Genomic DNA, 115,343 nt, shown 5'->3' with positions numbered 1-115,343 from the left:
TCTGATTAACGCGTGGTGAATCTCTAACGCTTCCTCAAATGGATAAGGTCTGACATCATCTTGGACATAGATAGAAGCCTCAGGGCGACAGAATAAGACTTGGGAGTGATAGCCCTTGCTTGCTTCTCGGTAGATCGCATCTATCGTTAGATTCGCCTGAGTTAGGTAACCACAGATATCTGGGATAGCGCGATCAAGAAACGCAACTTGTGGCTGGTTAGCTTGTTCTTTTTGCTCGATCATGACGGTTAAACACAAATGAGCAAAGCCCGGTAGGTCTGACCAAGGTAAGATACCGTTCTCAAGTTGGCTCTGCTGTTCTATTAACTGGCGAGAGGACTCAGCGAAGGTTGGGTAACCCGCGTTACCCAAGGCATTGATCAGTTTTGTCTTTCCGGCTCCGGGGCCGCCAGTAATAATGATTGGCTTCATCGTGTCCTGTCTCTGTAGCGCTACTTCTGGTTCAGTTGATCTAGGAACTTATCCGATTCTGCTATCGCGGCATTCATCTGTTCTATTGCGTAGGCGATGTCTTTTTCTAAGCTCATGAATTCGCCCTGCAACGAACCGACAGCGCTCGCATTGAGGTTGTGTTTCAGATAAAGCGTGTTGTCGCGAAGGGTGTTGAGTACCGGGTCCATTTTCTTCTCAGCGCGTTTCATTGCTGAAAGCATGGTCTTGTAAGATGATTGGGTTTCTCGCAGTTTTTGTTCACTCGAACGGCGCAGTGAATCACTGGTGTAGAGGTCTAACTCGCTCTGCCACTCTGCAAACAGCGCATCCGACACATCTTCAATTGCAGCAATACGATCACTGACATTTTGCGCGGCTTTCTCGCTGTCTTGGTATTTATCGTTGATCTGGTTGTACATGTCTTCAAGGTCGCCACCACTGAAGTTAGTCAGGCTACTCAAGGCTTCAAGTGCGCTAGTAAACTCTTCCTGAGCATCCTGCTGTGATTCTTTCGCGTCTTCTACTCTGTCGACCATAATGTCACGTTTGTGGTAACCCACTTGCTCCATTGCGGTGTAATAAGCTGACTGGCATCCAGTAAGAGTAAAAATAGAGAGGACTATAACTATTAAATAAGGCATCCTAGTTTCCTATAGTTAAATAATATCAATCGTAGTAAATAACTGCTCAATCTAGCTTGTTAAAATCCTCGATAACGGCGTTAGAATTTTTGATTGTAGAATAACTACTTATCGAAAAACTCTACCTTGTTCTCAAGCCTTTTTCCTACGCTATTTTTGAACATTGACTTACTGTGATTAATATAACGGAATAATAATTAGGACTATGAACGAGTTACCAGGGAGTTACAAGTTGAAGATAAAAAAGGCAGCCACAGGAAGCATCCAGTTTTCCCGCTATCTTTTGGCGAGGATGACGCACGATAGAGTCAACGTGAACGCGGGCTATTTAGCGTACATTACTCTGCTCTCCATTGTGCCGATGCTGACGGTCCTGCTATCAATTTTATCGTCATTCTCAATCTTTGCTGATGTCGGTCTCGTGATTCAAAACTTTGTCATTACCAACTTTGTTCCTGCGTCAGGGGATGCAGTGCACGGTGCTTTGCTTGAGTTTGTCGCCAATACCGGAAAAATGACCGCCGTCGGTAGTGTGTTTTTATTCGTGGCAGCATTGATGCTGATCTCCAATATTGATAAGAACCTGAACTACATCTGGCGTGTAACGGAAAAGCGACGTGCGGTGCTGTCTTTCTCCATGTATTGGATGGTGTTAACGCTTGGACCTATTTTAGTGGGCGCCAGTATTGCGGCGACCTCCTATGTGACTTCATTGAATTTACTACAGAATGAAGTCGTATCGAGCGCCTTTAATACCGTGATTCGCAAACTTCCTTTGATTCTCTCTTTCTTTGCGTTCTTCGGTTTATATCTTCTCGTTCCAAACAAAAAGATACACTTTTCTCATGCAGCAGCAGGCTCTTTGGTTGCGGCAATTCTGTTTGAATTAAGTAAGAAAGGTTTTGCGGCTTATATTACTCAATTTCCTTCTTACCAATTGATTTACGGTGCCTTAGCGGCGATTCCGATTCTTTTTGTTTGGGTTTATTTGTGCTGGTTAATCGTGTTAGTGGGTGCTGAAGTGACCGCTGCGCTTGGCGAGCACGAACAGTGGAGTGACACGCAAGAAATGGTACACTCGTCGGATAAAGACAAAATCACAGAGCAAGGAAACAACAGTGATAGCACTGATCCAGAGAGTAAGTGAAGCTGCCGTCCGTGTTGATGGCGAAGTAGTGGGTGAGATAGAACAAGGCTTATTAGTTCTATTAGGCGTCGAAAAAGGTGATGACGAATCCAAAGCTAAACGTTTGATGGAACGAGTGACCACTTATCGTGTCTTTGGAGATGAAGACGATAAAATGAATCTCAATGTGAAGCAGGTGGAAGGCAAGGTGCTTGTGGTTTCTCAATTCACTCTGCCAGCCGATACCAAGAAAGGCACACGAGCAGGATTTTCTCGTGGCGCTCCCCCAGAAGATGCCGAGCGTCTTTACAACTATTTCTCTGACCAGTGTGAATCAGTGTTGCCAACGGAACGTGGCCGATTCGCAGCCGACATGAAAGTGTCTTTGGTTAATGATGGCCCAGTAACATTCTGGCTGCAGGTTTAGGCTTAAAGGAATAAGCATGTTTAAACTCATAACACCGACCACCGAAAATCAACTGAACAAGTATTACCATTTTCGTTGGCAAATGCTCCGTGAACCTTGGCGAATGCCGGTAGGATCTGAGCGCGATGAATATGACCCAATGAGCCACCATCGCATGATTGTCGATGGTCGAGGTCGTCCAATGGCGATTGGTCGTCTCTATATCACACCAGATCTAGAGGGGCAGATTCGCTATATGGCGGTGAAGAACTCTCGCCAAAGTAAGGGCATGGGCTCACTTATCTTGGTTGCGCTTGAGTCACTAGCGCGTCAAGAAGGGGCGAAGCGTTTGGTGTGTAATGCACGTGAAGATGCGATCTCATTCTATGAGAAGAATGAGTTTGAACGCCGTGGCGAAATCAACGACCAGCGTGGCCCTGTGCGTCACCAACAGATGGTGAAACCTCTTGACCCTATGGCTGATGTACTCCGCAAACCAGAGTGGTGTAATGAACTTCAGCAGCGTTGGGAAAATCAAATCCCGATCAGTGACAAGATGGGCATCAAGATTAATCAATACACAGGCTATCAGTTTGAGTGTAGTGCTCAGTTGAATCCAAACCTTAACCCTCATAACACCATGTTTGCTGGCTCCGCCTTTACCTTGGCGACTCTAACGGGTTGGGGAATGACTTGGTTACTTATGAAAGAGCGTGGGCTGACCGGTGATATCGTACTGGCAGACAGCAATATTCGTTATCGTCACCCCGTCGAGCAAAACCCAGTCGCTTCTACCTCATTGGATGGTATCAGTGGCGATTTGGATCGCCTCGCATCAGGCAGAAAGGCTCGTATCATCATTCACGTGACCATTAATAGTGGCGATGTGGAAGCGGTAGAGTTTACGGGAACCTATATGCTGATCCCTGACTACAAAAAGAGGTTATCAACAGACACCAATGTAAGCGTATAGCGGACACTCGTAACGCTGTTGATTAAGTAAGATATTGATTGAAGGCGCTACTCCTGTGGAGTGGCGCTTTTTTGTTGGCAGTCGTTAATCTCGGAATACTCAGCTTGGGTGAGCTTTCCTGATATTTGGTGGCATTGGTCCGATAACGAAATGGATAGCGTGTGTTGCTCGATTTTAAGCAAGTCGAGCTCTCCAGAGACCTCACCGTTGAGCGTTTGAACTCTTTGTGTACCTTGCTCTGCTGCGGATGCACCAATAATGTGCATTGGTTCGAGCGTGAAGCGACCACGGTCAAAATTCGCATTAAGCTCTGGGATTTCAAACACGTTATCAGTCGATGTTTCAGAAAGTTTATCGTTAAAGGTCATCACACCTTGGCGAACACTGCCAGTGAGTTGCCCTGTGGTTGAATAGCCGAACATCAACGAATCGCCATACAAGCCTGCGGCTTGAAGTTCAAACTCACCATAGCCGGTTGCATCGAGCGGTAATTCGAGTTGCTGCAGCATGGGTGCTATGGGTAACCCATCGGCAGAGATATCTAAGCTCCATGGCTTACTGATTTGGTTGAAGTCGAGTGTTGCGTTGGCTTCAATATAGCCGTGCTTTAGTGGCATAAACAGGCGTGTCAGCGTCCATTTTCCTTGTTCGCTATTCATTTCAACCACGGGCTGAACACTAACAATATTTTGATAGCTGGCATCGTTGGCGCTAACCATCAACTTGCCTTGCCACAGTCCTAACTTTCTCTGTTGCAGCAGTTGAATCTGATGTCCTTCGACATGCAGCCCTGAGACCTGCCAGTAAGGTTTGTTTGCGAGTTGGATAAGTTGGCTACGTTCTATATTAAGTCGGCCAATAGAGGCTTGCTGAAGCTGTGTCAGCCAAGGTAATAGGCGAGCGGATGGTAGAACTTTATCTTGGCTTTCCGTAATCCACTTTATGCCTTGTAGGTCGAGCTGCGCTAATTGGATGCTGCTAGGGGTGACTTCGCCATTAAGTTGAATACTGCCTTGTAGGAATTGAGTATAGAAGTCTTCAATCAAAATTTGGTTTGGGCCTAAATTGAGCTTGATACTTGGTTCTATGAACATGTCATCGTCAATGGTGACTCCCTCTGCTTGCAGAGAGAAAATAGCTTTCTGTTGCTTCCACAGCTCAAAGGGCAGTTGAATATTCTCTAGTGATGCATCAAAGGCTGCGAGGTGGCCATCGTTCCATTCCACATCGCTACGCAGAATATCTAAGCTATTGATGTGATTGATCTGAATACCTGCTACATCCCATTCTTTGCTTCGTAGGCTTTGGGTCTGTTTCTGATTGAGCCGTAAGCCATCGACGGTCACATTCACCAGCGACCAATCTTGCTGATACTGCTCTGCTTGTCCGGAAATCTTGGCGCCGCGCCAGTCAAAGGAAGCGCCATAAAGCGTGCTGTCGCTGGATTTTAGGTCTAGGTCAATCAACAGATTATCGAAGGCTTCTCCCTGCCAATAGAGCTGCGTGACTGAGAGTTGGATTTTGCCATAGGGCAGCAATGCGTTGTTGTTTCTGCTGCTGTTGCTATTGCTGTTGTCCCGCGTTGGATCGGAGATCTGGAGGTCGATGCCTCGCGCATTAAAGTCTGGGGTCGAAAAGTCGAGATTATTGATGGCTAGCTGATGGAGCCTGATGTTTGGTTGGATGAATAACGGCGTGAATGTCTCTAGATCGCTTATTTCCAACTGTAGGCCACTGATCAAGACGGAGTCCAAGACCAGCTTAGCTTCTGTAATCGAGCTGGGACTGAACCAAAGATCGATTTTGTCGATATATAGAGGCTTTTGTTTTTCTGGTTGGCTTTGGGTAATGCCCATCAAGGTGATGTGATAAGGCGCCTGATACTCGACATCTTCAATGAGCACCGGTTGTTCAATCGTATGCTTGATAAAAAAGTTAGCAACATCAGCTCGGTATTGAGTCTGTAGGCTTAATAACAACGCTGCGATAGTCGCAACGATGATGGCCACTACAATGCCGATCACCATGAATACCTTTTTCATTCCCTGAAAGCCTTAAATTTCAATAGTCTCAAAACAGAGTGGAACAAAAAGGGGCAAGCAGCAACAAAAAAGCCCCTCAAAAGAGGGGCTTGCTACAAAAAAATCACTTTAAATTGGGCGTTCGCTTTTGGCTAAGCCCGAGCAGATGGTGGACTAGTCTAGTTGCGGGCCTGCAGCAACCAGTGACTTACCTTCAGCGTTGTCTGTGTACTTATCAAAGTTGTTGATGAAGCGCTCTGCTAGATCTTTCGCTTTGCTTTCCCACTGTAGTGGGTCAGTGTAAGTATCACGTGGGTCAAGAATCGCTGGGTCAACATCGTGCAACGCTAGCGGTACTTCTAGGTTAAACATAGGGATAACCTTAGTCTCAGCTTGGTCGATTGAGCCATCTAGGATAGCGTCGATGATGCCACGAGTATCTTGGATAGAGATACGTTTTCCTGTGCCATTCCAACCTGTGTTCACTAGGTAAGCTTCAGCGCCAGCCGCTTCCATACGCTTCACAAGCACTTCAGCGTACTGAGTTGGGTGAAGAGTTAGGAATGCCGCACCAAATGCTGCAGAGAACGTTGGTGTTGGTTCAGTAATACCGCGCTCTGTGCCCGCTAGTTTCGCAGTGAAGCCGGATAGGAAGTGGTACTTAGTTTGCTCTGGAGTCAGCTTCGATACTGGTGGTAGTACACCAAACGCATCCGCTGTTAAGAAGATAACTTTTTGAGCGTGACCTGCTTTTGATACTGGCTTAACAATGTTGTCGATGTGGTGAATCGGGTAAGAAACACGAGTGTTCTCTGTTTTTGAACCGTCATCAAAATCGATAGAACCATCGCCACGAACCGTTACGTTTTCTAGTAGCGCATCGCGACGGATTGCGTTGTAGATTTCAGGTTCAGCTTCTTTAGATAGACGAATTGTCTTCGCGTAACAACCACCTTCAAAGTTGAAGATACCATCGTCGTCCCAACCGTGTTCATCATCACCGATTAGCTCACGTTTAGGATCCGTTGATAGGGTCGTTTTACCTGTACCTGACAGACCGAAGAATACGGCTACGTCGCCTTTCTCGCCTACGTTGGCACTACAGTGCATTGAAGCAATGCCTTGCAGAGGAAGTAGGTAGTTCATCATTGCGAACATGCCTTTCTTCATTTCACCGCCGTACCAAGTACCACCGATGATTTGAACGCGCTCTGTTAGGTTGAAAGCAACGAAGTTCTCAGAGTTTAGACCCTGTTTTTCCCAGTTAGGGTTGGTTGTTTTAGCACCGTTCATTACCACGAAATCAGGTTCGAACGTTGCGAGTTCTTCGTCAGTTGGACGAATGAACATGTTCTTAACGAAGTGCGCTTGCCACGCTACTTCAGTGATAATACGCACACTTAAACGTGTATCTGGGTTAGCACCACAATAACCGTCGATGACAAACAGGCGCTTGCCAGATAGCTGAGTCGTCACAAGCTCTTTCAGCTCACTCCAAACTTCAGTTGTAATCGGTTTGTTGTCATTTTTGCCTTGATCTGACCACCACATGGTATCGCGCGTAGTGTCATCTTTTACAATGTACTTATCTTTTGGTGAGCGTCCAGTAAAGATACCAGTGTCAACTGCAACAGAGCCTAGTTCCGTTACTACGCCTTTTTCGTAGCCTTCCAAACCTGGCAGTGTTTCTTCAACGAATAACTGCTCGTAGCTAGGATTACGAAGAACTTCAGTAACGCCAGTCAGTCCGTGCTTAGTTAGATCAATTTGTGCAGCCTTAGTATGTTCCATAACGGTCATAGGTGCTCCTTGTAGGATATTTTGTAGGGATTTTGTATAAATTTTTATTGTTATCTGCTCACCATGCTAACAACGAGGCTCGGGGGAAACAGGGATATAGCTCAAAAAATACCCATATTAACCGTGAGGTTTTAAGCGCCTCGTCACATATTGGCCCGACTAGTCTATCCTGTACGCAAACCTTTGCGCTAGGGGCGAGAACATTATTAATCGATTAAAATTAAGCGGTGATTTTATTACGAGATGTTACGGGCTTTGCGCTATTTTGATCACAAAAAAGGCCAGCTGAGTGCTGACCTTTTTGGGGTAAATTACGTGTTTTTGGTGCGCTGTAAATTAATGAACCGTATTGTCGCCTTTATCTGCTGCTTCTGCGTACAGTGCGTCAACGTCGTTCTTGTCGAACGAGTAGTTTGTGCCACAGTAATCACAATGAAGACCAACACTACCTTCTGTACTCAGGATGTCGTAGATCTCCTCTTGAGCAACAGTAATGATAGCGGCGCCACTGCGTTGACGAGAACAACCACAGAAGAACTCGACAGGTTGAGGGGTAAACACCTGAACCTTCTCTTGGTTGTATAGGCGGTACAACAAATCATTTGCTTCTAGAGAGAATAGCTCTTCGTTTTTAACGGTGTCAGTTAACTGCTCTAGGTGTTCGAAGTCATCTGGTGTGCCCGTGCCGTCTGGCATAACCTGCAACAACATACCCGCAGCGTGTGCTTTACCTTCGTGCTCGCCCGTGCGTAACCATAGACGAGTCTTTAGCTGCTCAGAGTTTGCGAAGTAACCTTCAAGGACTTCAGATAGAGTGTCACCTTCAAGACCAACGATACCTTGGTAACGCTCACCTTTCTTAGGATCGATAGTGATCACTAGGTGGCCTTTACCCATAAGGTCGTGTAAGCCAGCGTCATCGGCAATGTCACCGTCAAAGCGAGCAACACCACGAATCTTCTGATCGTTATCGCCATTAATAACAGCTAGAGATACTGGGCCATCACCTTGCAGTTGCATCGTGATAGAGCCTTCAAACTTTAGAGTCGCAGTTAGTAGCGTCGTTGAAACCAGTAGCTCACCCAACAGCTTTTGTACTGGCGCTGGGTATTCCTTGCTAGAAATAATCTGTTGGTACGCTTCGTCCATTTGTACCAATTCACCACGTACTGATAGGTCTTCAAATAGGTAGCGATTTAAAACATTACTTGTAGACATTGGGTCTGCCATTTGGCTATTCCTTCTAGCTTATTGAGTCTTGAACTTGATGATGTCACGACGTTGCTTTTTATCTGGGCGACGTTCTGGTGCTGGGCTATGAGCATTTAGCTTGCGTTGTTGTGCAAACTCCTCTCTTTTTGCCAAGCTTTCGGTGGTTTCTTCATAGAGGGTTTGAGCGACTGGCGCCCCGCCACGGTGTGCGGATATCTTCTCTATGGTGACCGTCTTTTCTTCATTCCCTTGGCGCAGGGTAATCACTGCCCCAAGTTCTACGATTTTGCTGGGTTTGCTGCGCTGACCATTATAGTGGACTTTGCCACCATCGACCATGTTGCGAGCAATTGAACGAGTCTTATAAAAGCGTGCTGCCCACAACCATTTATCGAGTCTGACAGCTTCATTAGTCGTTTTCATATAGGACAGTGCCTTTTCAGTTAGAAATGAATGTGGTTTAACTGTTAATCACAGTATGCAACTTATTTTATTTGATGACGCTTATCACATTTAGTAGAAGCTTATGTGGAGGCGATTGGCTTTTTTTTCAAGGAAGATTACAAAATAGCTCAGGTAATGCCGATTTATAGATTTGCTATGATATAGTTCAGGATCTTATGCTTTTAATAAGCAGGAACAGAATTTATGAACAAAAAAGCTGATAGTTTAATAGGTTACAGCTTTCTTCGTTATAGAAAGGGTTAGGGAACGTGAACTTTTTAGAGCTCAAACTTCGCATGGATAACTCTCCGGTGCTGAGCCGATTTTTAGAGAATGGATTTTTACTCCAGCAGAAACTGAGCCTTGTTCTTTGTTGTGTGTTGATCGCAGCGTCCGCATGGATTTTAGGACAGCTTGCATGGTTTATTGAACCTGCTGAGCAAACCGTCGTGCCATGGGTTGCAGCGGCTTCATCGTCTTCAACGCCTCAATCGACTCTTGATATCTCTTCTTTACAGCAGAGCAATATGTTTGGTGCTTATAACCCAACCACGGCTCCTGTTGTTGAACAGCAAGTTATCCAAGATGCACCTAAGACGCGATTGAATTTGGTTTTGGTGGGCGCGGTAGCGAGCTCTAATCCAAAGCTGAGCTTGGCTGTGATTGCTAATCGCGGCACGCAAGCAACCTACGGAATTAACGAAGAGATAGAAGGTACCAGAGCTAAGCTCAAAGCTGTATTAGTCGATCGTGTGATCATTGATAACTCTGGGCGAGACGAAACCCTGATGCTTGAAGGTATTGAGTACAAGCGTTTGTCTGTATCAGCGCCCGCGCCACCTCGTACCTCTTCTTCTGTTCGTGGCAATAACCCAGCTTCTGCAGAACAGAAGCTAGATGAAATTAAAGCGAAGATAATGAAAGATCCACAACAAATCTTCCAATATGTTCGACTGTCTCAGGTGAAGCGCGACGATAAAGTGATCGGTTATCGTGTGAGCCCGGGCAAAGATTCAGAACTTTTTAACTCGGTAGGGCTCCAAAACGGAGATATTGCGACTCAGTTAAATGGACAAGACCTGACAGACCCAGCCGCTATGGGCAACATATTCCGTTCTATCTCAGAGCTGACAGAGCTAAACCTCGTCGTCGAGAGAGATGGTCAACAACATGAAGTGTTTATTGAATTTTAAAACTTTGCGTCTAACGAAGGACGAAAGTGTAGGAGAAGTACGTGAAGCATTGGTTTAAGAAAAGTGCATGGTTATTGGCAGGAAGCTTAATCTGCACACCCGCAGCCATCGCTAGTGATTTTAGTGCCAGTTTTAAAGGCACTGATATTCAAGAGTTTATTAATATTGTTGGTCGTAACCTAGAGAAGACGATCATCGTTGACCCTTCGGTGCGCGGAAAAATCGATGTACGCAGCTACGACGTACTCAATGAAGAGCAATATTACAGCTTCTTCCTAAACGTATTGGAAGTGTATGGCTACGCGGTCGTTGAAATGGACTCGGGTGTTCTTAAGATCATCAAAGCCAAAGATTCTAAAACGTCGGCAATTCCAGTCGTTGGAGACAGTGACACGATCAAAGGCGACAATGTGGTGACACGTGTTGTGACGGTTCGTAATGTTTCAGTACGTGAACTTTCTCCTCTGCTTCGTCAACTGAACGACAATGCAGGTGCGGGTAACGTTGTGCACTACGACCCAGCCAACATCATCCTTATTACAGGCCGAGCGGCGGTAGTAAACCGTTTAGCTGAAATCATCAAGCGTGTTGACCAAGCGGGTGATAAAGAGATTGAAGTCGTTGAACTAAAGAATGCTTCTGCGGCAGAAATGGTACGTATCGTTGATGCTCTGAGTAAAACCACGGATGCTAAAAACACACCTGCCTTCCTACAACCTAAATTAGTTGCTGATGAGCGTACTAATGCGATTCTTATCTCAGGCGACCCTAAGGTACGCAGCCGATTAAGAAGGCTGATTGAACAGCTTGATGTTGAAATGGCAACCAAGGGCAACAACCAAGTTATTTATCTTAAGTATGCAAAAGCAGAAGATTTAGTTGATGTGCTGAAAGGCGTGTCGGACAACCTGCAATCAGAAAAGCAATCTTCAACCAAAGGCAGTTCATCGCAACGCAACCAAGTGATGATCTCAGCTCACAGTGACACCAACTCGTTGGTCATTACCGCACAACCAGACATCATGAACGCGCTACAAGAGGTGATCGCACAGCTGGATATTCGTCGTGCTCAAGTATTGATTGAAGCCCTAATTGTCGAGATGGCAGAGGGTGACGGCATCAACCTTGGTGTGCAATGGGGTTCTCTAGAGCATGGTGGTGCGATTCAATTTTCTAATAGTGGGCCCAAAATTGGTGAGGTAATGGTTGGTTTAGAAGAAGCAAAAGATCAAACAAGTACAGAATACTACACCGATAACAATGGCAATAGAGTTCCATATGATGTTACAGAACCTGGTGATTACTCGACCTTAGCTTCTGCTTTAGGTGGCCTAAATGGTGCTGCATTACCTCTTGTTATGGGTGACTGGACGGCATTGATTAGCGCCGTTTCGACAGACTCAAACTCAAATATTCTTTCTTCTCCAAGTATTACTGTAATGGACAATGGAGAAGCTTCATTCATAGTGGGTGAAGAAGTTCCGGTTCTGACTGGATCTACCGCAGGTTCAAGTAACGATAACCCATTCCAGACCGTTGAGCGCAAAGAGGTGGGTATCAAGCTGAAAGTGATACCACAAATTAATGAAGGTAACTCAGTACAACTAAATATTGAGCAAGAAGTGTCAAATGTATTAGGTGCAAATGGTGCGGTTGATGTTCGCTTTGCTAAGCGTCAACTGAACACGTCAGTAATCATTGAAGATGGTCAGATGTTGGTCTTGGGTGGTTTGATTGATGAGCGTGCTCTGGAAAGTGAAGCTAAGGTACCATTCTTGGGTGATATTCCATTTCTTGGACATTTGTTCAAATCAACCAGCACTCAGGTTGAGAAAAAGAACTTAATGGTCTTCATCAAACCAACCATTATTCGTGATGGTATGACAGCCGATGGTATCACACAGCGCAAATACAACTTCATCCGTGCTGAGCAGTTATACAAGGCAGAGCAGGGTTTGAAACTACTGGATGATGATAACATCCCGGTATTGCCTAAATTTGGCGCTGATATGAATCATCCGGCTGAAATTCAAGCCTTCATCGATCAAATGGAACAAGAATAATGGCTGAATTGGTAGGGGCGGCAAGTACTTATCAGCGCTTGCCGTTTAGCTTTGCGAATCGCTATAAGATGGTGTTGGAGTATCAACATCCAGAGCGCGCACCGATACTTTATTATGTTGAGCCACTGAAATCGGCGGCGATCATTGAAGTGAGTCGTGTGGTGAAAAATGGTTTCACGCCACAAGCGATTACTCTAGATGAGTTTGATAAAAAACTGACCGATGCTTATCAGCGCGACTCGTCAGAAGCTCGTCAACTCATGGAAGACATTGGTGCTGATAGTGATGATTTCTTCTCACTAGCGGAAGAACTACCCCAAGATGAGGATCTGCTTGAGTCAGAAGACGACGCGCCAATCATCAAGTTAATCAATGCGATGCTGGGTGAGGCGATCAAAGAGGGTGCTTCGGATATACACATCGAAACCTTTGAGAAGTCGTTGTCGATCCGTTTCCGTGTTGATGGTGTGCTGCGTGATGTTTTAGCGCCAAGCCGTAAACTGGCTCCGTTATTGGTTTCGCGTGTCAAGGTTATGGCTAAACTGGACATTGCTGAAAAACGCGTGCCACAAGATGGTCGTATTTCTCTGCGTATTGGTGGACGAGCAGTTGATGTTCGTGTTTCAACCATGCCTTCTTCGCACGGTGAGCGTGTGGTAATGCGTCTGTTGGATAAAAACGCCACTCGCTTAGATTTGCACAGTTTAGGTATGACAGCAGAGAACCACGAAAACTTCCGTAAGCTGATTCAGCGCCCACACGGCATTATTTTGGTGACCGGCCCGACAGGTTCAGGTAAATCGACGACCTTGTACGCTGGTCTGCAAGAACTCAACAGTAATGAACGAAACATTTTAACCGTTGAAGACCCAATCGAATTCGATATCGATGGCATTGGTCAAACACAAGTGAACCCTAAGGTTGATATGACCTTTGCGCGAGGCTTACGTGCCATTCTTCGTCAAGATCCTGATGTGGTTATGATTGGTGAGATACGTGATTTGGAGACCGCTGAGATCGCTGTTCAAGCTTCTTTAACGGGTCACTTAGTTATGTCGACCCTTCACACCAATACAGCAATCGGTGCGATCACGCGTCTGCGTGATATGGGCATTGAACCTTTCTTAATCTCTTCTTCGCTGCTGGGTGTTTTGGCTCAGCGCTTGGTTCGTACTTTATGTAACGAATGTAAAGAACCTTATGAAGCCGATAAAGAGCAGAAGAAACTGTTTGGGTTGAAGAAGAAAGAAAGCCTGACGCTTTACCATGCCAAAGGTTGTGAAGAGTGTGGCCATAAGGGATACAGAGGCCGTACCGGTATTCATGAGCTGCTGATGATTGATGACTCAGTACAAGAGTTGATTCACAGTGAAGCGGGTGAACAGGCGATTGAAAAAGCAATTCGTGGCACAACACCAAGTATTCGAGATGATGGCTTGAGCAAAGTTCTGAAAGGGGTAACTTCCCTAGAAGAAGTGATGCGTGTGACCAAGGAAGTCTAGTATGGCGGCATTTGAATACAAAGCACTGGATGCCAAAGGCAAAAGTAAAAAAGGCTCAATTGAAGCAGATAATGCTCGTCAGGCTCGCCAAAGAATCAAAGAACTTGGCTTGATGCCGGTTGAGATGACCGAGGCTAAGGCAAAGATAGCAAAAGGTGCTCAGCCATCGACCAGCTTTAAACGCGGCATCAGCACGCCTGATCTTGCGCTTATTACTCGTCAAATATCCACGCTCGTTCAATCTGGTATGCCGTTGGAAGAGTGCTTGAAAGCCGTTGCCGAACAGTCTGAGAAACCTCGTATTCGCACCATGCTACTCGCGGTGAGATCTAAGGTGACTGAAGGTTATTCGTTAGCAGATAGCTTGTCTGATTATCCCCATATCTTCGATGAGCTATTCAGAGCCATGGTTGCTGCTGGTGAGAAATCTGGCCACTTAGATGCGGTATTGGAACGACTGGCTGACTACGCTGAGAATCGTCAGAAAATGCGCTCTAAGCTGCTGCAAGCGATGATCTACCCAATCGTGCTGGTGGTGTTTGCGGTGACGATTGTTTCGTTCCTACTGGCCACCGTAGTGCCTAAGATCGTTGAGCCGATTATCCAGATGGGCCAAGAACTTCCTCAATCGACACAATTTTTATTAGCATCGAGTGAATTTATTCAGAATTGGGGTATCCAATTACTGTTGCTGACCCTTGGTGTGATTGTTCTTGTGAAGACCGCGCTGAAAAAGCCGGGCGTTCGTATGAGTTGGGATCGCAATCTATTGAGTATCCCGCTGATCGGCAAGATAGCGAAAGGGATCAATACCTCTCGTTTTGCACGAACACTCTCTATCTGTACATCGAGTGCGATTCCAATCCTTGAAGGTATGAAGGTTGCGGTTGATGTTATGTCGAATCACCATGTGAAACAGCAAGTATTACAGGCATCAGACAGCGTTCGAGAAGGTGCGAGCCTGCGTAAAGCGTTGGATCAAACCAAACTTTTTCCACCGATGATGCTGCATATGATCGCCAGTGGTGAGCAGAGTGGTCAGTTGGAACAGATGCTGACAAGAGCGGCAGACAACCAAGACCAAAGCTTTGAGTCGACGGTTAATATCGCCCTAGGTATCTTTACCCCAGCCCTTATCGCGTTGATGGCAGGCTTAGTGCTGTTTATCGTGATGGCGACGCTGATGCCAATGCTTGAAATGAACAATTTAATGAGTGGTTAACGTACTGCTCATCAGACGTTAGTTTTTGGATTATCGAGAAGAAGGACATCATTTCCCTTAACTCGCTATCTGCAATTTGGAGAAAATAATGAAAAATAAAATGAAAAAACAGTCAGGCTTTACCCTATTAGAAGTCATGGTTGTTGTTGTTATCCTTGGTGTTTTAGCAAGCTTTGTTGTTCCTAACCTTTTAGGTAACAAAGAGAAAGCTGACCAACAGAAAGCCATCACTGATATCGTGGCGCTAGAGAACGCGCTCGACATGTACAAATTGGATAACAGCGTTTACCCAACGACGGATCAAGGTCTTGATGGATTGGTAACAAAGCCAAGCAGCCCCGAACCTCGTAACTACCGTGACGGTGGTTACATCAAGCGTCTACCTAACGACCCATGGGGTAATGAGTACCAATACCTAAGCCCTGGCGATAACGGCACAATTGATATCTTCACTCTCGGCGCAGATGGCCAAGAAGGCGGTGAAGGTATTGCTGCGGATATTGGCAACTGGAACATGCAAGACTTTCAATAAGCTTCGGCTTGTTGTCGCTTGATACGTTCTTGTTGTTTGATAAGTTATTGGGTTTGATGCCGATATTGATGGTAGAACGTAAGCAGATGGAGTCTACAAGGTGAAAACTAAGCAAACACAGCCAGGTTTCACCTTGATTGAGATTCTTTTGGTGTTGGTATTACTGTCAGTAACGGCGGTCGCGGTGATCGCGACCATCCCTACCAATAGTAAAGATGTCGCTAAAAAATACGCTCAAAGTTTTTATCAACGAATTCAGCTACTCAATGAAGAAGCTATTTTGAGTGGATTGGATTTTGGTGTTCGCATTGATGAAAAGAAATCGACCTATGTGCTTATGGCGCTTAAGTCTGATGGTTGGCAAGAAACTGATTTCGAAAAGATCCCCTCTTCAACTGAATTACCGGAAGAACTCGCGTTGTCACTGACTTTAGGTGGTGACGCATGGGAAGACGATGATCGTTTGTTCAATCCCGGAAGCTTATTTGATGAAGATATGTTTGCCGATCTGGAAGAGGAAAAGAAGCCAAAGCCACCCCAGATCTACATCTTGTCGAGTGCTGAAACGACACCGTTTACGCTTTCTTTCTACCCAAATACCGGTGATACCGTGCAAGATGGCTGGCGTATTCGAGTGTTAGATAATGGTGTGATTCGACTACTAGAGCCGGGAGAAGAAGATGAAGAGGAGTAACCGTTCTCGTTCTCGTGGTATGCCTCTTGGTTCTCGAGGAATGACTCTGCTTGAAGTATTAGTTGCGCTTGCTATCTTCGCTACGGCGGCGATCAGTGTGATTCGTGCCGTCACCCAGCACATTAATACACTCAGCTATCTAGAAGAAAAAACCTTCGCAGCAATGGTCGTTGATAATCAAATGGCTTTAGTGATGCTGCATCCTGAGAAGCTTAAAAAAGCGCAGGGTACGCAAGAGTTAGCGGGAAGAGAGTGGTTCTGGAAAGTGACTCCCATCGATACCAGCGATAATTTATTAAAGGCGTTTGATGTGAGTGCGGCAACTAGCAAGAAAGCGTCTCCAGTCGTTACGGTGCGCAGTTATGTGGTTAACTAAGAGCATGTGGTCAACTAAGACCATGTCGCTAAATAAAAGCATGTCAGCAGGTAAGCGTACGCCGCGTAAGCAAGGTCTATCTTCAAAAAGTAAAGGCTTTACCCTAATTGAAGTCTTGGTCTCGATTGCTATCTTTGCCACGCTAAGTATGGCGGCTTATCAGGTGGTTAATCAGGTGCAGAGAAGCAACGAGCTCTCAATTGAGCGCAGCGCCCGTTTGAATCAACTGCAACGTAGTTTGGTTATTTTAGATAATGATTTTCGCCAGATGGCGGTGCGAAAATTTCGTACCAATGGTGAAGAAGCATCATCTAAGCTGATCTTAATGAAAGAGTATTTACTGGACTCCGACAGTGTTGGCATCATGTTTACTCGCCTAGGTTGGCACAACCCGCAGCAGCAGTTTCCTCGCGGAGAAGTCACGAAAGTTGGCTACCGCATCAAAGAAGAGACACTTGAGCGTGTATGGTGGCGTTATCCCGATACGCCTGCAGGCCAAGAAGGTGTGATTACTCCTCTGCTTGATGATGTCGAAAGCTTTGAAATCGAGTTTTATGACGGGAGTCGCTGGGGTAAAGAGTGGCAAACCGATAAGTCCCTGCCGAAAGCGGTGAGGCTCAAGCTGACACTGAAAGACTATGGTGAGATAGAACGTGTTTATCTCACTCCAGGTGGCACCCTAGATCAGGCTGATGGTTCTTCAAGTAATGACTCTTCAGGCAGTAATGAGGGGAATAATGACTCATCGAACTAACAAGCGTATAAGGACAAGGTCAGCCTTGGGACGCAAACAACGTGGTGTCGCGCTGATCATTATTTTGATGCTATTGGCGATCATGGCAACCATTGCTGGCAGCATGTCCGAGCGTTTGTTTACGCAATTCAAGCGTGTTGGTAACCAACTGAATTACCAACAGGCCTACTGGTATAGCATTGGCGTGGAAGCGCTTGTGCAAGACGGCATTAGGCAAAGCTACAAAGACAGTGATACCGTAAACTTAAGCCAGCCGTGGGCGTTAGAAGAGCAAGTGTACCCACTCGATTATGGCCAAGTTAAGGGTCGAATCGTTGACGCTCAGGCGTGTTTTAATCTTAATGCCTTGGCTGGGGTTACGACCGCTTCAAGTAACCAGACACCTTATTTAATCACGGTTTGGCAAACCTTATTGGAAAACCAAGACGTTGAGCCTTATCAGGCTGAGGTTATCGCAAATTCAACGTGGGAATTTGTTGATGCGGATACACGAGCCACCTCTTCGTCTGGTGTAGAAGACAGCACCTATGAAGCGATGAAGCCCTCTTATTTGGCGGCGAATGGCTTAATGGCCGATGAATCGGAGCTACGAGCGGTTTATCAGGTTACTGGTGAGGTGATGAATAAGGTTCGGCCATTTGTGTGCGCTCTGCCAACCGATGATTTCCGCTTGAACGTGAATACTCTCACGGAAAAGCAGGCGCCTTTATTGGAAGCGATGTTTGCCCCCGGTTTAAGTGAGTCGGATGCCAAACAGCTGATAGACAAACGCCCGTTTGATGGTTGGGATACGGTTGATGCATTTATGGCTGAGTCTGCCATTGTTGGTGTGAGTGCCGAAGTCAGCAAGAAAGCGAAAGCATATTTAACTGTAGATAGCGCCTATTTTGAGCTAGATGCAGAGGTATTAGTTGAGCAGTCTCGTGTACGTATACGGACGCTTTTCTATAGTAGTAATCGAGAAACAGTGACGGTAGTACGCCGTCGTTTTGGAGGAATCAGTGAGCGAGTTTCTGACCGTTCGACTGAGTAGCGAACCACAAAGCCCAGTGCAGTGGTTAGTTTGGTCGACAAGCCAACAAGAAGTGATAGCAAGTGGTGAACTGTCTGGCTGGGAACAGCTTGACGAGTTAACGCCTTACGCTGAAAAACGCAGCTGTATCGCTTTATTGCCGGGAAATGAATGCTTAATTAAGCGTGTTGAGATCCCGAAAGGTGCTGCTCGCCAGTTCGATTCTATGTTGCCGTTTTTGTTAGAAGACGAAGTGGCACAAGATATCGAAGACTTACACCTGACCATTTTAGATAAAGACGTGAATCACGCTACCGTGTGTGGTGTGGATCGTGAATGGTTAAAACAAGCCTTAGACCTGTTTCGCGAAGCCAATATTATCTTCCGTAAGGTGCTGCCAGATACACTAGCCGTACCTTTTGAAGAACAAGGCATCAGTGCATTGCAGATCGACCAACATTGGTTATTACGCCAAGGTAACTCTCAACGTCAAGGTAAATATCAAGCCGTATCGATCAGCGAAGCTTGGTTACCGATGTTTTTGCAAAGTGATTGGGTTGTCGCTGACGACGAAGATCAAGCGGCGACAATTTTCAGCTACACCGCGATGCCGAGCGACGACGTTCAACAGCAAAGTGGCGTGGAGTGGCAAGCTAAGCCTGCTGAATTAGTGATGTCTTTATTGAGTCAGCAGGCGATCACAAGCAGCGTGAATTTACTGACTGGCACCTTTAAAACCAAATCTTCATTCAGTAAATATTGGCGTGTTTGGCAGAAAGTGGCGATTGCTGCTTGTTTGCTGGTGGCCGTGATTGTGACTCAACAAGTGTTGAAGGTTCAGCAGTATGAAGCGCAAGCCGAAGCTTACAGAGCCGAGAGTGAACGTATTTTTAGAGCTGTGCTGCCAGGTAAACAACGAATTCCGACAATAAGCTACCTTAAGCGTCAGATGAACGACGAAGCTAAGAAATACGGTGGCTCCGGCGAGGATGATTCCTTACTCGGTTGGTTAGCTCTGCTGCCTGAAACCTTAGGGCAAGTGAAGACGATCGAAGTTGAAAGCATTCGCTACGATGGCAACCGTTCTGAGGTTCGACTGCAGGCTAAAAGTTCTGACTTCCAACACTTTGAGACCGCAAGGGTGAAACTCGAAGAGAAGTTTGTCGTTGAGCAAGGGCCATTGAACCGTAATGGCGATGCCGTATTTGGCAGTTTTACTCTTAAACCCCATCAATAACCTGCGTAAGGAGATCAGTGATGAGAAATATGATTGAACCACTCCAAGCGTGGTGGACTTCAATAAGTCAAAGAGAGCAGCGATTAGTTGTTGGTTGCTCAGTTTTATTGGTATTGGGTGTCGTTTATTGGGGGTTATTACAGCCACTCAGTCAGCGAGCTGAACTTGCACAAAGCCGCATTCAAAGTGAGAAGCAGCTTCTTGCTTGGGTAACCGACAAAGCCAATCAAGTGGTTGAACTACGAGGCAGCGGTGGCATCAGTGCCAGTCAGCCTTTAAACCAATCTGTGCCTGCTTCTATGCGCCGTTTTAATATCGAGCTGATACGCGTGCAACCACGTGGTGAGATGCTGCAAGTATGGATTAAGCCTGTGCCCTTTAATAAGTTTGTTGACTGGCTGACATACTTGAAAGAAAAGCAGGGTGTTGAGGTTGAGTTTATGGATATTGATCGCTCTGATAGCCCTGGGGTTATCGAGATCAACCGACTACAGTTTAAACGAGGTTAATGTGAAACGCGGTTTATCTTTCAAATATGGCCTGTTATTCAGCATCATTTTTATCGTTTTTTTCTCGGTAAGCTTGTTGCTGCATTTGCCTGCCGCTTTTGTTCTCAAGCATGCTCCCGTTGTGCGTGGTTTAAGCATTGAAGGCGTAGAGGGCACAGTTTGGCAAGGTCGAGCTAACAATATCGCGTGGCAGCGTGTCAATTACGGCTCAGTGCAGTGGGACTTCCAGTTCTCGAAACTATTCCAAGCCAAAGCAGAACTCGCGGTTCGCTTTGGCCGTAACAGTGACATGAACTTATCCGGTAAAGGTCGTGTCGGGTATAGCATGAGTGGTGCTTACGCGGAAAACTTAGTGGCATCAATGCCAGCTAGCAACGTGATGAAGTATGCGCCTGCTATCCCAGTGCCTGCCTCCATTGCAGGACAAGTTGAACTAACGATTAAGCATGCGGTTCACGCTCAGCCTTGGTGTCAATTAGGCGAAGGTACGCTTGCTTGGTCTGGTGCGGCGATCGACTCTCCGGTTGGTTCGTTAGATCTTGGTCCTGTGATTGCGGATATTACCTGTGAAGACAACACCATTGCAGCCAAAGGTACTCAGAAGAGCGAGCAGGTGGACAGTGAGTTCTCAGCGAGCGTAACACCTAACCAACGCTACACGTCGGCGGCATGGTTTAAACCGGGTGCAGAATTCCCACCGGCGATGCAGAGTCAGCTTAAGTGGTTGGGTAATCCTGATAGCCAAGGTAAATACCAATTTACTTATCAAGGCCGCTTTTAGCCCAGTATCTACTTCTGAGCTAGTCTTTGTAGGTCAGTAAATTTGGCGATCAAATCGCGAACTATAAAAAACGGGCACCTCTCAGTGAGGTGCCCGTTTTGTTTGAATGCTTAACTGCTTAACCACGATCAAAGCTGTCGAGTTTAGTCTTTACCTTGTAAGATTTCTGCCCAAGGTAAGTCTGCATCGCCAAGCACAATGAAGTTTGGATTCTCGAGAGTATCTCTTTCATTGTAAGAGAGTGGCTCTAATTGAGTGCTCAGGATTCGACCGCCGGCTTCTTCAACAATGCACTGGGTTGCCGCTGTATCCCATTCTCCGGTTGGTCCAATACGTAGATAACAATCCACAGCACCTTCTGCGACTAAACATGCCTTAAGCGCTGCTGAGCCAAGAGGAACCAAGTCGTAGTTCCAAGCAGAGCTCATACGACTAGTAATGCGGTTGATGTCTTGACGGCGACTGATCGCCATTGCGATCGATTGGTTTAGCAGCTCGTGGCGATGCGTTTTGATTTTCACGCTGTCGTTGAGGTCAGGAATCTTCCACGCCCCTTTGCCACTGTAAGCATAATAGCTCACACCTGAAACAGGCGCGTACACGACGCCCATTACTGGCTTGTTGTGCTCAATTAAGGCGATAATTGTCGCGAAATCACCACTTCTTGCGATGAACTCTTGCGTGCCATCGAGTGGGTCAACCAACCAGTAACGATCCCATTGAGAGCGTTGCTCCAGGCTGATGTCGGCGTCTTCTTCGGATAATACGGGAATATCAGGCGTCAATTCACTGAGTTTTTTTAATATCAGCTTATGTGCTGCAAGGTCGGCACTGGTTACCGGAGTGTCATCACTCTTGATGAACTCTTCGTAATCCTTTTTCTCGTAAATCTCTAAGATGAGTTGGCCTGCAGAGCGAGCAATCTCAATGATAGAGGGTAGGAGGTGAGACAAATCTTTTGTTATTGGCATAAATATTCTCTTACTCTTCGAGCGGAGCCTGAATGTTCTAATTATTGTTTAATACACGAAGGGCTAATAGTAGGGCTGTAATACTGCGAGCCTCACAGAAGTCGAGATGCGTTAATAGTTCTTCGGCTTGAGCAAGTGGCCAGCGCACAATGTCTAGTGACTCTGGTTCGTCACCTTCTAGTTTCTCTGGGTAGAGTTCTTCTGCGATAAACAGCGTCATTTTGCTAGAGAAATAAGAGGGAGCAAGGATCACTTCTTTTAGAGGAGTAAGCTTGTTGGCACCAAAGCCAATCTCTTCTTTTAGTTCACGAACGGCGGCTTGATTGGGCTGCTCACCTGGATCAATGAGCCCTTTGGGGAAGCCGAGCTCATAGCGCTCTGTGCCTGCTGCGTATTCACGCACTAACAGAATGTCGCCTTGTTCAGTAATTGGAACCATCATTACTGCGTTGCGGCCGCTGGGCTTCATACGTTCGTAAGTGCGCTCTTCACCGTTTGAAAAGCGTAGATCGAGAGACTCGATAGAGAATAGTTTTGATTGAGCGACAGTTTGTTGAGCCAAAATTTCTGGCTTGGTCCTTTTTGTCATTGCGCTCGCTCCTTAGCTCATTGGAATTCTTTCTTATAAAGTCATTCTAATATAGGGGAAATAGAGTTGAGTTCCTAGATCCGAGTTTTCATATCCTGGAATTATTGGATCAGGAACCGATTGCGATCACTTGAATACCTTACTGCAAATGGTAACGCGCCCGTCATTATTGGCATTGAACGAGAAATAGACGGTTCGGAAGTGCTTCTCTGTTTTAAACATAAAAAAAGGTTGATGCTTGCGCATCAACCTTTTGATTGAATCTTTAACTTTCTACTGGCTAAGACTGCATGAGTGCTTAGTCGTAAAGTGATTAGTAGTAAGAGTGCTCACCGCGATCGTGCTCAGTTGCATCACGAACGGCCGTCAATTCACCTTCGAATTGTTGAAGAAGTTCTTTCTCGATGCCTTCTTTAAGCGTTACGTCAACCATAGAACAACCGTTACAACCGCCGCCGAATGCAACGATAGCTGCGCCTTCTTCAGTGATCTCTACTAGGCTAACGTGACCGCCGTGGCCAGCAAGTTGTGGGTTCACTTGTGTTTGGATTGCATACTCAACACGCTCTATCAGAGTTGCGTCATCAGATACTTTACGCATCTTAGCGTTTGGCGCTTTAAGCGTGAGTTGAGAGCCCATTTTGTCAGTTACGAAGTCAATTTCAGCTTCGTCTAGGAATGGTAGGCTTAGCTCATCTACGTAAGCAGAGAAAGCGTCGAAAGAAAGCTTAGTGTCAGACGCTTCGATAGCATCTGTTGGGCAGTAAGAAACACCACACTCAGCGTTTTGTGTGCCTGGGTTTACCACGAACACACGAATGTTTGTACCTTCAGGCTGCTGTGACAGCAGATTGGCAAAGTGAGTTTGAGCTGTTTCTGTAATAGTAATATTTGACACGACGAATACCTGAGTAGATTTGTAGGTTATTAGCGCCATTCTACTCCTGTCAGATTTGTAATTCAGCCCTTTTTTGTTGGATTGCTGTACAAGTAGCGATTGACAGCTTTTATCCAGAGGGCTCAGGAGTGCGGCAGATGCAGTAAATATCAATCCTTTTCACGCCTACTTCAAGTAGTAATTGGCATAATTGATACACAGTACTGCCGGTGGTTACAACATCATCAATTATCGCGACGTGATAAGGGACAGTTCCTTGAAAGTCTTGTTTTCGAAGCGTAAAAGCGCTCTTTAGATTATGTAAGCGTGCGGATTTAGTCAGCCCTTGCTGAGAAGCGGTTGAGCGAATTCGACGGAAAAGCTCCTCATCTTTAACGCCAAGTTCTTGAGCTGTGTAATTAGCAAGCAGCTGACTTTGATTAAAGCCACGATGAATATATCGACGCCAATGCAGAGGTACGCTGGTGATCAGCGGAGCAGGGTGCTCGATACGTGAAGCCAATAACTTTGATAGATCGCGTGCAAACCAAAACTTATCGGCGTACTTCATTTGTTGAATGTAACGTGCTGTTGGAAAGGTGTAGTCTCCAACACAATAGAGACGATGCCAAGGTGGAGGCTGTGATAAACATTGCCCGCACTGATCTACTGTGATCAGTGTTTTTAAACCACACCGTTGGCAGCGCGGCACTGGCTCAAAGAGTTTGAGACAAGAATTGCACCATCGAGGGTGTGCGTCGTCGGGAAGCTTATCTAGCTTGCACAGGTGGCATTGAGGTGTGACCAGACGTGGTGTGTGTTTTTGTAGCCAATCAGATAACATAGCTCAAGATGCTTTTGGGTTATGGTGTTCCTTTTACTCACCATACTGAAAAGTACAGGTAATCGCCGATGAAAAAAGTAGGGAATATTGAAAATGAGTGACGCGTTGTATTGGCATGTTTCTGGGCAAGGGCCTGATTTAGTTCTGGTTCACGGCTGGGGTATGAATGGTGCCGTATGGCAGCAAACGGTTACTGCTTTAGAAGCTGACTTCCGAGTGCATGTTGTCGATCTTCCAGGGTATGGACACAGCGCGCATTGCCACGCTCAAGATCTGGAAGAGATTGCTCAGCAACTATTGGTCGACGCGCCCAAGCAAGCGATTTGGGTGGGTTGGTCACTCGGTGGTTTGGTCGCGACGCACATGGCTCTCCATCACTCAGATTACGTAAGCAAATTGGTGACTGTCGCCAGTTCTCCTAAATTCGCCGCCGCAAAAGAACCAGTGTTATGGCGTGGCATTCAGCCAAACGTATTAAGCGCCTTCACCGAGCAGCTAGTTGAAGATTTCCAAACCACCATCGAACGTTTTATGGCACTGCAAGCCATGGGTAGCCCCTCTGCAAGGCAAGATGTAAAACAGCTCAAGCAAGCGGTGCTGTCTCGACCGTTGCCGAATCCAGATTCCTTATTGGCGGGACTAAAGATGTTGTCTGATGTCGACCTCCGTGAACAACTGCCGCAGATCTCTGTGCCTATGCTGCGTTTATACGGTCGACTGGATGGATTGGTGCCAATCAAGGTAGCAAAAGATCTGGGTAGAGCGCTGCCTCATACCGAGCAATATATATTCACGCAGTCTTCACATGCGCCGTTTATGACAGAAGCCGATGCCTTTTGCAGTGAACTAGTTAGCTTCGCGCAAAAATAATCACTAAATTTATTGCCGGATTGGTCGATATATAACCTAACCAAGGCGTTGCATGATGCTCAGACCTCACTCTCTCCAGAGTTGATTGCGGTAAGTTTTGGGCTATACCTGTTGTGTAACTCAGTACAGCAGTGTTATGGCAATAACGATGGGCGATTCTTGAGGAGAGTTCGCGATGATTGTGTCACCTGCAACTGCAGTAAGTGTGCCACTGATCGCTCCATCCGTTAATGTGCAAACAGAGCAAGTTGCGCGTGATAATAGAGTCCGAGAACCAGTTGCTCCCGCAGTAGCATTGGCGAGAACCAATGCAGAGCGTAAGGTTAAATCAGACGATAAACGAAGGCAGCAGTCGGCTTGGGATCCTTCAGACCATCCTGGTTATGAAATGGAGAACGAGTCAGAGGCCAATTCGGTTAGCCAAGAAGAGCCACAAGATCCTTTTGATAGGCTGTTCAGCTTGTTGGCACTGAAAACATACAGTGCTGACCAAGGTAAAGGCTATACCATGCGTTTCCGCCTGCCAAAGCATGTTTTAGATGCGGCGATTCAGGAGGGACAGATGGAGAAACGACGTAAGGTCATAAAATATCATTATGGTCATGCTGTTGCGCCTCATGCTCCATCAGGAATGCTGGTCGTGTTATAAATCGAAAATTTATGACCCAACCAAACTTTGATGTCTTTTTTGAACACATAATAAAAACCTGCATACCCTAAGGGATGCAGGTTTTTTGTTTTAGGCGAATCAGTTTATCAGATGCGCTAACGGATTATTTTTTCGCTTTAGCAAAAGCAGCGGCAAAAGCACCACCCATCGCCGCGTTTTGTTGCGGTTCCTCACGGCGGCGTTGTCCACCTTGTGAGTTTTGATTCGGGCGGTTTTGTGTGCGAGGTGCACTTGAACGTTGTGCACGGTTGTCTTGGCCGGGTTCATCTTTCATACGCATGCTCAGTGCAATGCGTTTACGTTGAACATCCACTTCCATCACCTTCACTTTGACGATTTCCCCTGTCTTTACGACTTCATGAGGATCCGATACAAAACGATCGGTTAGCGCTGAAATATGCACTAAGCCGTCTTGGTGAACTCCAATATCAACGAACGCACCAAAGTTAGCTACGTTCGACACTACGCCTTCTAGGATCATGCCAGGTTCTAAGTCAGACATGCTATTTACGCCATCGGCGAAGGTTGCCGTCTTGAACTCAGGGCGAGGATCTCGACCCGGTTTATCCAGCTCTTTGATTATGTCGGTTACTGTCGGTACACCAAAATTTTCGTTGGTGTAGTCAATCGCATGTAAACCACGTAGGAAATCCGTATTGCCCACCAGAGATTTGATGTCTTTTTGGTTTTTCTCGGCGATGGTTTTCACCAATGGGTAAGCTTCTGGATGAACCGATGAAGCATCCAGAGGATTCTTACCATCCATAATACGTAGGAAGCCAGCACACTGTTCAAAAGCTTTTGGTCCTAAACGAGCGACCTTCTTCAATGTAGTACGTGCTTCAAAGCGACCATTTTCATCACGGAAATCCACGATGTTCTGAGCGATGGTATTAGAAAGACCGGCTACACGAGTTAAAAGTGCAGCAGAGGCGGTATTCACATCAACACCAACCGCGTTTACACAGTCTTCGACAATCGCATCTAGGCGCTTAGCGAGCATAGTTTGGCTTACGTCGTGTTGGTATTGGCCCACACCGATCGATTTAGGGTCAATCTTCACTAGCTCTGCCAATGGATCTTGCAAACGACGCGCAATAGACACCGCACCACGAATCGATACATCCATGTTCGGGAATTCTTTCGCTGCTAACTCTGAAGCAGAATAAACCGATGCGCCCGCTTCGCTAACAATAATCTTTTGTGCTGTTAGGTTGCCGCGTTTAATCACATCAGCAACAAAGCTGTCTGTTTCGCGTGAAGCCGTACCGTTACCAATCGCAATCAAATCAACATTATATTGGCGAACCATCTGCTCAACCACGTGTGCAGATTTGTCGTATTGCTTCTGTGGTGGGTGAGGGTAAATGGTTTCTGTTGCTAGAACCTTACCCGTTGAATCTACAACGGCGATTTTTGAACCGGTACGTAAACCCGGATCCAAGCCTAAGGTTGCACGAGGGCCAGCAGGCGCCGCCATCAACAAGTCTTTAAGATTGGTTGCGAACACTTCAATCGCTTCGATTTCACCGCGTTCTTTCATCGCGCCCATCAACTCGGTTTCCATGTGCATAGAAACCTTGATGCGCCATGCCCAGCTAATCACTTGCTTACGCCATGCATCCGCAGGAGCGCTGCTTAGGGTAATACCGTAGTGATCAGAGATGATGTTCTCGCAGTAAGAACCACGTACACCTTCTTCCTGCTCAGGGTCTGCATTCATTGCCAGTGTTAGGAAGCCCTCATTACGGCCTCGCAACATCGCAAGCGCACGGTGTGAAGGTACTTTGTTGAGTGTTTCGTTGTGTTCGAAGTAATCTTTGAATTTCTCGCCTGCTTGTTCTTTGCCTGTCACGACACGTGAAACGAGTTCTGAGTTGCGCGTGAGGTGTTGGCGAATCTTTTCAAGTAGGTTTGCGTCTTCTGCAATACGCTCCATCACGATTGCACGTGCACCATCTAGCGCGGCTTTGGTATCAGCAATGCCTTTATCGCTGCTGATGAAGTTAGCAGCTTCGGTTTCAGGATCGTGCTGTGGTTCATTCCAAAGTGTATCGGCAAGTGGTTCTAAGCCAGCTTCGATTGCGATTTGACCTTTGGTACGACGCTTTGGTTTGTATGGCAGGTATAAATCTTCTAGGCGAGTCTTGCTGTCGGCTTGAGTGATATCACGCTCCAGTTCTGGCGTGAGTTTGCCTTGGTCTTGAATCGACTTAAGAATCGTTTGGCGGCGATCGTCAAGTTCGCGAAGGTATGAAAGGCGACTATCAAGGTTACGTAGTTGGGTATCGTCTAAGCCTCCCGTGACTTCTTTACGGTAGCGGGCAATAAAGGGAACGGTGTTTCCGTCGTCAATTAGGTTGACTGCGGCGGTGACTTGCTCTGAACGAACATTCAGTTCTTCAGCAATCAGTCGACAGATAGCTTGGCTCATCCGATGAATCTCTTATTTAATATCATGATAAATACATGGGGGTGAGCGTACGCTTTTTCTAGCTTTGGCTATGTAATTATCGTGTCAGAAGTCGAATTTCCGTTTGTGATATCCGCTTTGTGCGAGATCTCTCACACGTGATGTAAGCCTAAGTCGCCTTAAACCTATCAATATGTCTTAATTTCATTTTAAGTTATTGATTTTTAATGGCTTGATGTTTTTGGGTGTATTTCTCACTCGAAATGTTTTTTGAGACTGTCTAGGAAACTTGCCCAAATACCGTAATATTTAACTTGTCGACAGGGAGTTGGCAGGAACAGGAAAAAGCCTAATGGACTAGGTATCTTCAGGATGAAGATTTGATTACTTAGGATGAGTGGTCAGCAAGGAAGTGATAATCTCTGGATGAGATTCGCCAGTCAGGATGACAGGCTAGAATGGACACCGCTAGGATGGCGATGAACAAAAAGGAAATTGGTTAAAGGATTTAGCCACTATCAAGGACAGATGCAGGGAGCACCTTATCTCGAAGAGATAAACAGTAGCCGGATTGCTGCGATAGAGACTTAACCCCGCCAGGCGCAAGCCTAGCGGGGTTTTCTTTTATCTGGAATTTGGGTTTTGTATAAACACTTGGCTTGTCGCTCAATGTTTATTCGGTCTGGTTATGCGTTATCTGCGTAGCTAATCGAGTTAATGAACCACTCTTTATCGCCTTCCGGTGTGGTTACCGTAAAATCATCATCCACTTCTTTCTTCAGTAGAGCTCTAGCCATTGGTGAGTCGATAGAGATATAGCCTTTGGCATCGCCGTAGATCTCTTCTGGGCCGACAATACGAAACTTCTTAATTTCTCCATCATCATTCTCAATTTCCACCCAAGCACCGAAAAAGACCTTACCTTCTTGTTGCGGAGAGTAATCAACGATCGTGACATCAGGTAGGAACTTACGTAAGAAACGTACTCGGCGATCTATTTGACGCAGTAAACGCTTGTTGAAGGTGTAATCTGCGTTCTCCGAGCGATCTCCAAGGCTTGCTGCCCAAGTGACTATCTTAGTGATTTCTGGACGCTTCTCGTGCCATAAGTGGTCATGTTCCGCTTTGAGCTTGTTATAACCTTCTCGGGTGATAAGTTTGGTTTTCATAAATCTGACTTAATGAAATGATGATCTAAGATAGAATATATATAAAGGCAACATACGTTAACAATTATTTAGGCGACTTTTTCCCCAATAATGTTACATTTTTAATGTCTTATACTAGGGCGTGTTGATCTTTCGAGCTGATTTTTGCAGCGAGTTGCAGGGTATTTATACAAGGCAGAGGCTTTGATGTGTAGCTAGCCTACATGAGAAGCCGATAACGCAGTAGAAATGACCAGCAAACGCTGCCCGAAGGGTTCGGCTAAAAGCGTTTTACTCTTTGTTGAGGGAGATTTGCTTAGAATGACTAGGCGACTTCCCCCTCGCCGCGATTAAAACGCTTTTATCTCGAACAAAATTTAACCACGAAAGGTCAACACGCCCTAATACAATTTACCAAGAATGCTTAACCTCAGGTTCAAGCTTTAATAGGTGGAACCATTACATGCAAGAAAACTACAAAATTTTAGTGGTCGATGACGATGCTCGTTTACGTGCATTGCTAGAACGCTATCTGTCAGAGCAAGGCTTTCAAGTGCGTAGCGTGGCAAACAGTGAGCAGATGGACCGCCTGTTAACCCGTGAAAACTTTCACTTGATGGTATTGGATTTAATGTTGCCGGGCGAAGATGGTCTATCGATCTGTCGTCGTCTAAGAAACGCAAACAACTCGCTACCTATCCTTATGCTGACGGCAAAGGGTGATGAAGTCGATCGTATTGTGGGCTTGGAAGTGGGTGCTGATGATTACCTGCCAAAACCGTTTAACCCGCGCGAACTGCTTGCCCGCATCAAAGCGGTAATGCGTCGCCAAGTGATTGAAGCGCCGGGCGCACCAAGCACAGAAGAATCTGTGGTTGAGTTTGGTGAATTCCGCTTGAACCTAGGTACGCGTGAAATGTTCCGTGGTGAAGACCCGATGCCTCTGACTTCGGGTGAATTTGCGGTGCTTAAGTCACTAGTGACGAATGCTCGTGAGCCAATGTCTCGCGATAAGCTGATGAACATGGCGCGTGGCCGTGAATATTCAGCGATGGAACGTTCTATCGATGTTCAGATTTCACGCCTGCGTCGCCTAGTGGAAGAAGATCCAAGTAAACCTCGCTACATCCAAACGGTGTGGGGCTTGGGTTATGTCTTCGTTCCAGATGGCAAAGCTGTGTAACCTAGCTTTGCTCGTTCTGTGATTATGAATTCTTTATTTACGGGTCATCTCATTAATTTGCGATGGCCCGTTTTGTATTCAGCACAAGGGTTTACAGCTATAGTTCCCACTATATCCCTTTGTCATCCCTCACTTTAGGTCTTCTATGCGCATACGTAGCTCCTTTACTCAGTCGATAGTGCTCTTTTTAACCCTGTTGGTTGCTAGCCAAATCTTTTCTTATTACGCGGTGTTTAACTATGCATTGATGCCGAGTTTGCAGCAGTTTAATAAGATTCTGGCTCACGAGCTAAACCTCGTCTTGGATCAAGGCAGTGATATCGAGATTGATGCGCCACTGCGTCAGCGTGTACTTGAGCAACTCGGAGTGACGGTTCACGCAAAGGACAGTGAAGCGTCGGGTGAGTATTACCATGCGGTCGCGATAGATCTGATGAGTGAGGAGATGACCAAAGAGCTCGGATCTGAAACGGAAGTTCGTCTTATCTTAGGTAAAGAGAGTTATGTGCTGTGGATGGACATTGCGCAGTTACCTAATTCATTGATTCGTATTCCTCTATCAGAGCTGCAAGAAGAGGACTTCGCACCTCTGTTCCGCAATAGCTTGATCATGGCGTTGCTGATTGTAGTGGGGGGATGGTTGTTTATTCGATTGCAAAACCGCCCATTGATTGCGCTAGAAAAAGCAGCGCAAGGGGTGGGACGTGGCGATATTCCCCCGCCACTGCCGGTTCAAGGTGCACAAGAAATTCGTTCGGTAACTCGAGCCTTTAATCAGATGTCGAAAGGCATTCAAGAGCTAGAAGAAGACCGTGCCTTGTTGATGGCAGGTATTAGCCACGACTTACGTACGCCGCTAACGCGTATTCGCTTAGCGACCGAGATGATGTCGCCAGAAGACAGTTATTTAGCGGAAGGCATAATCAGTGATACCGAAGAGTGTAACGAGATCATCAGTCAGTTTATGGACTACCTAAAGCCAGTTGATCGAGAGTCATTCCAAGCGGTATTTGTCGATGATATTGCGCGCGAGGTATCGAGCTCTGAGGGTGGATACGAGGTTCAGATTGAAACCGATATTCCTGAATCGATGAAGCCCGCATTAGGTAACCCGATAGCGATGAAACGTGCGGTGAGTAACTTGGTGGTGAATGCGCTGCGCTATGGCAATGGTTGGGTCAAGGTATCGACTGGAATGACGGCAGATAACAAACTGGCTTGGGTAACGGTAGAAGATAACGGTCCGGGTATTCCACAAGACCAGATCGGGAAGCTGTTTGAACCGTTTACTCGTGGTGACACGGCTCGTGGTAGTGAAGGGACAGGTTTAGGTTTGGCGATCGTGAAACGTATTGTCAGCCAACACCAAGGTGCGGTGGTGGTGAATAACCGCAGTGAGGGTGGCTTGAAGGCGCAGATCAGTTTCCCTGTGAAACCTTAAATATCATCGGTCTGTATTATGGCGACGGGTTCGGTTCGGAAAGCGATTAAGAGATCCTCAACTCGGTCATTCTTCCCTCTAAGGGATGACGAATTGCTAACCATGGACTTTGATGGTGAAAGTTTACTTTGATCGTCATTCTCTATCGTGAGGAACGAGCGAATAGGGAATCTCGCTTTTGTTTGATGAAAGTGACGAGTACTAAAAAGGCTTCCTTGAGGAAGCCTTTTTACGTTTGAATTCAGTCCCAGTTGTTAACTAAGCCTTAGAGTAAACATCGCGTTCACCCAACCAGCGGTTGATGATCGCCTTGGCGTTGTCTGGATAGCTGTCGTGGATATGACGTGCGATACGCTGAACTTCAGGGATTAAACGTTGGTCACGAATTAGATCGGCGATCTTGAAGTCAGCCAAGCCAGTTTGTTTAGTACCGAGCAGTTCACCGGGGCCACGGATTTCTAAATCACGCTGAGCAATCACAAAGCCATCGTTACTTTCACGAAGTACCCCTAAGCGTTTCTGAGCGGTTTTAGACAGTGGAGAGTGATACAACAGTACACAATGGCTCGCGACTGAACCACGGCCAACACGGCCACGCAGTTGGTGCAGTTGCGCTAGGCCAAGACGTTCTGGGTTCTCGATGATCATTAAGCTTGAATTCGGTACATCCACACCGACTTCAATGACGGTTGTCGCAACCAATAGATGAAGCTTGTTCTCTTTGAATTCTCGCATCACAGCTTGTTTCTCGGCGGGTTTCATTCGCCCATGAACCAAGCCGATCTTTACGTCAGGCAGTATGCGTTGCAGTTCTTCTGCGGTGTCGGCTGCGGCTTGAGCTTCTAATACTTCTGATTCATCAATCAGCGTACAAACCCAATAGGCTTGTTTACCTTCATTGAGGCACGCATTACGCACGCGTTCGACAATGTCGTCTCGTTTAGTATCAGGAATTGCGACAGTCTGGATCGGCGTTCGCCCCGGAGGTAGTTCATCAATAATCGAGGTTTCGAGATCGGCATAGGCTGTCATCGCGAGTGTTCGTGGAATCGGCGTAGCAGTCATCACCAGTTGATGAGGGTAATAACCTTGCTTGGCACCTTTCTCTCGTAACTCTAATCGCTGGTGGACACCAAATCGGTGTTGCTCATCGATGATCACTAAGCCAAGGTTTTTAAACTCTACGTGCTCTTGGAACAAAGCGTGTGTGCCGACGATCATTTGGGCTTCACCATTGGCAATGCGCACCAATTCAGTTTCTCGAGCTTTACCTTTGAGCTTACCTGCTAGCCACCCCACTTGAATGCCCATCGCCTCAAACCAGTTAGCAAAGTTGATCGCGTGTTGTTCTGCTAATAATTCGGTTGGTGCCATTAAGGCGACTTGCTGGCCATGCTCGAGTGCGCGAACTGCCGCCAGTGCAGCAACCAAGGTTTTACCTGAGCCCACATCTCCTTGCACTAAACGCATCATAGGGTGTGGCTTTTCAAGGTCAGCTTCGATCTCTTTGGTCACCCGTGCTTGAGCATTGGTTGGAGAAAATGGCAGCTGAGCCAATAGCTTGTCTTTGAGGGTGTTTACCGGAGGAAAAGGCATTGCCTTGTCTTGCTGCCCTTTACTACGGACTGACAACATCGATAAGTTTTGAGCCAGTAGCTCTTCCATAATCAGGCGCAGTTGAGCAGGGTGTTTTCCTTCATCAAACAGCTCTAGATCAATGCCCGGAGGCGGCCTATGAATGGTATGTAAAGCTTGTGCGAGTGTAATTTGGTGGTCGTATAAACCTGATGGAAGCAACTCATTAACGGCCGCTTTATCTATCAGCTCTAATGCTTGTTCGGTGAGGTTACGCAGCGTGACTTGTCTTAGCCCTTCGGTGGTTGGGTATACCGGAGTCAGGTTAGCTTCAACATCTGGCTGCTGCCTAGGAGCAAAGAATTTGTAGTCAGGGTGGACGATCTCCAGCCCCATATTGCCGCGCTTGATCTCACCGTAAGCGTGTACTTGTTTGCCTTCAGCAAAGTTATTCTTCATGCCTGCAGTGAAATTGAAAAAACGCAGGGTAATGGTGCCGTTACCATCACTGATCTTTACCGCGAGCATCTTACGTTTACCGAAAATAGTATCGACGTGCATCACCTTGCCTTGCACCGCCGCCCAAAGGCCAGCGTGCAGTTTTACGATAGGGTAGATGCGTGTTCGATCTTCATAGCGTAAAGGGAGATGAAACAGCAGGTCTTGTACATTGTTAAGCCCAACCTTTTCCAGTTTCTCTGCGACTTTTGCGCCGACTCCAGATAAAGAGTTGAGAGGGATAGCAGATAAAAGCTGTGACATAACAAGGCTCATAAACGTAAGAGATATAATCTATTCAAGCATTTTACTGGATTTTTGTACAGGATAAAGCGAAAGAGCGGATAAGAGATTAAGAGTAGATACGAGGTGCGGGTAAACGGGGTACGAAAGGGGGATATAGAAAACAGGACAAGGGTAAATACAAAAAATTAAAGCAGACTCGAAATATGAATAATTGAGTGGTGAAAAGCTTTTGCTCTTCAAATCTCAAGACTCGTATCTCTCCTCTGCTTTTTAATTTGTTTCTCGATCAGTTTTTGCGACGTTTTACTTTGAGCGCGTGTGGCATCACACGGAGCTTTTTCATAATACTTGCAAGATGAACACGATCTTTGGTGGTCAGCAAGATAGTCACTGTGTACAGGCGTCCATCACGTTCTTCCGTTGAAATACCGTGAATGTTTGAGCCCGTTTTCGAGATAACGTTCGTTAACTCTGCTAGTGCACCTTGGTGGTTCTGGATATCTATCTGAAGTTCAGCTGTGAACTCTTGATCGTAATCGTCAGACCATTCCACCGCCATGTATCTGTCTGGTTCTTTTTGGTAACCACGTACGTTTGGACACGTTTCGCGGTGAACCACAAGGCCACGACCTGGAGATACATGAGCAATGATGTGATCGCCTGGAATCGGGTGACAACAGTTAGCGAACGTAAGTAGCAGGCCTTCAGCACCACGGATCGGCAATTTCTTCCTAGGCGTATCGCTGTTGTTTGCCACTTCAGTTAGTTCGTCAGCATCACCGAGTAGACGACGAGCAATGACGATACTCATCAGCTCACCAAGACCAATCGATGCTAGCAAATCTTCCATGCTTTCTAAGCGCAAGTCAGACAATACATGTTCGATATTCTCTTGGCCGATATCGGCAATAGAGTGTTCACCAAGTGCATGGTTCAGTAGACGACGACCAAGGGTAACCGACTCTTCACGACGCATCGTTTTCAGAACCTGACGGATCTTAGTACGTGCACGTGAGGTCACTACGTAGTTGAGCCATGCGGCGTTTGGACGTGCGCCCGGAGCACTGATGATCTCAATGGTTTGGCCATTCTTCAGCGATTTGCTGAGTGGGTAAGGGTTCATGTCTACACGAGCCCCTACACACATGTTGCCAACGTCGGTATGCACCGCGTAAGCAAAATCAACCGCTGTTGCACCTGCAGGAAGTTCGACAATGCGACCCTTCGGCGTGAACACAAAGATCTCATCTGGGAACAGATCAGATTTAACGTTTTCAATGAATTCGAATGAGTTACCTGCGCTTTGTTGCAGCTCAAGTAAGCTCTGCATCCAACGTTGTGCTTTAACTTGTGCAGTTGTCCCGTTACTACTGCGCGAGCCACTGCCTTTGTAAGACCAGTGCGCCGCGACACCTTTATCTGCCATTTGCTCCATATCTTCAGTACGGATCTGGACCTCAACTGGTACCCCGTGAGGGCCGATCATTGACGTATGCAGAGATTGGTAGCCATTGGCTTTTGGTACCGCAATGTAGTCTTTCATGCGGCCAGGGCGAGGCTTGTACAGGCTGTGAGCCTGACCAAGTACGCGATAACAAGTATCTGGGGTATCAACTACGACGCGGAAAGCGTAGATGTCCATAATGGTGTGGAAACGCTGCTCTTTGGTTTTCATCTTGTTATAGATGGAGAACAGGTTCTTTTCACGACCAAGTACACGAGCAGGCAAACCGACTTCTTCAAGGCGGCCTTCGATTTCGCTATGGATACGTTGGATCATTTCCTTACGGTTACCACGAGCAGCTTTCACTACATTTTTAAGTACGCGATAACGGTTAGGATAAAGGGCTTCGAAGCCCAACTCTTCTAGTTCAGTCTTGATGTTATGAATACCAAGGCGGTGAGCTAGCGGAGAATAGATCTCTAAAGTTTCACGAGCAATACGACGCTTTTTGTCAGGACGAAGAGCCCCAAGCGTACGCATGTTGTGAGTACGGTCAGCTAATTTGATCAAGATAACGCGGATGTCTTGCACCATGGCGAGAACCATCTTACGGAAGTTCTCTGCTTGCGCTTCTTTGCGATCACGAAATTTAAGCTTATCCAGCTTAGATACACCATCTACCAGTTCAGCAACGGTATTGCCGAATTGAGCTTCTAGCTCCTCTTTTGTAACTTCAGTATCTTCAATTACATCATGGAGTAGGGCGGCTTGCAGGGTTTCGATATCCAGACGCATTTCTGCCAGGATTCTTGAAACAGCAACAGGATGGATTATGTATGGTTCACCCGTTGAACGGGTTTGCCCTTCATGGGCATTTCTCGCTACCACATAAGATTGACGCAGAGCCTCAATTTGAGGCTCTGTTAGGTATTCTTGGGCAACGTCTTTGAGGCTATCGAATAGATACAAATTAAAGGCCCGGAAGGTTAATTAGTTCGAATGACGTTGATTCTATCAGCGAATATGAGCTATCGAGTGTGAGCGATGCTGCTTACTGCTGCAAGTTCAGCCGCTTCTTGCTCTTGTTGCTCTTGACGCTCACGAGCATCTAGTACGTCTTTAGTGATAAGACCTTCTTCGATTTCGCGAAGAGCGATAACCGTTGGCTTATCGTTTTCTTCAGGCACTAGTGAATCTTTGCCGCCAGTTTGCATTTGACGTGCGCGGCGAGCCGCAATAAGAACTAGGTCGAAACGGTTGCCAACTTTTTCAACAGCGTCTTGAACAGTTACGCGTGCCATGAGGACTCCAAATAGTAATTAACTAATAAATTTTAGATGACGAGAAAGTATACAAGTTTAACTAGAGACTTTCTAGTTCACCGTATACTTATCTCAGTGGAAAATCTAGTTATAGATCATTCCGCCAGTAGTGCTGTAAGCATGCCGCTGTATTTAGTTGCTTGCTTATCTTCTTTTAAGCGCTCCGCACGAATGATAGCTCTGAAGTCCATTAAGGCTGCATCAAAGTCGTCATTCACGATCACATAATCATATTCTGCATAGTGAGAAATCTCTGATTTTGCTTCGCTCATGCGTTTCGCAATAACTTCGTCGCTATCTTGGCCGCGAACATTCAAACGACGCTCCAGCTCACCATTTGATGGTGGAAGAATAAAGACACTCTTCGCTTGAGGCATTTGCTCACGGATCTGACGAGCACCTTGCCAGTCGATATCTAGGAATACATCGATACCGCGGTTTAGGTTTTCTTCAATCCAAACGCGTGAAGTACCGTAGTAGTTGCCGAACACTTCAGCGTACTCTAGGAACTCACCTTTCTTAATCAGGTCTTCGAAGTGATGTTTTTCTACGAAGTGGTAGTGAACACCATTCTCTTCACCAGGGCGCATACCGCGAGTGGTGTGTGAAACAGATACCTTCATTGCGTAGGTTGGATTGGTTTCCAGCATTGCTGAGATCAAGCTCGATTTACCTGCGCCACTAGGTGCAGATACGATGTAAAGAGTACCTATGCCCATCTGTATATTTCCACTGTTGGTTGGATTGAGTGAAGGTGATAAACCGACACTATAAAAGATAGCACTGACCCTAATTTTGTTCCGGTGGTTGCATCTACTCATTGTTCCGATGGTTACATCTATATAGAGATAACAAGTGAAACTAATAGAGACAACTGGTGAAAATTAGGTCAGAAAAATGGAGGCGAAGAGTAGCATATTTAGATGATTGAGAACAACTGGCTTGATCGTTATTTATTCTCAAATGATCCTTTGTCTGATCTTCATATAAATGTAATGGTCTACCATGTTCAGTTTTTTATGTGATCTGAACAAAATTTGTTGAAGTTTTAATCTCAATCCTTACAATCCGCGCAAACGATTAAATGCTGTATATATCTAGTGATATGGACTAGATGTTTCTACTACCGAGCCTACCTTGGTGACTACAGTTTTTAGTGTAGAGACTCCTCTATTCTCACAGCATTTGAATCTCAAATTTCTTAATTTATTACATAGGTTTTGTTGTGAATATCGACTCCACCCTGAAAGCCCAGAAGTCTTCTGGCTCGCTTGACTCCTTGTTTAAAATCACCGAAAGAAAGACCACGATCAGCACTGAGCTATACGCAGGGTTTATTACCTTCCTAGCGATGAGTTATATCTTGGCAGTTAACCCAGCAATTTTGGGTGGCATTCCGGGGATGGATAAAGGGGCAGTATTTACGGCAACCGCTTTGTCTGCGGCTATCGCAACGCTTATCATGGGCATTTGGGGCAACTACCCAGTGATGCTGGCGCCAGGTATGAGCATGAATGGCTTCTTCAAAGGCCTACTGTTAAGTGGTTCAGTCGCAGTACTTTGGAATGAAGCGCTATTTGGCATCTTCCTATCGGGTATTCTTTATCTTGCTTTCTCATTGACCAATATTCGTAAGTCGATGATTGAATCGATTCCTGAAGATTTGAAGTTGGCGATTACTGTGTCTCTCGGCTTATTCATTGCTTTCTTAGGACTTAAGAATGCAGGCATCATCGTGTCTAACCCGTTTGTACTGGTTGGCTTAGGTGACATCTCAGATCCGAAAGTGCTCATCGCTTACGTGAGCATCTTTATCGCATTGGGCTGTATGGTTCGTGACATTAAGCTGGCAACGTTTATCTCGTTTGTTTCGGCGATTGCATTGACGATTCTGGCTGATGTGTTCTTAGGTACATCAAACGCACCAATCCCAGACCAATTCATTTCTATGCCACCAAGCATGGCGGGCAGCTTCGGCGCGATCTTTGATTTCTCAGCTTTCACCCCTGAGAAAATGTTCGACCTATTGTTCATCGTCCTCATTTTCCTGATTGTCGATTTCTTCGATGGCTTAAGCACGATTGTTGGTGTTGGTCGTGATGCGGGTATCATCGACAAAGATGGCAAGGTACCAAACGCAAAATCAGCTTTGGTTGCTGATGCTGGAGGTACGGTAATTGGTTCGATTTTAGGTACTACATCGATTACCGCTTTCTCTGAATCGGGTATTGCTTCTTCTCAAGGTGCGAAAACAGGTTTGGCGGCAGTTATGGTGGCGGGCTTATTCCTAGTGTCTCTATTCCTATACCCAATATTCTCTATCTTCTCAGCGGCAATGGTCGCGCCTGCTATGGTTGTGGTAGGCATCTACATGGTGGGTCGTCTTGGTCAGATTAACTGGGAAAAGAAAGAGTCACGCATTGCAGCTTTCTTCACCATCATGTTCACAGTGCTAAGCTTCTCACCAGCAAACGGCATGGCGATGGGCTTCATCAGTTACGCATTCACTATGGTTGTGGCAGGTAAGCGCAAAGAAGTACACCCGCTTATCTACGGCCTGTGTGTGGTGTTCTTAACTTACCTAATACTGCTATAAGCCTAATGGCGAAATAACGTTTGTTAAGTAGCAGTCGTTAAGTAAAAGATAAATAGATGGCTCTGCAGTGAATGTGGGGCCATTTTTGTATCTGTTGTTTCTTACCTTTGCTTCTTCCTGGTGGTTACCGATGAATTGATAGCGTTATCCCCAAGTCGATGCTTTGACAGTACGCGACTTATATTGATGCATGCTATTGTAGAGACTGGATTAATTATTTTTTGAAGAGTGACTATGCCTTCTAACTTGCCTAAATCTTTTAGTAAGCCGTTTTTAAAAGTATTCCATATTATGGAAGCGGTATTGCTGGTGGCGATCACACTGGCGACCTTGTTTGCGATGGTCGAAGAGTTCATGCATGTCTTCGCTGAACGCCGAGTGCAATTGACCGACATTCTGCTGATGTTTATCTATTTAGAAGTGTTGGCGATGGTTCAGCAGTTTGTGATGAACGGTAAGATCCCAGTGCGATACCCCATTTACATTGCGATGATGGCAATTGCTCGTTACATCACCTTAGGTATGAAAGAGTTAGATGCAGTACTTATCGTTTGGTTGTCGGTCGCTGCCTTTATCTTAGCCGCAGCCACACTGTTAATTCGAGTAGGGCATCATTACTGGCCATATGTCGATCTAAGAACCAAGCAGCCGGATGAGTAAATTTTTTGAGATCAAAGTCTTACAAATGAAGCCTTGTGACCTCGCTGGGCTTTAATTAAAGCCAACCGAACAAAAAAACATCAATTATTTTCAAATAAAGCTTTACAACCTGGCCCAGATCACCAAGAATGGCGTCGCTCTGTTTTCAGAGTTATTAAATGAAACATCAGTTGTAAAGTAAAACCCTTAGTATTGCTTCATTGTTATTCTCAGTGTTTCCCTTGGCTTCATAGATACATTAAATAATTCAAGCTTTCAGCGCATCGCACTTTTGGCGATTAATTTTTTATTTTTATATAAGGGACACATCATGTCTAACAAAACAAACGGCGTAGTAAAATGGTTTAACGAAGAGAAAGGTTTCGGTTTCCTAACTCAAGACAACGGCGGCGCTGACGTATTCGTACACTTCCGTGCAATCGCTTCTGAAGGTTTCAAGACTCTTAAAGAAGGCCAACAAGTGTCTTTCGAAGTAGAGCAAGGCCAAAAAGGTCTTCAAGCTGCAAACGTTGTAGCTCTATAAGATTTTAAGTCGACGCAGGTTGCATTAGCAACTTGCGTCACTTTCCCGCTTAAATCTTTCCCCTCTAGTTTCACCTGTAATATCCCCCTCAAAATATTCTAAAATCCTTTGTTACATCCTCTTTTCTGTTCTATCTATAGCTGTATCTATCTCTTGCTCCAAACAAATCTCCTGCATAACAACTTGCTCACTTACTCATCCTGATTGGCATTATTGTATCCATAAAAAAAGCCCCTAAAACTAGGAGCTTATCTTGATCTACTCAACACTGTCAGTTAATCAACACTGATTCAGCTAATGGCTATTCAGCGTGTTACTGACAAACTGTTATTCAATGTTCTGGATCTGAATGTCGATTGAGATATTAAAGTAATTTAAAAACAGAGACTTGTGGTTTTAATTAGCTCTTAATCTTATTGATGACCACCAATTTAACCACCAGCGGTTCACTTCCTAGATACGAGCCTATTAGGCTATGAATTACCTTACCTCAACCCCTTGCTTGACGCAAAGTATCAGCTTTGAGTATCTCTTCTACAGTTACGTGATAGTTATTCATATCTTTATGGATGCTATAGTATCCATAAATCACAAAATAACACTATAATAGACATTATTGTATCCATAAAGGCTGTGTATGAACTTTTCACTTTTAGATGATACCGATGTAAGCCAAGCTTTTGCTACTCATATGAGAGGCTTACGCAAACAAGCGAAGCTATCGCGAGAGGCACTAGCCCAGCGCAGTTGCGTACCTGCTTCAACCATAAAAAAGTTTGAACTCACCGGACAAATATCATTTCGTCAGCTGCTGCTTTTGTGGCAGTCGTTGGATTCACTAGACCGACTTTATCAACTGACACAAACAACGGCTGACCGCAGTGCTTTACCGACCAGTATAGAAGAGGTGCTTAAAGATGAGCTTTAAATCCATTCAAAAGTTGAATGTGGAGCGCACTCTCACAACAGGCGAAACGGTATCTGTGGGTATATTAGCGCAAAACCGTCAAGGTGTTTTCTTTCAGTACGATGAAGGTTATCTAAGCACGTTTGGCAATTTATCCCCTTTTACGCTTCAAGGAGATGTGCGATTACAGCAAGCACCGAAAGGACCACACCAAGGCATTCACGGTGTTTTTGGTGATAGTCTTCCCGATGGTTGGGGTTTGTTATTGCAAGATCGTGTATTCCGCCAACAAGGTATTTTGCCAGCACAAGTAACAGCAATGGACAGGCTGGCTTTTGTTGGCCAGCAAGGAATGGGGGCATTGTCTTTTACCCCTGTATCAGAGCTCTCATTAGAAAATCGTTCAGATATTGATTTGGAAACACTTGGGCTTGAAGCCCAAACCTTGTTTGACCAGGCTCTATCTGACGATTTAGATGGTAGCACTCAGCAAGTGTTAGCAACCTTGGTGGCCGTCGGCAGCTCCGGCGGTGCTCGCCCTAAAGCGCAAATTTATATGCCTGCTGGAGATGCGACGCAATGCCGTACTTATGCACAACCTGGCGATGAAGCATGGTTAGTTAAGTTTACTTCGAAGAACTTGGCACTGGGCCATGAAGAAGGTTTGTGTGAAGCCGTTTATTTGCAAATGGCTGAGCAGGCAAAATGTCAGCCGCCGATGTGGCAGTTAATTGAAGCACCTACAAGTAGCGGTGCTAAAGCATGGCTTGCGTTAAAGCGTTTTGACTATTTACCCGCGCAGGAGAAGGCTGGGCGTTTACATATGCACAGTGCTTGCGGCTTATTGGATGCTGATTTTCGAAGCCCGAGCTTAGACTACAGCGACCTGATTAAGGCCAGTCGTCAACTGTGTAAATCACCCGCTGCCGGGCAACTTCAGTTTCGCCGCGCAATGTTTAACTTGTTTGCTGCTAACCAAGACGATCACAGTAAAAACTGGGGCTTTTTACAAGCCGATGATGGCAGTTGGCAACTCGCACCATTTTACGATGTAACGTTTAGCCCTCACCCTTTTAACGAGCATGCGACTGCTTTTGCCGGGTACGGAAAAACGCCACCACTCAAAGTGATGCAAAAGCTAGCGGCTAGTGCAGGCTTTGCTAATTGGAAGGAAGCACAGCAATGCATTCAAGAGGTCGTTGATGCCATTAGTCAGTTTAGGCAGCTTGCTGAGCAACACGGTGTGAGTAAGACTACTGTGTTAGCCATAGAAAAAACACTCGCAGAGCGTAAGCAAGAAAATGCGGCACTTATAGCTTGAGATGGTGTTGGTTTGAGGTGACGTAGCATTAAGAAAAATAAGACGAGTAGATAAAACATGAAACCAGGTCGAAATGAACCTTGCCCTTGTGGCAGTGGTAAAAAGTACAAACGTTGCTGCATGAACACTATTTTTAAGCAACATGCACCTAAGCAACATGCATTAATGTTGGATGATATTGAGCAAGTTGCTTCAATGAACCCTAATTTGTCTTTAGAAGAACTTAATATCGTTGCAGAGCAAAAAATGAAGGCGGCTAATGATCGGCCACATCTTGATTTTTGTGGCCTTTCGCCAACACAAATGAGCAATTGGTTATATGCGCCTTTCAGTGAGTTGAAAGGGGTACTAATACACACGCCAGGTAACCTAATAACCAGTCCAGTGATGCGTTATTTAGCATTGATATTAGAGGAAGGCATGCAAGGCGACGGCTCGTTTAAAGCCACCAGTAAAGGTAACTTGCCGACAAAAATTGTTAAGCAGGCTAGTGAGTTATTGCCAGAGTTTGCAGTATCTCAATTTGAACGACATATCAGCATCAGTGAATATGCAGGCAGTAACGAAGATAAGTTTAATGCCCTACATTACAGCCGAGTGCTGGCAGAGATCGCAGGTATCATCTATCGCAGAAGTGGCCATTATCATGTTAAAAAAACAGCTCAAAAGCAGTACCTAACGCACGGTATTCAAGCGTTCTTTATCCCTATGCTCGAAGCTGCAACCTCTCAGTACAATTGGGGTTACCTAGATGGATGGGAGCACGATATTGATCTAAGAACCTTCTGGCTATTTATGCTGTGGCGCTTGCAAAGTCATGGTGATACAAAGCAGTTGATTGAAGAGGTAATGACCGCATTCCCAGACTTACTGCTGAAATGCCCTGAAGATGAGTACTCGTCCCCAAGTCAGCTACTAGGCACAATGATTGAATCGCGCTTTATTAAACGCTTTCTGGAGTTTTGGGGCTTTGTGACGGTTGCGCCAATGAGGCATGTTAATGAGCTTAGAGCGTCGGATAAAGTAGAAGTGCAGCCATTGATGAAGCAAGTTTTCCAATTCGATGTTTAGCGTGAATTAGAAGCTCAGGGTTAGGCCTTTCAGCTTGAGAGTTTGCCAGGTTGTTTCGAGAATGAGAGTAATCGTACATAGGTTTATTTGTTTGATGACTGCTTCATAACATCAATGAATCAAGTTGTTTTAGTCTAGTTTTAGCTTTCAAGCTTATGATAAGTATAAATTTAAATTTGCTTGATCGTTGCTTGATAGCTTTCTTAGACTTGGCTTTGTATATAGCTTGCGCGAACCTATAAGTAAAACCAATACAGATATATTTCATCTTCCTGGATAAACCGACAACCAGGAGAATATGATGGAAATTATTCAAAGCCGCAGTGACCGCTTTCTTCGACTAAACGATGTGATGGAAACAACGACACTCTGCCGTAGCAGTATTTACAACCTGATTAAAGCTGGCGATTTCCCTAGTAACTACACCATTATGGGCAAGCGAAAAGCCTGGCTAGAAAGTGAAGTGCAAGCATGGTTGCTAGCGAGAGTCAGTGCTTCTTGTTTGAGGTAGTAGCTAGATAAGAACCATCGCTAATCTATAGTTGTTTAGCGATGGTTTTCCATGACTCATATGGTGCATTTATGGGAGCTATTTAATGTCGTGATTCTAAAGTTTAGCTATAAGAAATCACCTCAATTTTTCATATCTGTCATCAATGAGCTTCTTGATCACATCGCTAATATTCGAATCATCCTGCTCCACCAGCCATGTCAGCCGAGTTTTAGTACGGTCTGTCATAGAAACACTGTAAGGGCGTTTGCCTTTTGTTTTTTCTCGAAACTTCTTCTGATTCCAAGAGGCTTTCATTTTCCTGATGGTTAGTTCTGTTTCCAATGGATACATCAATAGGTGATAGTCAAAATATGCGACTAGTGCATGATAGCTTTCACTTTCTGATATGGGGTCCCAAGGTAAAGAAAATCTGATTGTGTTCTTAGACAGATAGTCAATGCATGACTCAATCTGGTTAGGGTTCTTCTGGTCAAACCATTTGACTAACTTACGATGATGCTGTGAGGAGTAGCACATTTGCCAAAGATCATTAACTAAGTTAATCAAGTATTCTTGGCTCTCTAGATTGATGTTACTTCTTAGAAATATATCTCTTATCAATTGGTATCTTGATTTAAATTCTGTAAGGGATCTCAAGCTGTCACGTGGGATATTTAACTTCAATGGAATAGGGTTTCTCTGATAATCTCGAGCTCTTGGCAAACGTCGCATATTTCTATTGTGGAAGGGGGAAAAATTATACTTATCTTCGTCTGATTTTTCTCTACGTGAGTTTTGTAGTAAAAAAGTCAGAACAAACCCGCACATTCTATAGCTTGTCTTTAGATGTGAAAAATCGTCATCATGTAACCGTTCAGCGTGAAAGAAATTATTCTCAATTTCTTTCAATGGTACTTCCGCATGAATTTGCTTTTCTATCTTTTCAACAGATTCATTTAGGACTTTGTTAGCTCTCTTTAGCGTTTTACAGTCATCAATTAAGTTTTTTATTCCTCCTTCACTTTCGTACCTGCTATCTAGTTCTAATGCATAGAACATAGCTTCTATCCACGAGTTAACATGTAACAACTCTTCTGTATCCACTTAGTAAACCCTTAAAATTACATATGTTTTTATAATGTTTTTATTGTGATTTAATGTCAAATAACATTTAATTTAATATTGATTACACAGTAATTTTTTAGTGTTTTGTTGTTGTTTATTTTTTTGATGAGATATTGAGCTATCAAGGGTTAAAGCGATTTTTTCCCTTGGAAGGGAATAACTTGAGAGTGAATTTCATACTTTGTGCGACAGATGGGGTGTTGTCAGAACTGGTTTGTGACCTAGTAACAAGCCAATTTTAAGTGACGGTATGGTTAGTATATGTAGGTAAAGGAACCACCTCGGAGGGCTATACCTACCTTAAGTAGGTTAGGTCATAAGGTAAAAAAATATGTGAGAAGAGAATCCTGTAGATGAACAACACAGGAATCAATCTCATGAAGAAATCTACCTACCAAGGACTACCAACATTAGGCTCATCCTATGAGCTTAATAACGATTACCTAGAAGTTATCCGTGTACCAATGGATAATGCTATGGATGAATACCCGAGGGTTTTTGCTATTAGGTTTGACCTTCGTCAACCCAAAGGTGATTTGATTGACTGTCTTAGCCGTGATGAAATCTTGGGTAATGATGCTTTAGGCATTCAACGTACAGATTTAGCTACTCGATTTGTTCAGTCGTTCAAGGCCAAAATTAAGGCGCATGAACGAAGGTGTCACCGAAAAGGGGTAAGAGTGTATCCTTGTACCGTTAGGTTCGTGTGGGTTAGAGAGCGTGATAAATCGGAACATGACCACTATCACTTTGTCTTATTCCTGAATGAAGATCGTTTTGGGAGGCTGGGCAATACTACAAGAGCAGGCTCTCTAGCATGGACTATCACTAGTGCTTGGGCCAGTGCATTGAATTGTGATGTTGGCACTATCCGCCGTCTTGTACACTTCCCTGACAATGCTTGTTATCTCCTAGATCGAAAGAGCAATGATATTATTCAAGAATTTAAAGACTTATTTCATAGGCTTAGCTATTTTGCCAAGTATGCCACGAAGCATTATGATGAAGGTCATCGCTGTATAGGCCGAAGTAACCGTTAGATGTAACTAGGGTATTTAGAATGCAAAAAAATAAAGGGGAGTGAATCCCCTTAACCTTTGTGACGATGTTGTAAGTCCCATACACGCCACTGACTGGCTTGAATGTGCGCACAAGCGTCACGTTTAAGCTGAATCAATGTGAAGGTGCTTGAGAACATGTCACCGTCTAGACAGTAGCTACAGAACTGATGGCAGTTTTCATTTAGCAGGGAATAGTCTGTTTGTACACCTAGCATGGCTTCTGCCATTTGAGCACAAGACTCACTCCCAACGGCACTGCCTTGTGCATTGCAACTGATATAAATGGAAATGGCTGTGGTGTCTGCTAGAAACTGACGAATCGATACGGCTTCGATAAGACCTTCCCTATTGCGATGGATGATATGTCCATCTCCCACGTAGACACCTGAATGTTCAGCAGAGCCAAATGCGAGATCGCAATACACAATGCTGCCTCTTTCTGGAGCCTGAGTCGTATGAAAGAGATTGTCGGCAAGACTTCTCCCTAATTGAGTTAGCCCTAGGGCTCCTAGTACTTTTAGTGGATTCATTATGAGCCTGTAATAAAAAAGCCCTGAGTTCTGATCTCAGGGCTTATGGTATGAACGTGAAACTTTTATTGGATTTGGCATTTCAGATCGTTGAGGTAGATAAGATCATCACTGCCAAAGTTAAGCCGCTGGCTCCAGTGTTTCAGTGTTTGTTTTAATAGATAGTACGTTTCAGCTTGCTGGTCTTTGTATAGAAGGTTTAAAGACTTAAATAGGTCAAACTCGCAGCTTAATGTTTTATCATCAGAAAATTGAGCAGAGAAGCCATTGTATAGAAAGTGACTTTGCTCATTATCATCAACACTCCATTGGTAAATCTCATCGACGCTTACAGGGGTGATAAATTGAGAGCGGCGATCTTTTAGCTGAGCGAGAGATCCATCAATTCCGCCTGGATACTTTTCTTGTAACTCTTGCTGAGCTCGCTTGCTTCTTTCTAAAAGGTTTTCGAAGCGTTTCTTATCAAAGTATCCCGTTGCTTCATCATATTGCTCTTGATAGCTAGCTTGGTTATCAGCTAGCTTTTTGATTTTCTTGTATTCACTTGAATTTCTCTGAGCGAGTTTGTCTGCACTCTTGTTCAGTTCAGCCGATAATAGGTTGGAGAACTTCTGTGAAGGTATATCCATATTACAACGGTATTCAATCACTGTTCTGTCACGATTATCTTCAAATGTTTGCCATTCGACCTCATTACAAACCCTACGATGATTGAAAGCTTGGTTGATAGTCAGTGACGGCTCATATTGAGTCAGTTGATTTTCTCCGTTTATATGGCTGAAAGGCTGTTGCTGTAGAGAGTCGGCTCCATTGTCACCGCAGCCGAAGAGTAAAAGTGTAGTGGTAAGAGCGCTGATTGAAGTAACGGTACGAGTTGGTACTGACATTGTTTTATCCTTAAATGAAGGAGTGGTTGATTCCCCCTAATAGCTGACTATCGTTTTAGTTGTCTTTATCCCATAGTCAGTAGCAGGTGATTTATTACCCGGTTAATTTACAAGGAGGGGGGAAGTTGCGGTGATGGTGTTTGATGCTTCTTTTAATCAGCAACGACTTTATAAAGAATCCAGGCCAAAATAGGGTCAATTGCCAGTCCGAGTAAAAGCCACCAACCAAAGCTGCGACCATTACTCTTCGCGTACAGCGCCAGTATAAAAGCGAAAAAGACCCATAAAAGCACTAATATCATAATTTATTCTCCTGTTTGAATTGCTTGCACCGATACGGGTGCCATTTAAATAGTACATTAAACATAATCTATCTGCACCCATAATGGTGCAGGTGTATTTGTGAACAAGATTGAGAAAAACATTACTGGAAATCAAATCCGCAATATCAGATTGTCTCAGCAGCTCTCTCAGCAAGATGTTGAACGAATGTGTAGTCTCAAAGGGTTTGATATGACAAGAAGCAAATTAGCGAAGGTTGAGTCTGGCATGGTCCGTGTGACGGATGAGATGCTAAAGAATCTTGCGGACATACTGAATGTTGGTGTCGAAGAGTTCTTCTATTAATCTCTGGTCTCAATGTTTATAAGGGATCGTCGCTCCCGCCCCCTCACGAAATGTTCATTCTTAAAGTTCAAGAGAAACAAAATCTTGATCGACTTCATCTTGAGTGATGCCGATATAGCGAAGCGTGACGCCCTCAGATGTGTGACGAAGCATTTTCATGACACGGCCTATATCCTTTGTGGATTGGTAAAGAAAGTAGCCTCGCGTCTTTCTCATCGAGTGAGTACCTAAAGCGATATTCAGCTCTTGGCCTACTTGCTGAAATGCCATTGACACAGCGCGTCGCGAGATTGGCTGGGGTGGTTTGTTTTTCAGCTGTTGGCATCGGTGGGATTGAAACAAGTAAACGTGGTCGGGATGTTGCTCTCTCAATCTAGCAATGTACTGCTGCGCTTTGGTATTGAGTTGAATGTTGGCCAGCTTGCCCGTTTTACTTTCACGAATAATGAGTCGGTCCTGATGAATGTCTTCAAATCGAATCGACAACAAATCAGAAATCCGCAGTGCTAAGTTTAATCCGATATGCCACACATCGGCCATTTGTGGATGACAACGAATACTCAATAGATGACCAACCATACGTATCGTATCATCGTCTTTGATTGCTTGGACCTCAGCCATAGTCTGCTTCCTTTTTTGTCTGTAGTCAGGTGTTTTGGGAAGCACAGAGCCGATGATATTAAAGAACCCTTACTGTATAAGGGATGGAAGCTTCCCGTTTTAACAATATGGGAAGCAGGCTCGTTTTGGCTCTGTGCTAGTGCTAGTGGTTGTGTAGTGTTTGTGACGTGAAAGGTAACGGGATGATGTGTCTAACTACACTCGACTTGGATTTGGTCGTAGGCGTCCATCGACATGTAGCTAAGAAAGTTTCCTTCCCATAGCTCGTAGAGTTCCGTCATTGTTGGTAAGCGAATGCTTTGCCATCCCGCATAACGCGAAAAGACCACTGAGTTTCCGATATCAAAATCAATATCTCTATCTAGCTCTGGGTAAGCACCACCGCAATAACTGAAGTCGGTGATGTAAAGGATGGTGTAGTGATTCTCTGAAACCTGGCTTAAAGCAATTTCAACAGGATGATAACCACCATTTTCAGCGCTGTAGATTTTATCTCTAAAGTTCACAATGATGCTCTGCTTACCTCGACTGTCGGAGTGTTGGCTAAGTACATGGTTTAAGCAGCTATGAAGCTTTTGGGAAATAGGTAAACATGAAGGGCTGAAAGTAACGGTTGATGAATGAGAGTTTGACATAGTCGGTCCTTGTTTTTAAATATGAGATTACTTGATGGTCGTTGCAGCGAAGTAATCAAAGCTTTGCTGGTGGAAGGTGTTGGTTAACGCATGTTGCCAAGAATGAAAGAGTTCGATGACTTGTGGCTGATTGAGGTCGCATCGCTCGATATCTGGTTGATAGAACCATTGATGGCTGAAGTTGAAATAAAGCTCTACTTCCAACTGCTCATCCTCATCGGAAGGAAAAGAGAAACTGGTCATCGTCGCAATTTTCCAAGCTTCTTCTGGAGACTCTCTGAACAAGTGCACTTCCAATGGATGTGGACCTGATCTATGCGTTAGGTAGGATGAGTGTCTAAAGTTAAGGGCAATACGTTCAGTAGTCTCAGGAATAGTGCACAAACTAATAGACGCTTCTAGATAGCGTAGAAGCAGTTGTGATAATGATGCGTAGCGACAAGGCAATAAGACGGTCTTCATACCCACCCCTTTTCTGCAAATGACACACAATTCTCACCCACAACGATGTGGTCCAATACTCGGATATCCACCAGCGTTAGTGTATCCACTAGCCTCCGCGTAATGCGTCTATCAGCCTGAGAGGGCTCGGCAATGCCTGAAGGATGGTTGTGAGCAAAAACCACCGCAGCAGCATTGTGGTTTAGTGCAGCCTTGAGTACTTCACGTGGATAGACTGAGGCCGCATCAATGGTGCCAAAGAACAGTTCTTCAAAACTGATCAACTGATGTTGGTTATCAAGAAACATCACAGCAAATACTTCTCGGTCGTGAGCCCCTAACTTGATCTTTAAGTACTCTTTAACATTGGTGGGGTTAGTGAAGGTGCCTTCTCGTTTGTATTTTGCAGCCAGTGCTTCGGCTGCACGTTCTAGCAGTTCATTCAACTCTGAGGTTTTAAATGGGTAGTCGTGTTGGTTGTTAGAGTTACGCATAAGAGCTCCTTGGATCATCTGTTTGGTTATGCGTACTGATGAAATATATCTGAGAGCGTTTTGAATCGGGGCGTGAAGAGGGGGAATTTCCAGAGACAGGTAAAAAATAACTCTCTTGCCGTTGTTATGTAGCAATCGCAATAAAGCGACGAATGAATAATCAACACAATCAGCTGGTGCAAAGGATGTATCGGCTTTTTAGTCTCTGGAGAGTATAAAAATGAAAAAAGAAATTTATGTAGAAGCAGCCACCGCTGAGAAGCGAAGAGGACGATTCTCTGCTGGGGTAGGGCTGGTTGTATTCGATGACTATGAAAGAATAGCGGGTGAAGACTGGTTGTTCCTTGATAGCATCATAGACCGTAATTACGCAGACTTATCAGCACTTGCTTTTGGGCTGGAGCGTGCTTGTGATGGCGATATTATTTATTCAAGCAGTGACTATTGCGTTGATGGTTTTAATGACTGGCTTGATGGTTGGAAACGTCGAAATTGGCGTAAAGCAAATAAAAAGCCGATAGCTCATCAAGACCTTTGGGAGCTAGTGGATAAACGAAGTGTAAACAAGCAAGTTGAGGTGAGAAAAGTCGCTGCTTGCTCCGCAGGAAAAGATGCCGCTTATAGATACGCTCTTGCAGCGGTGAATCGTCAATTGTAATAAGAATGAATCACTTGTTGGCACAGCCAGCAAGTGATTCTTGTTTGTGTGCTGTCCTAATATGTCTGTTTGGCCATTTCCTCATAGTAGGTTAGCTAGGTAAAAGTAAAAAATAACGCAGAGGCCTTTGTTATGAATTGAACTACATAACAAGGTTTCAAAATGAAATTTCTTAAATTACAACAAGTCATGGATAAAACAACACTCTGTCGAAGCAGCATCTACAACTTGATTAAGGCTGGTGAATTTCCTAAAAATGTAACCGTGATGGGCAAGCGTAAAGCTTGGTTGGAAAGTGAGGTAGAAGATTGGATGATGGAGAAGGTCGAGTCCGAGCAGCATCGACCATTGAATTTAGTATGAGGTGAGACTTTAGTTATTAACTTATATCTTAGTTATTCAGAATTGTGGATAAACATTGACCTAATCGTAATCCTAGTAATGGTGGCACAGCATTACCCACCTGAGTATATTGTGGTACCTCAAATTTACGCATCTGCCCTCCTGTAGTTGCTTTTGATCGAAATACAAAATTATCAGGGAAAGACTGAATTCTAGCCATTTCTCGGACAGTTAATACTCTGAGTTCATGTTCGTCATAATGACAAGCATCATCAGGGATAGACAAGGTGGCTGGTGCTGGTGCATTTGCTATTAAAGCTTTTTGTGTTTGTTTCTTTGTAGGGTGTGCTTGAAGGTATTCAATAAACTTCTGTTTAGAATGAAATAGAGATAGTTTACCGTCAGCAATAAGATATTCGTGCTTGCGACAGGCATCCCAAGCCGAATCTGACAAATCTGATTTAATACCTTTTAAAACAGAAAATACAGCTTTAGTGACCGTACGTTCATCAATCGTTTGAAGTATTTGATATAGCCTAAAGCGACGCTTAACTATCTCTCCATTTTTACGAAAGTCATGATTTGATAAAGACTCTCTTTCAGGTAGAATTTTGAATGTTGAATTTAAATTCTTTATATACTCCGAAGCTTCTGATGAGCTGCCTTGCTTTAAATCATCTATTGCATCTTTAACGGTAGCGCTTTCCCCATTGACTAAGTTAGACAAAAATGATTTTTCAAATAGCTCGCGATGGGCAGGTTTAGTTGCGTCAAAGTAGTCAAGAAGGCCAAATGGTAATGAATCACCTGACTTTTGCACCAACTTATAGAACTGAAGTGAAGGTGCAAATAGCTGCCTATTAGTACTTTCAGCATCAAATCGTCGAGCTATTTCCTCATAGTGTGAAAGCCGAACAGCAATCATAATAAATCGAGGGCGGTTTTGTGCAATTCCAGTTAAACGAGCGTTAACATGTAAGCAAAGGGGGACATAGCCAATAGAGGCAAATGCTTTTGCAACTTCATACCATGCATGAAAGCTGTTGCCATGCTCGTCATGAAAAGGGCGTAAAATGCCTGTTACATTCTCAAGCATAGCTATTTTAGGTTGAGTATGTTGCACAAACTTTGCAAACTCCCAAGGTAAGATATTTTTATCACAATCACGCTGGCGTAGCCCTGCCATACTAAAACTTTGACACGGTGGACCTCCAGAAACTAAATCAAGACCTCCAGATGAGCCAAAGGCCGTACTTAATTTTGTAACTAGATCGTTGTTAGAGTCCAAAAGGTTGTTTAATTCAACAATACTTCCTACTACTAACTTACCTTGTAGATCTTTAGAACTCTTGGGTAGGTCAGTGTAGCCAGGTGAGCCATAAGCCGGGAATGTGAATGGGTTTTCACGTAAACGAGGTTTTAATGCTGGGAAGTTACTGTTTAACCAAAGTGTGTTTTTTGCCTTTAGTTTTTTGTTTGCAAGCTCTTCTAAGTTTTCATCAAAGAAGTTGTATGCAAAGGACTCTGCTGCCATTGGTGAAAGCTCATTAGCCAAGATCAACTTAAAGCCACTTTGTTCTAAGCCTAGAGAAAGACCTCCACAACCAGAAAATAACTCAATATGGTTCACATACAACTCCAAAACTATAATACCCAAAGAATTCTAGTGAAAGATAGGGGGAAAGTCCAGGTTTGATTTACGCACTTAAGTATTGCTGAGTGTTACTATTGTTGTAACACATTGTTATTTAGTTGCTTTAACGCTCATAACCTTCTTATATTTGTTGAGATTGGGTATGGTTTGAGAGACTATTTTATAGTTACTAATTAAAAAGTTTGAAGCTGGGCTCCATAAAGTGAGGTGTTTGTTAGTGATTTCGAACGCCGAGTTATCGGATCCCTCAAGGCGGTGTCAAATTATGCTACGAAAGACCCAACCAACTATTACTTAGACGGCACCCAAAAATCATTGTGGTGATATAGCATCATTTAATAATTGTTCTACCAATGGACCTTATAGTTATGAATACAAGAACCCTTACTCAAAATGAATCTGATAAAAAGAAAATACTTGAGGACTCTAGTGTTACTCATGAGTTACTTTTTTTGACAAGTACAGGTTTAAGTAAAAGCATTTTGGATGCTACAGCTCCGATAGTAAAGCTATTGAAAGATAACCAAGTTCATGACTTCGATTCACAGGAACAGGGTACTAACCATAAAGTAATGCTTCCATGCATAATTTTGAGCAACGGTCTTCGTGAGGAAACGAAAATCTCCTTATATTGCGCAAGCGCTAGAGGTGACAAAAGGTTTTGGCCTGGGAGGTTTCGTGACTTTGCAGAGGCAGAGCAAGTTTTTGCCCTGTTTGTTGAAAACAACAATGTTGTGCTTTTAAACTTATCTGATGATCTGCCACTTAATGCTTCTGATGATTCTTACTTATCAGAAATATTAGACCGTATTAAATACGTTCCGAGTGAATTCATTGGAACAGAAGGCGCGTCAGAGGAAACGGAAGTTGAAGATACAGATAGTAGTGAAATAGATGAACCGTCACGATTTGAAGTTTCAAGTTATGGTTGGGATAGCGATGTCGAAGGACTTGTTAAGCGGATGAATCGAGGCGATATTAAGCTGCCAGGATTCCAGCGTGGCTTCGTATGGAGCCTCACTGAACAGTCTCGATTTATTGAGTCATTGATCATTGGATTACCAGTACCAAATATTTTCCTTGCTAAAGATAATGATTCAAAAACTTTGAATATCATAGATGGACAGCAACGCTTAAAAACTCTTCAACGATATTTAGCTGGAGAGTTTCCGCTTTCCAATAGTAAAAAAATTCATGAGGATCTTCGTGGGTGCTATTTTAACCGTGATGTTGCTAAAAGTACTAAATCTAAAGTACTGGATGATACGGATGAGCGCACTCTAAGTGATTCTATTTTACACAGTATAGTAATACGACCAGACCCATCTTCAGATAGTGATGAGTATGGCTATGAATATAATGATGCAGTGATACAAATATTCAGAAGGTTGAACACCAGTGGTAAAGCGTTGCAACCACAGGAAGTTAGATCTTGTATTTTCTACGGTCGATTTGATGAGCTACTTCATGATCTAAATAGAAATCAATCATGGCGTAGTTTATTTGGTGTTGAACATAGTCGATATAAAGATGTTGAAGTTATACTTAGATTTTTTGCTTTGTATAAGAATATCGAACTTTATAAAGCACCAATGCCAAGCTTCCTTGATAAGTTCATGGAACAACATCGGAATATTGAAAGTTCATCTCTGGCAGAAATGCGTAGTCAATTTGAAACGGTTATGGACCTTCTATTTCGGGCTGGTGGAGAATCGCTATTTAAAGCTGGCGGCACTTTTCTCATATCAAAATTTGACGCAATAGCAGTAGGTCTAGCAAGTGCTATTGAGTCTGGCGTATGCTTTGAAGAACAAGACATAAGAACAAAGATAGAACTATTACTTGCTGACAGTGACTATAAGGATTCTACAGCTGAGTTTATTAATGACACAGGGAATGTAACTAAACGGGTTGACGCTGCGGTTAGAATTTTTAAAGGGTAAAATTATGGCTCGTAGTTCTCGCCACAATGGCCATGATAGATATAAATCAAGAATTACTAACTTGTTTCAATCCTATGGAGCAGACAGTAACCCTGAATCGCAGGCACATAATGCAAAATACCTTGCAGTTCTCGTTTCTGGATATTTAGAACAAGCCGTTAAAGAACTGCTACTTCAGTATGCATCTCAAGGGACTCGTTCTCAGATAACTAGGTATATAGAAGAAACTTGGCCTATATCTAGAAATATGAATGTTGAAAATATTAAAACTATTTTGAATCAATTTAATACTGGCTGGAGCCAAGAGTTTTCAATTTGGCTTGAAGAAGAAGGTAAAAATCGGAAAAATGATATAAATTCTATAGTTCGTTGGCGCAATAGCATTGCTCACGGGCAAGAGTCGAACACAACTGGTGTTACTCTTGTTTCTGTTCGCAATGCCTTCTGCACTATCAAAGAGTTAGTTTCATTTATCGACGAAATGGTGAATCGAGAGGGATAAATTCAGGGTGATAGTTTGTATTCAATCATTTCCAGATATTTTTGATATATTGAGTAAGTATATGGCTGGTGGTTAGAGGTGAACATAGGAATGCTCTCGATATACTTGGGGTGTGTAAACTATGTCTCTACTTCAAGAAGAAGCCCTTGGGTGGTGATTTTTAATTAAAAAAAAACAGTTGGTTGGGGTTGAAATGGCTAATAGTGATACTGAATTAGAAGTAGCGCTAATTCAAAAAATAAAAAATGGCAGTCGTGAAACAACTAAGCTTGAAACTGATGATAAAGTTTTGGCCAGAGTAACGGATGGTATCTATCGACTACCTGGATCTGCGATTCGAGAACTTATTTCGAATGCTTATGATGCTGATGCAGAAAATGTGTATGTAAGTACTGATGTCCCTCGCTTCAACTCTATGACAGTTAGAGATGATGGTAATGGAATGTCAATTGACACATTGGTAAATATGATTCGCCATATTGGTGGTAGTGCAAAAAGGACAGTTAAAGGTCAAGATTTAAAAGTAACTAATGGTAATGATTCATCGTTAAGTTTAAATAAAAAAAGAAAGCTAATTGGTAAAATTGGTATTGGCCTTTTTAGTGTGGCTCAGTTGACCCGGGATTTTGAGATTATCACTAAGCAAAAAGGTGACAACTTCTATTCGAGAGCAAAGGTTTCATTATTTAATTACTCCGAAGAAAATATCGAGAAGCAATCTCGCGATGAACGCGGTAAAAGTTTTCAGACCGGTAATGTTGATATTTGGAAAGAGGAAACTGAGAACCTTAGTGCTCATGGTACTGACATTATATTAAACAATATAAAAATAAGTGCAAAAGACCAATTGCGTAGTGTTGATATCTGGGGGCAAACCGAAAACGAAACAGAGAAAGATGAGGAATCGGATGATATTCTAGACTCCTCAAAAGCTATCCTTCCTGATTTTCATGTTGGATATCTAGAGAAAGACTCTGAAGGTACCGATGTTTATCAACAAGAAATGGCTAGAGCTCCAGAGCTGCCTTGGACAGATGATACTTTACCTGAAGAAAGGTTTAAAAAACTTTATGAAGGTATTTTGGATAGAACTAAGAATGCCGTGAGTCCTAAATTGAATTTAGTCTTAGATAACTATCTCAATATGCTTTGGACTCTTGGTCTTTCTATACCTCTTCCTTATATAGAAAAACACCCATTTAATCTGACTAAGAAAGATATACCTGATATATATGTGATTAATAATAAGAAGAAAGGGCAGGTAACTGATACTTCAGAATTACTATTTGAAGATGATAGCTTAGGAGATAAATTTAAGTTTTGTTCTCAAAAAACAAAATCTGACTTTAATGTTGTAGTCGATGGCGTGAAATTATTTAGACCACTTAAGTTCACAAATTTACCAGAGTCAAAAGCTATGGTAAAGAAGCCAATATTGTTTGTTGGGAAGTATCAAACTAATTTATCTAGTAGGGCTCTAGAAGATTCAGCTGGAGATTTAGAGTTTGAGGCATATATTTTATGGACACCTAAGGTGAGCCCAAGAGACCATAATGGTTCATTGATTAGAATCAACGATGCGTCAGGAATAATGTTTGATGAAACATTTATGAAGCATCAAGTGGCAGAGCATACCATAAAAAGTCAGCTTACTATTGAAATTTTCATAAATAAAGGCTTGGACTCGGCTTTAAATATTGACCGAGAGTCTTTTAATATTGCACATCCTCATTATCAAATAGTTATGAGGTGGCTACATAGTGCCTTGAGGCAAGTAGTCAATAAATATAAACTAATAAAGAAAGAGAAAAAGAAAGAAATAGAAGACAGTTATAAAGATGATTTCTCTAAGGCCCTAGATGATATAGTTTCAAAAAGTTATATTTCTAATAAAAAAGATCCATATGAAAGATCTAACCTACTTATTTCAAGTGAAGATGAAGAAGAAGTATTAAGTAATGATAAAATTTTTGTAACTGATAGTTTTATTGTTTCATCGGATAGGATTGATAAAGTTTTCGAGCCGATAAAAAGAAATAAAAACAAGCAAACCCAAATAATGAATAAATCAGAAGCAATCCTTCAGATCTTAGATTCATATGGGCTGTTGGAAAGCATGACAGTGGAAAGGCAAGAGAGTCTAGTTGTTGATTTAATTGAAGTTATTAAGCTGGAGGGTTAATGTATGAACTTGTTTGATTCTGATGACTCTCTGATTGATGATGAAGTTTTTGGTTCTGTATCGCAAAGTTTATCACAAGACTTTAAACCTTGGCATAAGCCGAGAAAGCAGTTTATTAGGGATAAGCAATGGCTAGAGCAATTTAAACGTCTACTTGGTAATCGTAAATATCGAGATGTTGAATCTGTTAATTACTTTGGGTTGCCTGGTGGAGATCTACTTGATATAAATTATTTGTATGAAGGAATGGTCAATAGCAGTAGAAGTGGTAGTAAGCGATTAGGGTTTCATGGATTTATTAATAGTACTTCTGATTTTAATAAAGCTCAGGGTGAGTTATCTAAGATTTTAGATAAAGGTAGAATTGAAGGTCGGTCAGTCGTTGAGAGATTCCGCTTTGAAGACTTGCAGAAGCCTAACTCTGATGCTTGGGTAAGAGTAAAGAACTTTGGTGATTATCACTTCATCAATTTAGATTTTTGTAATAATGTGATGTCCCATGAAACACTAATATCTATCTATAATTTACTACAGCATCAAATGAAAAAGGTTATTGGTATCCCATGGTTATTCTGCTTGACTACTAGGTTGAATAGAGACAGTACAACAGAAGTGATTGTTAGTAGATTTAGAAATATCATAACTGAATCATTAGGGACTCAACAGTTAAATGCTAAAATAGAAGAGTGCTTTTCTGAAGTTCATAACTACTTTTCAGATAGACAAACTGAAGGTGATATAGTAGGTGTCGAAGACGACATTCTAATGAATCAGATTCTACAAGTATGTTTGGTTCTTTGGGTATTGAAAGAAGCTACGGAAAGAAATTTCAAGGTTACTTTAAAAAGTAGCATGAAGTATTCCGTTGATTTGTTTGCTCGAGAAGCTGATATGCATTCTTTTGTTTTTCATTTTGAAAAAGAGGAAGAGTTTACTTCGGACTTACTGGGATTGAGTGAAGGCAATGAAAATACTGTTAATGAAATTGATTTTGATACAATAGCTACTCCGGCATTAGATAAGCTATCAAATAGTGCCGACGTAGATAATATTCTGGATGAGGATAAAGACTCTCTTAATTCATATGCTGATGATATGATTAATTGGTTGGGTCGATGTGGATATGATACTTCCAATTACAGAGAGTTTATGTCCAATAATTATGGCTACAACTTTGACTAGAGTTGCGTTATTTTTAGATATCCAATTACTATGATTGGGTGTCTAAATTTACTGAATTAAGCGACATTTTTTGTTCTGAGTTAAAAGGGCCTAAGTATCAAAAGCAGTGACTTTTGTTTGTGTTTAACAATTCACAATGTCAGATATTTGTATTGCTAGTTTCGCTAATGCCTCTCTCCGCTCTTCCAAATAGTCATATTGATCATAAATACCTTCAACACCTTTTAATTTGTGATTCAAGCATCTCTCGGCCACATGGCCGGGAGTGCCTTGTTTTGCCAGTAGCGTACGGCAAGTTCGGCGCAAGTCATGCACTGTAAAGTGCGGCATGTCACCCATCAAATTAGGTGGTTGCTTTTTCTTGCCTGCCTCATGTCCAAACAGTTTGGTTATCGCCCTGTTAAGCGTATCAGGGCCCATGTGAGGGCGCTTGCTGGCTCTTCTGCTGGGTAACACGTATTCAGAGCCAAAACCTCTTACCTTCAATTCCTCAAGCCATTTCAATACTTTTGGTGCCAATGGAATGGTAAAGCCAACATTGGTTTTACTGCGTTCCTTTGGTAAATGCCACAAGCCTTTCTCTAGCTCAAATTCTTCCCATTTAGCTTCACAAAGTTCAGATTTACGCACACCTAAACAAACCAATAACGCACAGGCTAGGTAGTTGTCACGACTAAAGCTGGTGCTGTTTTCTCTCGCAATGCGGAAGAACTGCTTTAATTCATCTTCGTTCAAGAAGCGATCTTTACTTTGTTCTATGCCGCCAGCATCCCTCACAGTAAATGCAGAGGCCGGATTACCTTGAAGAAGGTCTAGCTTCATCCCGTGATTAAATAACTGTTTACAGTGACCTAGAGCATCATTGGCTATAGTCGGGCGACCAGAGTCATTAATCGCAGTGATTGTTGTGCGAATATCACGTGCGGTAATCTTATCTAGAGGGATGTCACCGATGTGTGGTGCTATATCTTTAGTGTAAACACGTTTGGGGATATTAGGGTGTTTAAGGCGCTTAACTAAGGTGGGGTACCAATCTTCGAATAAGTCATTAACGGTTTTAATGCTTTCCTGTTCGGCACGTTTGCGTTGTATGAGGGGATCAAAGCCTTCTCTCACTTGTTTCATTTTAGTGGCGGCTTCGAGGCGAGCGTTAGATAAGGAAAGGTCATTGACCTTACCAAGCGTCATTTCACGGCGCTTTTTATTAGAGGTAAAGCGTAGCATCCAGCTTGCAGTACCTGACGCTGGAACCACTAGGTATAAGCCTTCACCATCAGCATGGCGTTGTGTTCTCTCGCCACCAGCCTTAATGAGCGCTTCTACTTTCTTTACGGACAACTTAGCCATAACTCACCTCTAATCGTACCTGATCTTGGTGAATACTTTCTTACCCACCACTCATCTTGAGACTGAGTCTATCACACCCACCATATTAACCACCAGTTGGTGGTGGTTAATGGTGTATTAAATAATACAGTGGTGGAAAGTGGTTTTATTTAAGTTGTTGTATTTTAATGATGTAAATGCAGTTAAATACAAGTATAACTGTTATTCAATATTCTGGATCTGCTCACGCATCTGTTCGATAAGAACCTTAAGCTCTACGCCTGATGCTGTGATGTCTGTGCTGATAGACTTAGACGCTAGCGTGTTTGACTCACGGTTGAACTCTTGCATCATGAAGTCAAGCTTACGACCACAAGCGCCACCTTTCTTCAATACTACGTTCGCTTCTTTCACGTGAGAGTCTAGACGGTCTAGTTCTTCTGCCACGTCTGATTTCTGAGCCAGTAGAATAAGCTCTTGCTCAACGCGAGAACCTTCAAGTTCAATTTTCGCATCTTCAAATTTGGTAAGAAGACGCTCACGTTGCCACTCTAGGATCTCAGGCATGCGTGCACGAACTTTAACTACTTCTTCAGTGATTGCATCTAAACGCTGAACGATGAGCGCCTTCATGTTCTCGCCTTCACGAGCACGAGCGTCAATGAACTCTGCGATTGCATCGTTGAATGCTTCAAGTAAATCTTTGTTGATGGCATCCATATCTTGCTCTGGAGTTTCCATCACGCCAGGCCAGTTCATAACTTGGAATGGGTTCAGACGGCTGTCTTCACCTGTCATGGTCATTACTTGGTTAGCTGCATTGATTACTTGCTGAGCCAAACCTTCGTTAATGCTTAGCTCGCCTTTCGCAGCTGGGTTTGCTTCAAAACGTAGGTTACATTCAACCTTACCGCGAGCTAGACGCTTACGGAAACGCTCACGTAGGATTGGCTCTAAACCACGGAACTGTTCAGGCATACGGAAGTAAGTTTCTAGGTAGCGTTGGTTTACACTACGGATTTCCCATACTGCTGTGCCCCAATCGCCTTTTACTTCTTTGCGCGCGTACGCGGTCATACTATAAATCATCGAATTTTCCTGTCTTTTATCATTCTGAAAATAACGCGCACGCATAGTATCACGATATGGTGTGCTCCCGAAGCTTGTGGCTTTTTGTGATGAATAGCCTTTCACGATAAATGTCTTTGAGTCGCAAGTCGTTTTGAATGGTAAATCGCTTTTAACGATCAAGAGATTTGAACGTCAAATAGATTTGAAAGATAAACTGCTATATAATCTTGCCCCAATCAAAACTGTCTCACCCCTTTCTTAGGTGATGCACTCTTTCGATAGTAAATCACTTCAGACTGTTAATAAGGTAGATACCAATGCGTCCAAATGACCGCGCTGTAGATCAAATTCGTCCAATTAAAATTACTCGTAACTACACAGCTTATGCTGAAGGTTCTGTATTAGTTGAGTTCGGCAACACTAAAGTTCTATGTAATGCGACGGTAGAAGAAAACGTACCGCGTTGGTTAAAAGGCCAAGGAAAGGGTTGGGTAACGGCTGAATACGGTATGCTTCCACGTGCAACGCACACTCGTAACCGTCGTGAAGCGGCGAGTGGCAAGCAAGGTGGTCGTACGATGGAAATCCAACGTCTGATCGCGCGCAGCCTACGTGCTGTTGTTGACCTGAAAGTAATGGGTGAAATCATGATCACTGTCGATTGTGATGTTATCCAAGCAGACGGCGGTACTCGTACTGCTTCTATCTCAGGTGCAAGCGTTGCAATGGCGGATGCTATCAACAGCCTACTAGCAAGCGGTAAACTGAAAAAGAACCCGATGAAAGGCCATGTAGCGGCAGTTTCAGTGGGCATCGTTGGGGCACAAGCACTGTGTGACCTTGAGTACGTTGAAGACTCAGCAGCAGATACCGATATGAACGTTGTAATGACGGAAGACGGTAAGATGATTGAGATTCAAGGCACCGCAGAAGGCGAACCGTTCAGCCACGAAGAGCTGATGCAGCTTTTAGCCCTGGCGAATAAGGGCATTACCGATATCGTCGAAGCGCAGAAAGCTGCGTTGGCCGACTAATCATTTTTAATAGCTCCTTTTAAAGGGGCTATTTTTTTGTCTGTAAAACTCGAAAGGGTAGTGCAGAGCGTAAGTTAAGTTTTATTGGATAAACGTAGAGGAAAAACATGAAAGCATATCAACGTGAATTTATTGAATTTGCACTAGAGAAAGAAGTACTTAAGTTTGGTGAGTTTACTTTAAAGTCTGGCCGTAAGAGCCCTTACTTCTTCAATGCTGGATTGTTTAATACAGGTCGTGACCTAGCGCGTTTAGGTCGCTTCTACGCAGCAGCATTGGCAGATTCAGGTATTGAGTTCGATGTACTATTTGGCCCTGCGTACAAGGGTATCCCAATCGCGACAACAACAGCGGTTGCATTAGCGGATCACCATGATGTGGACACGCCTTACTGTTTCAACCGTAAAGAAGCGAAAAACCACGGTGAAGGTGGCAACCTAGTGGGTAGCGAACTTGAAGGTCGCATCATGTTAGTTGATGACGTGATCACTGCTGGTACAGCGATCCGTGAATCGATGGAAATCATCCAAGCAAACGGCGCTGACTTAGCGGGTGTTCTTGTAGCGATTGACCGCCAAGAGAAGGGCAAAGGCGAGTTGTCTGCGATTCAAGAAGTAGAGCGTGACTTCGGTTGTGCGATTATTTCAATCGTTAGCCTGACTGACTTGGTGACTTTCCTTGAAGAGAAAGGTACAGACGCAGCACACCTAGAATCTGTAAAAGCGTACCGCGCTCAATATGGTATCTAATGCCTGAAGTTCTTAACCTAATGGTTTAGATCCCTAGGTTTAGAATTTCAAAAAAAGAAAGGCCCGAAAGATGAAAATCTTTCGGGCCTTTTTTACTTTTCTATTGAAGTGAGCTGTTTTCTTATCTGAAGATAGGCGCTCTATTTGTAACGGCTACTCTATTTATAACGAATGCCGCGTTCAACTTCTGGATCTTCCATAGTCTTGAAGCGTTTGTGCAGCCACATCCATTGCTCTGGCGCTCGTAAGATAATCTTCTCTAGGTAGCTGTTCATGTAAGCCGCCGCCGCTTTCTCATCCTTTTGCGGATAGTTATCTTCGATCGACTCGTCAGCCATGATTTCATACTTGCCATCGGCATCTCTAAAACCTGAACCCGGAACGAGTGCACATCGGCTGGTGTACGCCAGAATGCTGGTGCCTGTGGTAGTACATGCATCTTCTACTGCGAAGAAAGGCACAAACACAGACTTGTTACGACCGTAATCATGATCCGGCAGGTAAAAAAGGATCTCACCCTGACGCAGGATTCGAATCATACGCTTCACGTCTTTACGGTGGATTAGACGGTTGCCGTTTTGAGTACGACCGCGATATTGAATGAATTCGTAAGCTGGATTGTTGTGCGGGCGATAAACACCTAAACCTGAAATACCAAGTACCGCCATTGCTCGTGCGGTGATCTCTAGGTTCAAGGCATGCACACAACATAGAAGAACGCCTTTACCGTTGGCTTTGTGTGTACGTAGCGTTTGGGTATCTTTATCCACTAGGATTCTTTTGAAGCGCCACGTTGGCCAAAACCAGGTAATACCGGTTTCGATCAGTGCCATGCCGGTATTTTTAAAGTTTTCACTGACCATAGCCGCGACTTCGTCTGCAGGCTTATCTGGGAAGGCAAGTTCCAAGTTACGTGTTGCCACAGCGACCCGCTTTTTGCCATAACGAGCGCCAAGAGAGCCTAATGAACGGCCTAACAGCAGTAATACACGGTAAGGTAGAACGTTAACGAGAAACGCCAGTAACCCAAAACCGAACCAAACTCCCCAATGTTTAGGGTGGAGCAAAGCCAAGGTAAAAGGTGGCTTAGTAAGAACGTGTTGTGCGGTGCTGTTTTCCGGAGAAGTTTTCGTCGTCATAACCATCACTTAAGGTTGGGTTTACTTAATTTGAGCGCTCAGCAGTGCCCAGTAAGCATCAAAATTTTCGGTTGGTTGATATTTGAAATCAGAGCGAACAAATCGATTCAGACTGCCTTCAACCTGACCGAGCAGTTGAGCTGCTAAGATTTTCTCGTCAACCGGGAACGATTTCCCTTCACGAAGTTTTCTTTCACGCAGGATTTGGCGAAGCTGAGTTTCAATACGCTCAAAAAGCTGATTGATTCGTTCACGCAGGCGCTCATTTTCAAACATTAGAGCATGGCCCGATAAAATACGAGTCAATCCAGGGTTACGCTCAGAAAAGACCAAGATAAGCTGCATGACTAAGCGGATACGCTCAAGTGTGTCTTTCTCTTCATCTAGAATGCGGTTGATTCGAGACATCAACGCTTCTTCAATGAACTCGATTAGGCCTTCAAACATGCGAGCTTTACTTGGGAAGTGGCGGTAGAGCGCAGCTTCAGATACGCCGACTTGTTTGGCCAACTTTACCGTTGTGATACGAGAAGCACCTTCGGTCGATTCCAACATTTGTGCCAGCGCTTGCAGGATTTCTTCACGACGGTTTGATTTTCGAGTACCAGCCATCTATTTACTTCCTTTCCTAAAGATGAGGATTGAGTGAAGAAGGATTATAAACACCATTCAATTCTGTTCCTAGTTTTGTAAGACCTAGGTCAACAGAATCGAGAGGTGTCAGCACATTGTCAGAGCGAAATCGTGTATTTATTCGACAATAAGTTGTTGGATCTGATCGAGGATCTGGAAACCAAGGGTATCTTTGCTATCAAGTGGCAAAGATTTATCACCGTCTTTCCAATAAAGGTGCAATTCATTGCTACTGCTATTGAAGCCTTGGCCTTCGACAGAAACGTCATTGGCGCAAATCATGTCGAGGTTCTTTCTTTCCAGTTTGCCACGAGCATATTTCTCAACATCTTGAGTTTCTGCAGCGAAGCCTACGGTAAATGGACGGCCTTCCGTCATTGAGGCAACAGAAGCGACAATGTCTGGGTTCTTAACCATTTGAATGGTCATGTCGTCTTTACCATCGACCTTTTTAAGCTTTTGGTCTGCAATGGTCTCAGGGCGGTAATCGGCAACCGCAGCGCAGCTGATGAAAATATCGTGCTGAGCGGCGTTAGCGCTAACGGCATCAAACATCTGTTGTGCGCTGTCGACATCAATACGATTAACCTTGTTTGGCGTTGCTAGTGATACAGGGCCGCTGATTAGAGTCACTGTTGCACCTTGTTTAGCGGCCGCTTCAGCCAGTGCATAGCCCATCTTGCCTGAGCTATGGTTGGTAATGTAACGGACAGGGTCGATGGCTTCACGAGTTGGACCTGCAGTAATTAAAACAGAATGGCCAGTAAGCGGTTTAGGTTGAAAGAAGTCTTCACAATGATGTACGAGCTGCATTGGCTCTAGCATGCGACCCATGCCGACATCACCACACGCTTGTTCACCAGCCGCAGGGCCCCAGATTTCACAGCCACGACGTTTTAGTGTGGCGATGTTCTCTTGAGTCGCCGGGTGGCTGTACATCTGTTGGTTCATTGCCGGAGATACCGCAACTGGCGCATCGGTTGCTAAAAGCAGCGTGGTCAGTAGGTCGTTGCCCATACCCGCCGTCATGCGAGCAATAAGATCTGCGGTTGCGGGTGCTAATAACACGAGGTCAGCCCATTTTGCGAGTTCGATGTGCCCCATGGAAGCCTCAGCAGCAGGATCAAGCAAACTATCAGATACTGGCCTTCCAGAGACGGCTTGCATGGTGAGAGGAGTGATGAACTCCTTGGCTGCATTCGTCATCACGACTTGTACTTGCGCCCCACGCTCAATTAAGCGTCGAGTCAGTTCGGCACATTTATACGCAGCGATACCACCACTAATGCCAAGTAGGATTTTTTTCCCAGCTAGGCCTTGTAGGTCAGCGTTATCCAGTTGATTAACCAATGTTTGCATGATTCTGTTCCTTAATTTCTCTGGGACTTACGATATCAGAACAAAGGATTAGTGCCTAGAAGCAGAATTCGAACAGACTTGATGCTCATCAAATTGATGTTATCAAACTTATCAGTTACATGGTTTTGGTAGGCATTAGTCTTCTTTATAACGCTGTGGAAGCTCTCCGTGGGCAAACGGATTAGGCTGATGGGTCGTGTTCATGACCCACTGATTAGCTTTTATATGCCCATAACTAAAATACCTGTTGAATCGATGCCGAGAGAAAAACTACTGAGTCGAGGGCCTGATTCCTTGAGTGATGCAGAGTTGCTTGCGATTTTTCTCCGAACAGGCACACAAGGAATGAACGTTTTAGAGCTATCTGACAAGTTGATCAAAGATTTTGGTTCGTTGCGCCAACTTTTTTCTGCAACCGAGACTGAGTTTTGTGCCCATAAAGGGATGGGGCAGGCGAAATATGTCCAATTACAGGCCGTTTTGGAGATGACGCAACGTTATTTGGCCGAAACTTTATCTCGAGGTGATGCATTAACCAGCCCTAGCCATACCAAGTTGTATCTTTCGAGTATCTTGCGCGATCGCCAGCGAGAAGCCTTCTATATATTGTTCCTAGATAATCAAAATAGGGTAATAAAGGATGAAGTTATGTTTGAAGGAACCATCGATGCAGCATCAGTTTACCCTAGAGAAGTAGTGAAACGGGCGCTTTATCATAATGCAGCCGCGTTAATCTTGGCGCACAACCATCCTTCTGGTGTCGCGGAGCCAAGCCAAGCAGATAGGCGAATTACACGTAGATTAACCGATGCATTGGCGCTAGTAGACATCCGAATTCTCGACCATTTTGTGGTTGGAGATGGTGAAGTTATCTCTTTTGCAGAACGCGGATGGATTTGAATCACATTTTAGGTTGTTAGTTGCGTTAAATCTGCTATCATTCCGCCCACATTTTAGAACCTTAAATCAGCTCTGATTACTCAAATAGCTGCCCTGTTCAAAAAAAGATCACGAAATCCTTAAAAAGGATCTGTTCGGGTCTTGAGCAATGCATGTCAAGTTAGTATAATACGCGACCTTTGATAGCCTTGAATGGATTTTCCATTATGGTTTTTACCTCTATTTTCAGAATTGATAGAGAGGTTCGGCCACCAAGGTTGATATCGAGCTGAAACGATTTGGAGAGACATTCATGTCCCGAGTATGTCAAGTAACTGGTAAGCGTCCAGTAACGGGTAACAACCGTTCACACGCACGCAATGCTACCAAGCGTCGTTTTCTGCCGAACCTACAAACTCACCGTTTCTGGGTAGAGAGCGAAAAACGTTTTGTTAAACTACGTCTAACTGCTAAAGGCATGCGTATTATTGATAAGAAAGGCATCGATGCTGTTCTTGTTGATATCCGTGCACGTGGCGAAAACGTTTAAGAGGAATTAAGCAATGGCTAAAGGCATTCGTGAGAAAATCCGTCTAGTATCTTCTGCTGGAACTGGTCACTTCTACACAACTGACAAGAACAAGCGTAACATGCCAGGCAAATTTGAGATCAAAAAGTTTGATCCAGTAGTTCGCCAGCACGTTATGTACAAAGAAGCTAAAATCAAGTAATTGATAGCCCCTTTGTCTCTTCTTTTATAGAAGAATAAATTAAAAACCCAGCTTATAGCTGGGTTTTTTTATGCCCAAAATTTGGGAAGCCCCTGTATTTTGAAAATCCTGAGGTTTTTTGAGAAGCTTAAGCTTTTTCGAGAAGGCTCAGTGTTTTTGAGAGGCGTAAGTTTCAATGGCTCGATTTGGCACCTACCATATAGACGTTTAGACGTTCCACTTTCTGATGGGCTCATATGATAGAAAATTGCTCAGCATAGAATGTGTCGCCATTTTCACGATATACTGAACACTCAATAGGTTAGATGAGCAGAATCAGATGAGATATCGTGGACGTCGGTGGAACAACATACTCATGTTAAGCGTGATCGCTTTTATTGGGGTGTTAAACCTGCCAACATTGATCAAAACGTACCTTATCGAACCTGAGCCTGAACTTCAGGAAAGCAGCCCTTATCCTTATCTTTTAAACCCAACAGCAGAGCTTCAAGCCTTACACTTTGCTAAGTGGTCGGTAGTACAAGAAGACGGCCATTGGGTTTATCAAATGAAAGAGTCTGTATCAGAGCAAAGTGTGACTGCACTAGAGTTATCGCAACGCTGGCAGCAGCTAGTAGGCACGGAAGTCGACTCACAAACTTATACCGACCTTACTCCCCAGCTTAATACGCCACACACCATTGAAGTTTGGTATCAAGAGCAAGAAGAGCCACAGCGTATTACTTATTATCAACTGCCTGAGTTTTGGTTGCTAAAAAACTGGAATGATAAGTGGCTAGCGGTGTCTATTGAAGAGAGCTACTTGTTTCCAAGCTTTGGCTCAGAAGATTCATTTAAATCAGACCATCTCTTTAAAGCAGACAAGCTATCTATATCAGAAAAATCACCTAAATCGGACGACTAACTATGCCTGAATTACCTGAAGTTGAAGTAAGCCGCATGGGGATCTCGCCTCATTTAGTCGGTGAGAAGATTAAATCCCTGACTTTTCGAACGCCTAAGCTGCGTTGGGATATTCCTCAAGAACTTAAGCGATTAGAAGGGCAGGTGATTCGTTCTATCTCGCGTCGCGCAAAGTACCTATTGATTGAGACAGATACAGGTACAGCGATTGTTCATCTTGGTATGTCTGGTTCATTGCGTGTATTAGATGCAGATTTCCCTGCGGCCAAGCACGATCACGTGGATCTTAAGCTCACCAATGGCAAGATATTGCGTTACAACGATCCGCGTCGTTTTGGTGCTTGGCTATGGTCGGCGCCTGATGAGATACATACTGTACTACTTGGCTCTGGTCCTGAGCCGTTAACCGATGACTTCAACGCAGATTACATTGCCGAGAAAGCAGAAAAGCGTAAAGTTGCCGTCAAACAGTTCATTATGGACAACAAAGTAGTGGTAGGAGTGGGTAACATCTACGCTAATGAGGCGCTGTTTTCTTCACGAATTCATCCACTTCGCCCTGCTAACAAGATCACTCAAGCAGAGTGGATGCTACTGACCAAAGAGATAAAACAAGTACTTGCGACTGCCATCAAACAAGGTGGCACCACACTCAAAGACTTCGCCCAAGCGGATGGCAAGCCCGGATACTTCGCTCAAGAACTGCAAGTCTATGGAAAAGCGGGTGAAGAGTGCCCGAGTTGTGGTGATAAACTTGAAGAGCAAAAAGTCGGACAGAGGAATACGTTTTTTTGCTCTCAATGTCAGGTATAGAAAAACTGAACCTATGTTTGACTGCGTGATTCATTTAGCGGCACAAGGTCGTGCTCAAGACAGTATTCTATCTAAGCTGTCAGATCGAGCTGTGGAGCAAGATTTACCAGCGACCAACTCTCCCCCAGTCATGGTAGCAAGGTGAAATTGATGGATTACATTGAATCATTCAAGGGTGAATAAGTTTTTCAGGCTAGTACCGTAGTTATTATCAGTTATAACTTCCGCCACTTAAATAAAAACACCCGCGACTTATTTGAGGCGGGTGTTTTACACTGTTACTTCGTAAAGCTATTTTAGAAAACGACTAATTTGTTCTAATGCTTCTACGGTATGCTTACCATTTAGTGGTTGGTTTACTGGACGGTTGGCCTTATTGAGCATTTCGTAACCTCCTTTACCTACTTCCAGAATAGTTTCTTCAGTAATGATTGCATAACCACTAAATTTCGATGCAATTACCCATTCACGCTCTGGAGTTTTAGATAGCAAATCATAGCCTGTAGAAAAGTCGCTAGTTGGGTTATTAACACCTAAATAGTTCTTAAGCAGTGTAGGGGCGATATCTTCATGAGAAGTAAAGCTCTCGTTTAGCTTATCGCTACTTAGTTGGTTAAACTTTGGATCGATGACAATAAAAGGAACTTTTACTTGAACATCGGTAAAGTTACTATTGTGCCCCCAAAAATTGAGCTTGTTGTCGTTAAGCTCTTGCCCATGATCACTAGTAATGATTAGCAATGTATTGTCGATTCGGCCCGATTTCTCTAAGGTTTTAACAACTTCTCCAATCAATGAGTCAACGTAGTGAACACTATTTTTATATCGGTTAAACATCGGTTCAGGATTAGTATCGTTGTTGAGTGTTAGATAATTTAGTTCTTTCAACATCGGAGAAAAGCCAGCGTCGTAACCTGAAGGAAAGTCATAACCGTGTGGTGCATCGAAGAACAAGAACGAAAACTGAGGTTTGCTAGAATCCGTCTTTTCAAACCATGCTTTCCAATCATTGGTTAAATCACGGTCTTTGGCTGATGGTGTTGCGCCTTCTGAACGTATACGAAGACTTGGAACATTTCTAAACACGGTACGATTAAATTCAGGCTTAATTAACTGTGCTGCAGTGAAAATGCCTAACTGATAGTTTAACTCTTGCAGTCGATCCATTAGCAGAGGAGAGCGTTGATTTGCTAAGAATGCATGCCAATAAGTACTAGGCATCCCATAAAAAGTACCAAAGATACCAGCTCGAGTCGCATTACCTGTCGACATATGATTGTTAAAAACAGCACCTTGTTGCGATAGCGACCAAGTGATTGGCGTCACTTCTTCGGAAAATGTGTCGTAACGCCAAGAGTCAACCACGATCAAAACGATGTCTTTAAGCTCTTGCGGTTGTTCCGTTGTAATTGGTTGCAGAGGGTAATTCAAATCACCCTTTTGAGATTTCGTTAGGCTTTTGCCTTGCTCCACTGCATCTAAGTCAATCCATCCAAGTTTTTTCATCAAGGAGTTGGCTGTAAGCGGATAATAAAGTGGTATATAGCGGTTGACCATAGATACTGGTTGGAATGCATTGGCAGCAGCCCAAGTATGTATAAAGTTAGCTACAAGAAACGTGACTACAGCAATAGCTGTGATTTTTCTTCCTAGTTTTTTTGGTAGTACTGAACCACGATTTGCTATCCATTTCATGAGCTTTAGCTCAATTAAAAGTACGCTTAAAAAGCCAATAGTGGCCATTGCCCAAGTGACTAACGGGAAATCAACGATATCACCGGCTAGAATTAACCCGACCACCACTGCGTTAATATGGAAACGATACTGAGCAAAAACAATGGTATCGATGAACAATAAAACCAAGAGAAGAGAGGCAAGTATAGCGTTATACCAAGTTGCTTTGTTTTGGTTTAACCACTTGCTTGGTAATAACAATATACCAAATAAACAAGTCAATAAAAATATTTGCCCAACGACAGAGCTAACCGCGTAGATTATCGAAAGTGGAGTGAAAGCCTCGATAGGAAAGAATTCAAAACATCGAATTGAGATCAAAATGGCGAGCATAGCATTGATTAGGATAAACCAACCAATAGAGCGAAAACTGAGTTTGTTCATAGTCTTTCAAAATCCGGTATTTGTGAAAGTAAAAAGTATTCATAGCCTTTAACAAGTTACTGACCATTAAGATAGCAACATTGAGAGAGCCGCAAATATTGCCATAGTTAGTAATTGTTTTCATTAGCCATTGCAATCAAGGTATTGGTTGCTCTCCTCCCTCCTCTTGTTAGCAAGAATGTTGGTAGAGCTTTTCATAAAGCAAAGCCGTATGAGCAATATCGAATTGTTTTATTTTTTGCTTACTATTCGCAATGATTTCCTGGTACAGAATTCTATCTGTTTTAAGCCTGACAATAGCATCAGCCAGCGATTCTGCATTTCTGATTGGAATCAATAGTCCTGTTTTCTCGTGTTCGATAATATCTGGAATCCCGCCAGTATCAGTACCTATAACCGGTAAACCAGCAGATATCCCTTCCAGTATCACAGAGCCCAACCCCTCGGTATAAGATGGGTGAACTTGAAGTTTGGCGACAGCAAACCATTCTCCCATACTCGACTGTTTACCCTCAAAACTCAAATTGCTGAGGCCTTTTGCTTGCGCTTCAAGATCTGCCCTCTCTGGTCCATCACCAAGCAAGCAGATGTGAATGTCTGGATGAGATTTATACAGTAATTTCGCAGCATCAACAGTAATATTGAATGCTTTATGTGGCACCATGTTGGCAGCGTGAATTACGATGAACTTGTCCTTATATTGATTTTTTAAAGTTTTTTTCTTTGTTATATCAACAGAATAAGTGACTGGTGAGCTGGGGATTTTATAGACATTGGTTTTGGGGTAAGCATCTGTTATGCGTGATACGATTTCACTGCTTAAACCCACTACCGCAGACGCTCTTTGATAAGCCATGTTAGCTAGCCACTTTTTCTTTAGTCGATTGTCTATTCTGCGAGTAATAATGTATGGGATATTGAAAAGCTTATTCTGCAACCAGGCCCAATATATCGCTTTTCCTTCGTGAACATGAATTAACTGGCACCCTGCTGTTATACTTCTCTTATGTGCATGAGCAAAACTTGAAGCGAGAATAACATGACAGCCAAGTTCTTTCGCCGCTATAGAAAAGGGACTTTTAGGGTTTGCAACAACGGTCAACTCATAGCCCATTTTCTTTTGCTGTTTGATAAGTTGTAGTGTCTGATTTTCACCACCGTGATACCCAGAAGCTAAGTTAACATGGCAAATATGCATGAGAGTTAATTCCGTAGTTGTCTTAAACATCATATGTTTAAACTGAGATGAATAGAGGGTTAAATGATATTTTTATTAATCGTTTAACTATTTCTTGATAGCGTTTGCCATCTTGTCAAACATGGCAATAACACTGTCGGCTTTGATACGTTTCATTGCTTTGTCATCTTTAACTCTAGTTCGCCAATCTAGTTGCTCGACCTGTTCGGGATGCTCTGCTGCTATCGCATCTTCATAAACAGATACCACTGCGTGTAACGAATTATATGGCCCTGTGCGCTTTGGGTTGTGATGAGCATACAATCCTATAACAGGTGTGCCGATCGCATTCGCCATATGAGTAGGTCCAGTATCCGGAGCTACTATTAAGTCAGCCTCTTTTATTAAAGCAAGCATTTCTAATAGGCTACTTTTGCCTACCAGATTATATACTTGGGTTGTTAACCGCTCTTCTATTGATTTTGCTAATTGAACCTCAATAGTCGCAGGGCTTCCAGACAAGACAATATTCCATCCTGATTGTTGAGCATGCTCTATAAGTGCTACATACCCCTCGATAGTCCAGTTCTTGTAACTTTTACTTGTTGCAGGAACTATGACAAGGTTTGGGACTTGTGATTTGATTTGTGCTTTAGCCCACAGAGTTTGTTCGGGTGTGCACTTTAGTGTCCAAGTTGGTAGCTGTTCAGGTACGCCAAGATAAAATGCAAAACTCATTAGCCCATCAAGTACGTGCATGCTTTCTGGAGATGGTACTTTTACATTGGTAAACAAAGTTTGAAAGTCTTGGCTACGCTTTGTATCAAACCCAAGTTTATACTTTGCTTTGATACCCAAGGTTGCGATACTTGCACGTAGTGCGTATTGCATGTGTAAAAGTGCATCAAATTGTCGGCCTTGAAGCGTCAGCCAGAGCTTTTTATACTCTTGCCAGCCGCCTTTTTTATCAAAAATAATTATTTCCAATCCGTCAACAGCTTCAAGGAGTTGAGCTTCCAGCCTTCCAGTAATCCAAGTTATCTTTGTTTCTGGCCAGTAACTCTGAATGGCTTGCACAGAAGCTATGGTGTTGCATACATCTCCTATTGCAGATAATCGTAAAATACATAAGGATCTTGGAGCTGAATTAAACAGTGACATGGAAAAACTCTAGCAAATTGATTGATAAGAATTATGCAGCTGAGGCTTCGGAATGTAAAATCATTCTAACGGTGAACTTAGGACAAAAGATGCGAACCGAAAAAATAAGTAATCAAACCATTGTCTATGATCCAAACTTGTTGTCAAAGCAACTAGTAAAGCAAGCTTTTGATGCCGGTTTTTGGCAGTCGAAGAATATGATTGTAGGGCAAGCGCAGGGACGAGGTACAACTTGGTTTATTCAGCTAGAAGCAACGCAAGCGGCATTGCGGCACTATAGACGTGGTGGCCTTTTAGGTAAGCTGATTAATGACCACTACCTATATCTCGGTGATAAACGAGTTCGAAGTTTTCAGGAGTTTGGGCTTTTGCAGACTTTAATTGATAATAAAGTTAATGTGCCTAGACCAATCGCAGCTAGAGTAGTCAGAAAAGGTTTAGTCTATCAAGCTGATCTCTTGAGTGAAAAGGTACCTAACGCTAGTGACTTAGTTGATTACTTGACTAAATCCGTTTTAGATAAAGAAACGTATTACAATATTGGTTCTGAGATTCGCAAGATGCATGATGCCCAAGTAAATCATACAGACCTTAATATTCACAATATTTTGCTTGATGCAAAGGAGCAGGTTTGGCTCATTGATTTTGATAAATGTTTCCAGCAAAAAGGAAATACTTGGAAGAAAAGTAATCTAGAACGTCTCAAACGCTCTTTTATAAAAGAGCAAGGCAAACGTAGGATTCAGTGGCAAGAGAGTGATTGGGTACAACTGATGAACGGATACGATGATACTTTGTAGTAAAACTGCATCTAGGGTATATTTAACAGTAGTCCATCTCGATTTTAACTAAATAGAATTTTAATCAACATATGAAAATTGCATTGATTCATATGCGGCACGCTAATACGGGCGGCACAGAACTATTTTTGAACTATTTATCTCGTTATCTCGCAGAGCAGGGGGATGAGGTCTACATTATATGTCGTACGCATGTAGAGCCTTCACATCCTAATATTAAATTTGTAAAGTTGGCGGGTTTGGCTATTGGTAAATCTCATCGTATCTGGAAGTTTGCAAAGGATGTTGAGAATCATTTAAATTCGCATCACTATGACTTTGTTTATGGCCTTGGCAAAACTTGGTCGCATGACATGCTTCGCATTGGTGGTGGGACCAGAATGCATTTGGTTGATACGATAAGAGATGGTAAACCGAACCTCAAAGATAAGGTCGCAATAGAAATTGAGCAACGCTCAATGAAAGATGGGGCGTACAGACACATTGTAGCTAACTCATACAAGAGTGCTCATGAGATCCAACAAGCTTACAAGGTTCAACCCGAAAAGATTTCTGTCATACATAACTTTGTCGATACAAAGCGATTTGATCGAGAACGAGTTTCTGTAGATGCTGAAGCTTTCCGCAATCGTTTGTCTATCGATTGGAGTAAGCCAATATTCTTGTTCTTAGGTACGGGATACAGGCGAAAAGGGTTATCTGAAACACTACGAGCTTTTTCTCAATTGAGCATTGAGGCTAATTTATTAATTGTTGGTAGAGAAAGCAATGAAGAGGATTATAAGCAACAAGCTCAAAGTTTAGGAATTGCAGAAAAGTGTCATTTTCTCGGTTCGCAGACAAGGCCAGAGCTATTTTTTTCACTTGTTGATTGTTATGTTTTCCCTACTCATTATGAACCTTTCGGGTTTACTGCTATTGAGGCGTTGTCATGTGGGTGCCCAGTTATTACCACTGAAGATTGTGGTGCGAAAGAGGTGATGCAACCGACTGTTTCGACGGTAATCGAGTCAGGGAAAAACATAAATGCGTTGACAGAAGCTATGCATTATTGGGCTGCGAAGAGAGGTGATTTAAATTTAAAAAAAGCTTGTAGAGATCTGGCCCTAACATTAGATGTAGAAGCAATGATGGAAAAAAACTATCAGATGATACTCTCCATCTACAAAGAGAAGCAAAAATAATAATGCAAGATTTTCTTCACTGGCCTGTTATTGGTCGAGGTTCTGAGCGAACTTGTTATTTAGATCCTAAAAATCCTAATCGATGTATTAAAGTAAGTCATCGAAATAACGCTAAACAAACCAAGCGAGAGATTGCATATCTTGAGAAATTAAAAAAGAATAATGTAGACTTTACGCATCTACCTCAGTATTACGGAGTTATAGACTGTGGGGATTATATCGGTATTATTCAAGAGGTTGTACGTAATTATAATGGTAATATTGCTTCTGATTTGAGGCACTATCTAAAGCTAACTAGAAACGAAAAAGAGTTAAGATTGCTACAAGTGGGGCTTAAAGAACTAAAGTGTTACCTTAAAGAAAATAATATTATCCCTAGTGACTTAGTTCTGAGTAATATATTGGTTATAGAGAAAGAAGAAAACATAAAACTTGTACTTGTTGATGGTTATGGTAGTACGGAGTTATTTCCTATAAGTAATTATATATCATCAATTGGTTGTAGGAAAATAGAACGAAAATGGAAGAAATTCGAGAGAAATAAACTTCCTAAGTTTGATGAAAGTAAAGTTAAGGTCAATGTCATATCGCTTTTAGAAAGTAAAAAACGGAGAGCTAATGTTGATGCACAATTTTCCAATAAATTAGAATACTCTTATTTTGATGCTTATAAAGTCAATGATATACCTAAAAGCTTTGTCAATAAAATCGACGATAAAAAAACTATTTCCCGAAGAGGTTACGCGTTGGGTCGTGGTGAAAGGGGTTGCTTCTATTCCCATTATTCACTTTGGAATAAATGTGTCTCTGATAATGTACCCATGATAATATTGGAAGACGATATTATCATAAAAGAAGATTTTTTTGATTTAGTGAAAATTAATAAACTGGATAACCAAGAGTACGTTAAACTAGAAAAAAGAAGTTCTTCTTTAATTAATATAGGGGATTTTTTCTTTCCTAAGCAGAATCGTTCCGGTGCAGTAGGGTATTACCTTTCACCAAAGGGGGCAAAGAAGTTGATTGATAATCTACACACTATATACATGCCAGTGGACCACTATATTGGTGCAATTTGGTTGCATGGTATCCCGCCTCTTTGTTTGAGAAAGCCCGTAATTACACATAACTACGAAATGGACACAAATATACAATCTGAAAGAAAAATGCTTGAGAATAGTCGGAACTATAGCCTTTATTCAAGAATAACAAGAAAGTTAATTCGATTGAAAGAAAACTGTATGTATCGCTTAGTTTCGATTAGCAAGTTATTACTGAATAAAGTGTAAAATGACAAGAATTATGTCATATTTTAAAAGTGCAGATATAAATTTTTAAAGATAAGTTTGGAAAGGATTATTATCGTTTAATATGAAAGATTGTGAGGCCCTAAAGCTAAATTCCAATTAGGGCATGTTCATTTTGTTGTATTTCCAAGTTATCACTTTCTAATATGTTGGGGGAGGGGAAGAGGTGAATTGCATCAGAGTTTTTAGTAAATCTAGTATATACGTTAGAAGCTATGGGGAATCACTTTTGGGTTCGAGAGTGCTTTCTAGACGCGACCGGTGTGAAGGAATAAGTCATTCAATAATATGGATGATATCAAGATAAGCAAGATATAGGATGTGAGTTACATCTTCAGTTTCTTGTTATGCTGTTAGAGAGGGACTCCTCTTTACTATGATCATAATCATCCTGGTCTACCAGTGACTGATATCATAGCGACAAGAGTTTTGAATGAAGCTTACTAATAGTTAATTTGTTAGCTTATTTTTGATTTGAATTGTTGTCGATTTTATCTAGCTGAAAATTATATACATATTGAGATGGTGGAGTTGCGGACCAAACATTTTCTGAAAGAAAGCTTATAGTTAAATATTTTTGAACAATTAAGATAAAGTTTTTGTTCATAACATTGTTAAAAATAGAATTACGATTTAATGCATTTTGACTTTTGTAAAGCACAAGGACAGTTTCTTCACAATTGTTCCAGAGCTAGATTAGATGCATTTACTTAAGGTGTACTCTAATGCTCCTTCATTTTCTTGATAAACTTTGAGTGCATTTAAGCCCATAATTGAGGCCATTTTTCTATCATGGAGTAACTCAAAGACAGTATGAGCTAATTCATCATTTGATTCGACGATAGTAATGGCGTTAGCTATTAGAAGTTGTTGGGTAACTTCTAAGAAATTATAATAGCTTTTACCTGATATGATCGGTAAAGCAAGTGCTGCGGGCTCAATAACATTGTGGCCTCCAACTTTCTCCCCGATGAAGCTACCACCCATGATGCACACATCTGCCATAGATAAGTACATGAACATTTGCCCCATCGTATTCCCGACCAAGACTTGAGTATCTGTGGGTATATTTGATAAGTCAATGTCAGTCATCTTCATTGTATTGAGTTGGTAGTTATGGCTTGATAAACGATAGACTTCATCAAACCTTTCAGGGTGACGAGGTACAATAATCAAAATCGTTCCTTCGTTGAGTAGTTCAGAGCGTGCTAAAGATTCAATAATTTGTTGCTCTTCATTCGAATGAGTACTACAAGCAACTATAACTTGCTTCTGAATAGCGTGTTTTAAATGTTTACCCTGCTGAACTTGTTGGCTAGGAACTGATATATCGTATTTCAAATTTCCAGAAACACAGACTTGGCTTTGTTTAGCTCCAAGTGATATAAAATTGGTTTTATCTCTCTCGGACTGGCATATGATATTTTTAATTTGACCGATGAGTGACGCGATAATTGAATTTACCTTTTGATAGTTTTTTAAAGACTTATCAGAAAGGCGTGCATTAACAATTTTGATATCAACATCGCTATCCCCAAGAACCTTGAATAAATTTGGCCAAAGTTCCAACTCCATTATGATAAGCTCATCTGGTGAAACACGGGATATGAAGTTATTGATAAATAACTTAAAGTCGATAGGCATATATCTATGCTTCACAATGTTACCTAAACGTTTGTGAACTTCCAGAGCGCCTGTTGAAGTGGTTGTCGTCATTAGCAAAGTCGTATCAGGTTTATTCTTTTTTATTTGTCTAATTAACGGTTCTATTGCAATCACTTCCCCTACTGAAACCGCATGAATCCAGGTTATGTCACTATTTTTTTGCAAAGGTTTACAGTACCCGAAGTACTCTTTCCATCTTCTACCAATACGAGGTTTGTTTTTTTTGGTTTTTAATAGTTTGTATAAATAAAATGGCGCAACGATAGCTAGTAAGCAATTATAAGCTGCGAAAAATAATTTAATCTTCAACTTGCCTCTCCTCCAATAAAATTAGCAGAAGCACACCAAAGAAAACTAATGAGTAAATCTTTTGCAAAGGTACATCCGTCATGGCTGAGGTAAAATAACTGCCACCCACGATTAATATCGGAGCTAAGGAGATGTTTTCATTTTTCCAGGCAATATACGTTGGATAGATAAACCACAATAGGGTAATGCAAAACCCAATAAAACCGTAAATGACTAAGTTGTGTAGGAATTGGTTATGAAAGCTGTTTAATTTTGCAGCCCCGTTACTTATCATCCCTTGTTTGTGAAGAGAGTCCTTCAGGCTTGAGAGGTTATCTGTACCATAACCTAATAGCTTAGGCGGCATACTGATATTTAGTGCTGCCTGATACATCTCAAGTCTTTGACCGATAGAAGAGTTTAAGTTGCCAGCCTCGAGGTGTTTAATCTCGTTCACTGTATCGTTATAACGGGCCTCTATGCTGCCTTTAAAGATTGTGGCAGTGATGCATGTAGCCGATAGGGCCAAACATAAATATAAGGCACCAGATCTTAGGTTCGTGATAAGGAATGATGCTAATATTAAGGTGCTAACAATAGAGAGTGACAGTAAGGCACCACGAGTTCCACTTAAAAATATAGCGCATACATAAAGAACAAAAGCCAAGAACATAACGAGTCTATGGGTCTTACTCTGCATTTTTATACTCTGATAAAGCGATAAACATGCGGCCGCACTCATCGCGGCAGAGTAAGGTAAAGGGTTGATATCCCATGTGGTTCTTGGTATTTTAAGGTAAACTGCATGGTATGCTATATACGCTATTCCAATTAAGCTAAATATTAACATCGGCCAGTGCAAATTTTCTTTTACTTTTATAAGTGCTTCATTTGGTGTGAATATGCCTAAAACTAATAGGGTAAGTAGTCCTCTCATCTCATTAGTATTATACCCGTGTATCTCCTTAGAAAGGACAGCATAAGTAGCAGCAAGAGCGAATAAAGGCAATAGTCTCCGCCTCTTGCACCATTTTAAAATCTGCTTGAAACTAAAAAGATATGCAGACGACAATGCAGCAACAATAGTACTGATCATCGCGATTTTATAACTATCTGAATATAAAAATAGGCCACTAAAAGCCCAAATAATAGGAATGTACAGGAGTGGTATTAGTATTGGATGGATTGACTTCATTTTAATCGTTCTATTACTCTGTTCGCTGGCAACTCTTTCAAACACTTCAAATGTCCCAGTGGACATTCACGTTTAAAACATGGCCTACACTCGATTTCGGTATGTACAATTTCAACATTTTTAGCCAGTGGCGGGGTGTATTTGGGTGATGTAGAACCATAAACGGCAACTACGTTACATCCAACAGCTGCAGCTACATGCATCAAACCAGAATCATTACTGACTACCGTCTCACAAGCACCGAGTAGGTCTACGGCTTCTATAAGGCTAGTTTTTCCTGCTAGCACATGGACGTTATCTATAAATTTTTTGGACACTAAGTTTTTGATGTTTTCACATGATTCTACATCTTTTTGTGAACCAAATAGCCAAACTTGGTTACCTAATTTACATAAGTGTTCTGCCACTTCTGCATAATGTTGTTCCGGCCATTTTTTTGCGGGGCCAAACTCAGCTCCGGGGCATAATCCTACTGCTGCAAGGTCAACTATGTTTAGGTTAAATTTATTAAAAGCGGCTTGCTGTGCTTTATCGTCTATTTGTAATTTCGGTCTAGGTAAGGTGTTAAGCCCACCAAGAGAGCTCGAATCTATCATTTCACTGCTGGGATGGGCCAGTGCGACATAGCGTTCAACCATGTACTCGAATGATTTCATATTGTCTCGGCGATCATTAATCAACCCAAACCGCATTTCGCCTTTCCATCCTACTCTTTGGGGAATGTTTGCAAACCAGGGAATGAGAGCGGATTTCACAGACTTAGGAAGAACATAAGCGATATCATATCGTTCGTCACGTAAGGTTATCCCCAGCTTACGGCGCATACTCAGATTAAATTCACCATGTCCTATTGGCATGTCGATTGCTGTATGGATTTCTTTCATTCTTTCTAAAATAGGTCGACACCAAGCGGGAGCCATAACATCGATTTGTGCTTCCGGATGTTTTTGCTTGAGCGTACTGTATAAAGACTGGGACATCACCATATCCCCAACCCAAGAAGGGCCGATAATTAGTATTTTTTTATATTTGGAAGTCATGTTATTTATGTTCGTTCTCACGTTCTAAGCGGTAGTAATTTTTTCCGTCAGGTTGAGTTCTTAATAGCCTTAAAGTCCACATATATTGCTCTGGGTTCACTGAAGCTTTAGTTTCAATGTAGTGGTTCATAGTTCTAGCATCTTTTTCTTCTGAGCCTGAAGGGAAATTTTTGAACCCAGGATCAATGTGAATGACATACTTTCCTGTTTTTGAATCAATCATTGCATAGACAGGGACTATTTCTGCGCGACTAACTTTCGCCAATTTCCCTAAACCGGGCAGAGTCGCTTTCTGGGTAGCAAAGAAATCAACAAATATACTATGTTCTGGGCCGTGATCTTGATCGGGTAGGTAATAACCTAAGTAACCATCTCGCACAGATTTGATGAATGGTTTGACGCCACCACTTCGTTCATAAACTCTACCACCGTATTGCACTCTTTGACGGTGCATCAACCAGTCCATAACTTCATTCTTTTGTTTTTTTGCCATCGCTGATACAGGCATGCCCATAGAGGCGAACAAAATAGCGGGTACATCAATCGCCCAAGTGTGTGGGACTAAAAGAATGACATTCTTACCTGAGTCAAGAATCGTTGTTAGGTTGTCCATCCCTTTTATTTCACACTGTGATTTTAACCAATGCTTGTCTCGTAAACTAAGTAAGCTGAAGCCCATAAGGAAAACGCCTGAGGTAACAAGCAATTGGTGAATAATATTCTGTCGTTCGCACTCAGACTTTTTTGGGAAGCAAAGCTTTAAGTTAACCCACGCATTTGCGACGGTTCCTTTACGTTTTTGTGTAAGTCGAGAGGCAATTTTATCGGCTATCCAATATCGTCCTTTAAATGGAAGTAAAGCCATTGGTATCGCAAGGAGTACGAACAACCAGGTACTCCAATATTTTGGAGCAATAAAATGCAGGGAGAAACTCGGGTTATACGCTAACTCGTCAAAATCATTACGAGAGGATTGGCTCATGAATATTCCAAAGTGATTGAGTAGCAATGACAGGATAACGGTTTCAGTATAACACTCATCTAATCAGCAAACTATGTCGCTATAAAGAGGCTGAAAACCACAACTAAGTTACTGTAAATTTAACATCGCATTACCGCAGGCGATGACTTTATCGGTGCTTATTGATTCTATACTTCCGCTCGGGTCACTGGGTAATAGTGGTAAGGAACGGTCCGTAAACAAAAACCATTCTTTGATGACTTCTTGCGGCATTTTTTTTAGGTTATTTGAACCCCAACCAAACATCATAACCAACGGATTCTGCATCATTTGAAATATATGAGCAGGCCCACAGTCATTTGCAATTGTAAGTTTAGTTTTTCTTGCCATGGCGACAAGCTGTTCAATGGATGGTGAGTTAAACACGACGACTGGCACACCATTGAACGAACTAGGGAGGACATCATTGTATTCTTGTTCTTGAGGTCCAAGTACAATATACACAACGTCTAATTGTTGATTACTCTGTAGTATAGATTCTGCTGAATCAATAAATCGTTGTATCGGCCACCGTTTAAAGCTGCCCGCGCCTCCTCCAGGTAAGAGTACTAGTGCATTTTTAAAGTTATCAATATCATGGCCTTCGGCGATCGTATCTATTATTGATGTTTGATAGTTTGTATTCTTCGCACCGTTGAGAGCTTGCAAGTGTGCATTAGCAATATAACGATCTTTTTTAGGTATTAATGCGTGATAATCGTACGCTCGCGCATTTAAGTTTTGGGTACTATGGCTAAATTTTTCTTTGGCATTGACGAATGGCATTATCAAGTGGTGCAACTTTGAGCTATTGCGGCGCAGATTAACTAGCACATCGTAATTGCGTGAGTTTATCTGCTTGAGTAATGAAGGGATAGACATGTCTTTGTACTCAATCACATCGTCAGCACCATTGTTGACGCACAACCAAGTAGCAGGTTCATTGACAGTCCAAACTGTAATTTGGCACTCACCATAATAGTCTCTTAAGGCACTGATTAGCGGAAGTTGTAATACAACTGAACCAAAACGTCTACGTCCGGGGGTAAATATTGCGATTTTTTTCAAAACAAAGACTCAAGTTTGCCAATGGGTTTATCCAGTTGATATTAACAACTCAACATAACTTAATAAACCGACTTGGAATAAAAAACTTATCTAGTTTTTACTTTTTTCACTAGGTTGCTATTGACTACTTTTGGGACAAATTGAGTGATGTCACCACCGTGAATGGCCACTTCTCGTACTAGAGTCGACGATAAAAACGCATATTCTTCTGCTGGAGTTAAGAAGATGCTCTCTAGATTTGGCATGAGTCTGCGATACATTGTGGTCAAACCAAATTCGTACTCAAAATCCATTGTGGTTCTGAGCCCACGAACCAGTACATTAGCGTTCTGTTGTTTAGCAAAGTCAACCAATAATCCGCTGAACCCTAATACGGAGACATTGGAGTAGGATTGGCATACTTGCTTAAGTAATGTTACTCGCTCCTCTAGGTCAAACAAGGTGTTTTTACTAGGACTAGCAGCCACACCTACTACAACATGGTCAAATAAGTTGGATGCGCGTCCGATAATATCAAGATGACCATTGGTAACGGGATCAAAAGTACCTGGGTAGATGGCTTTTTTCATGGCTTCTTTGCTCATGTTCTTTAAAACAATGCATATATTAGATCATTACAGCTCTCGTCGCCATATTATGTGGATAGAACGGATAGAACGGATAGAACGGCTAGAAGCGTGATAAATGTATCGAGATTATGCTAGAGGGGAAGAGCCGTGTAAAATAGACACTTTATTGTTCATGAATTTATTTTTTGGTTCTTCGTATGACTCATGGTAAACCAGGTAACACAGGTCTCACCCGCATAATCAAAGCAACAGATTATTCCATCCAAGGGTTAAAGGCTGCATATAAATATGAAGCGGCTATCCGACAAGAATTAGCTTTGCTATTCGTTTCTATCCTGTTGGCTTTCATCTTAGATCTATCGGTGCTAGAGCGAATTGTAATGTTAGGTAGCATTGTGTTGGTTTTAATTGTTGAGTTGATTAACTCTGCGATTGAAGCTGTCGTCGATCGTATTGGAATTGAGCAGCATGAGTTGAGTGGCAGGGCAAAAGACATAGGCTCTGCTGCTGTTATGGTCGCATTAATGTTTGCTACATTTGTTTGGGGTTATATTCTTTTTTTTTAAATATACTGATTACTTCTTGAGATCTCGTCATTGACTAGGCAACTTCAAGGGATCTAGCTAGTGAGTACCTCAATGCAGATGTACTCACTAGGTAACGTTTCTCATCCTTGATCGTGAGTCGATGAGGAATCGAATAGGTCTAGGAACTTTTACCCGTTAACCTCATCCATATACTCAGCTACACCTTCAGCTACTGACTTAAACTTATGGTCACAACCAGCCGCACGCAGCTTAGTTAAGTCAGCTTGAGTAAACTCTTGGTAAGCACCTTTTAAATGTTCAGGGAACGGAATTGTTTCGATTTCGCCTTTACCGTGATGCTTAATTACCGCTTTGGCAACTTCGTCAAAAGACTCAGCATTGCCGGTGCCTAGGTTAAAGATGCCAGAAACACCATTTTCTAAGAACCACAGGTTTACTGCTGCAACATCACCGACATACACAAAATCACGTTGGAATGTTTCGCTACCTGCGAACAGTTTAGGGTTCTCTCCGGCATTCATTTGGTTGTTTAGGTGGAAGGCCACAGAAGCCATGCTGCCTTTGTGATCTTCACGCGGTCCGTAAACATTGAAATAACGGAAACCAGTGATTTGAGGCAGTGTCTCGTTGTGAGCCGCAGCGTCTGCTTGTAGGCGGCGAACATAGTTATCAAACTGCTGTTTAGAGTAACCGTACACGTTCAATGCACCTTCGTACTCTTTTTCTTCGATGAAAGTATCTGTCTCACCGTAAGTCGCAGCAGAAGAGGCATATAGGAAGGGGATTTCACGCTCAACACAGTAATGCAATAACTCTTTTGAGTACTCATAATTGTTAAGCATCATGTATTTGCCATCCCACTCAGTGGTAGCCGAGCACGCACCTTCATGGAAAATAGCTTCAATAGGGCCGAAATCATCGCCAGCCATAACTTGAGTTAGGAAGTCATCGCGATCCATGTAATCAGTGATGTCTAGGTCTACAAGGTTCTTGAACTTTTTGCCGTTCTTGAGGTTGTCGACAACTAGAATATCGTTGTGGCCTGCGTCATTGAGTGCTTTCACAATATTGCTGCCGATCATGCCAGCACCACCAGTTACGATAATCATATTTTTCCTACTCTTTTGAATATAAGACTACCGCGAGTATAGCAAGGAATGATAAAGACGAGCTAGTGGAATAATTTTTGAAGCGGAGTATGATACGAGCAGTTTAGTCTTAGGTTAGTGCGCAGTAAGCACACGAAATTATAGGTATTATCATGAAGATTGCAGTTGCGGGTACCGGTTATGTAGGTTTATCTAATGCGATGTTATTGGCACAAAACCATGAAGTGGTAGCGGTTGATATTGTTGAAGACAAAGTAGCGATGCTGAATAAAAAGCAGTCACCGATTGTGGATAATGAGATTGAATCTTTTCTAACAAATAAGGCGCTGAACTTTCGAGCGACAACCGATAAGCAAGCGTATCAAGATGCAGATTTCGTTATTATCGCTACGCCAACCGACTATGACCCTAAAACGAACTACTTTAATACCAGTTCTGTAGAATCGGTCATTAAAGACGTCATGGATATCAATCCAAATGCCGTCATGGTGATCAAATCAACGGTACCTGTTGGTTATACTGAGCGCGTTAAGCAAGAGCTAAACTGCAAAAACGTCATGTTCTCACCGGAGTTTTTGCGCGAAGGCAGGGCCCTGTACGATAATCTACACCCATCACGTATTATCGTTGGTGAATGTTCTGAACGCGCTAAAGTGTTTGCGAATCTTTTGGTTGAAGGCGCAGAAAAAGAGAATATCGACGTACTCTTTACTAATTCCACAGAAGCGGAAGCGGTAAAGCTCTTTTCGAATACCTACCTGGCGATGCGTGTTTCTTATTTCAATGAGCTCGATTCTTACGCCGAAGCGCACGGTTTGGATTCTCGTCAGATTATCGAAGGTGTGGGTTTAGACCCTCGAATTGGCAATCATTACAACAATCCTTCATTTGGTTACGGTGGTTATTGCTTACCAAAAGATACCAAGCAACTGTTGGCTAATTACCAAGATGTACCTAACAACATAGTGGGTGCCATTGTCGATGCTAACCGCACTCGTAAGGACTTCATTGCGGATTCGATTATTAGGCGCTCACCTAAAATTGTAGGTATTTATCGCTTGATCATGAAGGCTGGCTCGGACAACTTCCGTGCATCGTCGATTCAAGGGATCATGAAGCGTTTAAAAGCCAAAGGTATTGAAGTGGTCGTGTTCGAACCTGTTTTAGAAGAAGAGCATTTCTTTAACTCGAAGGTTTATTCTGATCTCGAAGAGTTCAAAGCCACATCGGATGTGATTGTCTCCAACAGAATGGTAGAAGAGCTCGCAGACGTTGCAGATAAGGTTTACACACGAGACCTCTTCGGCAGTGATTGATTCCAGCCACGGTTGATTCCAGCCGCGATTAATTGCAGTTGTGATTGTTTGAAAGAGAATTTTAGAGTTTGCTAATTCGACCAGATGTTATCAGCTCGATCTATCCGCTTAGTGGCGATATACTGAACCACTAAACGGATAGGGACCTTATAACTAATGAAAACACGTGACAAGATTGTTTACGCTGCTCTAGAGCTTTTTAATGAGCACGGTGAGCGTAGTATTACGACCAATCATATTGCTGAACATATCGAGATTAGCCCTGGTAACCTCTACTACCACTTCCGTAACAAGCAAGAAATTGTCCGTGATATCTTTACTCTCTATTCAACAGAGTTGCTTGAAAGGTTCACGCCGATTCAAGGCCAGCAAGAAAGCCTGACGCTACTAAAGACCTACTTAGATTCTATCTTCACACTGATGTGGAAGTACCGATTCTTCTATGCGAATCTACCTGAAATATTGTCACGTGATGAAAAACTGCACCTTGATTACATGGCTGTGCAAGAAAGATTGCAAACGAACCTTGTTGATATCATGAGAGCCTTTGTTGAGTTGAACTTGCTAAAAGCAACGGATACGGAAATGAAGTCGATGGTTACTTCCCTTCACTTGATCGCATCGGGTTGGTTGGCGTATCAGTCTGCAATGTCTCCAAAAGCCCAAATTACCGAGCAAGTGGTCCATCAAGGAATGCTGCAGATGATCGCGACCGTTAAACCGATTGCGACAACTCAAGGTTTTGAACAGCTGACATTATTGGAAGATGGTGTAAGGGCTTTGAACTCTAAATAGAAAGAGGCGAGTAAGCTATATACGGGATTCGAAGAACGATACTCGAATCCCGTATCTGCTCTTACCTAACCAACCAGCTCTTTGGATTCTGAGCTTGGCTGTTTCTGCGAATCTCAAAATACAGTGATGGACGAGTTTGGCCGCCAGTGTCACCTGCAAGCGCGATGGCTTCACCTGCTTTAACCTTGTCACCTTCTTTTTTCAGTAGTGCTTGGTTAAAGCCATAGAGCGTCATATCACCTTTACCATGGTCGAGAAGAACCACTAAGCCATAACCACGCAGATACTCGGCAAATACTACCGTACCTGAATAAACAGACTTAACTTGCTGACCATACTTAGCGTTGATCACCATACCTTTCCAGTTAATTTGACCCGTTTGGCGTGACCCGTAGTTATGCAGAACTTTGTCTTTGATTGGCCAAGGCAGTTTGCCTTTACGTTTGGCTAACCCATCCATTGGTACGGCATTACGTCTTTCTCGAGCCGCTTTCTCCGCTTTTGCTATTTCAGCTTTCAGGCGAGTTTCATTTCGCTGAAGCTCTGCCAAGTAATTTTTGTCACCCGAGATGTTTTTCTTGATGCTGCCAACCGTTTTCTTACGTTGCGTTTGAGTCTTAGATAACTTGTCGCGCTTGGTGGTTTGCTGTTTTAACAGGGTCGCAATTTGTTCTTGCTCGAGTTGACGCTGTTTATGGCTTTCTTCTAGTTCAAGTTGCGTCTGCTCAATCGTTTTGATTGTTGCGGAGCGAGCTTTGGCAAGGTGCTGGTAATAGTGACTGATGCGATCTTCTTCCACACCTGTGTTGAGAATGTGAGAAGAAGCCTTCGCTCGACTTGTCATGTAGTAAGTTTGAATCAGTTGTTCTAACTTGTCGGTATGGATTTTTTTCTGGGTAGTAAGCGCTTTAATCTTGGTATCTAAGTTAACAAGATTTGCATTGGCCGTATTGAGTTGCTTTTTACTGTCTAGAATCGCCTTTTCAAGCGACACAATGGACAGTTCTTGTTTCTTGAGGTTTGCCTGTAGGCTATCGAGTTTTTTCTGCTGTGAGGAAAGATTTTTTTGTTGGCGAGATATTTCGCTTGATACGCCTTTCAGTTCCCCCTGAGAGGCGGCAAATGACGATGTAGATAACAGAGCAACACAAAGGCTGGCAGATATCAAAAGAACAGTGCTAACTACTTGGACTGGTTTTATCATTATCGTCATTTTGCTCTTATTCATTATCAACAACGGCTGTTAGTCTTTTGCATTTCGGTTACTCGAATCGAGTATTTGCTCTTAAATTCCATCACCATGAATGAAGTTCTGAGAGCGACCGTTGAACCCTTGATCCATATCCAAAGAGGGTTTGTCAGTTTTCGGTTTTCCGACAATTTTTGCGGGAACGCCAGCGACAGTCGTATGAGGCGGTACAGCTTGCAGAACTACAGAGCAAGAACCAATCTTCGCGCCTTCACCCACTTCAATATTGCCGAGAATTTTCGCACCAGCACCAATCATTACGCCTTCGCGGATCTTAGGGTGACGATCGCCACCTTCTTTACCCGTACCACCCAAGGTAACGTCTTGAAGAATTGACACGTCATTCTCGACTACGGCCGTTTCACCTATCACAATGCCTGTCGCGTGGTCGAGCATGATCGCTTTACCGATACGAGCGGCAGGGTGAATATCCACTTGGCAAGCAACCGAGATTTGGTTCTGTAAGTAAGTGGCAAGCGCAATACGGCCTTGCTTCCATAACCAGTTAGCTACTCGGTAGCCTTGTAGAGCATGGTAGCCTTTCAGATAAAGTAGAGGCATCGAGTACATCTCGACCGCAGGATCTCGATTTACCGTCGCGCAAATATCACAAGCGGCAGCATCAATAATCGATTGATCCTGCTTGAATGCTTGTTCAACCACTTCACGCACTGCCATTGCTGGCATTGACGCTGTCTTTAACTTGTTTGCTAGGATGTAACTGAGGGCTGCCCCCAAACTTTCATGGTTGATAATGGTGGCATGATAAAAACTCGCAAGCATAGGCTCTTGTTCTGACTGCTGTCGAGCTTCCTTCACAATGCATTGCCAAACTTTTTGCTGTTCACAGTGTTTCATTTTACCATCCGTTTTATCTATTTCATTCCACGACGTAATACGTGATGTTATCGCTCTGACTTCTTGTCTCGAGCAAGGAGATCTTGTGCCGCTAAGTGTGCATCTTTTCCTTGATACAACACTTGATAGATTTGTTCAACAATTGGCATCTCAACGCCCATACGTTCGGATAGTAACCAAACTTCTTTAGTGTTGCGATAGCCTTCAACTACTTGGCCGATCTCTTCTTGTGCAGTATCGACGTCTTTACCTGAACCTAAAGCCAATCCAAAACGACGGTTACGTGATTGGTTATCAGTACAGGTTAGTACTAGATCGCCCAGTCCTGCCATACCCATAAAGGTTTCGGGTTGTGCACCCAGTGCAGCGCCTAAGCGACTCATTTCAGCTAAACCACGCGTGATCAGTGCAGTACGAGCATTGGCACCAAAACCAATGCCATCCGACATGCCTGCGCCAATTGCGATAACATTTTTCACTGCGCCGCCAAGTTGCATGCCGATGAAATCTGAGTTTGCGTATACGCGGAATGTTTTACCGCAGTGGATCTTCTCTTGCAGCTCTTCTAAGAATACTTCATCTGGTGAAGCGACAGAGATAGCCGTTGGCATACCCATCGCTAACTCTTTGGCAAAAGTAGGCCCTGATAGAACCGCTAGCGAGTACCCATCACCAAGCACATCGTGCGCGACATCTTTAAGTAAGCGGCCTGTTTCTGGCTCTAGGCCTTTGGTCGCCCAACAGATGCGAGAATCCGTACCTAAGTAGGGTTTCAGGCTATTTAGAACAATACCAAACACGTGGCTAGGCACAACAACGAGAAGGTCACGACTTGCTGTTACTACTTTCTCAAGATCGGATTCGATGATTAGGCTTTCTGGAAAGTCGATATTTGGCAGGAACTCATTATTAGCACGCTCAGATTCAAGACGAGCCATATGAACAGGATCATGTCCCCAAAGAACAACGTTGGCACCGTTACGCGCTAGAGATATCGCTAAAGATGTCCCGTAAGAGCCTGCGCCAATTACAGTCATAGTGATCTCTTTGCCGTAAGTGTTCGTCGTGTTCGTCGGGCGAGTTGTTTCTGTCATGCTTCCACCTAAAAATAATGAGGGAAATCGAAGAGTTCTGAAAAAGCCATCCACTAAAATAGGAAGAGCTTTCAATCTTAGTACAGTGTAAAGAAAAAATGCACATCGCAGAAGTTACGATGTGCATTTAAAAGCTAACTAGCGCTTGAAACGTTAGAGTTAAGTTCTACTTTGAGACTTAAGCCTGTTCGCCTTCAGCTTGTTGAGCTTGGTTCTGTAGGTAGTTCATGAACAAAGCATCGAAGTTTACTGGAGCTAGGTTCAGTTGTGGGAACGTACCTTTAACCACTAGGCTAGAAATTGTTTCACGAGCGTATGGGAATAGAATGTTCGGGCAGAATGCGCCTAGGCAATGAGCCAGTTGACCAGCTTCCATCTCGCTTGCAGAGAAGATACCGCCTTGTTGAACTTCACAAAGGAATGCAGTGTCTTCTGCGTTCTTAACTGTAACCGTTAGACGTAGGATTACTTCGTAAACGCCTTCGCCAAGTTCACGGCTTTGAGTGTCTAGGTCCAGTTTTACATCTGGGTTCCACTCTTTCTGAAACATGTCTGGAGAGTTTGGCGCTTCGAAAGATACGTCTTTTAGGAAGATACGTTGGATTGCGAAGTTTTGTTGTGCGTCTTGTTGTGCTGCTTCAGCCATTTTCTTGTCCTTAAAAATTTATAATTAGGTTTTGTTCGTCATATCAGCCAAACAAAACCTTAAAGTCATATTCGTGTAATCAGGTCAGCTTACTTTTTGCTTTGAACTACTTCTTACCTTTAACCAAAGGTAAGTTAGCTTCGCTCCAAGCCACTAAGCCGCTTTTCAGTACGCTTACGTTTTCGAAACCTGCTTTAACTAGCAAGTTCGCGCTTTCTTGAGCGGTTTGACCTGTCTTGCATACTACGATGATTGGGTCTGCTTTGTGGCTTTCAAGGCTACCAAAGCTATTTGCTTTGATATCTGACGGCAAAATGTGAACTGCGTCCGTAATATGGCCCTTTTTGAACTCATCTTTAGTACGAATATCAACCACAACGCCATTTTCACGGTTAATCATGTGTGTGGTTTGCGCTGCCGTGATCTCTTTGTAGGCTGCGTTTGATGTCTTGATAACGTTCGCAATGATGGCAACAACCAAGCCGATCCATACGATGGCTAAAATCATATTATCTTGAACAAATGGAACTAACTCTTGCATATCTTGAACTCTTATTCGTTATTGGGCGAAAAACTATAGGTCAGGAGTATAGCGAGAAAGGGTAGGAGAATACAGAGGAAGGATGTAGTTGGGCCAACTCCCTTTCCCTTGGATACTAAAAATGCAAGTCGTGCGTAACAGTGATATTTCAAGTATTTCGCTCTTTTATTGTGAAATGATGCTCTCGTCTAGTAGCTCTTCGAATCTCGTCTACCTGTCATTTACACATACTCTGAGTCCTTCGTATCCAGTCTGCTTGTGTCTAATGTTTAGTCATCTCATTCGTTAAATACAATGTCAATAGCCGCCGCCCCCCTCCCGAATATTATTCCTAACAATGTTATGCGTCTTGGTGGCTTCGACTGTATAGCTTTCGTGGCTTTTCCTCCGACGACAATCATGTTTGAAACTCGATTCTCTATCGTGTTCCGCATACCTATTTAATATTTTGGTGATGAATCAATGTGGAACGATGAAGACTGAATAATGGAGAACGGCACGTAGGCAATAGCGGCTTAGAGTACTGATCGTGTAGAAATAAATCATTTGGTAAAAAGATATCAAGAGAGGGAGAGGGCTTGTAGATGGTGAATAACACCCCAAACTTCGCTGTGCGATACAGCAACTTGCTAATTGATACAGAAAATCGATGCTAGATAGATACGTAATTTTTACAAAGTGTACAATGTTTTCACTAGGGAAGTGCATTGTAAGACACCTGCCCTGCGACACCAAATTCAAAGTGGTTAATATAAAGCACTTTTGCTAAAATACACTGTAAGTTTAACCACAGACAATACACGAACAAGTTGTGAACTTTTGCCTTTAGGAGCCAAACCTAAGGGCGGTAGCGTATCTGAATACGAATCGGAACTAATCTCATAGGGTATTCACGTCCCTGCTCATCTTTAAAAGGCCATTGCATGATAGTTTCTCAATTATTGGATTTTATTATTTATAGCAATCACATAGCAATTAACTTTTCGATGTTCGATTTGTAGATCATCTTAGTTTTTTTCTACTACCTTCATAGACAAACTAGAGACCAAACGATGAGTAACCAGAATCCTTTATGCATTTCGATGCTACCCTTGATTATTGATCACAAGGCGAAGCAAACTCGATATTATCGATATCATTTCGTTTTTAATGTGCTTAGTGCTTAGTGATCAAGATTAGTGGATAGATATTCATCTTTATGGTCAGTGCAGTGTTTTTTGAAAGGGGTTGGTGATTTCGATTGTGACGTTCCTTTTAAATAGGCAATAGCACAAACTATGGAAATGATTAATCTGATTCACCTAAAAAGTCATGTATGGAATGGTTCATGTAAGCATCTGTAAACTTTGCTCCTCGAGCCTACACGTCAGCTCAAAATATCTGAACATGTATGTTCGAAACGCCTTCCTAAATGGAGATATGAGAAGATAAAATGATAAGACAATTTAAACAATTATGGTCGATCCTATCTTTAGAGCAACGAAGACGGTTGGGATTTCTACAAATCATGGTTGTGGCGATTTCAGTATTTGAACTTGTTACGATTGGTATGATTGCTGGGTTTATGGGTGTAGTTTCAGATAATAATAAACTAGACTCCTATCTAGATTATTTGAATATTACTTTACCTGAAGGCATAGCATTTAGCAGTGTTTTATTAAGTATTTCTTGCTTAATATTAATATCTCTAACCGTAAGCTCTTTATTGTCAGTCGTTATGACAAAAAAAATAAATCAGATATCTTTAGGTTTTGGTCATGAACTGACGTCTAGATTGTTTAGTTTTTATCAAACTCGAGATTGGATTTATTATGTAAAAAATAATTCAAGCTCTTTATCAAATAATGTATTAATCGAAACAGCTCGTTTAGTCGGCGCTGTAATAGTACCTGCCGTTAATATGGTTTCAAGGTTGGTTTTTATTTTATTAATAAGCATGGCTATTTTTTCATATGATATAGATACGAGTTTATTCGTTATTCTTTTTTTTGTTTCGAGCTATGTATTGATTTCGGCAGTACTTAAGAAGCGTTTACAACGAAATGGTAATTTAGTATCTGAAGCAAATCAATTAAAAAGTAAGATAGTAAAAGAAGCGTTTGCAAATACAAAATCAGCAATTCTTTTAGATAAAAGACAATACTTCATTGACTCTTTTGAAAAACAAAGTCTTCAGCAGTCACGAGCTCAAGCTAGCACAATGACAATCGCAGGTGCACCAAGATATATGATGGAATGGCTTGCATATGTAAGTATGATAATGATCATCATACTTAATCTGATTATCAAAGGTGAGGATTTTTCAACTATATTGCCGTTACTTACTATTTATGGTTTAGCTGCCTTTAAATTACTACCCTCACTACAGCAGGTTTATAATAACCTTGCAATGATCAAGGGAAATATCTCGGTAGTGGGGATCCTTAAGTCGGATATGTCACTTAGTGCCATTAAGATCAAACCAGAAGGAACTGCAATCTCGATACCATTTGAACATTCACTCGAAGTATCACAAGGGTGTTTTTCATACGATTGTAATGATCGATTGGCTTTAGATACGATTAACTTAAAGATTAATAAGTTTGAAAAAATAGGTGTCGTGGGCCATTCTGGTTCAGGAAAGTCAACATTAATTGATGTACTTTGTGGATTATTGTCATTAAATAGTGGTCAACTGAGAGCTGACGGTACATCAATAGAAGAATTATCTGCTTGGCATCATAATATTTCTTATGTTCCTCAATCTGTGAGCTTGTTAGATTCTACGATTGCAGAAAATATTGCATTTGGTGTTGACTATACGGAAATAGATTGGACTAAGCTTAATAAAGCCGTTGAGCTTTCTTGCTTGACAGAGCTGGTTAATAGTTTTTCTGAGGGGATTAATAGTCACCTTGGTGAGAATGGAATACAAATCTCTGGTGGTCAAAGGCAGAGGATAAGTATTGCGAGAGCATTATATGCTGAATCTGAAATTCTAATTTTTGATGAAGCAACCAGCGCATTAGATGGTATTACTGAAAATCAAATAATGGAGTCAATTGAGAAATTGTCAGGTAAGAAAACTATTGTAATGATTGCTCATAGACTAAAAACAATTAAGAATTGTGATCGTATATACTTTATGGAAAAGGGTGAGATTGTCGATGAAGGAAACTATCAGTATTTAATAGAAAATAATGCTCACTTTAGAGAGATGGATAAATTTTCTTGACGTAAATTCAGACATTAAACTGAAATATAGCTGTTATTCGTGTTGATGAAAAGTTATGAAAACATAGGTAGATTAAAAATTATGGAAACAACAGATTTGATACCTGATCCAGTGAAACATTTAATGAAAATACATGACCTTTTGGATAGTCAAGAACCATTTAGCTTTATTCGATTCAGTGATGGTGAAACAGAGATACTTAAAAATAGGTACTTAGAGATTAGTAATGGAATTACAATATTTAGAGGGCAGAGTTTCACAAATAAATACCCTGACTTTGACTCAAAGAAATTCGATCCTCAATGTCATAGAAATATTCGGAAGGACCTACTAGAATCTGCAATGTTTAAAGATATGAGATTTTATAAAGGTATCCCTACATCACATAATGATGCAATTAATGACCGTGAGTTTATGCTGCGATTAAATGGTGGTTTTGATGATAATATCACATTCGCTGACTTATTACTAAATTCTAACTACGAGAAGTATCGATGTGAATTGGTACCATTAATTTCAAAGTACACTAATATATATGTTATCGCGAATCATAGAGCGACACTGAGTGGTATATTAGCAGAAGCACAGCATATTCCAGTGCCAGATAATTTTTTTGGGACATATGAGAGTTGTCTTGACGGTATTATGACTACTATGAAAAATGTAGAGAAGGGGGCTTTAATATTGTCTTCAGCATCTTCGTTAACAAAAATTATCGGGCATAAATTATTTTTGAAAAGGCAAGATATTACATTTATAGATGTTGGAACCTCTATTAACGATCTTTTGTTATTGCAGAGCAACATACGGGATTATCTCAAGGATGATAGAACTCTGATAGATAAACTACTCTTGAGAAAAAGAAAAAGGTTTGAAATTAAATGGTAAATGAAAATAATGTCAGAATTGCAGTTGTACTAAATGCATATAAAAGAACAGAGTTTTTAGAATTACAATTAGATGCGATTGACAAACAGACTATCAAAGCATCAGATATATACGTATGGCAAAACCATGGCCAAGAGATACCTGAATACTTGAAATCGAGATTTATACTAGCTGATTGTAGTGAGAATTTAGGCGTTTGGGCAAGGTTTGCATTTGCTCTTAATATTGATGCTGATTACATATGCTTGTTGGATGATGACACAATACCAGGAAGCAAATGGTTCGAAAACTGTGTAGATACGATAAAATCACATGACGGCCTTCTTGGTACTAGAGGATTGCAATATTTAAGCAGTAAAAGATACCATCCTTATAAAGAATTTGGCTGGGCATACCCAAATGAACATACTGTTCAAGTTGATATAGTTGGCCATGCTTGGTTTTTTAAAAGAGAACATTTAGCCATGTTCTGGAGTGAATTACCACCTAAAAACTTTAGCAGGGTGGCTGGAGAAGATATACATTTTTCTTACATGCTTCAAAAGTTTGGTTTAAAAACCTTTGTACCTCCTCATCCTATTGGAGATCAAGAGCTTTGGGGAAGCCTTCCACACTATGGCAAGGAGTTAGGTACTAATGAAGCTGCTATTTCTCAAGGCTCTGGTGCTACAAGTAAATTCGATATAGCCTATAAATATTATATATCAAAAGGTTTCCACCTAACGCTAGACCTTAGTGAGAGGCTGAGTTCAGGTGTAGTTGTTGGCTCTGGAGTTAGAAAGAATAAGTTTTTTAGGGAAATAGTAGAAAAAAACCCTAGCATTAAAAAATATTCGAAAGTATTCCTTAAACAATTAGAGAAACTAGGTATCCATATTTGATAAAGAACTGGTGCACGGTGTCACTCAGTATTAGACAGAAACCTAAGTGATAGATGGCATTATTCTAGCCATCATATGATTCTATCCTAAGGCTAGTATAATTGAGTTCATCGATACTTGGCCTATCAAACTAAAGTGGTTTAATAAGTTGGGGTTCAAAAAAGAAATGATCTTTTTGTAGTTGTAGGTTTTATTGCATAATCCAGTGGAACTAAATCTAGAACCTAGTATCTGATCAGCTACATTTTTCCCCTCTCTCTGTCATATGCCTAAATCTCTTTATAAAACAATTAACAGGAAGTATTAAATCAATAACCAATTAATCATGGTTCTTTGACCTCTTAGATTGATGAAGAAGAAGTTAGTGGGTAGGTGCAAAGTAGATATAATAGACATGGTAGGCTACTTCGATTCAGTGAGCTGATTATTACGACAGTGCTTATGGTGAAACAGGTATTTTCGATGTCACTGAGAGAGTAGCAAGGATTCATCAAATCGATATTTAGGTCAGCCTATATTCCGTTAAGTTATCCGAAATACACTTGTATTAGCCGGTTGGAAAGTCAAAAATACGGGTCGAATGGTGAGTGTATGGTTTGGAAAAGCTGTTTATTACTGGCGAGACTATATTCAAGAAATCATTACAGCCGAGTTAAGTCTATCAATGTTTACAGGTGGAAATATATTCCGAACTTATTGAACAAATACGTCGAAGCATTTTCATGTGTAGCATATTAAGTGCTCTATGCGCTTGAATAATACTAATGTTTATAAATGAAAGATTAGTACGGTATAAATTGAGAGAAGAAAATGAAAATACTTATTACAGGTGGTGCTGGTTTTATTGGTTCTGCAGTCATTCGTCACATCATTGAAAATACAGAAGATGTAGCTATTAATGTGGATAAGCTTACCTATGCTGGCAATTTAGAATCGTTAACTTCAGTTGCTAATCATTGTCGTTATATTTTTGAAAAAGCTGATATCTGTGATGCGGAATCAATGAAACGCATTTTTGAACAACATCAGCCTGACGTAATTATGCATCTTGCGGCTGAATCTCATGTCGATCGCTCAATTGATGGCCCCGCAGCCTTTATTGAAACAAATATCATTGGTACGTACACTTTATTAGAAGTAACTCGCGCTTATTGGAATGCTTTATCTGATGATAAACAAAGTGTTTTTCGTTTCCATCATATTTCAACTGATGAAGTATATGGCGATTTAGAAGGTACATTTGACTTATTTACAGAAAATACATCGTATAAACCATCCTCGCCATACTCAGCATCAAAAGCTTCCTCTGATCATTTAGTTCGTGCTTGGTTGCGTACTTATGGTTTGCCAACGATAGTCACTAATTGTTCAAATAATTACGGTCCTTACCATTTCCCTGAAAAATTAATACCATTAATGATTTTAAATGCATTAGATGGCAAATCTTTGCCTGTTTATGGTGACGGTATGCAGATTCGTGATTGGTTATTTGTAGAAGATCATGCTCGAGCTCTATATAAAGTTGCTACTGAAGGTGAAATTGGCGAGACATACAATATTGGCGGCCACAATGAAAAAGCTAATATTGATGTCGTTAAGACTATTTGTTTGCTATTAGAAGAGTTAGTACCTAATAAACCTAAAAATGTGAATCAGTACCTCGATTTAATTGCCTATGTAACAGATCGCCCTGGACACGATGTTCGTTATGCAATTGATGCTTCGAAAATTGAACGAGAGTTAGATTGGAAACCAAAAGAGACATTTGAATCAGGTCTTCGTAAAACTGTTGAATGGTATTTAGCCAATAAGCAATGGTGGTCACGCGTGTTAGATGGTTCTTATACTAGAGAACGTTTAGGTATTTCAAATGAGGAAATTAGCTAATGAAAGGGATTATCCTTGCTGGCGGTTCTGGTACACGCCTTTATCCTATTACTATGGGCGTATCTAAGCAGTTATTACCTGTCTATGATAAACCAATGATCTACTATCCATTATCTGTATTAATGTTAGCAGGTATACGAGATGTTTTAGTTATTACTACGCCAGAAGATAATGATAGTTTTAAGCGCTTACTTGGTGATGGTAGTCAATTTGGTATCACTATTGAGTATGCGGTTCAGCTGACACCTGATGGTTTAGCTCAAGCATTTATCATTGGTCGAGAGTTTATTGGTAATGATTCGGTCTGTTTAGTTCTGGGAGATAACATCTTTTATGGTCAAGGTTTTACACCTAAGTTGTTACAAGCTGCTCAACAGCAGAAGGGAGCTACAGTCTTTGGCTACAAAGTAAAAGATCCTGAGCGTTTTGGTGTTGTAGAATTTGATGAAGAGATGAAAGCACTATCTATAGAAGAAAAACCTGAGAACCCAAAATCTAATTTTGCTGTAACTGGTTTATATTTCTATGACAACCAAGTGGTAAACTTAGCTAAATCGATTAAACCTTCTGAACGTGGTGAGCTTGAAATTACTTCAGTGAATCAGCTCTATCTTGAACAAGGTGACTTAAATGTAGAGCTACTAGGTCGAGGTTTTGCATGGTTGGATACTGGAACATATGAAAGTTTGCAAGATGCAGGATTATTTGTATCTACGATAGAACATCGTCAGGGTTATAAGATAGCTTGCTTAGAAGAGATTGCATTTAATAACGGTTGGCTGACAAAAGAGCAGCTTAAAGCATTGGCAAAACCCATGCTTAAAAATAGTTATGGGCAGTATTTAAACGGCTTGTGTTAAAATATCGTACTGAATGGGATATAAAATGGCATATTTAACTCAAACAGAGCTTCTTAGGTTAAATTTTAAAAGTTTAGGTAAGAACGTTAAAATTAGTGATAAAGCAAGTATTTATAACCATGAAATGATCTCGATTGGAGATAATTCTAGAATTGATGATTTTTGTGTTATTTCTGGGGTGGTTGAAATAGGAAAGTTTGTACACATAACCCCTATGTGTTTGATTGCCGGTGGAGAAAAAGGTGCTTATTTAGCTGATTTTTGTACTCTTGCTTATGGTGTTAAAGTCTTTACTCAGACTGACGACTATACAGGGGAAACTATGACTAATTCGCTAATACCTAAAAAATATAAAAATGAAAAATCAGCCCCTGTATATATTAATAAATATGTAATCATTGGAACAAACTCAGTTGTTTTTCCTGGTGTTACCATCGATACAGGATGTTCAATAGGTGCTGTGTCCTTAGTATTGAAAAGTACGGATGTTTGGGGCGTTTATATTGGAAGCCCAGCTACGAAAATTAAAGAACGAAAAAGAAATTTGTTGCAGTTAAAAAACGAATTCTTGAGTGAGTATAATTATGATTCCATTTAATAAACCACCAGTCACTGGTACAGAAATTCAATATATTAATGATGCAATTGCTAATTCCCATCTATCTGGTGATGGCCCTTATGGCAAAAAATGCCAACATTGGTTCGAAGAACAAACCAAATGTTTGAAGGCTTTACTGACACCGTCCTGCACTGCTGCACTCGAAATGGCGGCCATTTTAATAGATATACAGCCTGGTGATGAAGTTATTATGCCGAGCTATACTTTTGTATCGACCGCAAATTCATTTGTACTGAGAGGGGCAAAAATTGTTTTTGTTGATATCCATCCAGACACGATGAATATCAATGAAAAGCTAATTGAGCAAGCAATTACTGAGAAAACAAAGGCAATTGTTCCTGTCCATTATGCTGGTGTAGCTTGTGAAATGGATTTAATAATGTCTCTTGCAGCTCGATATAACTTATTTGTAATTGAAGATGCAGCTCAAGGGATGATGTCAACTTATAAAGGAAAACCTTTGGGCTCTATTGGCCATTTAGGTGCGTACAGTTTTCATGAAACAAAAAACTATACATCTGGTGGTGAAGGTGGTCTGCTTCTAATCAATGATGAGAAATTTGTAAAGCGTGCGGAAATAATTAGAGAAAAGGGTACGAACAGAAGTCAATTTTTCAGGGGAATGGTTGATAAATATTCGTGGGTGGATATCGGTAGTAGTTATTTGCCTTCCGAATTACAGGCGGCCTACTTGTGGGCGCAGATAAAGGCCGCTGATAAAATTAAAAAATTCCGTTTAGATAGTTGGGAGCGATATAGAGAAAAGCTATATTACTTAGATAGAGAAGGAATGCTAGAGCTGCCAGTCGTGCCTAAAGATAGTTGCCATAATGGACATATGTTTTATATAAAAATAAAAGATATAAGTGTAAGAGAATCACTAATATCTCACCTGAAGTCTGAAAATATAATACCAGCATTTCATTACGTACCTTTGCATTCCGCTTATGTCGGTGAAAAATTTGGTAGATTTAATGGTGTGGATAGATATACAACACAAGAGAGCGAAAGGCTTCTTCGTCTGCCCCTTTATTATGGACTGGAGAAAGAAGAACAGGACTTAGTTGTGAAATCAATAGGGTCTTTTTTTTCGTCAATTAATGAATTCGGCTAGGGTAAGGTATTGTAATGTTAAAAAAAGTACTAACGGTCTTTGGAACTAGACCTGAAGCAATTAAAATGGCTCCATTAGTTCAATGTCTAAAAAAAAACGTATCAATAGAATCTAGAGTTTGCGTAACTGCTCAACATCGAGAGATGCTCGACCAAGTATTAGACTTATTTGAAATTAAGCCAGATTATGACCTTAATATCATGACTTCTGGACAAACCTTATTTGATGTAACCTCGCTTATCGTAACGCAAATGAAAGAGGTTCTAGAGGCATTTAATCCTGATGTGGTTATCGTTCATGGGGATACTACGACAACATTTTCTGCCGCTTTAGCTGCTTATTATTTGAAAATCCCGGTTGCGCATGTAGAAGCAGGACTTAGAACTGGGAACATATACTCACCATGGCCTGAAGAGGCAAATCGTAAACTGACAGCTACCTTAGCTGATTTTCACTTTGCACCAACAGAATCGTCAAAGTTAAACCTTGTAAAAGAAGGTTATAATGAGAAAGTTATTGATATAACAGGTAATACAGTCATTGATGCACTGCTCTGGGTTAAAGACAAAATTTCTAGAGATAACGACTTGTTATTGAATATGGAGTCAGCATTCAGATTTTTGGATAAAAATAAAAAGCTCATCTTAGTTACTGGACATCGACGAGAAAGTTTTGGAGGTGGCTTTGAGCGTATATGCGAAGCTCTACTTAGAATTGCTCAAGATTTTGAGGATGATGTGCAAATTGTATACCCAGTACATTTAAATCCCAATGTAAAAGATATTGTAGAAAGTAAATTATCTGATAGTAAGAATATCTTTTTAATTCCCCCACAAGATTATTTACCTTTCGTATATCTAATGGATCAGTCATATCTTATATTGACTGATTCCGGAGGGATACAGGAAGAAGCACCTTCATTAGGAAAACCGGTGTTGGTGATGAGAGAAACAACTGAGAGACCAGAGGCTATTAGTGCTGGTACGGTAAAATTAGTTGGCACAGATACCAATAAAATAATCTATGAAACATCGGTACTGTTGAGCAATCAAGATCAATATGCTGAGATGAGTCAAGCCCATAATCCGTATGGTGATGGAAAAGCCTCTGTTAGGATTGTAGATAGATTACGCTTGCTTTCTAAAGATATGAATGGCCAACTTACGGAGATGTGATGAAAAGTCTAACGATATGTATTTCAGGACATATTTGTCGAGAAAATTCTGCAAATTTACATTCTTTCTGGCGTGGTTTTATAAACATCCAGAGGGGCTTACCAAATGTTGAAATATTGAATGTTGTAGGGCACTGCTGGAACCCTGAGTTTGAGTACCTTGTAAAGAACGTATATAGCCCTGTACTTATCGCATCAGAAAAACAACCATCATATATTGGAATATATGGTCCAGTTATTCAGCCTGTGGACAAATTTGAAATTGGCATTAAACGAAGTAAATCAACGTGGTCTAGAATTTCACCTCAAAGCTTAATTGGTATATCGGAGTCAAGAAGTAAAGCTATCTCTCTATTAGAAGGGCTAGATATTTCTCAGAGTGATTGGGTACTTGCGGCAAGATGGGATCAAGGCTGTTCTGGTAGTAAAGATGTTCATCAGATAGTGGTTGATGGGGCTCTTCCCAATAACTATCTATATATGCCTTATTATAATGAAATCGATGAAGGTTATCCTGATATGTGGTTTCTGACTAATAAGGAAACAGCACAAAACTTCACCCAGTATAGTGAATTTATTATTGATTGTTTATCAGGGAATAATGATTTCTTTAAAGAATTTACAGAAACAGGTTGGCCTCTAGCTATTGCTAAAAAGAAAAAAAGTCGAGTTGAAAAAAAAATAAGCATTGGGAGTGCGAAACTTGCAAATTTAACTCGTAGTTTGCTTATTGATATTTGTGGTTATCTAAATGAAGGTAAAATATATAATAAAGCTAATAGTATATTACGCAGAGTAAATGATTATATAGACAAACCAATAATTACTGGTGAAAATAGCCATTTACCTAAAAGTAAATCATTAGTCGTATATCCAAATTATCAGGCTTTAAATATTCATGCGATGTTAAAATATTTCGTGATGTCAAAAGGTTTAAGGGAGAATACTAGATTTCTTCATGTAAATGACTTTAATACACCTTCCAATGGTTTTGAAATAAACCCTGTTAAATATGCTTATGTAATATATTCCCACTCATCGTTTTCTGATTGTTGGGAAATGGTGGTAAATCAAGCTCTGGAGAATATTTCTAATTCATGTGAAAAAATTATTCTGATCTCTGATGAAAGTGAAGAGACGAGGTTGAGCTTTGGCCATATATTAGGGGCAAAAAATATTGAATTAGTCACCTATAATAATGAAGAGCCATATACCGAACGTTTACGTCGTTCATTTTTGCATATTATGAAAAGGTTTAAATACATTTATTTTTCACATGAAGATATGCCGTTATACGACAAAGTTGACAGTGTGTATTTAAATTCATTACTTCACTATTTAGATAACTCGAATGAATACTATATTAAATTAGTTGATACCAATTATATCGATAATAAAACCGATCATATTTGTTTTCCTGGTCTGGTTGAAAATGTTGGTGGCTATTCATGCTCGGTACAACCATCAATTATGAAATTAAAGGAAATGGTATCTTTTTTAAGCGGCTTTGATGATGATATATATAGTTTTGAGGATAAATGCTGTCGTAGTAATTTACGATTCTCATCGGTCAAGGGGAATAGGAAAATAGGTAAGTATCTATTAATTAATAATCACTTCCCTCACATTGCAACTGCAATATCGAAAGGGAAATGGTGTACTGATGAATGGGCTAACGAGATTTATCAATTATCAGAAAGGTATAAAATAGACTTGTCAGTTAGAGGGGAGGTAGCTCCGGGGAAGGGAAACACATGAAGATTCTTAAAATTTAAAGGACTGAACGATTGTCTATAAAGGCTGTTTAGACACTAATATAATTATTAATACGATAATATTTTAATTTTAGGGGCATGAAATTAGCCAGATAATTAACTGTTTTATATATCAAGGGTGTTAGTGCGGTTCCTATGAATAATGCTAAACTGAACCTTATCTTTATTAACACCCAGAGGATTAATGATGGAAAATAGTAAAAAATGTAAAGATTTTACTCTATTGATATCTGGACCTTATCACCCTAATATCATAAAACAAATCGAATATAATGAAGTATTTAAAAATATAATAATATCAAACTGGGAGGGAGATCCTGTCCTGATGGTAGGGCATAAGCAAGTTTTCACAAAGAAACCTAGCTATAGTACTTGCCAGAAAATACATAATTCTCAGAATATATACCTTCATTGTCTATGTGTTTTGAGTGGTTTAGTGAGAATAAAATACTAACATGTAATGTCTTTACTAGGAATGTATCTTATGCGCCTTTTCATATTTCAGACCATATTATGATCGCTGATGTAGAAGTATTAAAAAAAACTTTCCAATACCTTAAGAATTATCTAGAAAATAATGCTGAATCCGATAAGTTTAATTTACTACGTGATACAGTTCCGGCAGAATCTAAAATCGGATTCGCTTATATGAAGGTTAAAGGTCATGAACTCTCTCGCATTGACACTTTGAACGTAGAATATGCATATAGATTGATGCTTGAAGAAATGGAGATTTTTGAAGTGGACAAATTAGTGCCAATTGAAATTAAATCATCTGTAGCAGGAGTCTTTAGCTGTTATGAGAGGTTTGTTACAATTGATACAAAGCTACAGCTAAGATATCATCGTAATATATCAGACCTCAAGCCTCTAACTAAACTGAATATTTTCTCTTATAGAGTAAAGAACAAGTTAAATAGAATGATACACTCATAGGTCGTGTTTATATCTCTGATTTATGCTGGGGGTAGGGTGAGATCAAACTGTTAATAAAATGCAGCCATTAATTCGAGTGTTTTTAGGGTTGTTTGATTGGTAAATTATTAACTATAATTCAAATAATTAAGGGACAATAATGATAGATATCATCGCCCACAGAGGCTTTTGGCTAGATGCTTCTGAGCAAAATACTGAAATAGCTTTCATTAGAGCTTTATCTAATGGATTTGGTATTGAAACAGACTTGAGGGACCATACTGAAAAATTGGTTATCAGTCATGACATGCCAAATGATAACTCGATGAGGTTTGATACATTTTTACAAATCTGTAGCCAATATGATGATGAATTAACGCTAGCATTAAATGTAAAGGCTGATGGCCTACAACAAACACTAAAAGCAAACGATATTGCAAATAGACACTTTTACTTCGATATGTCAGTACCGGATATGCTAGGGTATATCCGTAAGGATATGATGGTTTATAGTCGATACTCTGAGATTGAAACGTCTCCAGCACTCTATGATAAGAGCGATGGTATCTGGTTAGATAACTTTACGGATGAGACGTTGGCAATAGATATACTAGAACAGTTTGTAAAAGATGGTAAGAAAGTAGTATTAGTCTCACCTGAACTTCACAAGAAAGATGAATCTTTTTACTGGCAAACTCTTAAAAAACTATTGAATAGCAATCCTCAATGGTCAAAATATATTGGCCTGTGTACTGATTTCCCTTCTAAAGCAAGAGATTATTTCTATGACTAATAAGATCAAAGCCGTTATTTTTGATATGGATGGTGTATTGATTGATGCTAAAGATTGGCATTATGATGCCTTAAATAAAGCACTTGAGATTTTTGGTTTAACGATTAGCCGCCATGATCACTTAACTACATTTGATGGCTTGTCAACCGGTGAAAAGCTGAGAATGTTATCTAAAGTACATGTCTTGCCTGAATCATTACACGGTTTTATTAATGAAATGAAGCAACAATATACAATGGATATTACTCATCAATTATGTAAGCCAATATTTCATCATCAATATGGGTTATCGAAGTTGAAAGAAAATGGCTATCAAATCGCTGTCGCGTCAAATTCAATCCGTAATACAGTGAAAGTGATGATGGAAAAATCATCATTGATGCAATACCTTGATTTCTATCTCTCTAATCAAGATGTATCTAAAGGGAAGCCTGATCCAGAGATCTACAATCTGGCTATTTCGAAACTAGGTTTAACACCCCAAGAGTGTGTGATTGTAGAGGATAATGAGCATGGGTTGAGAGCGGCGAGAGCATCAGGAGCACATGTTTTGAAAGTAGAAACCATTCATGATGTGAATTTTGACAATATCAACCGTTTTATCCAAGAGGTAGAATCAAATGCTTAATATTTTAGTTCCTCTTTCTGGTGGGAATACCTTTGAGGTATCTTCTGAAAATAAATACCCTAAGATATTTACCGATATCGACGGAAAGTTACTTATCGAGCGGGCTGCAAAGCCATTTTTAGAGTTAAATCGTGAATGTAAGATAACAGTAGCACTTCCTCAACCAGAAGCTGATAAGTATCAATTACCTAATGTACTAGGTTTACTAGGAGATCAAGTACATACCTGCTCCATTAATGGTAATACTCAAGGGGCAGTTTGCTCAGCATTATTAGCTATTGAAGAGTTGGATCATGAAGCGCCACTTATTATTACCAGTTTTGAGCAGGTGCTTGATATTGATCTTAATGAATATATTGATACCTTTATAAGTGAAGGGGTTGATGCTGGTGTGTTAACATTTAAGGCGAAGCACCCTAAATGGTCCTATGTTAAAACAGACAGTAATCATCTGGTAACCCAAGCTGCTGAGAAAATGCCAATCAGTAATAATGCAATTGCAGGATTTTATTATTTTAAATCTGTAAATTTGTTTCTTGAATCGGCAAAAGCCATGATCCGAAAAGATGTAAAAACCAATAATAGTTTCTATATCGCACCAACACTTAATGAAGTTATTTTAAATGAAGGTAAAGTGAGAGCAATAGATATTGATAAAGCGTGTTATTTTCATGTGATTGATGAGCATGAACTGAATAATTATGAGCAGAAAGTTCTTAATGATAGAAACCAGCATAAAGACAAAGTACTAAAGAGTACACAAGAGTATGTTGCCGCGTTTAATACTATGAACATTGACGAAGTAGCTTCCTTTTTGACGCAGACGTCTGTGCTTGCCGATCCTTCAGGAAGGTTTGTTGGAAAATCAGTAGTATATGACTACATTAAGGGTATTTTTGATGCAACAACAGAGTTAAGTTTTGTTGCTAATAATATCTATGTAACTAATGATCATGAGTCAATTATTGAATTTGAACTAACCATTGACGGAACAACGCTTGTCGGTACGGATGTTATTGACTGGACACCTCAACTTTTGATAAAAGAGCTAAGAGCTTATCTATATGAGGCTAAATAAGTGGATAAACATAATATAGATGATTTTGTTCGTGGTTGGTTTGTTGGTGGGTTTAAGCCAACATTATATAAGACAACGGATGTTGAGGTAGCTGTACAGCGGTTTACTAAAGGCGATAAAGAAGCGAGTCATTGCCATAGAATTGCCACTGAAATCACTATGATTGTTTCGGGTAAAGCAAGAATGAAGGATAATATTTTAGAATCTGGAGATATTATCCGTATTAATCCAGGTGAGTATACTGATTTTGAAGCGTTAGAAGACACGGTGACAACCGTAGTAAAGCTCCCTGGTGCACTTAACGATAAATATTTAGAGGATTAAAATGTTAAATATTGTAATACCAATGGCTGGCCGTGGTAGTCGCTTTGCAAAGGAAGGCTATGAATTACCAAAACCCTTAATCGATGTGAATGGTAAACACATGATTGAGGTCGTGATTAATAACCTTAAACCAATTTGTGAGCATCGATTTATATTTGTATGTCAGAATGAACACATTGAAAAATATAGTTTACTCTCGATCTTTGATGATGCATGTGATGACTATGAAGTGGTTGGAATTGATGGTGTGACCGAAGGTGCAGCTATTACTGTTTTGAAAGCTCGTCAGTATTTTGAGACTAATGAGCCGTTAATGATTGCGAATAGCGATCAGTGGGTAGATGTAGATATAAATGAGTATCTTCAAGATATTCAAACACGAGAATTGTCAGGTAGTATGTTGACAATGAAAGCTGATGATCCAAAGTGGTCTTATGCGAAAGTCGATGATATTGGTTTAGTTACAGAGGTTTTGGAGAAAGTTGTAGTTTCAGACGAGGCGACAGTAGGAATTTATAACTTCTCAAATGGTAATGATTTTTGTAAATATGCTGATTATATGGTTGAACAAAACATTCGTAGCGGTGGTGAGTTTTATGTTGCTCCAGTTTATACATACATGGCTGAAGCGAGTAATTCGATTGGTATATATAATATAGGTAGTGAAGCCGATGGAATGTATGGTTTAGGTATACCTTCTGACTTGGAAATTTTTCTCACTTCAGAAATATGTAATAAAGCAACTAACTTTTAGAGAATATTTATTAACAGAAAAATCAGTTTTTAATGAGAGGGCTAACACTCTAAGTTTTTGCATGCGTTCGCTCTTTTATTACGTATATTTAATTTTAAGTAATTCGTTGAAATCTGCTTTAACTTATGTGTCGAATCATTATTGTTACTTATATTTTTACGTTCCTTGTTAAAAAAAAGTGTTATTCCTATCCTGTAATTGTGAATTATGTTGGTTTTGTTAGTTGTTAAAAATACCAATAATCTATTATTCTTAAGGAGAAGTTAGTATAATTTATGAAATTCTTACTTGTCTCAAATATGTACCCGGCTATAAAAAGTCCTTCTTACGGTGTATTTGTTAGAAATATAGTTGATAAGCTCTCAGAGCATGAAAAAATATCTTTTGATAAAGCTGTAATAAGTGGGAAACCTACTGGTATTTTATCTAAAGCTTTAAGTTATTTGTTTTTTTATATAAAGGCTTTTATTCTTGGGTTTTTAGGTAAGTATGATTTCATTTATATTCATTATATATCTCATTCATCTCTACCTATTCTTTTATTAAACTTATTCAATAAGAAAAAAATCATTATAAATATCCACGGGGGAGATGTTCTTCAACATGATGATGTTTCAAATCTAGCTTTTAAATTCAAGCGATATATTTCTAAAAAGGTGATTGATGTCGCTGATCTGATAGTTGTTCCATCGCTGTCTTATTCTAGGTTGGTTATTGAACAATATGGTGCTAGTAAAGATAATATTGTTGTATATGCTTCTGGAGGTATCGATACTAATCTCTTCTCGCCAAAGAAAAATTTTGCTAAGAATAAAAAATTAACCCTAGGGTATGTAGGGCGTCTAGAGCCAGTTAAGGGTGTGCATTTGTTGACCAGGGTAGCTAAAAAACTTAAGGATGAAGGCATCGATTTTCATTTATCAATAACTGGAAATGGTTCGCTTAAAGAGAGTCTTTTATCAGAAATCAATAGAGAAAATTTAGAATCTTACATATCTTATCAGGAGCAGAAAATACAATCAGAATTACCGGATTTATATAGAAGCTTTGATGTGTTGATATTCCCTTCTAAAGCAGAGAGCTTAGGTCTTGTCGGTCTTGAAGCGATGGCATGCGGCTGTCCCGTATTAGGTTCCAATATTGATGGGATAAAAAACTACCTACAGCCAGAGTATAATGGGCTGATTTTTAGAGAAGGTGATGTAAATGACTTATTCGAGAAAATACTATTAATTAAGAGTCTGTCGAGCACAGAACTTCAAACTATTTCAGAAAATTCAGTTAAAACAGCAAGTCAATTTGAAAGCTCTAAACAGACAGAGATCCTTATTAACTCCCTTATTGAGTGCTGTAATAGAGATAAGTAAGTTTTTTAATTTAGCGTTAGTCAATGATGGAAACATCTTGTGGTTTTTTAGCAATGAATCGGTATGTATCTGCGTTTATTTTTAGGTATCCACATCTGCTAGAAAATTAGACATGATAATTACTAGTTGACTTTATGTGACTTTTAACGGGGTTGCGCTCTATAATTCACCCTCGGTGCATACGTTCTCCCTTGTGAATGATGGCATTATTATAAGGTAAATAAATGAAAAAGATAGCTATCGTATTTGGTTGTGGTGGACACAGAGCTCAAGCAAATAGATTTTACAAAACATTTTCTCAAGATGTACACACTGATTTTTATGGGATTACAGATGAAGGGCAGGCTCCTGAGTGGAGTAAGGGATTTTTAGTATTAGAACCATTTCGTGATAAATATTCCGGGAAAAATGTTTCCCTAGTGAAATTCTTTTCTAATATAGTTACTGCGCATAAATTCCTACGTGAAAACAACATATCTACTTTAGTTTCTTTTGGCCCAGGAGTCGCTATTTTTGTTGGTATTGCGGCAAAGATTGCTGGTTGTTCTATTATACATTTTGAAACGTGGTCTAAGTTTTACTCTCCTACAATGACAACAAAAGTTATGAAGTATTTAACTAAAAACATCTTTATTCAAAATATAGAGCTCAAAGATTCTGTCCCTTATGGAAAGTTTGTAGGCAGATTTTAATATGAATATATTAGTTACAGTCGGTACTACAGCATTTGATGAGCTTATCGCAGTCATCGACGAAAAATTCGAAGGCGACAAATCTGTAGATATTGTAGCTCAGACTTCATCAAGCTCTATCTACACACCAAAGAACTTTGAGTCGTTCCGGTTTAGTGATGACTTTCAGTCATATGTAGATTCAGCGGACTTAATTGTCACCCATGCAGGAGCTGGCTCAGTTTACTCTATGCTTGAAAACAGAAAGAAATTAGTTGTTGTACCTAACTTAACTCGCGCTGATAATCATCAAATTGAATTAGCTCAGTACGTCCAAGAGAATAATTTTGCTGTTTCTTGTTTCGATTTAGCTGAGCTCCAATCTTGTATCAATAAGGCAAAGAGTTCGGAATTCGAACCTTATTCTTGTGAGAAATTTTTCGGTCATAGTATTATTCGGGGGTTATTAAAGTGAATATACTTGTCTCAGGTGCTTCCGGCTTTATTGGACGTCGGTTACTTCAGAGCTTAGACTTATCTTTGGTTAAAGCTGTAGGGCGGAATTTACCTAGTGACTTTCCTAGTTCTCAGTTTTATAAAAAAAATATCGATAGTTCAACTGATTACTCTGAAGCTTTGTATGATGTTGATGCTGTCATTCATCTTGCAGGAAGAGTCCATATGATGAAGGAGCCTTCACAAATAGGTGCTTCTTCGGCTTATCATGAAGTCAATACGGCAGGAACATTGAATTTAGCTAAACAGGCACGCAAGGCTGGAGTTAAGCGCTTTATTTTTGTTAGTACAATAAAAGTGAATGGTGAGTCGACTGAAATCGGTCAGTCATTCACTGCATCGGATAAACGACGACCTTTCGATGATTATGCTCAATCAAAATCAGAGGCTGAAGAGTTATTATTACAATTAGCCGAAGAAACTGGTTTGGAGGTGGTTATTATTCGCCCTACTTTAGTTTACGGCCCTGGTGTAAAAGCAAATGTTGCATCTTTGATGAATTTAGTTTCTAAAGGTTTGCCTTTGCCTTTCGGATGTATAAACCATAATAAAAGAAGCTTGGTGTCGGTTACTAATTTAGTTGATTTGATTGTTACTTGTACTGAACACTCTAAAGCGGCTAATCAAGTATTTTTAGTTTCTGATGATCATGATGTGTCTACGTCAGAAATGGTTTGTGAAATAGCAAAGTCATTGAATAAGTCACAATGGCAACTTCCTATACCGAAATGGTGTTATAGGTTGGTTGGGACTGTTTTAGGTAAGCAAAAGATGGTTGATAGATTGTTAGGTTCGCTTCAAGTTGATATCAGTCATACAAAAGAAACTCTTGGTTGGACCCCTCCTCAAAGATTAGATGATGGCTTCAAAGAAATGGCTGAAACTTTTTTATTGAATAAAGAGAATGATAAATGATTCGTACTTTGGATTTTCTAGCTGCTTTTTTCGGCTTGTTGCTCTTATGGCCGCTCTTATTAATTGTTATGATTGTTGGTTTTTTTGAGACTGGTTCGCCTATTTTTGTCCAAGAGCGAGTAGGACGTAATAAAAAGGCATTTAGTTTGATTAAATTTCGTACTATGTCCGTTGGCACAAAATCTGTTGCGAGCCATTTGACAAATAATGCATCCATTACTACTTTAGGGGCGTTTTTACGAAAAACAAAGATTGATGAACTGCCACAACTGATTAATGTTTTAAAAGGGGAAATGAGTTTAGTTGGGCCTCGTCCAAATTTATTTAATCAGGAAGAATTAATTAAAGAACGTGATGCCCTTGGGGTGTATGCTGTGCTACCTGGCGTTACTGGTCTAGCACAGGTTAAAAATATTGATATGTCTACTCCCAAACTACTTGCTAAAACCGATAGGAAAATGATCGATACGTTAACAATAAAGGGGTATTTTAAGTATATTGTTATGACAGCTACAGGTAGTGGTTCTGGTGACGCAGTTAAATAATAAAGAGAACAGTGATGCAATTTTTACAACCGATTTGGAATATGCCAAGACCACTTAAGCGTCTTGTTAGTATCGTTGTTGATGTTTTATTTATTATTATCGCCTTTTGGGGGGCTTTTGCTACCAGGTTAGATGGTATCGCAGCGTATGTGCAGCAAGACTCTTATTGGAAGTTACTCGCAATATTAATCCCATGTACGTTGTTAGTTTTTACAAAGAGTGGGTTATATCGTGCTATTCTTCGCTATTTAAGTTTGCACGCTGTGGCAAGCATTTGTATTTCTGCCATATTTTCTTCTGCTTTTATTGTTTTCTTTTCTTATTTTAATTATTTGTTCATGCCACGTTCTGTCCCCGTTATATATGCTAGTTATCTGGTTGTACTGTGTGGTGGCTCTCGTTTAATTGTACGTATACTTTTGTCTGATTTCCTTGGGAAGAAGAAAAAGAAGGCGCTGATTTATGGTGCTGGTTCAGCCGGTTTACAGTTAGCTAATATGTTGCGCCAAGGCAAAGATTTCCATCCTGTTGCATTTATTGATGATGATAGAAAGAAGCATAAGACAGCAATGCAGGGTATTACTGTTTATAGACCAAAATATCTTGAAAGATTAATAAAAAAACATTGCATATCAACAGTTTTATTAGCAGTTCCTTCTGCTTCTCAGATTCAAAAAAAGGTGATCATTGAATCTTTAGCTAAGTTGCACGTTGAGGTGTTAACCATACCTAACTTAGACGATTTAGTTAACGGTAAGTTGTCTATAGGGCAACTCAAAGAAGTCTCTATTGATGATTTATTGGGGCGTATTGCTGTAACTCCTCAAGCAGAGTTAATGGAAGCGAATATTAAAGATAAAGTGGTCATGGTCACAGGGGCTGGAGGCTCTATCGGCTCTGAGATTTGCCGACAAATTATACAAAACAAACCGGATACCTTGGTTTTATTTGAGCTTTCCGAATTTAGTTTGTATCAGATTCAACATGAGTTATTGCAAGTAATCGCAAGTAAGCAATTGTCTATAAAGGTCATTCCTTTACTTGGTTCTGTTCAGCGATTAGCTAGACTAGCTGCAACGATGAAGGCTTTTAAGGTACAAACTGTTTATCATACCGCTGCTTATAAACATGTTCCGTTAGTTGAATATAACGTGGTCGAAGGTGTTCGTAATAATATTTTTGGAACGAATTATACCGCTCAAGCTGCGATTGAATCTCAGGTTGAGTCATTTGTTTTGATTTCAACTGATAAGGCTGTTCGACCGACAAACATAATGGGTACAACCAAGCGAATTGCGGAGCTTGGTTTACAAGCTTTAGCCCAAGTTGAAAATACAAAAACTCATGGAACGCGTTTTTGTATGGTGCGTTTTGGTAATGTATTAGGCTCATCAGGTTCGGTTATCCCTTTGTTTAAAAAGCAAATTGCACAAGGTGGCCCCATTACATTAACCCATCAAGATATAACACGTTACTTTATGACGATCCCTGAAGCTGCTCAATTAGTTATTCAAGCCGGATCTATGGGAAAAGGCGGAGATGTATTTGTTTTAGATATGGGAG

General features: G+C 41.7%; 114 protein-coding genes and 1 riboswitch (2 of these 115 cut by a window edge). Of the genes, 69 read left to right on the top strand and 45 right to left on the bottom strand.

What is annotated here, in order from left to right; all coding sequences use genetic code 11:
- On the bottom strand, positions 1-432 hold the 5' portion of the coding sequence (locus BCU75_RS04065; RefSeq protein WP_102472996.1) for an AAA family ATPase. 99 nt of this gene lie to the left of the window's left edge; only the first 432 of its 531 coding nucleotides appear in the window; it begins with the start codon at positions 430-432; its stop codon lies off the left edge, out of view.
- Positions 433-452: 20 nt separating this feature from the next.
- A complete protein-coding gene (locus BCU75_RS04060; RefSeq protein ID WP_102472995.1) occupies positions 453-1,094 on the bottom strand; it encodes a DUF2959 domain-containing protein in 642 nt (213 codons plus the stop codon).
- A 205-nt stretch (positions 1,095-1,299) separates the two neighbouring features.
- On the opposite strand from BCU75_RS04060, the gene BCU75_RS04055 reads away from it, so the two are divergent.
- From BCU75_RS04055 to BCU75_RS04045, 3 genes are read left to right on the top strand one after another with little or no spacing between them, the layout of a single operon-like run.
- Complete coding sequence (locus BCU75_RS04055) at positions 1,300-2,241, top strand: virulence factor BrkB family protein (protein ID WP_102472994.1); 942 nt, start codon at positions 1,300-1,302, stop codon at positions 2,239-2,241.
- Complete coding sequence (dtd, locus tag BCU75_RS04050; RefSeq protein ID WP_076676002.1) at positions 2,213-2,647, top strand: D-aminoacyl-tRNA deacylase; 435 nt, start codon at positions 2,213-2,215, stop codon at positions 2,645-2,647. The genes BCU75_RS04055 and dtd overlap by 29 nt, the downstream gene beginning before the upstream one ends.
- 16 nt (positions 2,648-2,663) lie before the next feature.
- Positions 2,664-3,599, top strand: a complete 936-nt coding sequence (locus BCU75_RS04045; protein WP_076676004.1) for a bifunctional GNAT family N-acetyltransferase/hotdog fold thioesterase — start codon at positions 2,664-2,666, stop codon at positions 3,597-3,599.
- 47 nt (positions 3,600-3,646) lie between these two features.
- On the opposite strand, the gene BCU75_RS04040 is transcribed toward BCU75_RS04045, so the two are convergent.
- The 4 genes from BCU75_RS04040 to hslR form a co-directional block, all read right to left on the bottom strand.
- Positions 3,647-5,641, bottom strand: coding sequence for an AsmA family protein (locus BCU75_RS04040; RefSeq protein ID WP_102472993.1), 1,995 nt, complete (start codon positions 5,639-5,641; stop codon positions 3,647-3,649).
- A 153-nt stretch (positions 5,642-5,794) separates the two neighbouring features.
- On the bottom strand, positions 5,795-7,420 hold the full coding sequence (pckA, locus tag BCU75_RS04035) for a phosphoenolpyruvate carboxykinase (ATP) (protein WP_076676008.1): 1,626 nt from the start codon (positions 7,418-7,420) through the stop codon (positions 5,795-5,797).
- 336 nt (positions 7,421-7,756) lie between these two features.
- Positions 7,757-8,650, bottom strand: a complete 894-nt coding sequence (gene hslO, locus BCU75_RS04025; RefSeq protein WP_076676012.1) for an Hsp33 family molecular chaperone HslO — start codon at positions 8,648-8,650, stop codon at positions 7,757-7,759.
- Positions 8,651-8,668: 18 nt separating this feature from the next.
- Positions 8,669-9,055: a ribosome-associated heat shock protein Hsp15 gene (hslR, locus tag BCU75_RS04020; protein WP_004735595.1), complete on the bottom strand. Its 387-nt coding sequence runs from the start codon at positions 9,053-9,055 to the stop codon at positions 8,669-8,671.
- A 317-nt stretch (positions 9,056-9,372) separates the two neighbouring features.
- Between hslR and gspC the strand changes: the two genes are divergently transcribed.
- The 12 genes from gspC to BCU75_RS03960 all read left to right on the top strand — a co-directional run bounded on the left by gspC (position 9,373) and on the right by BCU75_RS03960 (position 20,951).
- Entirely contained in the window at positions 9,373-10,269 is an 897-nt protein-coding gene (gspC, locus tag BCU75_RS04015; protein ID WP_076676014.1) for a type II secretion system protein GspC, read from the top strand.
- Between the two features lie 41 nt (positions 10,270-10,310).
- On the top strand, positions 10,311-12,332 hold the full coding sequence (gene gspD / locus BCU75_RS04010) for a type II secretion system secretin GspD (protein ID WP_076676016.1): 2,022 nt from the start codon (positions 10,311-10,313) through the stop codon (positions 12,330-12,332).
- Positions 12,332-13,834, top strand: coding sequence for a type II secretion system ATPase GspE (gene gspE, locus BCU75_RS04005; RefSeq protein ID WP_076676018.1), 1,503 nt, complete (start codon positions 12,332-12,334; stop codon positions 13,832-13,834). The genes gspD and gspE overlap by 1 nt, the downstream gene beginning before the upstream one ends.
- Before the next feature lies 1 nt (position 13,835).
- Positions 13,836-15,056 (top strand): type II secretion system inner membrane protein GspF, encoded by a 1,221-nt coding sequence (gspF, locus tag BCU75_RS04000; RefSeq protein ID WP_102472992.1) that lies wholly within the window; start codon positions 13,836-13,838, stop codon positions 15,054-15,056.
- 88 nt (positions 15,057-15,144) lie between these two features.
- Positions 15,145-15,588: a type II secretion system major pseudopilin GspG gene (gspG, locus tag BCU75_RS03995; protein ID WP_004735601.1), complete on the top strand. Its 444-nt coding sequence runs from the start codon at positions 15,145-15,147 to the stop codon at positions 15,586-15,588.
- A 100-nt stretch (positions 15,589-15,688) separates the two neighbouring features.
- Positions 15,689-16,282: a type II secretion system minor pseudopilin GspH gene (gene gspH, locus BCU75_RS03990; protein WP_102472991.1), complete on the top strand. Its 594-nt coding sequence runs from the start codon at positions 15,689-15,691 to the stop codon at positions 16,280-16,282.
- Positions 16,269-16,658 (top strand): type II secretion system minor pseudopilin GspI, encoded by a 390-nt coding sequence (gene gspI / locus BCU75_RS03985; RefSeq protein WP_102472990.1) that lies wholly within the window; start codon positions 16,269-16,271, stop codon positions 16,656-16,658. Before gspH ends, gspI begins: the two co-directional genes overlap by 14 nt.
- On the top strand, positions 16,645-17,412 hold the full coding sequence (gene gspJ, locus BCU75_RS03980; RefSeq protein ID WP_102472989.1) for a type II secretion system minor pseudopilin GspJ: 768 nt from the start codon (positions 16,645-16,647) through the stop codon (positions 17,410-17,412). The genes gspI and gspJ overlap by 14 nt, the downstream gene beginning before the upstream one ends.
- Complete coding sequence (gene gspK / locus BCU75_RS03975; protein ID WP_102472988.1) at positions 17,396-18,445, top strand: type II secretion system minor pseudopilin GspK; 1,050 nt, start codon at positions 17,396-17,398, stop codon at positions 18,443-18,445. The genes gspJ and gspK overlap by 17 nt, the downstream gene beginning before the upstream one ends.
- On the top strand, positions 18,414-19,661 hold the full coding sequence (gene gspL, locus BCU75_RS03970; protein WP_102472987.1) for a type II secretion system protein GspL: 1,248 nt from the start codon (positions 18,414-18,416) through the stop codon (positions 19,659-19,661). Before gspK ends, gspL begins: the two co-directional genes overlap by 32 nt.
- A gap of 20 nt (positions 19,662-19,681) precedes the next feature.
- Positions 19,682-20,170: a type II secretion system protein M gene (locus BCU75_RS03965; RefSeq protein ID WP_017086954.1), complete on the top strand. Its 489-nt coding sequence runs from the start codon at positions 19,682-19,684 to the stop codon at positions 20,168-20,170.
- Position 20,171: 1 nt separating this feature from the next.
- Positions 20,172-20,951: a type II secretion system protein N gene (locus BCU75_RS03960; protein ID WP_102472986.1), complete on the top strand. Its 780-nt coding sequence runs from the start codon at positions 20,172-20,174 to the stop codon at positions 20,949-20,951.
- 143 nt (positions 20,952-21,094) lie between these two features.
- On the opposite strand, the gene cysQ is transcribed toward BCU75_RS03960, so the two are convergent.
- The 4 genes from cysQ to BCU75_RS24730 all read right to left on the bottom strand — a co-directional run bounded on the left by cysQ (position 21,095) and on the right by BCU75_RS24730 (position 24,232).
- A complete protein-coding gene (cysQ, locus tag BCU75_RS03955; RefSeq protein WP_102472985.1) occupies positions 21,095-21,922 on the bottom strand; it encodes a 3'(2'),5'-bisphosphate nucleotidase CysQ in 828 nt (275 codons plus the stop codon).
- A gap of 37 nt (positions 21,923-21,959) precedes the next feature.
- Positions 21,960-22,511: an ADP compounds hydrolase NudE gene (gene nudE, locus BCU75_RS03950; protein WP_102472984.1), complete on the bottom strand. Its 552-nt coding sequence runs from the start codon at positions 22,509-22,511 to the stop codon at positions 21,960-21,962.
- A gap of 313 nt (positions 22,512-22,824) precedes the next feature.
- Positions 22,825-23,409 (bottom strand): Fe-S biogenesis protein NfuA, encoded by a 585-nt coding sequence (gene nfuA / locus BCU75_RS03945; RefSeq protein WP_004735612.1) that lies wholly within the window; start codon positions 23,407-23,409, stop codon positions 22,825-22,827.
- A 109-nt stretch (positions 23,410-23,518) separates the two neighbouring features.
- Positions 23,519-24,232: a phosphoribosyltransferase family protein gene (locus tag BCU75_RS24730; RefSeq protein ID WP_198593391.1), complete on the bottom strand. Its 714-nt coding sequence runs from the start codon at positions 24,230-24,232 to the stop codon at positions 23,519-23,521.
- 93 nt (positions 24,233-24,325) lie between these two features.
- On the opposite strand from BCU75_RS24730, the gene bioH reads away from it, so the two are divergent.
- Together bioH and BCU75_RS03930 are read left to right on the top strand one after the other, a co-directional pair.
- A complete protein-coding gene (bioH, locus tag BCU75_RS03935) occupies positions 24,326-25,102 on the top strand; it encodes a pimeloyl-ACP methyl ester esterase BioH (RefSeq protein WP_102472983.1) in 777 nt (258 codons plus the stop codon).
- Between the two features lie 175 nt (positions 25,103-25,277).
- The gene (locus BCU75_RS03930; protein WP_102472982.1) at positions 25,278-25,751 is read left to right on the top strand and encodes an ATP-dependent Lon protease; all 474 of its coding nucleotides are present in this window, start codon (positions 25,278-25,280) and stop codon (positions 25,749-25,751) included.
- 124 nt (positions 25,752-25,875) lie between these two features.
- Here BCU75_RS03930 and BCU75_RS03925 read toward each other — a convergent pair whose 3' ends face one another.
- Both BCU75_RS03925 and greB read right to left on the bottom strand, forming a co-directional pair.
- Complete coding sequence (locus tag BCU75_RS03925) at positions 25,876-28,206, bottom strand: Tex family protein (RefSeq protein WP_102472981.1); 2,331 nt, start codon at positions 28,204-28,206, stop codon at positions 25,876-25,878.
- Between the two features lie 665 nt (positions 28,207-28,871).
- Complete coding sequence (gene greB, locus BCU75_RS03920; RefSeq protein WP_102472980.1) at positions 28,872-29,354, bottom strand: transcription elongation factor GreB; 483 nt, start codon at positions 29,352-29,354, stop codon at positions 28,872-28,874.
- Positions 29,355-29,796: 442 nt separating this feature from the next.
- On the opposite strand from greB, the gene ompR reads away from it, so the two are divergent.
- A complete protein-coding gene (ompR, locus tag BCU75_RS03910) occupies positions 29,797-30,516 on the top strand; it encodes an osmolarity response regulator transcription factor OmpR (protein WP_010433618.1) in 720 nt (239 codons plus the stop codon).
- Between the two features lie 145 nt (positions 30,517-30,661).
- Entirely contained in the window at positions 30,662-31,957 is a 1,296-nt protein-coding gene (gene envZ, locus BCU75_RS03905) for a two-component system sensor histidine kinase EnvZ (RefSeq protein ID WP_102472979.1), read from the top strand.
- Between the two features lie 258 nt (positions 31,958-32,215).
- On the opposite strand, the gene recG is transcribed toward envZ, so the two are convergent.
- The 4 genes from recG to gmk form a co-directional block, all read right to left on the bottom strand.
- Positions 32,216-34,294, bottom strand: coding sequence for an ATP-dependent DNA helicase RecG (gene recG, locus BCU75_RS03900; RefSeq protein WP_102472978.1), 2,079 nt, complete (start codon positions 34,292-34,294; stop codon positions 32,216-32,218).
- Between the two features lie 268 nt (positions 34,295-34,562).
- Positions 34,563-36,689 carry a bifunctional GTP diphosphokinase/guanosine-3',5'-bis pyrophosphate 3'-pyrophosphohydrolase gene (gene spoT, locus BCU75_RS03895; RefSeq protein WP_102472977.1) on the bottom strand — a complete coding sequence of 709 codons (2,127 nt, stop codon included), beginning with the start codon at positions 36,687-36,689 and terminating at the stop codon, positions 34,563-34,565.
- 59 nt (positions 36,690-36,748) lie between these two features.
- Complete coding sequence (gene rpoZ, locus BCU75_RS03890) at positions 36,749-37,021, bottom strand: DNA-directed RNA polymerase subunit omega (protein WP_009848003.1); 273 nt, start codon at positions 37,019-37,021, stop codon at positions 36,749-36,751.
- A gap of 116 nt (positions 37,022-37,137) precedes the next feature.
- Complete coding sequence (gmk, locus tag BCU75_RS03885; protein ID WP_102472976.1) at positions 37,138-37,761, bottom strand: guanylate kinase; 624 nt, start codon at positions 37,759-37,761, stop codon at positions 37,138-37,140.
- 348 nt (positions 37,762-38,109) lie between these two features.
- Positions 38,110-38,209, top strand: a riboswitch (purine riboswitch).
- Between the two features lie 58 nt (positions 38,210-38,267).
- On the opposite strand from gmk, the gene BCU75_RS03880 reads away from it, so the two are divergent.
- From BCU75_RS03880 to BCU75_RS03850, 7 genes are all read left to right on the top strand, one after another.
- Positions 38,268-39,638 (top strand): NCS2 family permease, encoded by a 1,371-nt coding sequence (locus BCU75_RS03880; protein ID WP_102472975.1) that lies wholly within the window; start codon positions 38,268-38,270, stop codon positions 39,636-39,638.
- A gap of 234 nt (positions 39,639-39,872) precedes the next feature.
- The gene (locus tag BCU75_RS03875; RefSeq protein WP_102472974.1) at positions 39,873-40,298 is read left to right on the top strand and encodes a phosphate-starvation-inducible protein PsiE; all 426 of its coding nucleotides are present in this window, start codon (positions 39,873-39,875) and stop codon (positions 40,296-40,298) included.
- Positions 40,299-40,608: 310 nt separating this feature from the next.
- Positions 40,609-40,821 carry a transcription antiterminator/RNA stability regulator CspE gene (gene cspE, locus BCU75_RS03870; protein ID WP_004735656.1) on the top strand — a complete coding sequence of 71 codons (213 nt, stop codon included), beginning with the start codon at positions 40,609-40,611 and terminating at the stop codon, positions 40,819-40,821.
- Between the two features lie 637 nt (positions 40,822-41,458).
- Positions 41,459-41,749, top strand: a complete 291-nt coding sequence (locus tag BCU75_RS03865; RefSeq protein WP_017099541.1) for a helix-turn-helix domain-containing protein — start codon at positions 41,459-41,461, stop codon at positions 41,747-41,749.
- Complete coding sequence (locus tag BCU75_RS03860; RefSeq protein ID WP_069591743.1) at positions 41,739-43,049, top strand: type II toxin-antitoxin system HipA family toxin; 1,311 nt, start codon at positions 41,739-41,741, stop codon at positions 43,047-43,049. Before BCU75_RS03865 ends, BCU75_RS03860 begins: the two co-directional genes overlap by 11 nt.
- A gap of 57 nt (positions 43,050-43,106) precedes the next feature.
- Entirely contained in the window at positions 43,107-44,120 is a 1,014-nt protein-coding gene (locus tag BCU75_RS03855; RefSeq protein WP_102472973.1) for a YecA family protein, read from the top strand.
- 301 nt (positions 44,121-44,421) lie between these two features.
- Positions 44,422-44,631 (top strand): helix-turn-helix transcriptional regulator, encoded by a 210-nt coding sequence (locus BCU75_RS03850; RefSeq protein WP_017100828.1) that lies wholly within the window; start codon positions 44,422-44,424, stop codon positions 44,629-44,631.
- A 117-nt stretch (positions 44,632-44,748) separates the two neighbouring features.
- On the opposite strand, the gene BCU75_RS03845 is transcribed toward BCU75_RS03850, so the two are convergent.
- Positions 44,749-45,717 carry a hypothetical protein gene (locus tag BCU75_RS03845; protein WP_102472972.1) on the bottom strand — a complete coding sequence of 323 codons (969 nt, stop codon included), beginning with the start codon at positions 45,715-45,717 and terminating at the stop codon, positions 44,749-44,751.
- 398 nt (positions 45,718-46,115) lie between these two features.
- Here BCU75_RS03845 and BCU75_RS03840 point away from each other — a divergent pair, with 398 nt between their 5' ends.
- Complete coding sequence (locus BCU75_RS03840) at positions 46,116-46,778, top strand: inovirus Gp2 family protein (RefSeq protein ID WP_017100322.1); 663 nt, start codon at positions 46,116-46,118, stop codon at positions 46,776-46,778.
- 50 nt (positions 46,779-46,828) lie between these two features.
- Here the strand turns inward: BCU75_RS03840 and BCU75_RS03835 are convergent, their stop codons facing one another.
- The 3 genes from BCU75_RS03835 to BCU75_RS24335 form a co-directional block, all read right to left on the bottom strand.
- Positions 46,829-47,329, bottom strand: coding sequence for a lecithin retinol acyltransferase family protein (locus tag BCU75_RS03835; protein ID WP_102472971.1), 501 nt, complete (start codon positions 47,327-47,329; stop codon positions 46,829-46,831).
- 65 nt (positions 47,330-47,394) lie between these two features.
- Positions 47,395-48,216: a hypothetical protein gene (locus BCU75_RS03830; protein WP_102472970.1), complete on the bottom strand. Its 822-nt coding sequence runs from the start codon at positions 48,214-48,216 to the stop codon at positions 47,395-47,397.
- Positions 48,217-48,368: 152 nt separating this feature from the next.
- Positions 48,369-48,518 (bottom strand): hypothetical protein, encoded by a 150-nt coding sequence (locus BCU75_RS24335; RefSeq protein ID WP_198593390.1) that lies wholly within the window; start codon positions 48,516-48,518, stop codon positions 48,369-48,371.
- Between the two features lie 100 nt (positions 48,519-48,618).
- Here BCU75_RS24335 and BCU75_RS03825 point away from each other — a divergent pair, with 100 nt between their 5' ends.
- Positions 48,619-48,843 carry a helix-turn-helix domain-containing protein gene (locus BCU75_RS03825; protein ID WP_102472969.1) on the top strand — a complete coding sequence of 75 codons (225 nt, stop codon included), beginning with the start codon at positions 48,619-48,621 and terminating at the stop codon, positions 48,841-48,843.
- Between the two features lie 60 nt (positions 48,844-48,903).
- Here BCU75_RS03825 and BCU75_RS03820 read toward each other — a convergent pair whose 3' ends face one another.
- The 4 genes from BCU75_RS03820 to radC (BCU75_RS03805) all read right to left on the bottom strand — a co-directional run bounded on the left by BCU75_RS03820 (position 48,904) and on the right by radC (BCU75_RS03805) (position 51,034).
- The gene (locus tag BCU75_RS03820; protein ID WP_102472968.1) at positions 48,904-49,464 is read right to left on the bottom strand and encodes a tyrosine-type recombinase/integrase; all 561 of its coding nucleotides are present in this window, start codon (positions 49,462-49,464) and stop codon (positions 48,904-48,906) included.
- A 191-nt stretch (positions 49,465-49,655) separates the two neighbouring features.
- On the bottom strand, positions 49,656-50,099 hold the full coding sequence (locus BCU75_RS03815; RefSeq protein ID WP_102472967.1) for a DUF2787 domain-containing protein: 444 nt from the start codon (positions 50,097-50,099) through the stop codon (positions 49,656-49,658).
- A 27-nt stretch (positions 50,100-50,126) separates the two neighbouring features.
- Entirely contained in the window at positions 50,127-50,561 is a 435-nt protein-coding gene (locus tag BCU75_RS03810) for a DUF2787 family protein (RefSeq protein WP_102472966.1), read from the bottom strand.
- Positions 50,558-51,034 carry a RadC family protein gene (radC, locus tag BCU75_RS03805; RefSeq protein WP_102472965.1) on the bottom strand — a complete coding sequence of 159 codons (477 nt, stop codon included), beginning with the start codon at positions 51,032-51,034 and terminating at the stop codon, positions 50,558-50,560. The genes BCU75_RS03810 and radC (BCU75_RS03805) overlap by 4 nt, the downstream gene beginning before the upstream one ends.
- Positions 51,035-51,254: 220 nt before the next feature.
- Between radC (BCU75_RS03805) and BCU75_RS03800 the strand changes: the two genes are divergently transcribed.
- Together BCU75_RS03800 and BCU75_RS03795 are read left to right on the top strand one after the other, a co-directional pair.
- A complete protein-coding gene (locus BCU75_RS03800; RefSeq protein ID WP_102472964.1) occupies positions 51,255-51,692 on the top strand; it encodes an RNase H family protein in 438 nt (145 codons plus the stop codon).
- A gap of 162 nt (positions 51,693-51,854) precedes the next feature.
- Entirely contained in the window at positions 51,855-52,055 is a 201-nt protein-coding gene (locus BCU75_RS03795) for an AlpA family phage regulatory protein (protein WP_102384267.1), read from the top strand.
- Positions 52,056-52,083: 28 nt separating this feature from the next.
- On the opposite strand, the gene BCU75_RS03790 is transcribed toward BCU75_RS03795, so the two are convergent.
- Positions 52,084-53,664 carry a DNA cytosine methyltransferase gene (locus tag BCU75_RS03790; protein ID WP_102472963.1) on the bottom strand — a complete coding sequence of 527 codons (1,581 nt, stop codon included), beginning with the start codon at positions 53,662-53,664 and terminating at the stop codon, positions 52,084-52,086.
- A gap of 392 nt (positions 53,665-54,056) precedes the next feature.
- Here BCU75_RS03790 and BCU75_RS03785 point away from each other — a divergent pair, with 392 nt between their 5' ends.
- The 4 genes from BCU75_RS03785 to BCU75_RS03770 all read left to right on the top strand — a co-directional run bounded on the left by BCU75_RS03785 (position 54,057) and on the right by BCU75_RS03770 (position 59,497).
- Positions 54,057-55,631, top strand: a complete 1,575-nt coding sequence (locus tag BCU75_RS03785; RefSeq protein WP_102472962.1) for a DUF262 domain-containing protein — start codon at positions 54,057-54,059, stop codon at positions 55,629-55,631.
- 4 nt (positions 55,632-55,635) lie between these two features.
- Positions 55,636-56,133 (top strand): MAE_28990/MAE_18760 family HEPN-like nuclease, encoded by a 498-nt coding sequence (locus BCU75_RS03780; protein ID WP_102421599.1) that lies wholly within the window; start codon positions 55,636-55,638, stop codon positions 56,131-56,133.
- 193 nt (positions 56,134-56,326) lie between these two features.
- On the top strand, positions 56,327-58,315 hold the full coding sequence (locus tag BCU75_RS03775; protein WP_241905342.1) for an ATP-binding protein: 1,989 nt from the start codon (positions 56,327-56,329) through the stop codon (positions 58,313-58,315).
- Between the two features lie 3 nt (positions 58,316-58,318).
- Complete coding sequence (locus tag BCU75_RS03770; RefSeq protein WP_102472960.1) at positions 58,319-59,497, top strand: PP_RS20740 family protein; 1,179 nt, start codon at positions 58,319-58,321, stop codon at positions 59,495-59,497.
- A 123-nt stretch (positions 59,498-59,620) separates the two neighbouring features.
- On the opposite strand, the gene BCU75_RS03765 is transcribed toward BCU75_RS03770, so the two are convergent.
- Positions 59,621-60,844, bottom strand: a complete 1,224-nt coding sequence (locus BCU75_RS03765; protein WP_102472959.1) for a tyrosine-type recombinase/integrase — start codon at positions 60,842-60,844, stop codon at positions 59,621-59,623.
- Between the two features lie 201 nt (positions 60,845-61,045).
- Positions 61,046-61,912 (bottom strand): YicC/YloC family endoribonuclease, encoded by an 867-nt coding sequence (locus BCU75_RS03760; RefSeq protein ID WP_004735725.1) that lies wholly within the window; start codon positions 61,910-61,912, stop codon positions 61,046-61,048.
- A 299-nt stretch (positions 61,913-62,211) separates the two neighbouring features.
- Between BCU75_RS03760 and rph the strand changes: the two genes are divergently transcribed.
- Both rph and pyrE read left to right on the top strand, forming a co-directional pair.
- A complete protein-coding gene (gene rph, locus BCU75_RS03755) occupies positions 62,212-62,928 on the top strand; it encodes a ribonuclease PH (protein WP_004735726.1) in 717 nt (238 codons plus the stop codon).
- Positions 62,929-63,035: 107 nt separating this feature from the next.
- Positions 63,036-63,677, top strand: coding sequence for an orotate phosphoribosyltransferase (pyrE, locus tag BCU75_RS03750; RefSeq protein ID WP_004735727.1), 642 nt, complete (start codon positions 63,036-63,038; stop codon positions 63,675-63,677).
- 158 nt (positions 63,678-63,835) lie between these two features.
- Here the strand turns inward: pyrE and lpxL are convergent, their stop codons facing one another.
- From lpxL to coaBC, 3 genes are all read right to left on the bottom strand, one after another.
- The gene (gene lpxL / locus BCU75_RS03745; protein ID WP_102472958.1) at positions 63,836-64,816 is read right to left on the bottom strand and encodes an LpxL/LpxP family Kdo(2)-lipid IV(A) lauroyl/palmitoleoyl acyltransferase; all 981 of its coding nucleotides are present in this window, start codon (positions 64,814-64,816) and stop codon (positions 63,836-63,838) included.
- A gap of 21 nt (positions 64,817-64,837) precedes the next feature.
- Positions 64,838-65,428 carry a nucleoid occlusion factor SlmA gene (gene slmA / locus BCU75_RS03740; protein ID WP_016768952.1) on the bottom strand — a complete coding sequence of 197 codons (591 nt, stop codon included), beginning with the start codon at positions 65,426-65,428 and terminating at the stop codon, positions 64,838-64,840.
- 138 nt (positions 65,429-65,566) lie between these two features.
- Entirely contained in the window at positions 65,567-66,808 is a 1,242-nt protein-coding gene (coaBC, locus tag BCU75_RS03735; RefSeq protein ID WP_102472957.1) for a bifunctional phosphopantothenoylcysteine decarboxylase/phosphopantothenate--cysteine ligase CoaBC, read from the bottom strand.
- A 225-nt stretch (positions 66,809-67,033) separates the two neighbouring features.
- Here coaBC and radC (BCU75_RS03730) point away from each other — a divergent pair, with 225 nt between their 5' ends.
- The 6 genes from radC (BCU75_RS03730) to BCU75_RS24665 all read left to right on the top strand — a co-directional run bounded on the left by radC (BCU75_RS03730) (position 67,034) and on the right by BCU75_RS24665 (position 70,279).
- Positions 67,034-67,708, top strand: coding sequence for a RadC family protein (radC, locus tag BCU75_RS03730; protein ID WP_102473024.1), 675 nt, complete (start codon positions 67,034-67,036; stop codon positions 67,706-67,708).
- A 292-nt stretch (positions 67,709-68,000) separates the two neighbouring features.
- Positions 68,001-68,237 carry a 50S ribosomal protein L28 gene (gene rpmB, locus BCU75_RS03725; RefSeq protein ID WP_004728407.1) on the top strand — a complete coding sequence of 79 codons (237 nt, stop codon included), beginning with the start codon at positions 68,001-68,003 and terminating at the stop codon, positions 68,235-68,237.
- A 13-nt stretch (positions 68,238-68,250) separates the two neighbouring features.
- A complete protein-coding gene (gene rpmG / locus BCU75_RS03720) occupies positions 68,251-68,418 on the top strand; it encodes a 50S ribosomal protein L33 (protein WP_002535344.1) in 168 nt (55 codons plus the stop codon).
- 355 nt (positions 68,419-68,773) lie between these two features.
- Entirely contained in the window at positions 68,774-69,322 is a 549-nt protein-coding gene (locus tag BCU75_RS03715; protein WP_241905341.1) for a hypothetical protein, read from the top strand.
- Between the two features lie 2 nt (positions 69,323-69,324).
- On the top strand, positions 69,325-70,134 hold the full coding sequence (mutM, locus tag BCU75_RS03710) for a bifunctional DNA-formamidopyrimidine glycosylase/DNA-(apurinic or apyrimidinic site) lyase (RefSeq protein ID WP_102472955.1): 810 nt from the start codon (positions 69,325-69,327) through the stop codon (positions 70,132-70,134).
- A gap of 13 nt (positions 70,135-70,147) precedes the next feature.
- Complete coding sequence (locus tag BCU75_RS24665) at positions 70,148-70,279, top strand: hypothetical protein (protein WP_277868899.1); 132 nt, start codon at positions 70,148-70,150, stop codon at positions 70,277-70,279.
- A 146-nt stretch (positions 70,280-70,425) separates the two neighbouring features.
- Here the strand turns inward: BCU75_RS24665 and BCU75_RS03705 are convergent, their stop codons facing one another.
- The 3 genes from BCU75_RS03705 to BCU75_RS03695 form a co-directional block, all read right to left on the bottom strand.
- The gene (locus BCU75_RS03705; RefSeq protein ID WP_076676069.1) at positions 70,426-72,252 is read right to left on the bottom strand and encodes a DUF3413 domain-containing protein; all 1,827 of its coding nucleotides are present in this window, start codon (positions 72,250-72,252) and stop codon (positions 70,426-70,428) included.
- A gap of 169 nt (positions 72,253-72,421) precedes the next feature.
- On the bottom strand, positions 72,422-73,450 hold the full coding sequence (locus BCU75_RS03700) for a glycosyltransferase family 4 protein (RefSeq protein WP_076676071.1): 1,029 nt from the start codon (positions 73,448-73,450) through the stop codon (positions 72,422-72,424).
- Between the two features lie 87 nt (positions 73,451-73,537).
- The gene (locus BCU75_RS03695; protein ID WP_076676073.1) at positions 73,538-74,590 is read right to left on the bottom strand and encodes a glycosyltransferase family 9 protein; all 1,053 of its coding nucleotides are present in this window, start codon (positions 74,588-74,590) and stop codon (positions 73,538-73,540) included.
- Between the two features lie 89 nt (positions 74,591-74,679).
- On the opposite strand from BCU75_RS03695, the gene BCU75_RS03690 reads away from it, so the two are divergent.
- The 3 genes from BCU75_RS03690 (at position 74,680) to BCU75_RS03680 (ending at position 77,863) form a co-directional block, all read left to right on the top strand.
- Positions 74,680-75,390, top strand: coding sequence for a 3-deoxy-D-manno-octulosonic acid kinase (locus BCU75_RS03690; protein WP_102473023.1), 711 nt, complete (start codon positions 74,680-74,682; stop codon positions 75,388-75,390).
- A gap of 71 nt (positions 75,391-75,461) precedes the next feature.
- Entirely contained in the window at positions 75,462-76,574 is a 1,113-nt protein-coding gene (locus BCU75_RS03685; protein ID WP_076676075.1) for a glycosyltransferase family 4 protein, read from the top strand.
- A 2-nt stretch (positions 76,575-76,576) separates the two neighbouring features.
- The gene (locus BCU75_RS03680; RefSeq protein WP_102472954.1) at positions 76,577-77,863 is read left to right on the top strand and encodes a glycosyltransferase family 25 protein; all 1,287 of its coding nucleotides are present in this window, start codon (positions 76,577-76,579) and stop codon (positions 77,861-77,863) included.
- A 714-nt stretch (positions 77,864-78,577) separates the two neighbouring features.
- Here BCU75_RS03680 and BCU75_RS03675 read toward each other — a convergent pair.
- The 6 genes from BCU75_RS03675 to coaD all read right to left on the bottom strand — a co-directional run bounded on the left by BCU75_RS03675 (position 78,578) and on the right by coaD (position 84,706).
- The gene (locus tag BCU75_RS03675) at positions 78,578-79,855 is read right to left on the bottom strand and encodes a 3-deoxy-D-manno-octulosonic acid transferase (protein ID WP_102472953.1); all 1,278 of its coding nucleotides are present in this window, start codon (positions 79,853-79,855) and stop codon (positions 78,578-78,580) included.
- Positions 79,845-81,074 (bottom strand): O-antigen ligase family protein, encoded by a 1,230-nt coding sequence (locus BCU75_RS03670; protein ID WP_165690351.1) that lies wholly within the window; start codon positions 81,072-81,074, stop codon positions 79,845-79,847. Before BCU75_RS03670 ends, BCU75_RS03675 begins: the two co-directional genes overlap by 11 nt.
- On the bottom strand, positions 81,026-82,069 hold the full coding sequence (gene waaF, locus BCU75_RS03665) for a lipopolysaccharide heptosyltransferase II (protein ID WP_076676083.1): 1,044 nt from the start codon (positions 82,067-82,069) through the stop codon (positions 81,026-81,028). The genes BCU75_RS03670 and waaF overlap by 49 nt, the downstream gene beginning before the upstream one ends.
- Position 82,070: 1 nt before the next feature.
- Entirely contained in the window at positions 82,071-83,051 is a 981-nt protein-coding gene (gene lpxM / locus BCU75_RS03660; RefSeq protein ID WP_076676085.1) for a lauroyl-Kdo(2)-lipid IV(A) myristoyltransferase, read from the bottom strand.
- A gap of 108 nt (positions 83,052-83,159) precedes the next feature.
- Complete coding sequence (locus BCU75_RS03655; RefSeq protein WP_076676087.1) at positions 83,160-84,137, bottom strand: glycosyltransferase family 9 protein; 978 nt, start codon at positions 84,135-84,137, stop codon at positions 83,160-83,162.
- An 86-nt stretch (positions 84,138-84,223) separates the two neighbouring features.
- Complete coding sequence (gene coaD, locus BCU75_RS03650; protein ID WP_198592509.1) at positions 84,224-84,706, bottom strand: pantetheine-phosphate adenylyltransferase; 483 nt, start codon at positions 84,704-84,706, stop codon at positions 84,224-84,226.
- A 197-nt stretch (positions 84,707-84,903) separates the two neighbouring features.
- On the opposite strand from coaD, the gene BCU75_RS03645 reads away from it, so the two are divergent.
- Positions 84,904-85,272 (top strand): diacylglycerol kinase, encoded by a 369-nt coding sequence (locus BCU75_RS03645; protein WP_102472952.1) that lies wholly within the window; start codon positions 84,904-84,906, stop codon positions 85,270-85,272.
- A 149-nt stretch (positions 85,273-85,421) separates the two neighbouring features.
- Here the strand turns inward: BCU75_RS03645 and rfaD are convergent, their stop codons facing one another.
- Entirely contained in the window at positions 85,422-86,363 is a 942-nt protein-coding gene (gene rfaD, locus BCU75_RS03640) for an ADP-glyceromanno-heptose 6-epimerase (RefSeq protein ID WP_076676093.1), read from the bottom strand.
- A 152-nt stretch (positions 86,364-86,515) separates the two neighbouring features.
- Here rfaD and BCU75_RS03635 point away from each other — a divergent pair, with 152 nt between their 5' ends.
- Together BCU75_RS03635 and BCU75_RS03630 are read left to right on the top strand one after the other, a co-directional pair.
- Positions 86,516-87,679, top strand: coding sequence for a nucleotide sugar dehydrogenase (locus BCU75_RS03635; protein WP_076676095.1), 1,164 nt, complete (start codon positions 86,516-86,518; stop codon positions 87,677-87,679).
- Between the two features lie 156 nt (positions 87,680-87,835).
- Complete coding sequence (locus BCU75_RS03630; protein ID WP_076676097.1) at positions 87,836-88,474, top strand: TetR/AcrR family transcriptional regulator; 639 nt, start codon at positions 87,836-87,838, stop codon at positions 88,472-88,474.
- 61 nt (positions 88,475-88,535) lie between these two features.
- On the opposite strand, the gene BCU75_RS03625 is transcribed toward BCU75_RS03630, so the two are convergent.
- The 5 genes from BCU75_RS03625 to BCU75_RS03605 form a co-directional block, all read right to left on the bottom strand.
- Positions 88,536-89,687 (bottom strand): murein hydrolase activator EnvC family protein, encoded by a 1,152-nt coding sequence (locus BCU75_RS03625; protein WP_076676100.1) that lies wholly within the window; start codon positions 89,685-89,687, stop codon positions 88,536-88,538.
- Between the two features lie 72 nt (positions 89,688-89,759).
- Positions 89,760-90,581: a serine O-acetyltransferase gene (gene cysE / locus BCU75_RS03620; RefSeq protein WP_009847961.1), complete on the bottom strand. Its 822-nt coding sequence runs from the start codon at positions 90,579-90,581 to the stop codon at positions 89,760-89,762.
- Between the two features lie 47 nt (positions 90,582-90,628).
- The gene (gene gpsA / locus BCU75_RS03615; RefSeq protein ID WP_102472951.1) at positions 90,629-91,675 is read right to left on the bottom strand and encodes an NAD(P)H-dependent glycerol-3-phosphate dehydrogenase; all 1,047 of its coding nucleotides are present in this window, start codon (positions 91,673-91,675) and stop codon (positions 90,629-90,631) included.
- Between the two features lie 178 nt (positions 91,676-91,853).
- On the bottom strand, positions 91,854-92,321 hold the full coding sequence (gene secB / locus BCU75_RS03610; RefSeq protein WP_009847959.1) for a protein-export chaperone SecB: 468 nt from the start codon (positions 92,319-92,321) through the stop codon (positions 91,854-91,856).
- 106 nt (positions 92,322-92,427) lie between these two features.
- The gene (locus BCU75_RS03605) at positions 92,428-92,862 is read right to left on the bottom strand and encodes a rhodanese-like domain-containing protein (RefSeq protein WP_009847958.1); all 435 of its coding nucleotides are present in this window, start codon (positions 92,860-92,862) and stop codon (positions 92,428-92,430) included.
- Positions 92,863-94,294: 1,432 nt separating this feature from the next.
- Between BCU75_RS03605 and BCU75_RS03600 the strand changes: the two genes are divergently transcribed.
- From BCU75_RS03600 to BCU75_RS03495, 21 genes are all read left to right on the top strand, one after another.
- Positions 94,295-96,076 carry an ABC transporter ATP-binding protein gene (locus BCU75_RS03600; RefSeq protein ID WP_076676104.1) on the top strand — a complete coding sequence of 594 codons (1,782 nt, stop codon included), beginning with the start codon at positions 94,295-94,297 and terminating at the stop codon, positions 96,074-96,076.
- Between the two features lie 81 nt (positions 96,077-96,157).
- Positions 96,158-96,964, top strand: coding sequence for a hypothetical protein (locus BCU75_RS03595; protein ID WP_076676106.1), 807 nt, complete (start codon positions 96,158-96,160; stop codon positions 96,962-96,964).
- Positions 96,958-97,845, top strand: coding sequence for a glycosyltransferase family 2 protein (locus tag BCU75_RS03590; protein WP_076676108.1), 888 nt, complete (start codon positions 96,958-96,960; stop codon positions 97,843-97,845). Before BCU75_RS03595 ends, BCU75_RS03590 begins: the two co-directional genes overlap by 7 nt.
- An 810-nt stretch (positions 97,846-98,655) precedes the next feature.
- Positions 98,656-99,732 carry a dTDP-glucose 4,6-dehydratase gene (rfbB, locus tag BCU75_RS03585; protein WP_076676112.1) on the top strand — a complete coding sequence of 359 codons (1,077 nt, stop codon included), beginning with the start codon at positions 98,656-98,658 and terminating at the stop codon, positions 99,730-99,732.
- Positions 99,732-100,592, top strand: coding sequence for a glucose-1-phosphate thymidylyltransferase RfbA (rfbA, locus tag BCU75_RS03580; RefSeq protein WP_076676114.1), 861 nt, complete (start codon positions 99,732-99,734; stop codon positions 100,590-100,592). The genes rfbB and rfbA overlap by 1 nt, the downstream gene beginning before the upstream one ends.
- Positions 100,593-100,617: 25 nt before the next feature.
- Entirely contained in the window at positions 100,618-101,190 is a 573-nt protein-coding gene (locus BCU75_RS03575; RefSeq protein ID WP_076676117.1) for an acyltransferase, read from the top strand.
- On the top strand, positions 101,177-102,325 hold the full coding sequence (gene rffA / locus BCU75_RS03570) for a dTDP-4-amino-4,6-dideoxygalactose transaminase (protein ID WP_076676119.1): 1,149 nt from the start codon (positions 101,177-101,179) through the stop codon (positions 102,323-102,325). The genes BCU75_RS03575 and rffA overlap by 14 nt, the downstream gene beginning before the upstream one ends.
- A gap of 14 nt (positions 102,326-102,339) precedes the next feature.
- Positions 102,340-103,500, top strand: coding sequence for a non-hydrolyzing UDP-N-acetylglucosamine 2-epimerase (wecB, locus tag BCU75_RS03565; RefSeq protein WP_076676121.1), 1,161 nt, complete (start codon positions 102,340-102,342; stop codon positions 103,498-103,500).
- The gene (locus BCU75_RS03560) at positions 103,500-105,257 is read left to right on the top strand and encodes a hypothetical protein (protein WP_076676123.1); all 1,758 of its coding nucleotides are present in this window, start codon (positions 103,500-103,502) and stop codon (positions 105,255-105,257) included. The genes wecB and BCU75_RS03560 overlap by 1 nt, the downstream gene beginning before the upstream one ends.
- Positions 105,258-105,787: 530 nt before the next feature.
- The gene (locus BCU75_RS03550) at positions 105,788-106,210 is read left to right on the top strand and encodes a hypothetical protein (protein WP_102472949.1); all 423 of its coding nucleotides are present in this window, start codon (positions 105,788-105,790) and stop codon (positions 106,208-106,210) included.
- Positions 106,211-106,349: 139 nt separating this feature from the next.
- Entirely contained in the window at positions 106,350-106,982 is a 633-nt protein-coding gene (locus tag BCU75_RS03545) for a hypothetical protein (protein WP_102472948.1), read from the top strand.
- Complete coding sequence (locus BCU75_RS03540) at positions 106,975-107,610, top strand: HAD family hydrolase (protein ID WP_102472947.1); 636 nt, start codon at positions 106,975-106,977, stop codon at positions 107,608-107,610. The genes BCU75_RS03545 and BCU75_RS03540 overlap by 8 nt, the downstream gene beginning before the upstream one ends.
- Positions 107,603-108,688, top strand: coding sequence for a nuclear transport factor 2 family protein (locus tag BCU75_RS03535; RefSeq protein WP_102472946.1), 1,086 nt, complete (start codon positions 107,603-107,605; stop codon positions 108,686-108,688). The genes BCU75_RS03540 and BCU75_RS03535 overlap by 8 nt, the downstream gene beginning before the upstream one ends.
- Complete coding sequence (locus tag BCU75_RS03530) at positions 108,689-109,012, top strand: cupin domain-containing protein (protein ID WP_076676134.1); 324 nt, start codon at positions 108,689-108,691, stop codon at positions 109,010-109,012.
- Position 109,013: 1 nt separating this feature from the next.
- A complete protein-coding gene (locus tag BCU75_RS03525; RefSeq protein WP_102472945.1) occupies positions 109,014-109,766 on the top strand; it encodes a glycosyltransferase family 2 protein in 753 nt (250 codons plus the stop codon).
- A gap of 275 nt (positions 109,767-110,041) precedes the next feature.
- Positions 110,042-111,133 (top strand): glycosyltransferase family 4 protein, encoded by a 1,092-nt coding sequence (locus tag BCU75_RS03520; protein ID WP_076676138.1) that lies wholly within the window; start codon positions 110,042-110,044, stop codon positions 111,131-111,133.
- 224 nt (positions 111,134-111,357) lie between these two features.
- On the top strand, positions 111,358-111,825 hold the full coding sequence (pssD, locus tag BCU75_RS03515; RefSeq protein WP_076676140.1) for a PssD/Cps14F family polysaccharide biosynthesis glycosyltransferase: 468 nt from the start codon (positions 111,358-111,360) through the stop codon (positions 111,823-111,825).
- A gap of 1 nt (position 111,826) precedes the next feature.
- On the top strand, positions 111,827-112,279 hold the full coding sequence (pssE, locus tag BCU75_RS03510) for a PssE/Cps14G family polysaccharide biosynthesis glycosyltransferase (protein ID WP_076676142.1): 453 nt from the start codon (positions 111,827-111,829) through the stop codon (positions 112,277-112,279).
- The gene (locus BCU75_RS03505) at positions 112,276-113,235 is read left to right on the top strand and encodes an NAD-dependent epimerase/dehydratase family protein (RefSeq protein ID WP_076676144.1); all 960 of its coding nucleotides are present in this window, start codon (positions 112,276-112,278) and stop codon (positions 113,233-113,235) included. Before pssE ends, BCU75_RS03505 begins: the two co-directional genes overlap by 4 nt.
- Positions 113,232-113,780, top strand: a complete 549-nt coding sequence (locus BCU75_RS03500; RefSeq protein WP_102472944.1) for a sugar transferase — start codon at positions 113,232-113,234, stop codon at positions 113,778-113,780. Before BCU75_RS03505 ends, BCU75_RS03500 begins: the two co-directional genes overlap by 4 nt.
- A 14-nt stretch (positions 113,781-113,794) precedes the next feature.
- Positions 113,795-115,343, top strand: partial view of a polysaccharide biosynthesis protein gene (locus BCU75_RS03495; protein WP_102472943.1) — the 5' portion only. 368 nt of this gene lie beyond the right edge of the window; only the first 1,549 of its 1,917 coding nucleotides appear in the window; its start codon is at positions 113,795-113,797; its stop codon lies beyond the right edge, outside the window.

The organism is Vibrio splendidus (genome assembly GCF_002873455.1).
GTDB lineage: Bacteria > Pseudomonadota > Gammaproteobacteria > Enterobacterales > Vibrionaceae > Vibrio > Vibrio splendidus_J.
This window is presented reverse-complemented; position numbering and strand designations above follow the sequence as displayed.

Excerpts from the sequence above, each read along its gene's own strand:
- BCU75_RS04060 (WP_102472995.1), bottom strand. The coding sequence starts at position 1,094 with ATGCCTTATTTAATAGTTATAGTCCTCTCTATTTTTACTCTTACTGGA.
- BCU75_RS04055 (WP_102472994.1), top strand. The coding sequence starts at position 1,300 with ATGAACGAGTTACCAGGGAGTTACAAGTTGAAGATAAAAAAGGCAGCC.
- BCU75_RS04045 (WP_076676004.1), top strand. The coding sequence starts at position 2,664 with ATGTTTAAACTCATAACACCGACCACCGAAAATCAACTGAACAAGTAT.
- BCU75_RS04040 (WP_102472993.1), bottom strand. The coding sequence starts at position 5,641 with ATGAAAAAGGTATTCATGGTGATCGGCATTGTAGTGGCCATCATCGTT.
- pckA (WP_076676008.1), bottom strand. The coding sequence starts at position 7,420 with ATGACCGTTATGGAACATACTAAGGCTGCACAAATTGATCTAACTAAG.
- hslO (WP_076676012.1), bottom strand. The coding sequence starts at position 8,650 with ATGGCAGACCCAATGTCTACAAGTAATGTTTTAAATCGCTACCTATTT.
- hslR (WP_004735595.1), bottom strand. The coding sequence starts at position 9,055 with ATGAAAACGACTAATGAAGCTGTCAGACTCGATAAATGGTTGTGGGCA.
- gspC (WP_076676014.1), top strand. The coding sequence starts at position 9,373 with ATGGATAACTCTCCGGTGCTGAGCCGATTTTTAGAGAATGGATTTTTA.
- gspE (WP_076676018.1), top strand. The coding sequence starts at position 12,332 with ATGGCTGAATTGGTAGGGGCGGCAAGTACTTATCAGCGCTTGCCGTTT.
- gspF (WP_102472992.1), top strand. The coding sequence starts at position 13,836 with ATGGCGGCATTTGAATACAAAGCACTGGATGCCAAAGGCAAAAGTAAA.
- gspG (WP_004735601.1), top strand. The coding sequence starts at position 15,145 with ATGAAAAATAAAATGAAAAAACAGTCAGGCTTTACCCTATTAGAAGTC.
- gspI (WP_102472990.1), top strand. The coding sequence starts at position 16,269 with ATGAAGAGGAGTAACCGTTCTCGTTCTCGTGGTATGCCTCTTGGTTCT.
- gspJ (WP_102472989.1), top strand. The coding sequence starts at position 16,645 with ATGTGGTTAACTAAGAGCATGTGGTCAACTAAGACCATGTCGCTAAAT.
- gspK (WP_102472988.1), top strand. The coding sequence starts at position 17,396 with ATGACTCATCGAACTAACAAGCGTATAAGGACAAGGTCAGCCTTGGGA.
- BCU75_RS03965 (WP_017086954.1), top strand. The coding sequence starts at position 19,682 with ATGAGAAATATGATTGAACCACTCCAAGCGTGGTGGACTTCAATAAGT.
- cysQ (WP_102472985.1), bottom strand. The coding sequence starts at position 21,922 with ATGCCAATAACAAAAGATTTGTCTCACCTCCTACCCTCTATCATTGAG.
- nudE (WP_102472984.1), bottom strand. The coding sequence starts at position 22,511 with ATGACAAAAAGGACCAAGCCAGAAATTTTGGCTCAACAAACTGTCGCT.
- BCU75_RS24730 (WP_198593391.1), bottom strand. The coding sequence starts at position 24,232 with ATGTTATCTGATTGGCTACAAAAACACACACCACGTCTGGTCACACCT.
- bioH (WP_102472983.1), top strand. The coding sequence starts at position 24,326 with ATGAGTGACGCGTTGTATTGGCATGTTTCTGGGCAAGGGCCTGATTTA.
- BCU75_RS03930 (WP_102472982.1), top strand. The coding sequence starts at position 25,278 with ATGATTGTGTCACCTGCAACTGCAGTAAGTGTGCCACTGATCGCTCCA.
- BCU75_RS03925 (WP_102472981.1), bottom strand. The coding sequence starts at position 28,206 with ATGAGCCAAGCTATCTGTCGACTGATTGCTGAAGAACTGAATGTTCGT.
- greB (WP_102472980.1), bottom strand. The coding sequence starts at position 29,354 with ATGAAAACCAAACTTATCACCCGAGAAGGTTATAACAAGCTCAAAGCG.
- ompR (WP_010433618.1), top strand. The coding sequence starts at position 29,797 with ATGCAAGAAAACTACAAAATTTTAGTGGTCGATGACGATGCTCGTTTA.
- envZ (WP_102472979.1), top strand. The coding sequence starts at position 30,662 with ATGCGCATACGTAGCTCCTTTACTCAGTCGATAGTGCTCTTTTTAACC.
- recG (WP_102472978.1), bottom strand. The coding sequence starts at position 34,294 with ATGTCACAGCTTTTATCTGCTATCCCTCTCAACTCTTTATCTGGAGTC.
- rpoZ (WP_009848003.1), bottom strand. The coding sequence starts at position 37,021 with ATGGCACGCGTAACTGTTCAAGACGCTGTTGAAAAAGTTGGCAACCGT.
- gmk (WP_102472976.1), bottom strand. The coding sequence starts at position 37,761 with ATGGGCATAGGTACTCTTTACATCGTATCTGCACCTAGTGGCGCAGGT.
- BCU75_RS03875 (WP_102472974.1), top strand. The coding sequence starts at position 39,873 with ATGCCTTCTAACTTGCCTAAATCTTTTAGTAAGCCGTTTTTAAAAGTA.
- cspE (WP_004735656.1), top strand. The coding sequence starts at position 40,609 with ATGTCTAACAAAACAAACGGCGTAGTAAAATGGTTTAACGAAGAGAAA.
- BCU75_RS03865 (WP_017099541.1), top strand. The coding sequence starts at position 41,459 with ATGAACTTTTCACTTTTAGATGATACCGATGTAAGCCAAGCTTTTGCT.
- BCU75_RS03860 (WP_069591743.1), top strand. The coding sequence starts at position 41,739 with ATGAGCTTTAAATCCATTCAAAAGTTGAATGTGGAGCGCACTCTCACA.
- BCU75_RS03855 (WP_102472973.1), top strand. The coding sequence starts at position 43,107 with ATGAAACCAGGTCGAAATGAACCTTGCCCTTGTGGCAGTGGTAAAAAG.
- BCU75_RS03850 (WP_017100828.1), top strand. The coding sequence starts at position 44,422 with ATGGAAATTATTCAAAGCCGCAGTGACCGCTTTCTTCGACTAAACGAT.
- BCU75_RS03840 (WP_017100322.1), top strand. The coding sequence starts at position 46,116 with ATGAAGAAATCTACCTACCAAGGACTACCAACATTAGGCTCATCCTAT.
- BCU75_RS03835 (WP_102472971.1), bottom strand. The coding sequence starts at position 47,329 with ATGAATCCACTAAAAGTACTAGGAGCCCTAGGGCTAACTCAATTAGGG.
- BCU75_RS03830 (WP_102472970.1), bottom strand. The coding sequence starts at position 48,216 with ATGTCAGTACCAACTCGTACCGTTACTTCAATCAGCGCTCTTACCACT.
- BCU75_RS24335 (WP_198593390.1), bottom strand. The coding sequence starts at position 48,518 with ATGATATTAGTGCTTTTATGGGTCTTTTTCGCTTTTATACTGGCGCTG.
- BCU75_RS03820 (WP_102472968.1), bottom strand. The coding sequence starts at position 49,464 with ATGGCTGAGGTCCAAGCAATCAAAGACGATGATACGATACGTATGGTT.
- BCU75_RS03815 (WP_102472967.1), bottom strand. The coding sequence starts at position 50,099 with ATGTCAAACTCTCATTCATCAACCGTTACTTTCAGCCCTTCATGTTTA.
- BCU75_RS03810 (WP_102472966.1), bottom strand. The coding sequence starts at position 50,561 with ATGAAGACCGTCTTATTGCCTTGTCGCTACGCATCATTATCACAACTG.
- radC (WP_102472965.1), bottom strand. The coding sequence starts at position 51,034 with ATGCGTAACTCTAACAACCAACACGACTACCCATTTAAAACCTCAGAG.
- BCU75_RS03800 (WP_102472964.1), top strand. The coding sequence starts at position 51,255 with ATGAAAAAAGAAATTTATGTAGAAGCAGCCACCGCTGAGAAGCGAAGA.
- BCU75_RS03795 (WP_102384267.1), top strand. The coding sequence starts at position 51,855 with ATGAAATTTCTTAAATTACAACAAGTCATGGATAAAACAACACTCTGT.
- BCU75_RS03785 (WP_102472962.1), top strand. The coding sequence starts at position 54,057 with ATGAATACAAGAACCCTTACTCAAAATGAATCTGATAAAAAGAAAATA.
- BCU75_RS03780 (WP_102421599.1), top strand. The coding sequence starts at position 55,636 with ATGGCTCGTAGTTCTCGCCACAATGGCCATGATAGATATAAATCAAGA.
- BCU75_RS03775 (WP_241905342.1), top strand. The coding sequence starts at position 56,327 with ATGGCTAATAGTGATACTGAATTAGAAGTAGCGCTAATTCAAAAAATA.
- BCU75_RS03770 (WP_102472960.1), top strand. The coding sequence starts at position 58,319 with ATGAACTTGTTTGATTCTGATGACTCTCTGATTGATGATGAAGTTTTT.
- BCU75_RS03765 (WP_102472959.1), bottom strand. The coding sequence starts at position 60,844 with ATGGCTAAGTTGTCCGTAAAGAAAGTAGAAGCGCTCATTAAGGCTGGT.
- BCU75_RS03760 (WP_004735725.1), bottom strand. The coding sequence starts at position 61,912 with ATGATTTATAGTATGACCGCGTACGCGCGCAAAGAAGTAAAAGGCGAT.
- rph (WP_004735726.1), top strand. The coding sequence starts at position 62,212 with ATGCGTCCAAATGACCGCGCTGTAGATCAAATTCGTCCAATTAAAATT.
- pyrE (WP_004735727.1), top strand. The coding sequence starts at position 63,036 with ATGAAAGCATATCAACGTGAATTTATTGAATTTGCACTAGAGAAAGAA.
- lpxL (WP_102472958.1), bottom strand. The coding sequence starts at position 64,816 with ATGACGACGAAAACTTCTCCGGAAAACAGCACCGCACAACACGTTCTT.
- slmA (WP_016768952.1), bottom strand. The coding sequence starts at position 65,428 with ATGGCTGGTACTCGAAAATCAAACCGTCGTGAAGAAATCCTGCAAGCG.
- coaBC (WP_102472957.1), bottom strand. The coding sequence starts at position 66,808 with ATGCAAACATTGGTTAATCAACTGGATAACGCTGACCTACAAGGCCTA.
- radC (WP_102473024.1), top strand. The coding sequence starts at position 67,034 with ATGCCCATAACTAAAATACCTGTTGAATCGATGCCGAGAGAAAAACTA.
- rpmB (WP_004728407.1), top strand. The coding sequence starts at position 68,001 with ATGTCCCGAGTATGTCAAGTAACTGGTAAGCGTCCAGTAACGGGTAAC.
- rpmG (WP_002535344.1), top strand. The coding sequence starts at position 68,251 with ATGGCTAAAGGCATTCGTGAGAAAATCCGTCTAGTATCTTCTGCTGGA.
- BCU75_RS03715 (WP_241905341.1), top strand. The coding sequence starts at position 68,774 with ATGTTAAGCGTGATCGCTTTTATTGGGGTGTTAAACCTGCCAACATTG.
- mutM (WP_102472955.1), top strand. The coding sequence starts at position 69,325 with ATGCCTGAATTACCTGAAGTTGAAGTAAGCCGCATGGGGATCTCGCCT.
- BCU75_RS24665 (WP_277868899.1), top strand. The coding sequence starts at position 70,148 with ATGTTTGACTGCGTGATTCATTTAGCGGCACAAGGTCGTGCTCAAGAC.
- BCU75_RS03705 (WP_076676069.1), bottom strand. The coding sequence starts at position 72,252 with ATGAACAAACTCAGTTTTCGCTCTATTGGTTGGTTTATCCTAATCAAT.
- BCU75_RS03700 (WP_076676071.1), bottom strand. The coding sequence starts at position 73,450 with ATGCATATTTGCCATGTTAACTTAGCTTCTGGGTATCACGGTGGTGAA.
- BCU75_RS03695 (WP_076676073.1), bottom strand. The coding sequence starts at position 74,590 with ATGTCACTGTTTAATTCAGCTCCAAGATCCTTATGTATTTTACGATTA.
- BCU75_RS03690 (WP_102473023.1), top strand. The coding sequence starts at position 74,680 with ATGCGAACCGAAAAAATAAGTAATCAAACCATTGTCTATGATCCAAAC.
- BCU75_RS03685 (WP_076676075.1), top strand. The coding sequence starts at position 75,462 with ATGAAAATTGCATTGATTCATATGCGGCACGCTAATACGGGCGGCACA.
- BCU75_RS03680 (WP_102472954.1), top strand. The coding sequence starts at position 76,577 with ATGCAAGATTTTCTTCACTGGCCTGTTATTGGTCGAGGTTCTGAGCGA.
- waaF (WP_076676083.1), bottom strand. The coding sequence starts at position 82,069 with ATGACTTCCAAATATAAAAAAATACTAATTATCGGCCCTTCTTGGGTT.
- lpxM (WP_076676085.1), bottom strand. The coding sequence starts at position 83,051 with ATGAGCCAATCCTCTCGTAATGATTTTGACGAGTTAGCGTATAACCCG.
- coaD (WP_198592509.1), bottom strand. The coding sequence starts at position 84,706 with ATGAAAAAAGCCATCTACCCAGGTACTTTTGATCCCGTTACCAATGGT.
- BCU75_RS03645 (WP_102472952.1), top strand. The coding sequence starts at position 84,904 with ATGACTCATGGTAAACCAGGTAACACAGGTCTCACCCGCATAATCAAA.
- rfaD (WP_076676093.1), bottom strand. The coding sequence starts at position 86,363 with ATGATTATCGTAACTGGTGGTGCTGGCATGATCGGCAGCAATATTGTG.
- BCU75_RS03635 (WP_076676095.1), top strand. The coding sequence starts at position 86,516 with ATGAAGATTGCAGTTGCGGGTACCGGTTATGTAGGTTTATCTAATGCG.
- BCU75_RS03630 (WP_076676097.1), top strand. The coding sequence starts at position 87,836 with ATGAAAACACGTGACAAGATTGTTTACGCTGCTCTAGAGCTTTTTAAT.
- BCU75_RS03625 (WP_076676100.1), bottom strand. The coding sequence starts at position 89,687 with ATGACGATAATGATAAAACCAGTCCAAGTAGTTAGCACTGTTCTTTTG.
- cysE (WP_009847961.1), bottom strand. The coding sequence starts at position 90,581 with ATGAAACACTGTGAACAGCAAAAAGTTTGGCAATGCATTGTGAAGGAA.
- gpsA (WP_102472951.1), bottom strand. The coding sequence starts at position 91,675 with ATGACAGAAACAACTCGCCCGACGAACACGACGAACACTTACGGCAAA.
- secB (WP_009847959.1), bottom strand. The coding sequence starts at position 92,321 with ATGGCTGAAGCAGCACAACAAGACGCACAACAAAACTTCGCAATCCAA.
- BCU75_RS03605 (WP_009847958.1), bottom strand. The coding sequence starts at position 92,862 with ATGCAAGAGTTAGTTCCATTTGTTCAAGATAATATGATTTTAGCCATC.
- BCU75_RS03600 (WP_076676104.1), top strand. The coding sequence starts at position 94,295 with ATGATAAGACAATTTAAACAATTATGGTCGATCCTATCTTTAGAGCAA.
- BCU75_RS03595 (WP_076676106.1), top strand. The coding sequence starts at position 96,158 with ATGGAAACAACAGATTTGATACCTGATCCAGTGAAACATTTAATGAAA.
- BCU75_RS03590 (WP_076676108.1), top strand. The coding sequence starts at position 96,958 with ATGGTAAATGAAAATAATGTCAGAATTGCAGTTGTACTAAATGCATAT.
- rfbB (WP_076676112.1), top strand. The coding sequence starts at position 98,656 with ATGAAAATACTTATTACAGGTGGTGCTGGTTTTATTGGTTCTGCAGTC.
- rfbA (WP_076676114.1), top strand. The coding sequence starts at position 99,732 with ATGAAAGGGATTATCCTTGCTGGCGGTTCTGGTACACGCCTTTATCCT.
- BCU75_RS03575 (WP_076676117.1), top strand. The coding sequence starts at position 100,618 with ATGGCATATTTAACTCAAACAGAGCTTCTTAGGTTAAATTTTAAAAGT.
- rffA (WP_076676119.1), top strand. The coding sequence starts at position 101,177 with ATGATTCCATTTAATAAACCACCAGTCACTGGTACAGAAATTCAATAT.
- wecB (WP_076676121.1), top strand. The coding sequence starts at position 102,340 with ATGTTAAAAAAAGTACTAACGGTCTTTGGAACTAGACCTGAAGCAATT.
- BCU75_RS03560 (WP_076676123.1), top strand. The coding sequence starts at position 103,500 with ATGAAAAGTCTAACGATATGTATTTCAGGACATATTTGTCGAGAAAAT.
- BCU75_RS03550 (WP_102472949.1), top strand. The coding sequence starts at position 105,788 with ATGATCGCTGATGTAGAAGTATTAAAAAAAACTTTCCAATACCTTAAG.
- BCU75_RS03545 (WP_102472948.1), top strand. The coding sequence starts at position 106,350 with ATGATAGATATCATCGCCCACAGAGGCTTTTGGCTAGATGCTTCTGAG.
- BCU75_RS03540 (WP_102472947.1), top strand. The coding sequence starts at position 106,975 with ATGACTAATAAGATCAAAGCCGTTATTTTTGATATGGATGGTGTATTG.
- BCU75_RS03535 (WP_102472946.1), top strand. The coding sequence starts at position 107,603 with ATGCTTAATATTTTAGTTCCTCTTTCTGGTGGGAATACCTTTGAGGTA.
- BCU75_RS03525 (WP_102472945.1), top strand. The coding sequence starts at position 109,014 with ATGTTAAATATTGTAATACCAATGGCTGGCCGTGGTAGTCGCTTTGCA.
- BCU75_RS03520 (WP_076676138.1), top strand. The coding sequence starts at position 110,042 with ATGAAATTCTTACTTGTCTCAAATATGTACCCGGCTATAAAAAGTCCT.
- pssD (WP_076676140.1), top strand. The coding sequence starts at position 111,358 with ATGAAAAAGATAGCTATCGTATTTGGTTGTGGTGGACACAGAGCTCAA.
- pssE (WP_076676142.1), top strand. The coding sequence starts at position 111,827 with ATGAATATATTAGTTACAGTCGGTACTACAGCATTTGATGAGCTTATC.
- BCU75_RS03500 (WP_102472944.1), top strand. The coding sequence starts at position 113,232 with ATGATTCGTACTTTGGATTTTCTAGCTGCTTTTTTCGGCTTGTTGCTC.